The 93,074-nt window shown below is 47.5% G+C and carries 89 protein-coding genes, 1 pseudogene and 1 riboswitch (1 of these 91 cut by a window edge); of the genes and pseudogenes, 25 read left to right on the top strand and 65 right to left on the bottom strand.

Annotated elements, in window-relative coordinates:
• Positions 1–412: 412 nt before the first annotated feature.
• The 15 genes from ABH897_RS22205 to uptA form a co-directional block, all read right to left on the bottom strand.
• Positions 413–1,291 carry a nucleotidyltransferase-like protein gene (locus tag ABH897_RS22205; RefSeq protein WP_283653261.1) on the bottom strand — a complete coding sequence of 293 codons (879 nt, stop codon included), beginning with the start codon at positions 1,289–1,291 and terminating at the stop codon, positions 413–415.
• Positions 1,292–1,423: 132 nt separating this feature from the next.
• Positions 1,424–3,142 (bottom strand): glycosyl hydrolase family 18 protein, encoded by a 1,719-nt coding sequence (locus tag ABH897_RS22200; protein ID WP_283653262.1) that lies wholly within the window; start codon positions 3,140–3,142, stop codon positions 1,424–1,426.
• Between the two features lie 165 nt (positions 3,143–3,307).
• Positions 3,308–3,754, bottom strand: a complete 447-nt coding sequence (gene perR / locus ABH897_RS22195) for a peroxide-responsive transcriptional repressor PerR (protein WP_283653263.1) — start codon at positions 3,752–3,754, stop codon at positions 3,308–3,310.
• 126 nt (positions 3,755–3,880) lie between these two features.
• A complete protein-coding gene (locus tag ABH897_RS22190) occupies positions 3,881–5,284 on the bottom strand; it encodes a DUF4097 family beta strand repeat-containing protein (RefSeq protein ID WP_283653264.1) in 1,404 nt (467 codons plus the stop codon).
• Between the two features lie 7 nt (positions 5,285–5,291).
• A complete protein-coding gene (locus ABH897_RS22185; protein ID WP_404520805.1) occupies positions 5,292–5,921 on the bottom strand; it encodes a hypothetical protein in 630 nt (209 codons plus the stop codon).
• Between the two features lie 107 nt (positions 5,922–6,028).
• Positions 6,029–6,742: an MgtC/SapB family protein gene (locus ABH897_RS22180; RefSeq protein WP_283653266.1), complete on the bottom strand. Its 714-nt coding sequence runs from the start codon at positions 6,740–6,742 to the stop codon at positions 6,029–6,031.
• A 76-nt stretch (positions 6,743–6,818) separates the two neighbouring features.
• Positions 6,819–7,280, bottom strand: coding sequence for a GNAT family N-acetyltransferase (locus ABH897_RS22175; protein WP_404520804.1), 462 nt, complete (start codon positions 7,278–7,280; stop codon positions 6,819–6,821).
• 162 nt (positions 7,281–7,442) lie between these two features.
• Positions 7,443–8,888 carry an Asp-tRNA(Asn)/Glu-tRNA(Gln) amidotransferase subunit GatB gene (gene gatB, locus ABH897_RS22170; protein WP_283653268.1) on the bottom strand — a complete coding sequence of 482 codons (1,446 nt, stop codon included), beginning with the start codon at positions 8,886–8,888 and terminating at the stop codon, positions 7,443–7,445.
• A gap of 26 nt (positions 8,889–8,914) precedes the next feature.
• The gene (gene gatA / locus ABH897_RS22165; protein ID WP_283653269.1) at positions 8,915–10,372 is read right to left on the bottom strand and encodes an Asp-tRNA(Asn)/Glu-tRNA(Gln) amidotransferase subunit GatA; all 1,458 of its coding nucleotides are present in this window, start codon (positions 10,370–10,372) and stop codon (positions 8,915–8,917) included.
• Between the two features lie 27 nt (positions 10,373–10,399).
• On the bottom strand, positions 10,400–10,687 hold the full coding sequence (gene gatC, locus ABH897_RS22160; protein WP_283653270.1) for an Asp-tRNA(Asn)/Glu-tRNA(Gln) amidotransferase subunit GatC: 288 nt from the start codon (positions 10,685–10,687) through the stop codon (positions 10,400–10,402).
• Between the two features lie 368 nt (positions 10,688–11,055).
• Positions 11,056–11,442, bottom strand: a complete 387-nt coding sequence (locus tag ABH897_RS22155) for a hypothetical protein (protein WP_014278076.1) — start codon at positions 11,440–11,442, stop codon at positions 11,056–11,058.
• An 80-nt stretch (positions 11,443–11,522) separates the two neighbouring features.
• Positions 11,523–11,732, bottom strand: a complete 210-nt coding sequence (locus tag ABH897_RS22150; protein WP_283653271.1) for a hypothetical protein — start codon at positions 11,730–11,732, stop codon at positions 11,523–11,525.
• Between the two features lie 244 nt (positions 11,733–11,976).
• Positions 11,977–12,606 carry an MBL fold metallo-hydrolase gene (locus ABH897_RS22145; protein WP_283653272.1) on the bottom strand — a complete coding sequence of 210 codons (630 nt, stop codon included), beginning with the start codon at positions 12,604–12,606 and terminating at the stop codon, positions 11,977–11,979.
• Between the two features lie 3 nt (positions 12,607–12,609).
• Complete coding sequence (locus ABH897_RS22140) at positions 12,610–13,179, bottom strand: thioredoxin family protein (RefSeq protein WP_283657312.1); 570 nt, start codon at positions 13,177–13,179, stop codon at positions 12,610–12,612.
• A gap of 1 nt (position 13,180) precedes the next feature.
• Positions 13,181–13,795 (bottom strand): undecaprenyl phosphate transporter UptA, encoded by a 615-nt coding sequence (gene uptA, locus ABH897_RS22135; protein WP_283653273.1) that lies wholly within the window; start codon positions 13,793–13,795, stop codon positions 13,181–13,183.
• Positions 13,796–13,939: 144 nt separating this feature from the next.
• Between uptA and ABH897_RS22130 the strand changes: the two genes are divergently transcribed.
• Entirely contained in the window at positions 13,940–14,263 is a 324-nt protein-coding gene (locus tag ABH897_RS22130; RefSeq protein ID WP_404520811.1) for a dehydrogenase, read from the top strand.
• Between the two features lie 115 nt (positions 14,264–14,378).
• Here the strand turns inward: ABH897_RS22130 and ABH897_RS22125 are convergent, their stop codons facing one another.
• The 4 genes from ABH897_RS22125 to yyaC all read right to left on the bottom strand — a co-directional run bounded on the left by ABH897_RS22125 (position 14,379) and on the right by yyaC (position 17,912).
• On the bottom strand, positions 14,379–15,593 hold the full coding sequence (locus tag ABH897_RS22125) for a class I SAM-dependent methyltransferase (RefSeq protein WP_283653274.1): 1,215 nt from the start codon (positions 15,591–15,593) through the stop codon (positions 14,379–14,381).
• On the bottom strand, positions 15,580–16,236 hold the full coding sequence (locus ABH897_RS22120) for a DUF6483 family protein (RefSeq protein WP_404592700.1): 657 nt from the start codon (positions 16,234–16,236) through the stop codon (positions 15,580–15,582). Before ABH897_RS22120 ends, ABH897_RS22125 begins: the two co-directional genes overlap by 14 nt.
• 204 nt (positions 16,237–16,440) lie before the next feature.
• Positions 16,441–17,235 carry an alpha/beta fold hydrolase gene (locus tag ABH897_RS22115; RefSeq protein ID WP_404520803.1) on the bottom strand — a complete coding sequence of 265 codons (795 nt, stop codon included), beginning with the start codon at positions 17,233–17,235 and terminating at the stop codon, positions 16,441–16,443.
• 86 nt (positions 17,236–17,321) lie between these two features.
• Positions 17,322–17,912 carry a spore protease YyaC gene (yyaC, locus tag ABH897_RS22110; RefSeq protein WP_283653276.1) on the bottom strand — a complete coding sequence of 197 codons (591 nt, stop codon included), beginning with the start codon at positions 17,910–17,912 and terminating at the stop codon, positions 17,322–17,324.
• Between the two features lie 121 nt (positions 17,913–18,033).
• On the opposite strand from yyaC, the gene ABH897_RS22105 reads away from it, so the two are divergent.
• The 5 genes from ABH897_RS22105 to ABH897_RS22085 all read left to right on the top strand — a co-directional run bounded on the left by ABH897_RS22105 (position 18,034) and on the right by ABH897_RS22085 (position 20,685).
• Positions 18,034–18,261, top strand: coding sequence for a DUF1128 domain-containing protein (locus tag ABH897_RS22105; protein ID WP_283653277.1), 228 nt, complete (start codon positions 18,034–18,036; stop codon positions 18,259–18,261).
• A 354-nt stretch (positions 18,262–18,615) separates the two neighbouring features.
• Complete coding sequence (locus ABH897_RS22100; protein WP_283653278.1) at positions 18,616–19,329, top strand: phosphatase PAP2 family protein; 714 nt, start codon at positions 18,616–18,618, stop codon at positions 19,327–19,329.
• Between the two features lie 141 nt (positions 19,330–19,470).
• Positions 19,471–19,728 carry a GlsB/YeaQ/YmgE family stress response membrane protein gene (locus tag ABH897_RS22095; protein ID WP_404520802.1) on the top strand — a complete coding sequence of 86 codons (258 nt, stop codon included), beginning with the start codon at positions 19,471–19,473 and terminating at the stop codon, positions 19,726–19,728.
• A 41-nt stretch (positions 19,729–19,769) separates the two neighbouring features.
• Complete coding sequence (locus ABH897_RS22090; RefSeq protein ID WP_283653280.1) at positions 19,770–20,174, top strand: YtxH domain-containing protein; 405 nt, start codon at positions 19,770–19,772, stop codon at positions 20,172–20,174.
• 97 nt (positions 20,175–20,271) lie between these two features.
• Entirely contained in the window at positions 20,272–20,685 is a 414-nt protein-coding gene (locus ABH897_RS22085) for a DUF5665 domain-containing protein (protein WP_283653281.1), read from the top strand.
• Positions 20,686–20,776: 91 nt separating this feature from the next.
• Here ABH897_RS22085 and ABH897_RS22080 read toward each other — a convergent pair whose 3' ends face one another.
• The 11 genes from ABH897_RS22080 to ABH897_RS22030 all read right to left on the bottom strand — a co-directional run bounded on the left by ABH897_RS22080 (position 20,777) and on the right by ABH897_RS22030 (position 32,816).
• Positions 20,777–21,745: a magnesium transporter CorA family protein gene (locus tag ABH897_RS22080; protein ID WP_404520801.1), complete on the bottom strand. Its 969-nt coding sequence runs from the start codon at positions 21,743–21,745 to the stop codon at positions 20,777–20,779.
• 110 nt (positions 21,746–21,855) lie between these two features.
• Positions 21,856–22,629, bottom strand: coding sequence for a sigma-70 family RNA polymerase sigma factor (locus tag ABH897_RS22075; protein WP_014278091.1), 774 nt, complete (start codon positions 22,627–22,629; stop codon positions 21,856–21,858).
• Complete coding sequence (rsbW, locus tag ABH897_RS22070) at positions 22,626–23,078, bottom strand: anti-sigma B factor RsbW (protein WP_404520800.1); 453 nt, start codon at positions 23,076–23,078, stop codon at positions 22,626–22,628. The genes ABH897_RS22075 and rsbW overlap by 4 nt, the downstream gene beginning before the upstream one ends.
• Positions 23,079–23,096: 18 nt before the next feature.
• On the bottom strand, positions 23,097–23,435 hold the full coding sequence (locus tag ABH897_RS22065; RefSeq protein WP_283653285.1) for an STAS domain-containing protein: 339 nt from the start codon (positions 23,433–23,435) through the stop codon (positions 23,097–23,099).
• Between the two features lie 112 nt (positions 23,436–23,547).
• Positions 23,548–25,218, bottom strand: a complete 1,671-nt coding sequence (locus tag ABH897_RS22060; protein WP_283653286.1) for a response regulator — start codon at positions 25,216–25,218, stop codon at positions 23,548–23,550.
• A 19-nt stretch (positions 25,219–25,237) separates the two neighbouring features.
• Positions 25,238–26,107, bottom strand: a complete 870-nt coding sequence (locus ABH897_RS22055) for a CheR family methyltransferase (RefSeq protein WP_404520799.1) — start codon at positions 26,105–26,107, stop codon at positions 25,238–25,240.
• An 80-nt stretch (positions 26,108–26,187) separates the two neighbouring features.
• On the bottom strand, positions 26,188–29,886 hold the full coding sequence (locus ABH897_RS22050; RefSeq protein ID WP_404520798.1) for a response regulator: 3,699 nt from the start codon (positions 29,884–29,886) through the stop codon (positions 26,188–26,190).
• On the bottom strand, positions 29,870–31,051 hold the full coding sequence (locus ABH897_RS22045) for a PP2C family protein-serine/threonine phosphatase (protein ID WP_283653289.1): 1,182 nt from the start codon (positions 31,049–31,051) through the stop codon (positions 29,870–29,872). The genes ABH897_RS22050 and ABH897_RS22045 overlap by 17 nt, the downstream gene beginning before the upstream one ends.
• A 234-nt stretch (positions 31,052–31,285) precedes the next feature.
• Positions 31,286–31,627, bottom strand: a complete 342-nt coding sequence (locus tag ABH897_RS22040; RefSeq protein WP_283653290.1) for a YflT domain-containing protein — start codon at positions 31,625–31,627, stop codon at positions 31,286–31,288.
• A 100-nt stretch (positions 31,628–31,727) separates the two neighbouring features.
• Positions 31,728–32,243 carry a hypothetical protein gene (locus tag ABH897_RS22035; RefSeq protein WP_404520797.1) on the bottom strand — a complete coding sequence of 172 codons (516 nt, stop codon included), beginning with the start codon at positions 32,241–32,243 and terminating at the stop codon, positions 31,728–31,730.
• A gap of 51 nt (positions 32,244–32,294) precedes the next feature.
• On the bottom strand, positions 32,295–32,816 hold the full coding sequence (locus tag ABH897_RS22030) for a DUF948 domain-containing protein (protein WP_283653293.1): 522 nt from the start codon (positions 32,814–32,816) through the stop codon (positions 32,295–32,297).
• A gap of 260 nt (positions 32,817–33,076) precedes the next feature.
• On the opposite strand from ABH897_RS22030, the gene ABH897_RS22025 reads away from it, so the two are divergent.
• Entirely contained in the window at positions 33,077–33,244 is a 168-nt protein-coding gene (locus tag ABH897_RS22025) for a DUF1328 domain-containing protein (protein WP_134912682.1), read from the top strand.
• Positions 33,245–33,384: 140 nt separating this feature from the next.
• Here ABH897_RS22025 and ABH897_RS22020 read toward each other — a convergent pair whose 3' ends face one another.
• Together ABH897_RS22020 and ABH897_RS22015 are read right to left on the bottom strand one after the other, a co-directional pair.
• A complete protein-coding gene (locus ABH897_RS22020; protein WP_404520796.1) occupies positions 33,385–34,554 on the bottom strand; it encodes a C40 family peptidase in 1,170 nt (389 codons plus the stop codon).
• 191 nt (positions 34,555–34,745) lie between these two features.
• Positions 34,746–35,615, bottom strand: coding sequence for a cation diffusion facilitator family transporter (locus ABH897_RS22015; protein WP_283653296.1), 870 nt, complete (start codon positions 35,613–35,615; stop codon positions 34,746–34,748).
• Between the two features lie 541 nt (positions 35,616–36,156).
• On the opposite strand from ABH897_RS22015, the gene ABH897_RS22010 reads away from it, so the two are divergent.
• On the top strand, positions 36,157–36,342 hold the full coding sequence (locus ABH897_RS22010; protein WP_404520795.1) for a hypothetical protein: 186 nt from the start codon (positions 36,157–36,159) through the stop codon (positions 36,340–36,342).
• Positions 36,343–36,520: 178 nt separating this feature from the next.
• Here ABH897_RS22010 and ABH897_RS22005 read toward each other — a convergent pair whose 3' ends face one another.
• The 8 genes from ABH897_RS22005 to isdC all read right to left on the bottom strand — a co-directional run bounded on the left by ABH897_RS22005 (position 36,521) and on the right by isdC (position 47,653).
• A complete protein-coding gene (locus ABH897_RS22005; protein WP_283653298.1) occupies positions 36,521–38,149 on the bottom strand; it encodes an ABC-F family ATP-binding cassette domain-containing protein in 1,629 nt (542 codons plus the stop codon).
• A gap of 258 nt (positions 38,150–38,407) precedes the next feature.
• Positions 38,408–39,211, bottom strand: coding sequence for an ABC transporter ATP-binding protein (locus ABH897_RS22000; protein WP_283653299.1), 804 nt, complete (start codon positions 39,209–39,211; stop codon positions 38,408–38,410).
• On the bottom strand, positions 39,201–40,184 hold the full coding sequence (locus ABH897_RS21995; RefSeq protein ID WP_283653300.1) for a FecCD family ABC transporter permease: 984 nt from the start codon (positions 40,182–40,184) through the stop codon (positions 39,201–39,203). The genes ABH897_RS22000 and ABH897_RS21995 overlap by 11 nt, the downstream gene beginning before the upstream one ends.
• A 14-nt stretch (positions 40,185–40,198) precedes the next feature.
• Positions 40,199–41,134 carry a heme ABC transporter substrate-binding protein IsdE gene (gene isdE, locus ABH897_RS21990; protein ID WP_404592699.1) on the bottom strand — a complete coding sequence of 312 codons (936 nt, stop codon included), beginning with the start codon at positions 41,132–41,134 and terminating at the stop codon, positions 40,199–40,201.
• Positions 41,135–41,292: 158 nt separating this feature from the next.
• Positions 41,293–45,975 (bottom strand): NEAT domain-containing protein, encoded by a 4,683-nt coding sequence (locus ABH897_RS21985; RefSeq protein WP_404592698.1) that lies wholly within the window; start codon positions 45,973–45,975, stop codon positions 41,293–41,295.
• A 93-nt stretch (positions 45,976–46,068) separates the two neighbouring features.
• The gene (locus ABH897_RS21980; RefSeq protein WP_283653303.1) at positions 46,069–46,566 is read right to left on the bottom strand and encodes an NEAT domain-containing protein; all 498 of its coding nucleotides are present in this window, start codon (positions 46,564–46,566) and stop codon (positions 46,069–46,071) included.
• A gap of 32 nt (positions 46,567–46,598) precedes the next feature.
• Entirely contained in the window at positions 46,599–47,066 is a 468-nt protein-coding gene (locus ABH897_RS21975) for an NEAT domain-containing protein (protein WP_404520791.1), read from the bottom strand.
• A 71-nt stretch (positions 47,067–47,137) separates the two neighbouring features.
• Positions 47,138–47,653, bottom strand: coding sequence for a heme uptake protein IsdC (isdC, locus tag ABH897_RS21970; RefSeq protein ID WP_283653305.1), 516 nt, complete (start codon positions 47,651–47,653; stop codon positions 47,138–47,140).
• A gap of 397 nt (positions 47,654–48,050) precedes the next feature.
• On the opposite strand from isdC, the gene ABH897_RS21965 reads away from it, so the two are divergent.
• Genes ABH897_RS21965 through isdG form a run of 4 tightly spaced genes read left to right on the top strand, consistent with a single transcriptional unit; the run spans position 48,051 to position 51,179 of the window.
• A complete protein-coding gene (locus ABH897_RS21965; protein ID WP_283653306.1) occupies positions 48,051–49,031 on the top strand; it encodes an ABC transporter substrate-binding protein in 981 nt (326 codons plus the stop codon).
• A 3-nt stretch (positions 49,032–49,034) separates the two neighbouring features.
• Entirely contained in the window at positions 49,035–50,033 is a 999-nt protein-coding gene (locus ABH897_RS21960) for a FecCD family ABC transporter permease (RefSeq protein ID WP_283653307.1), read from the top strand.
• Entirely contained in the window at positions 50,030–50,821 is a 792-nt protein-coding gene (locus ABH897_RS21955) for an ABC transporter ATP-binding protein (protein WP_134912656.1), read from the top strand. The genes ABH897_RS21960 and ABH897_RS21955 overlap by 4 nt, the downstream gene beginning before the upstream one ends.
• 1 nt (position 50,822) lies before the next feature.
• The gene (gene isdG / locus ABH897_RS21950; RefSeq protein WP_283653308.1) at positions 50,823–51,179 is read left to right on the top strand and encodes a heme oxygenase; all 357 of its coding nucleotides are present in this window, start codon (positions 50,823–50,825) and stop codon (positions 51,177–51,179) included.
• A gap of 114 nt (positions 51,180–51,293) precedes the next feature.
• On the opposite strand, the gene ABH897_RS21945 is transcribed toward isdG, so the two are convergent.
• From ABH897_RS21945 to ABH897_RS21930, 4 genes are all read right to left on the bottom strand, one after another.
• Entirely contained in the window at positions 51,294–52,298 is a 1,005-nt protein-coding gene (locus ABH897_RS21945) for an MBL fold metallo-hydrolase (RefSeq protein WP_283653309.1), read from the bottom strand.
• Between the two features lie 194 nt (positions 52,299–52,492).
• Positions 52,493–52,603, bottom strand: a complete 111-nt coding sequence (gene cydS, locus ABH897_RS21940; RefSeq protein WP_404520786.1) for a cytochrome bd oxidase small subunit CydS family protein — start codon at positions 52,601–52,603, stop codon at positions 52,493–52,495.
• A 6-nt stretch (positions 52,604–52,609) separates the two neighbouring features.
• Positions 52,610–53,641 carry a cytochrome d ubiquinol oxidase subunit II gene (locus ABH897_RS21935; protein ID WP_283653310.1) on the bottom strand — a complete coding sequence of 344 codons (1,032 nt, stop codon included), beginning with the start codon at positions 53,639–53,641 and terminating at the stop codon, positions 52,610–52,612.
• Positions 53,638–54,984, bottom strand: a complete 1,347-nt coding sequence (locus tag ABH897_RS21930; protein WP_283653311.1) for a cytochrome ubiquinol oxidase subunit I — start codon at positions 54,982–54,984, stop codon at positions 53,638–53,640. The genes ABH897_RS21935 and ABH897_RS21930 overlap by 4 nt, the downstream gene beginning before the upstream one ends.
• A 465-nt stretch (positions 54,985–55,449) precedes the next feature.
• Here ABH897_RS21930 and ABH897_RS21925 point away from each other — a divergent pair, with 465 nt between their 5' ends.
• Together ABH897_RS21925 and ABH897_RS21920 are read left to right on the top strand one after the other, a co-directional pair.
• Entirely contained in the window at positions 55,450–56,583 is a 1,134-nt protein-coding gene (locus ABH897_RS21925; RefSeq protein WP_283653312.1) for a virulence factor, read from the top strand.
• A gap of 122 nt (positions 56,584–56,705) precedes the next feature.
• A riboswitch (Lysine riboswitch) is annotated at positions 56,706–56,907 on the top strand.
• A 134-nt stretch (positions 56,908–57,041) separates the two neighbouring features.
• Positions 57,042–58,508, top strand: coding sequence for an amino acid permease (locus ABH897_RS21920; RefSeq protein WP_149095171.1), 1,467 nt, complete (start codon positions 57,042–57,044; stop codon positions 58,506–58,508).
• 122 nt (positions 58,509–58,630) lie between these two features.
• Here ABH897_RS21920 and ABH897_RS21915 read toward each other — a convergent pair whose 3' ends face one another.
• Together ABH897_RS21915 and ABH897_RS21910 are read right to left on the bottom strand one after the other, a co-directional pair.
• Positions 58,631–59,971, bottom strand: a complete 1,341-nt coding sequence (locus tag ABH897_RS21915) for an MFS transporter (RefSeq protein WP_283653314.1) — start codon at positions 59,969–59,971, stop codon at positions 58,631–58,633.
• 52 nt (positions 59,972–60,023) lie between these two features.
• Positions 60,024–61,151, bottom strand: a complete 1,128-nt coding sequence (locus ABH897_RS21910) for a transglutaminase domain-containing protein (protein WP_283653315.1) — start codon at positions 61,149–61,151, stop codon at positions 60,024–60,026.
• Positions 61,152–61,432: 281 nt separating this feature from the next.
• On the opposite strand from ABH897_RS21910, the gene ABH897_RS21905 reads away from it, so the two are divergent.
• The 3 genes from ABH897_RS21905 to ABH897_RS21895 are packed head-to-tail and all read left to right on the top strand — an operon-like array spanning position 61,433 to position 63,891.
• Positions 61,433–61,678, top strand: a complete 246-nt coding sequence (locus tag ABH897_RS21905) for a FeoA family protein (RefSeq protein ID WP_044644606.1) — start codon at positions 61,433–61,435, stop codon at positions 61,676–61,678.
• A complete protein-coding gene (feoB, locus tag ABH897_RS21900; RefSeq protein WP_404520784.1) occupies positions 61,669–63,678 on the top strand; it encodes a ferrous iron transport protein B in 2,010 nt (669 codons plus the stop codon). Before ABH897_RS21905 ends, feoB begins: the two co-directional genes overlap by 10 nt.
• Positions 63,679–63,714: 36 nt before the next feature.
• Positions 63,715–63,891, top strand: coding sequence for a FeoB-associated Cys-rich membrane protein (locus ABH897_RS21895; RefSeq protein WP_082067089.1), 177 nt, complete (start codon positions 63,715–63,717; stop codon positions 63,889–63,891).
• An 87-nt stretch (positions 63,892–63,978) separates the two neighbouring features.
• Here the strand turns inward: ABH897_RS21895 and xylB are convergent, their stop codons facing one another.
• Entirely contained in the window at positions 63,979–65,502 is a 1,524-nt protein-coding gene (xylB, locus tag ABH897_RS21890) for a xylulokinase (protein WP_283653317.1), read from the bottom strand.
• 57 nt (positions 65,503–65,559) lie between these two features.
• Entirely contained in the window at positions 65,560–66,876 is a 1,317-nt protein-coding gene (xylA, locus tag ABH897_RS21885; protein WP_283653318.1) for a xylose isomerase, read from the bottom strand.
• A 159-nt stretch (positions 66,877–67,035) separates the two neighbouring features.
• On the opposite strand from xylA, the gene ABH897_RS21880 reads away from it, so the two are divergent.
• From ABH897_RS21880 to ABH897_RS21870, 3 genes are all read left to right on the top strand, one after another.
• Positions 67,036–68,208 carry an ROK family transcriptional regulator gene (locus ABH897_RS21880; protein WP_283653319.1) on the top strand — a complete coding sequence of 391 codons (1,173 nt, stop codon included), beginning with the start codon at positions 67,036–67,038 and terminating at the stop codon, positions 68,206–68,208.
• 355 nt (positions 68,209–68,563) lie between these two features.
• Complete coding sequence (locus tag ABH897_RS21875; protein ID WP_283653320.1) at positions 68,564–69,004, top strand: hypothetical protein; 441 nt, start codon at positions 68,564–68,566, stop codon at positions 69,002–69,004.
• Positions 69,005–69,079: 75 nt separating this feature from the next.
• A complete protein-coding gene (locus ABH897_RS21870) occupies positions 69,080–69,433 on the top strand; it encodes a hypothetical protein (protein ID WP_283653321.1) in 354 nt (117 codons plus the stop codon).
• Positions 69,434–69,917: 484 nt separating this feature from the next.
• Here the strand turns inward: ABH897_RS21870 and ABH897_RS21865 are convergent, their stop codons facing one another.
• Positions 69,918–70,148 carry a glutaredoxin family protein gene (locus tag ABH897_RS21865; RefSeq protein WP_014278134.1) on the bottom strand — a complete coding sequence of 77 codons (231 nt, stop codon included), beginning with the start codon at positions 70,146–70,148 and terminating at the stop codon, positions 69,918–69,920.
• A gap of 61 nt (positions 70,149–70,209) precedes the next feature.
• On the bottom strand, positions 70,210–71,151 hold the full coding sequence (gene trxB, locus ABH897_RS21860) for a thioredoxin-disulfide reductase (RefSeq protein ID WP_404592697.1): 942 nt from the start codon (positions 71,149–71,151) through the stop codon (positions 70,210–70,212).
• 281 nt (positions 71,152–71,432) lie between these two features.
• Between trxB and ABH897_RS21855 the strand changes: the two genes are divergently transcribed.
• Positions 71,433–72,164 carry a ZIP family metal transporter gene (locus tag ABH897_RS21855; protein ID WP_044644496.1) on the top strand — a complete coding sequence of 244 codons (732 nt, stop codon included), beginning with the start codon at positions 71,433–71,435 and terminating at the stop codon, positions 72,162–72,164.
• A 79-nt stretch (positions 72,165–72,243) separates the two neighbouring features.
• Here ABH897_RS21855 and ABH897_RS21850 read toward each other — a convergent pair whose 3' ends face one another.
• Positions 72,244–72,702 carry a hypothetical protein gene (locus ABH897_RS21850; RefSeq protein ID WP_283653322.1) on the bottom strand — a complete coding sequence of 153 codons (459 nt, stop codon included), beginning with the start codon at positions 72,700–72,702 and terminating at the stop codon, positions 72,244–72,246.
• A gap of 10 nt (positions 72,703–72,712) precedes the next feature.
• The gene (locus ABH897_RS21845; RefSeq protein ID WP_283653323.1) at positions 72,713–73,267 is read right to left on the bottom strand and encodes an NAD(P)H-dependent oxidoreductase; all 555 of its coding nucleotides are present in this window, start codon (positions 73,265–73,267) and stop codon (positions 72,713–72,715) included.
• Between the two features lie 132 nt (positions 73,268–73,399).
• On the opposite strand from ABH897_RS21845, the gene ABH897_RS21840 reads away from it, so the two are divergent.
• From ABH897_RS21840 to ABH897_RS21830, 3 genes and pseudogenes are all read left to right on the top strand, one after another.
• Positions 73,400–74,035: an HlyD family efflux transporter periplasmic adaptor subunit gene (locus ABH897_RS21840; RefSeq protein WP_137060298.1), complete on the top strand. Its 636-nt coding sequence runs from the start codon at positions 73,400–73,402 to the stop codon at positions 74,033–74,035.
• 9 nt (positions 74,036–74,044) lie between these two features.
• Entirely contained in the window at positions 74,045–75,568 is a 1,524-nt protein-coding gene (locus ABH897_RS21835; protein WP_283653324.1) for a DHA2 family efflux MFS transporter permease subunit, read from the top strand.
• A gap of 461 nt (positions 75,569–76,029) precedes the next feature.
• Positions 76,030–76,224, top strand: a pseudogene (locus tag ABH897_RS21830) (winged helix-turn-helix domain-containing protein); the annotation flags it as partial.
• Here ABH897_RS21830 and ABH897_RS21825 read toward each other — a convergent pair.
• Together ABH897_RS21825 and ABH897_RS21820 are read right to left on the bottom strand one after the other, a co-directional pair.
• Positions 76,218–76,427 (bottom strand): pentapeptide repeat-containing protein, encoded by a 210-nt coding sequence (locus ABH897_RS21825; protein WP_404520810.1) that lies wholly within the window; start codon positions 76,425–76,427, stop codon positions 76,218–76,220. The pseudogene ABH897_RS21830 and the gene ABH897_RS21825 overlap by 7 nt on opposite strands.
• Positions 76,428–76,506: 79 nt before the next feature.
• Positions 76,507–76,929, bottom strand: a complete 423-nt coding sequence (locus ABH897_RS21820; protein ID WP_404520779.1) for a MerR family transcriptional regulator — start codon at positions 76,927–76,929, stop codon at positions 76,507–76,509.
• Positions 76,930–77,100: 171 nt separating this feature from the next.
• On the opposite strand from ABH897_RS21820, the gene ABH897_RS21815 reads away from it, so the two are divergent.
• Positions 77,101–78,222 carry an NADH-dependent flavin oxidoreductase gene (locus ABH897_RS21815; RefSeq protein WP_404592696.1) on the top strand — a complete coding sequence of 374 codons (1,122 nt, stop codon included), beginning with the start codon at positions 77,101–77,103 and terminating at the stop codon, positions 78,220–78,222.
• A 499-nt stretch (positions 78,223–78,721) separates the two neighbouring features.
• Here ABH897_RS21815 and ABH897_RS21810 read toward each other — a convergent pair whose 3' ends face one another.
• The 11 genes from ABH897_RS21810 to ABH897_RS21760 all read right to left on the bottom strand — a co-directional run.
• Positions 78,722–80,704 carry a heavy metal translocating P-type ATPase gene (locus ABH897_RS21810; protein ID WP_404581233.1) on the bottom strand — a complete coding sequence of 661 codons (1,983 nt, stop codon included), beginning with the start codon at positions 80,702–80,704 and terminating at the stop codon, positions 78,722–78,724.
• A 320-nt stretch (positions 80,705–81,024) separates the two neighbouring features.
• Positions 81,025–82,482, bottom strand: coding sequence for a PEP-utilizing protein (locus ABH897_RS21805; protein ID WP_283653328.1), 1,458 nt, complete (start codon positions 82,480–82,482; stop codon positions 81,025–81,027).
• A 273-nt stretch (positions 82,483–82,755) separates the two neighbouring features.
• Positions 82,756–85,182 (bottom strand): heavy metal translocating P-type ATPase, encoded by a 2,427-nt coding sequence (locus ABH897_RS21800; RefSeq protein ID WP_404592695.1) that lies wholly within the window; start codon positions 85,180–85,182, stop codon positions 82,756–82,758.
• Positions 85,183–85,369: 187 nt separating this feature from the next.
• Positions 85,370–85,738, bottom strand: a complete 369-nt coding sequence (locus ABH897_RS21795; protein ID WP_014278144.1) for an ArsR/SmtB family transcription factor — start codon at positions 85,736–85,738, stop codon at positions 85,370–85,372.
• A gap of 160 nt (positions 85,739–85,898) precedes the next feature.
• Positions 85,899–87,023, bottom strand: a complete 1,125-nt coding sequence (locus ABH897_RS21790; protein ID WP_283653330.1) for an NADH:flavin oxidoreductase — start codon at positions 87,021–87,023, stop codon at positions 85,899–85,901.
• A 180-nt stretch (positions 87,024–87,203) separates the two neighbouring features.
• On the bottom strand, positions 87,204–87,539 hold the full coding sequence (gene cyoD / locus ABH897_RS21785) for a cytochrome o ubiquinol oxidase subunit IV (RefSeq protein WP_283653331.1): 336 nt from the start codon (positions 87,537–87,539) through the stop codon (positions 87,204–87,206).
• Complete coding sequence (gene cyoC / locus ABH897_RS21780) at positions 87,540–88,148, bottom strand: cytochrome o ubiquinol oxidase subunit III (RefSeq protein ID WP_137060315.1); 609 nt, start codon at positions 88,146–88,148, stop codon at positions 87,540–87,542.
• On the bottom strand, positions 88,148–90,124 hold the full coding sequence (locus tag ABH897_RS21775) for a cbb3-type cytochrome c oxidase subunit I (RefSeq protein WP_283653332.1): 1,977 nt from the start codon (positions 90,122–90,124) through the stop codon (positions 88,148–88,150). The genes cyoC and ABH897_RS21775 overlap by 1 nt, the downstream gene beginning before the upstream one ends.
• 25 nt (positions 90,125–90,149) lie before the next feature.
• The gene (cyoA, locus tag ABH897_RS21770; protein WP_283653333.1) at positions 90,150–91,127 is read right to left on the bottom strand and encodes a ubiquinol oxidase subunit II; all 978 of its coding nucleotides are present in this window, start codon (positions 91,125–91,127) and stop codon (positions 90,150–90,152) included.
• A 367-nt stretch (positions 91,128–91,494) separates the two neighbouring features.
• Positions 91,495–91,743, bottom strand: coding sequence for a hypothetical protein (locus ABH897_RS21765; protein ID WP_283653334.1), 249 nt, complete (start codon positions 91,741–91,743; stop codon positions 91,495–91,497).
• Between the two features lie 216 nt (positions 91,744–91,959).
• On the bottom strand, positions 91,960–93,074 hold the 3' portion of the coding sequence (locus ABH897_RS21760) for a GH1 family beta-glucosidase (protein ID WP_283653335.1). 232 nt of this gene lie beyond the right edge of the window; only the last 1,115 of its 1,347 coding nucleotides appear in the window; the start codon falls outside the window, past its right edge — the gene reads right to left on this strand; it ends in the stop codon at positions 91,960–91,962.

Below are 93,074 nucleotides of genomic sequence, written 5' to 3'. Positions count from 1 at the left end.
TTATACAGCCTGACGGCATGTACCAAAATCTCAGCGTTGGATTTTGCAAGCAAAATCCGTACTCACTCGTTGTTCAGTTTTCAAAGATCAAACCTACATTTTGTCTTGCTTCGTTTCACCACCGCGTCTCAGCGGCGACTTAAATAATGTAACACATAACCTTATTTTACGTCAAGCATTTTTTTAAAATTTATTTTCATGCTTGTTTGCAACATATTTATCCTGCTGTAAACAGGTCTAAATTATTCATGCTGCTTAATGGGGCGAGTTATAACTTAGCATATCTTTTATAAACTCGTCAACCTTTAACGACAATTTTTATGTTTTGAGCGTCAATGTGACTCTATTACGAATAAAAAAGGAAGAAAAACCCGTTTTAACGGACCTTCCTCCCGCTGATTCGATGTATCAATTAAATAAGGGAATAACGTAATTCACTATGGTGTCCGCGATTCCTGAGATTCCCGCCAGCCGATTCCCTGATCAATGAGCGGTATACGAGCTTACGTAGCACTACGGTAAGATCCAGTTGGAGATTTTTTAGCTCAGGATGATTGATAAGCTCATCTATGGACCAGGGCTCCCGTCTGCTGCCTAAAATGCGGAATAGCGGTGCTGAGCACCCCTCCATTTTAGACATCACTGAAAATTCGCAAGCAAGCAGCACAAGCTCAACCCGCTGCTCAAGAGTTTCCGTACTTAACGTGAGTTCGTTGTACAGCTTGTAGATCGTTCGATCCAACGGCTGTGTCTGAACCCACAAGTGAACCGTCGGATAAATCCCCCGCTCAATAAGCTCAATGGATGCCCAATGATCCAACGCCTTCAGAATACTCTGATGAGCGTCAATAATCCGACCTTCTCGCATCGCTCTTTTACCATGAACGTAATTAGCCAGAAAACGGGCGAACTCATGAAATTGCTTTTGCTCCCGTAACGGGCCGTTGAATTCAATAATTTCCCGCCTTAAAAGACTGACCCTTTCATCCCGCTCCCATATGATGTGGCCTTCCAGTAAATAATCTATTATGATGGCATGTTCACCGGCGATAATCCACCCTTTCAGACAATCCAGTGTTGCGTACAACACCTGACACCTTAAGCCATTAATCAGTAAATGCTGAATGGAACGGGCTGGCTTCCGGCTTTCTCCAATAATTAGAATGAGTTCATCAAAATCGTACAGCATGGCTCCATGAAAATATTCGCTCGGCTTTCTATACAAAATAATGCCGATCGAATCTTCCTGCAACAATTCATCATACATCAAGCTTAATTTGGTTAGCTGCACTTCTCCCTCCATACCTGTAAGGCGGCCATTACCGCTAAATTTGGATATATGTGAACATTTCTACATAAAAAAGAAACTTCCTTCTTCAATTCTATAAATTTTATGTTTTATTTCAGGATTTTTGCAAATTCCTCATTTACTTATTTCTTTTAAAGAATCCCAAGCGGCTTCATTCGCAAAGGTCCGGTTCCATACACCGATTCCCCCAAGTTTCAATGACTTGGCAAGTTGTACCCTCGCTTCCAGCGATACACGATCCTCCAGCCAAATCTTTTTAACAATGCCGTCTTCATTATACTCGACATAATTCTGGCCTTCCGACGCTCTGAATTTAGGCTTTAGCTTAAATTTCTCGATAATCGCTGCTGCTGACTCCATACCGAGTGATTTGGAGCTAACCTTGATGGTGTCCCCTTTAGGTGTTTCAGACCATACACGAGTGTATAACGGAATGCCCAAGACAACTTTTTGAGATGGTACTTCATCCTCCTGAATGATTCGCTTGATCGACGCTTCCACCCACGGCAGCGAGGCGACTGAACCAGCCTTCGGGCTGGCTGCCCAATGCTCATCATAGGCCATAACCATGAGATAATCCGTAATGGAACCCAATGATTTTCGATCCAGAAAAGCAGACCACATCTCACTTTGAGATTTAGGTGTCACATCAATAGACAATATCAAATCATGTTCACGTGCCATCGGCTTAAGCTCTCGCAGAAATTGGGTGACATTGGGTCCATCCTTCGTATGAACATTTTCAAAGTCAATATTGATACCGTCCAGACCATTTTCCCCGGCAAGTGTAATCATCTGATCTATAATCGACTTTCGCCGTTCAAAGGTAGACAAGGCCTCTGTCGTTAATTCAGGATTAAAGCTGTTGCTCAACAAGCCCCATACTTCCATCCCCTTGCGATGCGCCCAACTGACATAGGCAGGGTCCGCTTTGCTTTGTACGGTGCCCTCATTATCTATGACACTGAACCAGGTGGGACTCACCACATTCACTCCAGGCATAGGGTCAAATTTGGAAGGATCAGGTTTACGGTTGTAAACGGCCTCCCAGGCGAGGTTAACAGGTCTTCCCTCCCAGTGCTTCTCCGAGATAGATGGAGTATCTTTAGCCGGGGCGACCGCAAGCTCCTCTCCTTCAGAGATGTTGGCCGCCTGCACATATCCAGCGTAGCCGTTATCCAGTTGAACAAAATACCAATCAGCCTGTTTGGACCAAATGCGCACCTTCGTTTGTTGAGGTATATCCGTCAAAATAAAAGACAGGCTGGAGGCTTCTTTACGCAAAGCAATTTTGGCATCCTGTCGTCCATCCTTCTTCTCCACGTTTCCCAGTTTGACTTTCTCTCCGGCTTTCATCAGGATGACTGCACCCGTCACTGTGTCTTCATGAACGGATACACCATATACTTCACGGACAGCTTGCATAGGTATATAAACCGATCCACTAATAATCTGGGGAGCTGCACTGAGCGTATATGATGTTCCATTCAATTCCCCCTGCGGCTTGGAAACGGTCATTTGTAGCAAATTTTGCCTCGTAGCCAAAATGATAGTTTGGCTGTCATCCTCGTAACGAATCGCTGGATTGATTTTACTTTGCACAAATTTGAGTGGTACCAGCATGTTCTTGCCAGAGTTTTGAGCTTCATACCCGGTTAGCTTTCCCTGGATAAAAATGGGGCGGATACTGCCTTGCCAATCGGGTTTTTCATGCAGTGGATTACCGAACCATACGACAGTAATTGCGCAGATGATCGCTGCGAACAACAGCAAGCTTGTAGCCCCTTTGAAACGTGAACGTTTACGGCGGCGTCTGGAATGATTTCTGGCCAATATTCAACCTCCATTGTCGGAACTTTGAATTACAGGATAACGTAAACTGAACTGGTTGCTGACAGACAAGTTATTTAAACAAAAAAACGCGGTAAATCCCCGCTTGTGGGGAATTTCTCACGTTTCCAACCCATTACAATATATACATACCGCACCGAAAAACTTCTATTCCTTATTTTGCTGAATTTCCTTGTTCATGCAAGCTTTGCACACTCCGTATAACTCCATACGATGTCCATGCACTTCGAAACCTGTCTCTAACGAGGCATGGTGTTCCACAACTGCCAAATACGGATAACTGAAATCTTCAATCTTTCCGCATTTTTCGCAAATGATGTGATAGTGCTCCGAAACATTGGCATCATAACGACTGGCGTTATCTCCATAGGTCAACTCATGTACCATACCCGCTTCTATAAACATCTTTAAGTTATTATAAACCGTAGCCACACTCATGCTTGGAAACTTGGATTCGAGCGCACGATATATTTCATCAGCGGTCGGATGTCCCATAGATTCCATCAAATAGTTTAATATGGCATGGCGCTGGGGTGTTATGCGTACACCTGTCTTCTTTAGAAGTTCCAAAGCATGCTGGACGCGAGCTGCCATATATGTCCACCGCCTTATCCCTTACTTACGATTTGCTTTATTACAACTATTTTACATTCTATTCACGTTGTACGTCTATTCACGTTGTACGTCTATTCACATTGTACGGTCAATTCAAGTTTCTTGTCAACGCGCCGCATTATCGCTGGATGACCCGTTAGAGGCTCCGGTAGCGGGAGATTCAGATGGAGCCGCAGGCGTTTCTAACGCATTAGGCACATTCGTTCCTGCCGACTCGTCCAAGCCAGGCAGCGATGGCATTAGTAGCTTCTTGATCGTTAAATTACTGTTGCCTTCCACGTTGATCGAGTACTTACCTGTCCCATTTTGGCCTGAGATACTTTTACTATCTATTTTAAAAGGGAAGTCTGATCGAAGATTGCCGTAACTGCTGGACCCCTCCAACTGAAAGTCACCATTCGACGGAAGATCCAACGCAATATCACCGACAGCACTGTATATTTTCCAATCTCCACCTACCTGCTCGCTGTGCACCTTGATCCCGCCATTGAGCGAATTTGCATTCAGCTTGGCTGTGGGATTCAGAACGTTCATGTCACCATTTTGGGTATCAACCGTAATATCACCTTCCGAGCGGGCAAGCTGAATGTCGCCTACCATCGTGCGTAGCGCAACCGTTCCTTCAATATCCCCTGCCTGCATATCGCCGCGATTGGTTCGCATATCTACATCTCCGGTGATACGATGCAATTTGATCCGACCGTTCAAGGTGACTCCTTTGACATTGCCGATAGCATCATTAACCGTCAGATTCCCATTTCCGCTCTCAAGCCGGATGCTGTCGATAGCATCTACTCCGTTCAGGGTAATATCCCCGTTGGAGGTTCTGATCTGCATATTAAATCGCCGATCCTCTGGCACTGTAATTAGCATATTCGTACGGGGCTGACGTCTGCTCGATGCTCCGTATGATTGTACCTCAGGACGAATCTGAATGGTCTTGCCGTCGGTAGAAGTCAGCGAGGAGCCTTGAGCAATCTTGTCCGCTTCAGCAGCAGGCGCTTGATCCACCCACAGGGTCGCACGTACTTCTACATTGAATACAGGTCGTCTGATCAGCGTTACATCGCCATTGACCGAATCAACTATCAAATCGGACGTCTGCATCGTTACAGGCACCAGGATGCCGCCCATATCATATCGATTTCCTTTCGCCTGGCTAAAATCCATGGACGCCGCGGTCAGATTCAAACTAACCCTGTTCCACAGATACATATAATGATTTTGCTGGGTCACGATAAAAACAGCAGCGGCCACGACCAATGCGGAGACAATTCCCTTCAGATCAGGTCTGAAACGCCGTCCGTTGTCGGGCTTGCCCTCCTTGCGGTAGTACACCCCAAAAAAAATCAGATACTCCAGTCCCCACAGCACAAAAATAACGGGCCACCATATGAGCAGCAAAAGCATATATTCGGTATGTTGAACAACATCCAGGATAAGCAGAACGCCTACAGCCATCAACAGAAGCGAAGAGGTGTAGCGCCCGACTCTTATTTTGCGGTGCACGCCAGCTTCACCCTCTTTCCTTAACCTTTTTACGCTTGACCGACAAGCCGACTTCTCGCAAAAAGACTAATAGTCCGATCAGCATTAATAAAATAGCTAACGTCAAAAAGCCATAATCCTCGAAAAAGTTGCCCAGCCAGCGTGGTTTCATACGAAACAGAATCATAAGTCCGCCACCCGCCACAAGCAGCACGGCAAAAGACAAGCCTCTCTCCCAAGCATAAAATGGACTGCTTTGCTGTCCTCGTGCATCCATCTGTGCATTACGATCCGGCTTACGGCGATAGCGAACCATATAATCCGCTGATTGTAACACGTCATATACATTATAAAAATACAAAACAGGAATGAACAAGCCGAGCAAAATAAGCAACGGAATGTTAATTCTCAAGCCGTCAGAAGCGACATACAGCATCGCAAAAATATCTAACAGAAGCAATACGATAAATGTAAGCCCTCTAATGAAGAGCCCTAAAAAAAGATGCCCCAGTCCGGGTAACAATGCTGCCATTATAATGGAAATACCTTTGCGAAATTTAGCGTATTTAAAACGTTTACCCTGTTTGGGATGTTCCCGCTGTTCCGGCTCCGGTGACTTTTGTTCCTCTCCAGACAGTATCGGTTGTTCCGAGTCCATGCCATCCTCCCCCCTTGAATTCCATGCGTGATCCGCAGCAAATGCTCCAATGGTTAGATAGTACCCCAATCGGATTCAAGAGTAACTGGAAAAAATATGTTAAACCCTCATTCCACGGAAACTGCCGCTACATCCTCCCACTGCCTGAGATCGGCTGCAATACGCACCGGATTAAAATCGCCGCGGGCCAGCACCTCCAAGGAAACCTCCATGCTCTGCCGATCCGGGTGGACCTCGTGAAAAGGTACATTTTCATGCTCTTTGATCACTATTTTACGTATTTCCACCTTTTCTTGCTCTAAATAAGTCGAAATTTGCTCCAGTAATCCGTGAGAGGACAACCCATACAGTGTAATCAGATGAGGCTGGCGTCCTCGCATATACCGCAACTCGATTTTGTTAAACACCCATAAGTTTAGAAATACGAGTACAGTCGCCGCTATAGATGGAAAATAAAACCCTGCTCCAATTCCAAGGCCAATAGCTGCTACCACCCAGATAGAGGCGGCTGTCGTTAAACCAGTGATGGACTTGCCTGTAAATATAATAGTTCCAGCGCCTAAAAAACCCACTCCCGTAATCACAGCTGTAGCCAAGCGAGCCGGATCAATACGTACATTGGCTTCTTTGATAAAATCGGCAAAGCCGTAAATGGAGAGCAGCATAATAAGCGTCGAACCGAGACTCACCATAATATGAGTCCTCAAACCAGCCGCATGCTTTGAACGCTCGCGCTCAAAGCCAATGCATCCACCGAGGAGCATGGACAGCAAAAGCCGTAAAATGATATGCGAATTGTCTATAACCCAAGGATTATCCATAAAGCTCCCTTCTCCGGTTATGTTGTGCTTCCCTCGCCGGGTTCGTGGTTTCTGTGCTAGTAAGGCTATTTGAGTGCTATTTCACGTTATGCAGGTGGTATGTGGTTAATTCCACGCCCGGAGCCACCTCTACCACCGATACGGGGCGAAAGCCATGTTTTCGATAAAGGGCCACCGCAGGAGCATTTAAAGTTCCTGTAGATACGATAAACAACGGTATATGATGATATTCATTCAAAACATGCTTCATTAAGGAGTCAGCAATCCCTTTGCGAAAATGATCCGGATGAACCATCATACGTGCAAGAGTGAGCGAATCGGACGACTCAGACTGCACCGCCAGCGCCCCTAGCAGGTCGCCGTCCTCAATCCAGCCATAGAATGTCTCTCCGCAGCTTCGCAGCGTATCAAACGTATCCATAAGGGGTGGTATTTCATCAAAACCGATCCGCTCAGCCTCCAGTCTGTAAGCGATGTGCTGAAGATGCCATATCTGACTGACCATTTCATCATCTTCCAATGAACATATGCTAATCATGCTGTATCCCTCCTTTTATTCAGGGCAGGCTGTGCTACTGCTTTCTATAGAGAAACTCGTAACATGCCATTGCACTTCCAAATTGCGTACCGCAGCTCATCACAGAGCCTATACAAAAAGGGGCCTGTCCCTATAAGACAAACCCCTTTCAAATCTATGCCATTAGCGGTTTAACACTTCCGTCAGCAGCTTGTTGGCGAGGCCAGGATTTGCTTTGCCCTTGCTCTCCTTCATCACTTGACCAACCAGGAATCCGATGGCCTTCTGCTTGCCAGCTTTGTAATCCTCAACCGATTGCGGGTTAGCCGCTACAACCTGCTCAACGATCGTCATGATCGCACCCTCGTCACTGATTTGCACAAGCCCTTTTTCTTCAACAATTTGCTGCGGCAGTTTATCACTCTCCAGCATTTCCTTGAAGACCGTTTTAGCGATTTTACTATTAATCGTCCCCTTCTCCAGCAGTCCGATCATTTCACCCAAGCCCCGACCTGTCAGTTTAACCTGCGACAGCTCCACACCTGCACTGTTCAAATACCCGAGCAAATCCCCCATAATCCAGTTGGATACTGCTTTGGCATCCTTCGTGTATTGAAGACTATCCTCGAACAAATCGGCCAGTGGCTTGGAAGACGTAATTACCTGTGCATCATACTCAGGCAATCCATATTCCGAGGTGTAGCGAACTTTTCGCTGGTCAGGCAGTTCAGGAATCGAAGCACGAATATGTTCTTTCCATTCTGCATCAATATGCAGCGTAACGAGATCCGGATCCGGGAAATAACGATAGTCATGCGCCTGTTCCTTACCGCGCATGGACAGAGTTTTACCTTGGGCCTCATCCCAACGACGTGTCTCCTGTACAATCGTTCCGCCTTCCTCCAGCGTCTGTTCCTGGCGGAACTGCTCATATTCCAATCCGCGCTGTACTCCACGGAAGGAGTTCATGTTTTTTAGCTCTGCTTTAGTACCTAGCTCTTGCTGTCCATGCGGACGAAGGCTAATGTTCGCGTCGCAGCGAAGCGAGCCTTCCTCCATCTTCACATCGGATACGTCACAATACTGCATAATAGCACGTATCTTTTCCAAGTAAGCCTTGGCTTCTTCAGGTGAAGATATTTCCGGTTCCGAAACGATCTCGACCAACGGTGTACCGACCCGGTTAAAATCAACCAAAGACGCATAGCCGCCATCGACATGTGTTAATTTGCCTGCGTCCTCTTCCAGATGCAGTCGGGTAATACCGATACGCTTTGTCTCGCCGTTCACTTCAATATCAATCCAGCCATGCTCGCCGATCGGCTGATCGTATTGCGAGATTTGGTAAGCCTTGGGTGAATCGGGGTAAAAATAGTTTTTGCGGTCAAACTTGCTCACATCAGCAATCGTGCAATTAAGCGCCATCGCCGCTTTCATCGCATAATCAACGGCCTGACGGTTTAATACTGGCAGTACCCCCGGATGCCCAAGACAAATGGGACATGTATGCGAGTTTGGCGGTGCTCCGAAGGATGTCGAGCATCCGCAAAATATTTTAGACTTCGTATGCAGTTCCACATGGACTTCCAGTCCGATGACCGTCTCATATTTGGATGTAGTAGTAGTCATGAATGGGTTCCCTCCTTTTCGGCAAATTACAGCTGCGGACGCTGCTTGTGAAATTCGGTATTTTGTTCAAATGCATGCGCTACACGCAGCACGGAAGACTCGTCAAAGGCTTTTCCGATAATTTGCAGTCCAACCGGCAATCCATCTGCAAGACCACAAGGGATACTGATGGCTGGCACTCCAGCCAAGCTCACCGGAATCGTCAAGATATCGTTCAAATACATCGTTAATGGATCATCCACTTGCGAACCGATTTTAAAAGCTGTGGTCGGCGCAGTAGGTCCGATAATGACATCATATTGTTCAAACACACGATCAAAATCCTGTTTGATCAGTGTACGCACTTTTTGAGCTTTCAAGTAGTAAGCATCATAGTACCCGGAACTCAGCGCATAGGTGCCCAGCATAATCCGGCGCTTCACCTCGGGGCCAAAGCCCTGCGTGCGGGATTGATGGTACAGATCCAGCAGGTTGTCCGGATTGTCTGCACGTACGCCATAGCGTACACCGTCAAAACGGGCCAGATTGGACGATGCTTCGGATGAAGCCAGCAGATAGTATGTGGCTACCGCATATTCGGTGTGCGGAAGAGAAACCTCTTCCCATACCGCGCCCAGTCCTTCCAGCGTTTTCAGCGCGTCCAGCACCTTTTCCTTGACCTGTGGATCGACACCCTCACCCAGATACTCCTTAGGTACAGCAATACGAAGCCCTTTTACATCTCCGGTCAAAGCGTTCAAGTAATCAGGAACGTCTACCTTGGCAGAAGTGGAGTCCTTGTGATCATAGCCTGCAATGGCTTGAAGGACGTACGCCGAATCCTGAACATTTTTCGTAATCGGTCCAATTTGGTCCAAAGAGGAAGCAAAGGCCACCAGGCCAAAACGTGATACCAGACCATAGGTTGGCTTCAAGCCCACTACGCCACAATAGGACGCAGGCTGGCGAATGGATCCGCCTGTATCAGAACCGAGGGTGAAATAAGCCTCGCCTGCTGCTACAGCCGCAGCCGAGCCGCCACTGGAGCCGCCGGGAACGCGTTCCAGATCCCAAGGATTTCGTGCCGGGAAGAAGCTGGAGTTCTCGTTAGAGCCGCCCATGGCGAATTCGTCCATGTTCATTTTGCCCAGTGTCACGGTTTGCGCCGTACGCAATTTGCCAACAACCGTTGCATCGTACACGGGATCAAAATTCTTCAAAAACTGACTGCCGCATGTTGTACGCAGCCCTTCTGTCACAATGTTATCCTTAATGCCGACCGGCAGGCCAAACAGCAAACCTCGTTCCTTTCCCGAGATCAGATGATCGTCCAGCTGACGTGCGGATGCACGTGCCTGCTCCTCGTCAACCGTAATATAGGCCTTGATCTTGTCTTCCCTCGCACCAATCGTCTCCAGAGCGTGACCCACCAGGTCACTCACGGAAATTTCCTTTTGATGCAGCTTGTTATGTATTTCCGGCAATGTATTATCAAACAAGCTCAATTTGCATCCTCCTTTCAAATGTGAAATCTATTCCAGAACAGCAGGAACTTTAAACTGTCCGTCTTCTTCTTCAGGTGCATTGCGCATCACTTGCTCGTGTGTCAAACTTTCGCGAACTTCGTCGTCCCGCATGACATTGCTGACGTGCAGCACATGAGTGGTCGGTTTTACCTCTTCCGTATCCAACTCATTCAGCTTCTCCGCATAATGAAGAATAGCGTTCAATTGCCCTGTCATTGTGTCTTCCTCGACTGCGGTCAGATTCAACCGGGACAGCTTGGCTACGTGACGGACATCTTCCGTGGAAATGTTCATACAAAAACCTCCTCGTGTATAAGAGGATTTTGCAAAAATCCAATAAGCGACTTCCAATGAACAATATATAGATCGAAAGGGTCTAGTTCGTCTATATATTGCACTTCAGAGCGACTGGAATCAAATTTTGCAAAATCCTGATATCAAAAATGCTGCACCGAACTTTGAAATAACGTTTTTAATTATAGGATAGAACCCTTTACAATTCAATCTTTGACGCGGTACAGAATCAAACTGTATAGCAGAGCGGTAAATGTTACTAAATGTATATAAAAAAAAGCACCTCTCGGTGCTCTTTCGAAAAGCGATAGGAGCTAAAAACGTGCTAATTATATATTCTTCAAAAGAGTCGGCATTAGCCGCCCCCCCTATATCCAAGCACGTAAATTGACTTGTCTAATAAAATCAGCCTGTGACAACAATTCTGTCGCGGTTTCTTCTTCCTCAACCTCTACCGAATCAAGACCACCGTTCATCACATGTCTGAACAGCTTCTCATTATGCGTAGCAAGGGCGTAATCTATCAGCGCTTCACGCTCAATCCGCTCGGCTTCCAGCTTCAAAATACTTTCTTCCAGCTCGATGTCCCCGGACGGTACAAAAAAGTTGCGATTCACCTTCGGGACGCGAATGACATAGTCAAAAGCATTGTCCGCGTTACGGTCGTAAGCAATGATATAACCATGTTCGCCTACAGGAAGATTCTGCTCAAAAGCATCCGCGACGATCATAATTCTAGTTCCTAAATGATGCATCGTTAGCCCCCCCGTTTGTCTGAACTTATCTGCTAAGTCTACTAAAAAAAAAGTAGCTTGTCTATATCATCTATGTATCTTCAAAACTGTCCGTCTCCACGTCCCAGTCTGTACTCATTCAGCCTTGTGTGCCAATTCTGTGCAATGGTTCCGTCCTGTTTTGTTACCTTTTTCCAAGTTATTACCTTCGGTTCAGAACCTTGCACAGAAGCTCCGTCTTCTGTCTTTATGGAAAAATGGCGGCTATCTCCATTCTCACGATGTAACCCAGATATATACTTCCTTTTCATTGATGCTCCCCCTTGTGATCTGACGGCCAAATGCCTCTTTATCCTCTTAATGGGCAAAAAAAAGAACGCAAACCGGGATTCATCCACAGCTTGCGTGCTTCGCGAGTTTAGTATGTAACTTCAATATGTGTATGTTAACAAAAATAAAAACCTTTGTCTATACATAATTTATAATTTGTTGTCGAAATGGGGCAAAACCTGTCACAACCTTGATTATGCCCCAGCTGAAAACATTCATCACTTTTTATCGTATATACGGATTGTTGGCTTTCTCATACCCGATGGACGTTTTGGGACCATGACCGGAATACACCGTAATGTCATCTCCAAGCGGGAACAATTTGTTCTGAATGGAATCGTACAAGTCCCGTTCCCTCCCACCTGTCAAGTCTGTGCGGCCGACACCCTGACGAAATAATACATCGCCGGAGAACAAGTCCTTACCACACAAAAAGCTGACGCTTCCGGGTGAGTGCCCAGGTGTATGGAACACCTTGAATGTATGCCCGATCAGGTTCAATTGCTGACCTTCCGCCAAATCATATTCGGCAGGCTCCGTCGAGATCGGCGGGGATGCCTCGGGCCACATCAAAGAGCCGTTTAATTTAGGGGATGTAAGCCAGTCCTGCTCCAAAGGGTGCAGATAAACCGGACAGCCCTTCGCTTTGCGAATCTCATCCACTCCACCGATATGATCAAAATGAGCATGGGTCAGCAAGATGGCTTCAATCTTCAGTGACTCAATGGCTCTCAGCAAAGAACCCGGATTCATGCCAGGATCAATGATAACGGCACGCTGCGGGTCATCCCCCTGAAGCAAATAGGCATTCGTTTGGAGCGGGCCCAGATTATAGCTGCGAATAGACAACGTCATATTTTAAAATCCCGAGATGAGCTCGCGCAATTCCTGAACAATTACAGGATGAACCTCGGTTCCCTCCCCATATTTCTCAGCCATTTCTTTACGGGCCACCGCAATTTTTTCTTGATAATCATCGGCTTCCCGATCTGGATTTTCACGTTTGAACCCGATCATAATTTGTTGAACATGTGTAGGGCGCGGTCCCCAGTGACCCAGTACATGACCCCCTGTATCGGCAAAAATCACAATCGGCACAGCACGTCCGCCCATCGTCAGGAAGTCGTCCATCAGCGCTTGATGATTTTCCAAAATCAGTACTTCAGTCGGAATCCCGCTATTCTCCAGCGCGCGGAATACAACTGGCACGTTGCGAACTACATCTCCACACCAGTCGGCGGCCAAAATGAGTACACGCAGGTCGTCCCGATGGTTCAGGCTTTCAAAATACTCACGGTCCTCTTCACGGTTCCACACAAACTGATCATACCCGGAGCGGAAGGCTTCCTTGTTCTTTTCCATCCCCTCCATAAACTGTTCGGGGCTCAGACCTTTTCCAAAATATTGCGACACGTTAGTACGACTCATGTTATACACTCCCTTTCTTCTTTTTGGACACAATCCATTTGATAACAAAATAAATGATCAAGAGCGCAAGGGCAACCAGCAAAATCGGTTTGATATAAGGTGCTGCCACTTCGTCAATCTGCTCCCACTTGTCTCCAAGCAGCATTCCTAAATATATAAACAGAACAGACCAAGGTATAACTGCTAGCGTCGTCAAAACAATAAAGCGCCATACACTCATGCGAGCCAGCCCGGCAGGGATGGAGATCGCGTGACGCACAACAGGGATAAAGCGGGCTGTGAAAATGACCCCTGTGCCGTATTTGTTAAACCAGGCTTCGGCGTGGTCGACATGGCTTTTTTTGATGAGTATGTATTTTCCGTACTTATCCAATACCGGTCTGCCGCCATAGCGTCCAATCCAGTAAATAAACAGTTGTGCCAGCACTCCGCCAATGGTTCCAAACACGACCGCACCAAAAAAATTAATGTGACCCGAGGAAACTAAAAAGCCCCCATAAGCGAGGACAATTTCACTTGGAATGACCTCAACCATCAGGCCTAGCATAATACCAAAATACCCAAGACTACGAATGATCTCAAACAAATAATTAATGATACTAGATATATGGTCCATTTTTCTTCCCACTCCCTGCCTGTTTCTCTATTTTCATTAGTGTATCACAGCGGCAGAACAAGTCGCCACTTCGCCCAAACAGGGAGGTCAGTGACCCTCGCTCTTCTGCCCGCATAAGTTGTGAGAGAGAGGAGGGGATATGATATGCCTCCCGGCAAAATCCCCAAACATAACAATCCACAATCTCGTTTACCCACGGCTCGTGGTATCCGGCGCGCATGCAGCAAAGAGCTGTACCGAACCTGCAAGCGTCTGCCTCTTCACATCGCTCCCGAGCTGGTCAAGCAGGGCGAGGAGCTGTACTGCCGCAAGATCGCTGGACACCTCATCTGGATCGCCGAAAACCACAGCAACCGCAGACTACTGTGCGACTGGTGGGATGAGGATGTCAGTGAGGAACTCGCGGCATTGTGGAAGGTAGATCGCGCCGTTTTGTGCACTGCCTTTAGAAGTGCCTATGGCGGATAATTCTGCGTATCCAAGAATAGGCTACGCAAAGGGAGCAACCTGTAACGGCAACTGTAAACTGTGATTTACAAAAAAAGTGGAGCCACCCCGCAGTGGCCCCACTTTTGCTATATTTCTATCCCTGTTTCTTCGTCTGCCCTGCTCCCTCGGGAAGCAAATCCGCACAAGCACGCTCCAAATAAGGATCAGCATGAATAAAATCCCGAAATGCCGTGTATTCACGCCATAAAACAGAGCGTTCCCCTGCTTGCCCTTTGACGGCACGGATCAAAATATTTTTAGGCGTATGCTCCATGTCGATAAATTCCAGTAACTGTGTCCGGTATCCCATCATATCCAGCAGCTTGGCCCGGATACCGTCTGTTGCCAGCGCTGAAAAGCGCTCCTTCAAAATACCATGGGAAAGCAATGGCTCCAGCACCGGATTTTCCAACTGGCTAAACAGCTCATGCTGGCAGCACGGAACCGACAAAATGACAGATGCATCCCAACGAACTGCCTTCTCCAGCGCGGCATCCGTTGCGGTATCACAGGCATGTAAAGTCACGACCATATCCACCTGCTCCAGCTCGTTATAGTCCGCGATATCACCGACCAAAAACTCCAATTGGCGGTATTGCAGCTTTTGAGCCAGAAGATTACAGGTTTCAATAACATCTGCCTTCAAATCCAGACCCACGATCTGCAAAGGTCGTTTTTGCTGTACTGCCAAATAATGATACAGCGCAAAGGTCAAATATGATTTGCCGCAGCCAAAATCCACAATGGTTAACGGGCGGCCTACGGGAAGGTTAGGCAGTACATCCTGCACCATTTCGAGAAAACGGTTGATTTGGCGGAACTTATCATACTTGCGGGCCAGTACCTTGCCGTCCTCATTCATAATCCCAAGCTCAATCAGGAAAGGAATCCGTTCTCCTTCTTCCAGCACATATTGCTTTTTGCGGTTATGAGACAGGTCGGCTGTACTTTTGCTCGGTGATTTTGTCAAAATAGACACTTTATATTTTTTACTGATCAGCACCTGATAGTCCGCATCCTTCGCACACAAAAGTCCTTGACGGAACGTGTCCTCAAACAAGGCGGTCATGCGCTCGTTAGCTTCGTCAGGGGGCAGGTTTTCATGAATGACTTTGTTGCTGTAATGAAAAGCAAACTGGTAATGCAGCTTGTTCTTCAATTCCACAGGCTTGATTTGCACTTTAGTAAAGGAAGCATCCTCCCGTTTACGAAGCTGACTCAGCGTCGCGGTTATGAGGGATCCTCCTGTAGTTAGTTGGTATATAAGTTCACGCAGTGAATCCAAAAGGTACATCTCACTTTCTTTCATGTAGTTGGGTAATCTCGACCAAACCCTCGGTTACTTCCCGGCGTGAAAGTCCACCCCGTTGAAGCTCCGCATCAGTCTTATCCAGCAATTGATTATAAAATGCCTCTGCTTCTGGCAGCAGCTCCGGCTGCTCCCATGCCAGTCCGAACCAGACATCAGCGGCCTCGTCCAGTCTGTCCTCTCGCTCGTAATGGACAGCCAGCAGCTTGCTTGTATCGGCTGGTAGCTCATATTCCCGAACCAAATTGACGATACACGCAATTCGTTCAGGCAGAACCTGAATGTCACGGGTCGCGCCATTCAAATCACTGTACAAGTATAGATGAAGGGATTTAATCAAGATTCGTATCCCCTCGTCTGTTCTGTCGGTTTCCAGGTAAATAGCGGCTTCTTCTTCCAATATGCGAGCCACCTGCTGAAGCTTGTCCGCTTCAATACCGGGACCCAGTCGGAAAAGCTCAATAATTTGTTCCGGCGGCAATCGTCTGAGCAAATCTGAACGAAGACGAAACTGCTTGTTAAGCAGGTCATCCAGTTGTTTCAGCACTTCGACGTGTTTATTTTCACGCCTTAGACCGAGCACCGATGCCACTGCGGATGTCATTTCTTCCATCATACTGAGCAAATAATCTTTTCTGAGCAAGCCGTTCCCTTCCTTTCATCCCGATGCCTCGACAACCAGGAACCATTACACTTCTGATTGTAAGTCATCCTTGTGCAAAAGCCAAATGACTCAGTCAAGACGGAAACCAGTTTGTACAACCAAAATCAATTTAAAACGCAAAAAAGCCGGAGACCCTCTGTATTTGCACCAGATGGTTCCGGTTTTTGGCTTTGCTGCTCGGGCTTACTGCTGGATGTTTTGTTGTAAAAATGCCAAAATGGCATGTGCCAGTTGTTCCGGCGCTTCGAACAGGCTCATATGGCCAACTTCAGATATGGTGACCTGAGTGACCCCGGCCCGATCCGTCGTAAACGTCCGGGCGGGAGGAATCGCTTGATCCTGCTCCCCCGCCACTAACAGAGTGGGCAAGGTGGAAGCCGACAGCACGTCACGGCGGTCAGAACGCTCACGCATCGCCAAAGATGTGCCTACGGCTCCTTGTGGCGGCGTTTTATAACCGATTTCTTTGACCTTGAGCACCTGATCCGAAAAGGACTCTACGTGTTGTGGAGCAAAAAGTCCGGGAACGAGTCCATCTACAAATGCGGTGATTCCCTCTGTTTGAATGGTGGATACGGCCTTGTTCCGTTTTTCTTTTCCTTCCTCTGTATCCGCATAGGCGGTTGAGTGAATCAGCCCGAAGGCTGTAAGTCGCTCGGGATGGCGCTGTACCGCAGAAAGCGTCAAATAGCCCCCTAGGGAATGGCCGAACCAGGCAGCCTGTGGAATGTCCAGTTGCTCTTGAAGCTTAAGCACATCATTCGCCATTTGATCAATCGTGTAGGCTCCAAGCGGAGCATCGCTACGTCCATGACCACGCAAATCCGGAACAATGCAGCGATAGCTTTGGGACAGCAATGGAACAACCTTATCCCAATAGGAAGAGCTTCCACAAAATCCGTGCAACAGGATGATGGGCTCTCCTTTTCCCTGTTCGGCATAGCAGATCGTCGTTCCTTCACATAGTACCTTTTCCATGTGGAACCCTTCTTTCTCTGTATATAATCTATTGGTGCGAATATATTATGATTAGAACATGCTGATGTATATTATTAAGCAGACCATCAATATCTGAAACGGTATCCCTCTGGAAATTCTTGCGAATCTGCTCTTAAGCCAAACCCGCAAGACGCAGCATGGGCTATGTGTGCAGCCATCGTCATGACGAGATGTAGTGATGTCATTTGCAATGTCCAGTAGGGTTTGGGACTACGCTCATTCACAATGGCTGCGACGCTGTAATCTCCGACAGACGGCAGGGCCAGTCCGACCGAACGCGCCGGAGTTAGCGGCTCACGGGCAACCAGAAACATCCCCGCCGATCCTTGCTGCCCCAGACAAGCGTCTATGGCAATCACATGATGGTCCTGGGGAATACGCTCCAAATACGAAACCAGATGATCCGCGTCGCACGGCTCAGTCATGGTGCCTATCACATGTGGAAAGCCCTGTTCCATAAGCATGGTGCCGACCAGCGGTCCCAGTGTATCGCCTGACGAACGATCCGTGCCGATACAAACAAAGGTCAGCTTATTCACCTCATGAAGAGAATGAATTTCCCGAAAAAACGGTACGAGCCCTTTGCGATCTGTTTTTTCTGCATTACTGTCTAAAGAAGAGCGCCTGGATACGGAAGCCCGATTATACAAAGACACCTTCGTCCATCCTCCTTGATCCGGCCGTTGACCGATAATCTGACTTTCAGTACATTCTACAACAAAAACATGGTACAATACAGGCAACTTCCCCTGATTATGAAAGGATGGAACATTAACGATGGATTTGTCTGTACCGTCTCATGCCAACATTGAACATATGATTGAAGGCATCAAAACCAAGCTTCGTATGGCGAGTGGCGCTGCTATGCAGTCCTCCGCTTTCTCTCTGGAGCAATACGAGGATCTCCGTGATGTCTATGAAATGGTGATAAGCAAGCCTAATCTGAGTATTTCAGAAGTCGAGGCCATCGTCTCCGAGCTGGGCAGATTACGTAATCCCTCCTGAATCAGAAGACAGATGCACGCCGTTTAGCTTACTTACAGCCTACCATCTTGGGTGACACTGTTCATGGTAGCGGCCTGTGCCCGTAAATAAAGCTCGTATCTCCGTTCGCATCAACAGACGCGCAACGGGATACGAGCTTTATTTTTTTCATTCTCTGATGGATTTCTTCGCGGATGTCTTTATCATAGATCTGCCAACACTAGTTCAGACACTTCCACATTACCTCTAGCTTGTATTTTTAATTAACAGAGCGGTGCTCCAGTCACGTTTTGCTCTCAAGTTCAATATTGGTTAAGTTTATAGTACGAAAAGATAAATCTATGTACGAAGCCATAAGGAGGAGATTCCCTACATATGCTGTCCCATGAACCTCAGCCATCCCGTTTTTTGCCATACTATTTACGTCGCAGTCTGTACGCATCCATCGTCTTGATTGCCGTTTTGCTTCTCATTGCCTACATTGTTCGATGGATCGGTACAGCTCCTTTTTTATATTGGGATGAACGCATTCAGGCTGCAATCTTTCCAGACACAACGGCGGCTCATCACAAGCCCCTGCCTGTCGCTGTATTCATTACGTCTTTCGGTTCCTTCCGTGTCTCTTTACTCATTGCCCTGGGTATTGCCGCCTTGTGCCGGGTATATCTCCGTTCGAGAGCTTATGCCTTTGCAGTAATAAGCAGCTTTACGGCCATGTGGGTGTTGAACACGCTCATTAAAGAAGTTTTGCAACGGGAGCGCCCATCCCTTCAACATTTGGTAGAAGTCGGCGGCTATAGTTTTCCCAGCGGGCACGCCATGATTTCCATGGGATTTTACGGCATGATTTTTGCCATTTGGGCGATAGAACGAAAAATTCATGAGTGCTCTATCTTCCTTCCCTGCGTTCTTGGCGTACTTTTGATTCTCCTGATCGGGCTAAGCCGTGTCTATCTGGGGGTTCACTTTCCAACCGACATAGCGGGTGGTTATATCGCAGGAATCATTTGGCTCGTGTTTACCGTTCCTGTTATCTATTGGCGAGCACGGCTGCAGGGTTCTCTGCCTCCTTCTGTTCCCCGCCCGTAAGCGGTTCGAGACGGTTTCTTGTTTCACACGGAGTCACGGCGTTTATATACGAAGTAAGCAAGACAACGCAGCACTCTAAACTCAGCACTCACAAAAAGCATTATGATTCTGCTAAACTGAAGGATAAAGGAGGCGATCCGTGTGTGGGGAATAGTATTAAGTATAGTAATGGCTATTATTATCGGATTGATTGGCGACGCTCTCGCTGGCCATGAAATGCCCGGCGGCATTGCAGGCTCTATGATCGCCGGATTTGTAGGAGCTTGGCTCGGTGTCACGCTGCTGGGAAACTGGGGTCCGGTCATCGGTGATTTTGCAGTCATTCCTGCCATACTCGGAACCGCATTATTTGTGTTCCTGCTCGGACTTGTGTCCAGGCTTTTAAGAAGTGCTACCTAACATTTATATATTTTTTTATTCTATAAGAGGAGTGATATGACATGAGTAACATTGATAATCAAAATACGGTAGGTAATACTTCAAGCTTTGCAAAGGGTTTATTCATCGGAGGTTTGATTGGTGCTGCGGCAGCCCTGCTGTTCGCGCCGAAGCCGGGTCGCGATTTGCGCAGCGATTTGTCTGATAAAATTACAGTGGTTGCCGATAAAACAAAAGACGTTGCATCCGTAGTCAGCAACAAAGCAACGGATCTGGCTAAAACGGTTTCCACTAAAACAGAAGATGTAGCTAAAACCATATCTGGTAGCAAAGACATTATTTTATCCAGCGTAGCCAGAGCCTCTGCCGATGTTGCTGATGAAGCAGTCAAGGCTGATCAAGAAATTATGGATGCAACGGCCCAAGCTGCCAAGGAAACGCAAAAACAATTAAACACCACTTCCTAATGACAGGGAATTCTGTGTACAACAAGAATAGACCTTAAAGCACTGAACAGCCAGCATGCACGAAGCTGGCTGTTTTTTAGATGACAGAAAGGCAGGGATGACGATGAGCAAGCCAAACTCGTATGGAGATAATCTTAGCGTAAACAACAAACGGACCTTTCATCCCCGACAGGGTCAGGATCAAACAAGGGATTTTGATGTGAATGAGCACCCTTTTGAACTGCGTCATGAGGTGAAGCGGCTTAATAAGCGCTTAGATCAAATAGCCGACATGCTGGAAAGAGTAGAATTTCGCGATGTATTGGAAACCTATTCCAATCCTAAAAAAAGGATCATCAGTAACCTGACCGCAGGCATTGCAAGGGGGCTTGGCCTTACGCTGGGTACGGTCGTCATACTCGCTCTGCTCGCTTGGCTGCTCAGCTTCCTTGTACAACTGAATCTTCCGATCATCGGAGATTTTATTGCCGAGCTGCTGGGCTATATTAAAATGAGCCAAGGTGGAAATTAGACGGCAAACGATCCATAGTAACCAGAGGTTCGTGCGTACACGTAGCCCATTACCATGGATCGTTTTTATCTGTACATTTTGGATGACTGAGCTAGAGCTTGTTGCGCTTGTTAGCTTTCAGCAAATCTCCTGTCCATCCCTTCATCATCAGCCAGCCGTACATCCCCACCATACTTAACAGGGTCGCCGCAATCACGGCGGTGAAGCCCCAGCCTGTTTTGATCCAGGGCAGGTTCTCGAAGTTCATGCCCCAAATGGCGCCCACTACGGTTGCAGGCGTAAATACGGCTGTTACAATGGTGAGTGTCTTCGTAATCTCATTTCCCCTAAATGCAGAAATGGCATCGTCAATGGAGATCAACGTGTCAATTTCCTTTTCATAATGCCGAAACAGCCCTTCCATTCGATTGACACGGTGAAGTAGCTGCTTAAAAAAGCGATTTTCCTCCAGCTCATCCAGATACGCCTCCCGGGAAGCCGTTACCAGTTCTGAAAAAGGAATGAACATATTACTCCAATACAACAGCTCAAAACGCGCATTCAATATGGAGTCCATTAGCGTACGGGCATTTCTTTTCTCCATATTCTCTTCCAGTTTTCTCAGGTTAATCTCGAATTTGTCCATCCCCGTATGAAAATAATGAAGAACTGCCCTTGCCAGTACAAACATGCCATCAGCTGCACTTTCACATCGGTCGAGCATTTTTTGACGTTCGGCCGTGTGCATGATTTCGCGGGTATTCTGATCCAGGTTTAAGGTCACTAATTTCTGGTCAAGGACCAGGAAATAGAACTTGTTACAATCGCGTTGACTGTCGATTTCCTCCTGAATGGAATAGATCAGCGATCCGCATATCAAGGGTTGAACGCCATCCAGAAAGCGCACAGAAATAAAACTGGATGGGATGTCCTCTACCTTGTCCAGCCATTCCCGGGCCTCCGGAAGTTTCTCTTTCAGCTCTTGTATAATGGGGTCCTGCCAGTCTGTAGCGCCGATGTCCCACCATTCCCACCCTCCGCGAAAGGAGGAAATCTGTTCAAATGCTGCCGTAGATTTCACCCTTCCTCCCCCTCCTTTTCCGCTTTAAAAAAGGACACGCTTCCCTGATGGAATGGCGTGTCCTTACGATGTGACGTCCAGTAATCGAAACCATGAAGGTCGTCTTTCACTCATGAGATAGAAGAATTAGACATGATCTGTTTCAGCTTCTCGGTCGCCCGCTTCTGGATGCGGGATACGCTCATCTGCGATACGCCCAAGGTCTGCGCAATCGCACGTTGAGATTGACCATCCTGAAATGCCAGAAGGAGCACCTTCTGTTCCTGCTCTTTAAGCTGGCTTAAAGCTTGTTGTAAATCCATTCGTTTTTCCACGGTGTCGTAGTCATTGGCATCCGAGCTGATAAGCTCGCCTAACGTAGCCGCACTCTCCTCCTGGGATAAAGGTGAGTCCAGTGACACATAATGGTAGCACTCACGGCCTGCGAGCACTTCGATCGTTTCCTCCACAGTAAGGTCCAAATACTCCGCGATCTCGTTCACATTCGGCGAACGTTCCAGTTTAACAGTCAGCTCGTCGATGGCATGCTGAACGAGCGCACCCTTTTCCTTGATGCGGCGGGGAACCTGAATGTACCAGGATTTGTCGCGCAAATAATTTTTCATATGTCCCAGCATACTTTTCATTGCATACGGTTCAAAGGGGATACCCAAGCTGATATCGTATTGCTGAAGCAGACGTATCAATGCCATCTGACCGGTTTGATATAAATCCTCGTATAAGTCCGGACGGTTACGGGAGATTTTCCCGGCAGCCATCTTGACCATCGGCTCATACTTGCGGATCAGTACGGTAGCAATCTCGTTATCTTTGGTTTGCTGGTACTCCCAGATTAGACCAACGGCTTCATCCATCGACTCCGGGGGAGTTACCTTTTCATTCATACTTTTTCCTCGCTTCTGACCAGACGCTTTACAAGCACGACTTCCGTACCTTTTCCAGTCTCATTCAAGATATGGACATCGTCCATAAGCGCCTGCATGAGATAGAAGCCCAGTCCGCCTACCTGCGCATCATTCAGCTCTTTGTCATGCAAGGATGCAAGTCGGGGCGGGTTCTCCATTCGTTCAAAGCTCTCCCCTTCATCTTTGACGCGGATGGACAACGAAGCTTCGTCAAATTCGAATGTTACTTCCACCACTCCGCCTTCATGACCGTAAGCATAAAGGACAGAGTTATTACAGGCTTCAGATACAGCCACTTTCATGTCTTCTATATCCTCGTAAGAGAATCCCATTTTCGCGGCAATTCCGTACAAATTTAATCTTACAATATCGACAAAGTCAGCAGTTGCCGGCAAATTAAGAATAACTTTTTGAATTTGAGCATTCATTTCTTTTTCTTTCCTTTCCTATTGGGAATTCTCCTGGGGGACAAAGAATTTGGCAATACCGGTCATATCGAACAGTTTTTGTATTTGAGGTGGTACCTCCTGAACGGCAAACCGGGACTCCATCCCATGCCTTGCCTTCAAAATAGATAACAAAATACCGATACCTGTACTGTCAATGTATTTAAGTTCTTTTAAGTTAATAATCAAGTCCTGGCCGGATTCCCCCACCAAAGGCTCCATCACCAGACGAAAATCAGGTGCCACCGAAAGATCCAGCTCTCCGCTAAGGTAAACGGTATTTACTCCTTCACTTGTTTCTGTAATCGCATTGAACTTCTCATTTTTATTAGTATTCATAGGCCTACTCTCCCGAAAAAAGATTTCCTTACATACTAACCCATTATACGATCGCTTGAATCACCGTATGATGCTTTCTGCACCTTCCAAATGTCACCATCTACGCATCAGGCTACGCCTCGTGAATTTGGTCTTTGCCTGATTGCATTGGAAAATGATTCGGAGAATGCCGCAGTAGAGCCTGTTTTACACTGCTGATTTTCACGGGTTTGCTAATATAATCGTTCATTCCAGCCTCAATACATCGGGGCTGAATACCTTCCATCACATTCGCTGTCATGGCGATAATAGCAGGCTGTGACCTTCCCACCAATTGTTCACGCACCTTGCCCGTACACTCTAATCCGTCCATCACAGGCATTTGCAGGTCCATGAAGATATAGTCATAATCCTGGTTAGCCATGACCATATCAAGCGCCTGTTGCCCGTCTGCTGCCACATCCGAAGCCAAACCGAGCTTATCCAGTATATTGACCATCAGCTTCTGGTTGATCGGATGGTCATCCACGACCAGTACAGGTTTACGGCTTGAGGAGTTCTGATGGGGAATTTCCCATTCGTGACTGGACTCTCCCTCCAGTTCATTTTCCTGAGCAAAGCCAAGCTTCGTTGTAAAATGGAATGTTACCCCCTGCTCTCCACTTGTATCCACACGGATATCGCCGCCCATCATGTTCACCAATGTTTTGCAAATAGCGAGCCCTAAACCAGTTCCACCATATTTGCGCGTCATCGAAGAATCAAGCTGGGAAAAGGGCTGAAACAGCCTTCCAACCTTGGCGGGCTCAATACCAATGCCTGTATCCTTCACGGAAAATTCAATGGTAAGTCCTTCGTCGCTACACTCTTTGACCGATGCAAAGACATATACACCACCACGATCTGTAAATTTGACGGCATTGGATACCAGATTAATGAGAACCTGACGCAGTCTTCCCATATCACCGTATAACACTGGCGGTAGCTGCTCATCCAGAAAATAATCCATCTCCAGATTCTTTCGATTTACTTCCACCGTAAACAGGCTGAAAACTTCCTTGATACAGGAAACCAGATCAAACGGATATTCCTCTATCTCCATTTTGCCTGACTCCAGCTTGGTAAAATCCAGAATATCGTTAATGACCGCTACGAGCGCATCTGCACTGCGGCGAATGATATCGGCATATTCCTGCTGATCGCTTTGCAGCTCTGTTCCCATTAACAGGTCAATCATGCCAATCACACCATTCATAGGTGTCCGAATTTCATGGCTCATCATAGCCAGGAACTCCGTTTTGGCATTGGCTGCGATTTCGGCTGCCTCCTTGGCGGCAATCAGTTCGCTATTCATCTTTTCCAGCTCATGCGTCTTCTGATGAAGCAGCATGGACTGTGTTTTCAGGCGTTTGTTGGTCAGATACATTTGCACAAAGCCTTCAATTTTGGACTTGAGAATTTGAGGGATGAATGGCTTCACCATATAATCAATACCACCCGCTGAATAACCGGCAAACAAATGCTCCGCTTCCTTACTGTTAGCGGAAATGAAGATGATCGGAATATCTTTCGTCTTCTCTCTGGCCTTAATCAGCTTTGCAGTCTCAATTCCATCCATACCCGGCATTTGCACATCAAGGACTACCAGTGCGAATTCATCTTTTAACAGACATCGCAGTGCTTTTTCCCCGGATGTTGCCTTTACCAAATTATATTGTTCACTCTCCAGCACCGCTTCAAGAGCGAGCAGGTTCTCAGGTCTGTCATCTACCAGCAGTATATGAATCGGTTCATGAAGCCCCATGGGATCCTCCTAAGCATCTCTATTTAATCTTCCGGTATATTTTTTCTACCCGGTCCAGCGGCTCGTAGGAATCACTATAATCGGTAAAATGTATGGATTCCTTGGCCCCAAGCACCAATACGCCAAAATGGCTCAAGCTATCATAAAACAACCCGTGTACATGGTTGCGAAGTTCATCGTTAAAATAAATCATGACATTCCGGCAAAAAATAACGTTGAACTCGTTAAAGGACCGGTCTGTCGCCAAGTTGTGCTCCGCAAAAATAATGTTTTTACGTAAAAAAGGATGAAGCATGACTGAATCATACTTGGCTGTATAATATTCGGAGAACGATTGCGTGCCTCCTGACTCCAAATAATTTTTGGTATACAGCTTCATTCGATCAATTCCGTATACGCCTTCCTTCGCCTGCTGTAAAGACAGGTTATTCATATCCGTCGCATAAATACGGGCTTTATCATATAAGCCTTCTTCATGCAGCATGATCGCCATCGAGTATACTTCCTCACCTGTCGAGCAACCTGCATGCCATATTCGAATGTACGGATATGTCCGTAAAATCGGTATTATTTTCTGCCTGAAATTTAAAAACAGCTCTGGATCGCGGAACATCTCGGTTACTGGAATCGAAAGGCTTTGTACCAGTCTGTCGAAGGCACTGCGATCATGTAGCACCTTCTCCTGAAGCCCTGATATCGTGCTAACCTTCTCGGACTGTGCATGATAATAAATACGCCGCTTGATCGAAGGCAGAGCATAGTTACGAAAATCGTAGCCGTACAGCCGATGAATTCCTTCCAGCAACAGCTCTATTTCAATCATTTCCCGCTCAGCTTCATTCGATTTCAGTTCAATAGCAGCATTATCCGCCGCATCCTTTGATGTCATAATCTCTCTCCAATTCCTGAATAGGTTTTGCCAGTACCGCCCCAATTCCTGTGTTGATTTATATTACCCATTTTTTCAAGCTACGAATACAGCCATACCCGCATTAATGACAAAAGCTGTTCGGTTTGAATCGGCTTTTTCACATAATCGGAAGCGCCTGCCTCAATACACTTGGAACGATCATCCTTCATAGCCTTGGCTGTGAGCGCAATGATAGGCAGCTTCTCGAATTGTGGCAACAGCCGGATTCGCCGCATGGCTTCATATCCGTCCATTTCCGGCATCATCATATCCATCAGCACCAGATCAAAATCAGGTGTCTGTTCCAGCATTTCCAGCGCTTCTCTACCATTTTCCGCAAAAGTAACCTCCATACGGTAACCTTCCAGCACGCTGGACAGAGCGAATACGTTCCGAATATCATCATCCACTAACAATATTTTTTTACCTTCAAACAATTCTTCCTTGTTATATAGCTTCTGCAAAATTTTACGTTTGTCCTCAGGAAGATTCGCCTCAACACGATGCAGGAACAGGGTCGTTTCATCCAAAAGCCGTTCCGGCGATTTAACATCCTTAATAATAATGGACTCCGCAAATTTGCGCAGTTGCGTTTCTTCTTTGCTGTCCAGATCTTTACCCGTATAAATAATAATCGGCAAATCAGTCAGTTGCTCATTGTCCCGAATGCGGTCGAGCAATTCAAAGCCTGTCATATCGTTCAGCATAAGATCCAGCACCATACAGTCATACCGCTGTACCCCCAGCTCATTCAGTGCTTCTTGCCCGGTGGACACCGCCGTAATAGCAACATCGTCATGGTCAATCAGTTCAATAATGGATTTACGCTGATTCTCATCGTCCTCGACCACGAGAAGACGTTTCACCATTTTATCTGTATATGATTTAATATGTGAAAATGCCTTATCCAGACTTTCCTTTGAAGATGGCTTTTTGAGATAGGCAATCGCGCCCATCATCAAGCCTTGCTTCACATCGTCGATGACCGAAATAACATGTACCGGAATATGCCGCGTCGATGAATTTCCTTTCAGCTCGCCCAAAATGGACCAGCCATCCATAACAGGCAATTGAATATCCAGAATAATGGCGTCCGGCAAATAGGATCTGGCCATGTCCAGCCCATCGTCTCCCTGGAGAGCGATAAGTGCCTTAAAGTCACGGCTACGAGCCATATCGTACAGGATTTTAGCGAATTTAACATCGTCCTCTATGATCAGTAATACCTTATCCTTCGAGGCAATCTCGTTCCGGTCGTCGCCCGGGTGCACGATGTCCTCCGATTTTTCCTTTGAAGGCATCTGATACATAGGTAACTGCTCAGCGGGAACAAGCATAGGAGAATTCGACTCTGCGGATGCTGCGACGCCACCCATATCCAGTTCCGCACCCGATTGCGACTCCGCACTCTCTGTTGTTTGCGTTTGTTCCGGCAGATACAACGTGAAGCAACTGCCCTGTCCCTGCTCAGATTCTACCGTAATGACACCGCCCAGCAATCTGGAAAGCTCGCGGCTGATCGACAAACCAAGTCCAGTTCCGCCGTATTTACGGCTGGTTGTTCCATCTACCTGCTGGAATGCCTCGAAAATCAGATCCGTTTTATCCGAAGCAATGCCGATGCCTGTATCACGTACAGACAAGGCCAAATAAGATTTATGCGGATTTAGAAAACCGGGAAGCTGGTCACTGGTTGCCCTTGATACACTAAAACGAACAGATCCCTCTGTCGTAAACTTGAATGCATTGGACAGTAAATTCCGTAAAATTTGTTTGAGACGATAACCGTCACTTATAATGGCTTCCGGCAAGCTTTCTTCTATCTCGGTATGGAGTTGAAGCTCACGTTTGGCTGCGACCGGAGCAAAATTTTGCTCCACAAATATCTCCAGCTCTTTCAGGTTGACGGCCTCATGGTTAATATCCATTTTCCCGGCGTCCACTTTGGATAGATCCAGAATTTCATCAATCATTTTCAGCAAATCTGCGCCTGACATATAAATGGTCTGTGCATATTCAACCTGCTTGGGCTTAAGATTGCCGTCCTTGTTCTCGGACAGGAGCTGAGAAAGAATGAGCAAGCTATTCAGCGGAGTACGCAATTCATGCGACATGTTGGCTAAAAATTCCGATTTGTATTTACTTGTGATGCCCAACTGCATCGCCTGCTGCTCCAACTGGGCACGCGCACGTTCGATCTCGTCGTTCTTTTCCTCCACTTCCCGAACCTGCTCTTCCAGCGCTCTCGTTTTGGCAATCAGCTCGGTGTTAAAATGCTCCAGTTCCTCCTGCTGACGCTGTAGCAGCTCTTCCGAACGTTTAAGCTCCTCCGTCTGCTCCTCCAAATTTTCGTTGGAACGCTTGAGTTCCTCTTGCTGGGTTTGAAGCTCTTCGGACTGGCACTGCAATTCCTCAGTCAACGCCTGCGATTCGCGCAGCAGTTGCTCTACCCGCATCCGTCCCTTGATGTTGTTCAAAATAATCCCCAAGCTCTCCACTAATTGAGCAAGCAGCTTCGTTTCCAGATCACTAAAGCGATCCAGCGACGCTATTTCCACAGCACCGATGCATTCATCCTCGAACAATACAGGGAAAATCATAATCCCCACCGGCTTACTTGCCCCTAATGCGGAGCCGATGGACAAATATCCGTCAGGAGTCTCCGTAATCAGGATCGGTTTGCGATCCAGAACACTTTGTCCAAGCAAGCCTTCGCCAACATGGATAACGTCCTTGATCGAATCTTCAGCAACCTCCTTCGCGTAGGAGCCGTACAGCTTAAATTGATCATCTTCCACTTGCTTGCCTTGCAAATAAATCGCTCCGTAGCTGCCTCCCAAAATAGGCGTAAACTCACTGATAAACATCTGTGCGACCTGCTCCAGTGAATTCACGCCTCGGAACAGTTCTGTCACCCGTGCCGTGTTAGCATTGAGCCAGGCTTGATCCTTCTGCGTCTGAAGGACGGAGTGCTCGAACTTACGCTTTTCCTCCAGGTCTCCAGCCATTTGCTGAAATACACGGGCAACCTCCCCAATCTCGTCCTTGGAGGCTACGTTCATTCGGCTGATCGCCCTGTATTTTCCTTTGCCAAAGCCATTGATCATGAGGTTAACGATGTTTAGACCTTTCGCAATACTTGGAAGCACCCACAAGATAACCAATAACCCCATAAGTAGCCCGGCGACCATCAGAATTGTGGTAATCTGCACGGATTCCTGATAAGCCTGATTGGCTTGCTCCATATCATGATCTATTTCCCGATCCTGAAAAACGGAAAGTGTAGAAACACTGTCCAGCGCCTCCTGTTGAGCAGGTAACCCCGTACTATTACGGAAAGCATTTGCTTCCTCAATACGGTCTTGCCCCAACAAGGAAATCAGTCTTTGTTCATAGCTCAAAAAGTCTTTCCAAGCGGCCGCTACCCGATCCACTTGCTGCTGCTCCTCACTGGTACCAGAACCAGATTCCAATTCCTCCAGCACCTTAGTTCCGGAAGCAGTAATACCATCAAGCTCTCGCTTGGCCTCACTGACAGAGGACCCCGGATTTAATATCAGATTGGCCATAACCTTCGCCATATCGTTCACCTGACCGCGAATGGCCGTTGTTTTTCGGACCTTCATATAGCGGTCCTGGTAAACCTGATTCAGCTGCTCATTCAGACTCCCCATTCGATCATAGCTGATTAGTGTCAGCACAAGGAGGATCGCCATAAGCGACCCGAAGCCGATCAGCAGTTTATTTCTGATTTTCATGCAAGCTCTCTCCCTCTTTCAATGAAATCCAGATCAGGCACTTATCATCATCGCGATCCTGCGGTGCTTCTTTACGAAAAAAAGCATCCAGCATCGCTTCTTCATTCCATTCCTCATGCTTGCGCAGACACGCAGTCAAATACTCCAGTTGTTCCTCATATTCGCCCTCTACGGCCTCCAGCAAGCCGTCGGTATACAAAGCGATATGCCCCGTTCCTTCATAATGGACCGTGTGCATTTCCGCATCAATTTTATCAAATAAACCTACCGGACTGCACGCACGGTCAAATTTGGTGATGCTCCCGTCCTGACTAAACAGCAGCCCAGGTGGATGCCCCGCATTCACATAATCAATCCGCCGAGAACGGGTATCAATGACCATATAAATCGCCGTAAAATAATACTGCACGAGCTGCTTGCCCAAATCCAGTTGATTAAAGCGACGATTCAGCTCCTGAATCACCTTTTCGGGCTCTACGTATGTGGTCACGGTATCTTTGAGTACAGATGCAATGAACATGCAGAACAGTGAAGAAGAGATGCCATGACCCATCATATCCAGCAAAATGATCGCATATCTACCTTCCCCGAGCGGATACCAGGAATACAAGTCTCCCGCCAGTTCAAAGGAAGGCTGATACAGGGCATTTACTTGCAGCACCGGGTCTTGAATGGCAGGACTAAGCACAGCCTGCTGTACCATCGCGGCCAGCTTCAGCTCGTCCTGAATCCGCTGGTCCCGGTCTTTATGCCAGTCCTTTTCCTGTTTGAGACGCAAGGCAAGCCGTATTCTGGCCATTAATTCTACCTTATTAATAGGCTTGGTGACGTAATCGACGGCCCCTACATCCAGTGCCTCTGCCAGTTTCTTGGAATCGCCTACAGCAGTTACCATGATGATGGGTATATCTTTCAGATGCTCGTACTCCTGCACGATGCTGCAAGCTTCGATACCATCCATTTCAGGCATCATCATATCCAGCAGAACCAAATCAATATCGGAAGGTCGAGGACGCAGACTAATGGTACGGTCGCCGATCCCCAAATGCTCCAACATTTCTGCGGCTGAGCTGGCAGAGATAACATCCTTATAATTTTCTTTCTTTAATATTTCACGAATAATAATGACATTGGTCGGATTATCGTCAACAATTAGGATTCTCATTTCTCTCTCCTTATCTGTAACCCATGTATTATACTTACCTGTTTAAGCGGCAACGCCCTTATGGACATGAATTAGCTTTCCATAAGAAGGCATTCCAAAAACATAGATAAGGAATGAGGCCCTCGCCCCATTCCTTATCTATGTTTTTGGAGGAACCGCGAAGCACTTGTGCGGCGGTCAGCATCCTCTTTTTCAGCTCTAATGCCAGTCTATTTCCCTGCTCAACCGGCGTTATCAAGCTTTTTTGGCAATGACCAGAACTTTGCCCTGATCCAGTTCTTTTTCGTAAAAATCAGCTTCCGTATCTGTAAATCCCAAGGAAGTAATTTTAGCGCGAAGCTCGTCGCCACGGGAACGGAACAGATTGGCTAATGAATCAAAAACGCCCTCTTCCTTAATCCCGATTTCCTTGGCATCCACTGTATCTGCAATACGATCCGTCCGATCCTGATCATGAGCGAGCACAAACACATCCTCATAACGATAGCCCGTGTTGCGCAATTCATTCACCGCTTCGATGGCTTGTACACCGTTCTCTACCACTTTGGCATAAGATTTATGATGGGTCTGATTCATGTTTCTCACGCTCCTTATTAGGATTGACTTCTCTGACTATTACACGCTGTACATTCGTTTGAAACTTCCATGTTATGTCATGCTCTTAAAATTAGAAACATTACCATTCGGCTTCGTCAAAAAACTCGACATATTTAGGCTTATCGGACGCCTCATCCATAAAAACTTTGATCGCACGCTGTCCACGAACGTATACCTCGCCGTCCTCTGCCGTAAATTGTGAGCCACCCAGCACCTTATCCAGCGTTTGCCGTTTTAGCGGCAGCCACTGGTCATTGACCTTGATCCGTCCAGCAGCGGGATCTACATGCACATAAGAAACCATATCATCTCGCATACCGACCACGACGTCAGGATATTGATATTCCGTAGAAAGCAGCAGCGTATCCTCCTTTACTTGAAGGGGCTTGCCCAGTTTTTTCAATACATCCGCACGCGTATCGTCCAAAGATATACCGTTTAGCGTATGAAAATCAGCCGGTACGGCATTTTTGGCGGGAATCGTCTGCACAGCCCTTACTACATGCCCCGCCGTATGCGGGGAAACGGCTTGCTGAACCGTATCCTGTCCGGAAAAGGGAGTGAGCAAACCAGCAGCTAGCAATATCTTCATCATAAATCTCACCCTTTCAATGAATTTCCTATAGTTTACGGTTCAGCCACTATGCTACTGACGCATTTTCTGCCACACCCCGGCAGCGATATCTACATAACCCAACCAGTTTTTGGCTGGCTTTGCTGCAGGCTCCTCGTAGGTCGCATTGTAGCTATGAACCGTCCGTTCCGTTGAAGTTTGTGGCCTGTTCGACGCAGCTGACTTAATCGCGGTTTCTGTACCGGTCTTTTTATCCACCGTATGATGCGGCTTCTGAAACCGGGTGATTAATGCCGCTGAAGCCTGCTTCGCAGCCAGAGTGACTTCGTTAAGCACCTCGCCCAAGTTTTTAACTGATTCCATTACAGGCTCCACCTGCTTCAATTTATGATCAACATCAGCGGTAATATCATTGGCATGTCGAACCGTTTGCTTTACTTCATAGCTCAGTTCATCTACCGTTTTTTGTACATCCTGGAGAGTCTGAGTTGCCTTTTCCAGAGAGCCTTGTGCTGCTTTAAGTGTTTTAATGAGGAAAATAACGAGAACTGCAAATGCGATAGCGATAATAAAAATACTGACCTGTGTTAACATGGCCTAACCTCTCTTTCGTTTTTCACGATGATGTTTATGATTACTGCATAGTTACCCCTTACATTCAGACACGAAACAACGTTGCAGCTTGCTTCCCCCCCACTCCTGACGCTATGTTTCACGGATTCGGGCACGGTTTAAAACAACATATAACGATGGCAGAGCCACGAAAGATTCAAATGATTCAGCCGTCATTCGCAGCCACGCTCTACCGGCTGTGAGTATGCCACATTATATACAATTGAAGGAGGATGCAGAACATGCTGAAATGGTCCGCTTTATTTTTAGTTTTTGCCGTGATCGCCGGGATTTTAGGTTTTTTTGGTATCGTTGTATCCATAGCTGCTACAATCGCCAAAATATTGTTTGTGTTATTTCTGGTGTTGTTCGTCATTTCACTCTTTACCGGAAGAAGACGAGCGTCATAGGCGTAATAGAAGAAGTCTGAATCAAGTGTAGTGAAGATATATCATTATATAGCTTTAAAAATAGGATGTTCCCGCCCCAATTACAGGGTTGTGGAACATCCTATTTTTAATGCGGAATTTTTTTAAGGTTAATGATGCTTTTATTGGATTACGCTCCCCCCGAACAGGAAACGATCCTGCCAAGGCTTGCTGAAATCCGTAACTTTCACACCGCCACCCGCTACAGAAAACGTATGAAGAAGCTTGTTGTCTCCCAGATATACAGCTACGTGTGTAATCGTTTGGGAGGAATTGTCCAAGGACGTATACGCCCCGGAAGACGCATTGTAATTGGTAAAGAAAAGCAGATCGCCACGTTTCAGCGTGGTCATGTCTGTGTTTGGCTGACTATTCTGCTTGATCCACTCACCCTGTGAACGTGAATCCGCCGGAAGCTGAATACCTGCAGCCTGACGGAAAATTTGACGGGTAAATGCCGAGCAATCAAAAGTAACCGTACTGTTACGATCCGAACCATATTCATACGGAGTACCGAGATAAGTCATCCCTGTGTTAATAACCTGTTCAATGGCAGCCACTGCGTCACCAGAAGGCAAGTTTATGGCTTCCGCAGGAGTTGCTATAGCAGGAATCGCGGTGGTGTCAGGAGCAGATGTTACTGGAGCAGCCACAGGCTGCTGCACAACAACGCCCTCGCCAATACGAATATACTGTGGAGACGAGCTGACATAGCCCACCGTGCCATCAGCATTGGTAATCTTGAACCAATAGGCGTTACTTGGATCTGTAATGGTGACGATATCTCCTGCATTCAAATAGCCCAAAACCTCGGATGAAGTGGATGCCTCCGCCCGCAAACGAACGGACGTTTGAATCGTAGCTTTCGTTTGACCGGCAGAACTATTCACTGAGGCTGGAGCCTCTTTGGCTGAACTGTTAGTTTTAAGCACTTCTTTGGCTTCCGGTTTACGGACGGCAGGCTCGGTGACAGCAGCAGCGACGCTGGTAGCGCCTACTTTTATGTACTTGTCGGAGCTGCTTGTGTATCCAGTTACCCCATCAGACGTCTTGATCTTATACCAATAGCTGTTTGTTTTCTCCAATACCGTTACGGCCTCTCCCTGCTTCATAAAGCTGACTACATCTCCCGTAGTCGAAGGGCCGGATCTAAGCTTTACAGCCGCCTGAATAACCGCCTTCTGTCCCGTAGATGCTGTCGATGCCGCTGCGTCAACCTGACCCGGCGCCACATGAATTGCTGCCAACAGCGCGGCTGACGTCATGAGCATTCCCATCACGCGTCTTCTCAATGTTGCACCTCCTGGCTGTTTTTACGAATTTGAAGAGCAAGTCCAATTCCGACGAATATAGCCGGACATGCTTTCATTATAGTAAAAGCAACAGGAAGAGAGATATAATCCAAACGTCACAAAAGGTAGCGCATACACCTTTTATACATAGGTCTAAAGTCATTTTTAACACTAATTATTAAATAAATAATCTATAATTTGGGTTCCACATGGACATGAACATGCATCGTATTATGAACCTCTTGCAGGCGTTCCTCAATCCGGTCGCTGATCCGATGTCCTTCAATCAGGCTGAGTTGCGGGTTCACCTCTATGACAACATCCACCAAAGCATGATTGCCGTGTACCCGCGCCTTGACATCCCGAATCCCCTCCACACCGGGTATATGAGCAATCGTGCTGCGTAAGTCTGACAGCTCCTGCTCATCAAAACCATCCGTCAGGCTGTGTGTAGAGTCCTTGAAAATATCCCACGCCGTTTTACAGATAATAAATCCTACCGCTATAGCTGCAACCGTATCCAGCCATGGCAATCCAAACTGTGCCCCGATAATACCAACCGCTGCACCGATACTGACGAGCGCATCTGACAGGTTATCCTTGGCTGCCGCCAGTAACGCCTTGTTGTTAATTTTCCGCGCCAGTCTGTTGTTGTACATATATACTCCCAGCATAATGACCGCACATATTACCGCTACTCCTGCGGAAGTAACATCAGGCGTCTGCTTGCCGCCTCTGAAAATACTTCCGATCCCGTCAATAAGCACCTGAAGACCGACGACAGCCATAATAAAGGATGCCAGCAATGCCGCTATTGTTTCTGCCCGAAAATGTCCATAGGCGTGGTCGGAGTCCGGCGGTTTTTGAGATATTCGCAGCCCGATCAGTACGGCAACGGAAACCACAATATCGGTGACGTTGTTAAATCCATCGGCCAGCAACGCACTGGAAGCAAATATATATCCACTAATCAGCTTAAAAGCGGACAGAATAAGGTAGGCGATAATGCTCACCCATGCCCCTCGCTCACCTTTTCGTATTTCATCATACACATTCACCACAACGGGGGACACTCCTTCAAAATTAGAGTTCCCGACAGAACGTTCTCACCATAATAATCACGGGAAAACCGTAAAGTCAGGATAAACTTTTATACCATTCCATGCTGCGCCAACCAAAAATAAAAATAGCAGCGTAGCTGCCTGAAAATAAACCTTCGATCAAGCAGCTTAACTGCCCTATGCAATGGCCCTTTAAACAAGCAGCTTAGCTGCCCTGAAAATAACCATTTGCCGTTGGGTAACGGTTATTTTCAGGATAACAGACCATGTTTGTGTGGGTCTAGAGAAACAGTCTTTCCGCTCCGCATCGCTGTAGGAACAACGAAAAAGTATTGCCAAGCCCCATTCCTGTGGGGTATATAAAACTTTTTTTCCTTTATGCAAAAAATAGGCACCCCCTCTTCCGGCCCGCCCCGTCGTCATGTTATCATTGTTGCCCTTGTCCCATCTTTTAAAAACGTATAAAATGGGGACACAGCCGCGTTTTCCTTCAATCCAGCATGATTGACATGAATTTGGCGGCAACAGGAGGAATTTATTCATGAGCAATGCTAATGAACCACGTAAAGTTAATCTCGCAGATGCCATTCGGGAAAAGCTGGCACAAAAAAAACAGCAGTCCGGCGCTTCACAGCAGGGCGGCTTTCAAGGCGTTTCCGCCAAAACACTGAAAAGCCAAAATACGAAGAAGCCGAACAACCAACGCCGTCGTACAGGCGGATCATAAGCCAACCCATTAGGCTATACCGCATCGGACTCAGGCAGAATTATCTTCGCCCTGTAGCCCTGACGGTGTGAGCCATTGGTAATGGCGCAAACGAAAAAGAGGAGTCTCCGCCGCCATCATAAATGGCCTGAAGGAGCTCCTCTTTTTTATTTATCGATTTACTGAAGGTTAGCTGGTTTTAGACGATTTCTACCGGATACATACTTTCACGCAATTTCGTGATTTCATCGTTTTCCAAGTATTCATCATAGCTCATCGTACGGTCGATTACACCGTTCGGCGTAATTTCCACGATGCGGTTTGCAATAGTTTGAATGAACTGATGGTCATGCGATGTGAATAATAGGGTACCGTCAAAGTCGATCAGACCATTGTTCAGCGCTGTAATGGATTCCAGATCCAAGTGATTGGTCGGTTCATCCAGCAGCAGCACATTGGCGCCATTCAGCATCATCTTGGCCAGCATACAGCGAACCTTCTCGCCCCCGGACAGCACGCTTGCTTTCTTGAGCGCTTCTTCACCTGAGAAGAGCATACGCCCCAGGAACCCACGCAGGAACGTTTCGTCCTGGTCCTTGGAATATTGGCGCAGCCATTCCACGAGATTCATATCCACACCTTCAAAATAGGTAGAATTGTCTTTCGGGAAATAAGCCTGAGTAGTCGTAATCCCCCAAGAGAATTCACCGCTGTCCGCTTCGGTTTCGTTCATCAATACCTGAAAGAGCGTTGATTTAGGCAAGCCGTTCGGGCCAACAAACGCGATTTTATCGCCTTTGTTCACAACCAGGCTGAACTCATTCAGCACTTGCTCGCCTTCAATGGACTTGCTGAGACGGTCTACCGTCAACAGCTGTTTGCCCGCTTCGCGTTCAGGCTTGAAGTTCAGGAACGGATATTTACGGTTCGACGGACGAATATCGTCCAGCGTAATTTTATCCAGTTGTTTTTTACGTGAAGTAGCCTGTTTGGACTTGGAAGCATTCGCAGAAAAGCGCTGAATAAAGGCTTGCAGTTCCTTGATTTTCTCTTCCTTTTTCTTGTTGGCATCACGAGTCAAGGCAAGCGCAAGCTGGCTGGACTCATACCAGAAGTCGTAGTTGCCGACGTACATCTGGATTTTGCCAAAATCAATATCCGCAATATGCGTACATACCTTGTTCAGGAAGTGACGATCATGGGATACGACGATGACGGTGCCTTCATAGTCCATCAAGAAATTTTCCAGCCATTGAATGGATTCGAGGTCCAAATGGTTGGTAGGCTCATCGAGCAGCAAGTTGTTCGGACGACCAAACAACGCTTGAGCCAGGAGAACACGTACCTTGTCATTACCGCTCAGCTCAGACATGTTCTTGTCATGCAGGTCGCGCGTAATCCCAAGACCGATCAGCAATGAAGCCGCATCCGGCTCGGCATCCCATCCGTTCAGCTCCGCAAATTCACCTTCAAGCTCGCCGGCACGCAGGCCGTCTGCCTCTGTGAATTCTGATTTAGCATACAGCGAATCTTTCTCCTTCATGATTTCATACAGACGCGTATGACCCATAATAACAGTTTCCAGAACCGGGAATTCATCGTATTCGTAATGGTTCTGCTTGAGCACTGCCATCCGTTCGCCCGGTGTCATGTGAACCTCGCCTGAATTGGCTTCAATTTCACCGGAAAGAATTTTCAAAAAGGTAGATTTGCCCGCGCCATTTGCCCCAATCAGGCCGTAGCAGTTCCCAGGAGTAAATTTGATATTTACGTCTTCAAAAAGTGGGCGTTTACCATAACGAAGCGTTACGCCGCTTGTACTGATCATATGAGCATACCATCCTTATCATTAGTAAAGTGCTAATCACAAAATTACCGACGGCAATAGTATAACACACAACGGATCGGAATCGAACCGTGTGTCAACCGAACAACCCTGAAACCTCCGTCGATATTCTAAAAATAAAATAAAAAATGCTTCCGTCCCCACGATTGTCCCCTGACAAAAACGCGGGCCAGAACCATTTTTTCTTGTTTCCAAATTCGATGCCACCAGGAGACAGACGAGCCATTCAGTAGGCAGTATCTACACTCCCTGTGCTTGTAAATGTACGGAAGCTCCCACACCTATCGGAATAAGATACATTCCCGCCTCAGCGTCATGTCTTACGACTACTTCCACGCCGTATACTGCCTGAATCATATCGGATGTGACGACCTTAGCGGGCGGACCGTTCGTTATAATGCGTCCTTCCTTCATGGCAATCATAACGTCGCTATAACGAATAGCCTGATTGATATCATGCAGCACCATTACGATCGTCAGGCCGTATTCCTGATTTAACTGCCGGATGAGTTCCAAAATTTCAAGCTGGTAGTACATATCCAGATAGGTGGTCGGCTCATCCAAAAATAAAATCGGTGTCCGTTGTGCCAAGGCCATTGCAATCCATACACGCTGCCTTTCTCCCCCGGATAGCTGGTCCAGCGTGCGTGTTCTGCGTTCCTCCAGATTCGTACAGGCTATCGCCCATTCGACCGCCTGCTCGTCCTCGTCACGTCTGGCTGTGAACATGTTCTTATGCGGGAGTCTTCCGAAGCTGACGAGCTTTTCTACGGTCAAGTCAGAGGGTGCCTCATTCTGCTGATGAACTACCGCCAGTTGACGGGCTAGTTCCTTGGGCTTGTAGTGGGCAATCTCTTTACCGTCCAAAATCACTTGACCCAGGCGGGGAGCCGCATTGTTCGACATGACGCTAAGCAGCGTCGATTTGCCACAGCCGTTGGGACCAATGATGGTTGTAATCCGTCCCGGCTCAATGACAGCATTGATGGCGTGAAGACGATCCGTTTTCCGGTCATATGAAAAGGTAATATCCTTAATGTCCATAAGTGCGATCCGCCTTTCTGATCAGGAATATCAGGAACGGCCCGCCAATGACGGCCATAATAATGGAAGCCGGAATTTCATTGGGAGCAAGCACCGTCCGGCCCAGTGTATCCGCAAGCAGTAGCAACAAACCGCCGCACAAGGCGGAGAACGGAATCAGCCACTTGTGATCCGAACCAACCAAGTAGCGGGCACAATGCGGAACGAGCAGGCCGATAAAGGCAATAACTCCAGCAATGGCTGTAGCCGTTGCTGCAAGCAGCACAGCAATAACGGAGATCAAAAGCCGCGCACGCGTCACATTGAACCCCAGATTTTTAGCTGTTTTATCTTGCAGAGACAAAAAATTGCACCAGGAAAACACGAGCATGGCTAAAATCAGCCCAATCCCGCCATAGGTCACAATAACCTCGACATCAACCCATTTTTTCATGGACAAGGTTGAGGTTGTAACCTGATTAATGCTGGTGACCGCGTAACTGCCCCGATAGTTAAACGACTGCCCGAGACCCGAAAAAATCGCATTCACAGCGACTCCGATCAAGATCAGACGAATCGGATGCAGGCCGGATTTCCATGAAAATCCGTAAACCATGAGACAGGCCAACGCACCACCGATAAAAGAAAAGAAGGGCATCCAGAAATAGAGTGCCGGAAAGATCGTAACCGCAATCAGCGAAACCAAAGCTGCCCCCGAAGAAATACCGATAACCCCGGCATCAGCCAGCGGGTTTTTCATCACGGCTTGCAGTAAAACACCCGCCACCGCAAGCGTGGCTCCCGCCATCACGGCTACGATAATTCTCGGTAGTCTCAAATCCTTGACCACATTCACCTGATCATCCGTACCTGTCCACAATCCGGTCACCAATTGACTCAAATTCACCTTGAGACTGCCTGTCATCGCTGAATAGAGAATGACGCCGATGAGCAAGGCGATTACAACGATAAAGCTCCAACCTTTTTTCGACATGTCATCAGCTTCCTTTAATTCGAAGGATACAACATTTTCACTAGCTCATCCAGCGCCGAGTTTACCGCCAAATTTCCTGTTGTTCCAAACAGCGGCTCTGGCAGATCATAGACGTGTCCGTTTTTCACAGCGTTAAAATGTTTCCAAATATCGTTAGTTTTGAACTCTTCGTCGAACATTTTGACCACTTCATCTGGCATCCCGTGTGCAGCACGCAAGATAATATCCGGATTGGACTGTTGCAAGGCTTCTGTATTGTGGGCAATAAATTCAACCTTCTCACCTTGGACTACATTCGTCCCACCTGCAATTTTAACCAGATCTCCAATATAGGAATGCTCGGTAGCCACCAGATAGCTTCCCGGTACCCCCAGCAAGATCAATACTTTAGGGGATTTCTTCCCTTTGATCTTTTGTTGAATCTCGGCTACTTTAGCGTCCAAAGCTCCATTAATCTCCTTTGCCTTTTCGGCTTTGCCGAACGTATCTCCCAGCTTTTGAATTTCTTTTTGCATATTCGCTAGACTTTCAAAATTCAAAAATTCGGCATTGATCTTCATGTCCTTAAATTTAGGCTCCAGATCATATTTTAGTGTCGTAACCGACAGTACGTCCGTCGGCTTCAACGACATCACTTTTTCCATATCAGGACTCATCGGATTGCCCACATCAGGCACATCCTTATAACGGTCAGGCAGCACTTTCGTGCTTGTCGGCTTGCCTGCCAAATCCAGGCCCAGCGCATCCGTAATTTCCGTAATGGCTACCGTTGTAGCGACAATACGTGATTGTGCTTTATCGCCGGACGTTGCCACCGATTTTGCACCTTCATTATCGTTCTGTCCGGCCGCCGCCCCTCCCGAGCATCCGGCGAGCAACAAAAGCACCAGACCCATCAACATATAAAAGTAGAACGATTTCCCTTTTACCACAGCTGTATATCGTTTCATGAAAGCCAAATCACCTCAATTCAAAATATAGAAGCAGCATGAGCCTCAACTTTTCGGGTTATGAAATGCTGACAAGTCTTGATGCCAGGGCACCAAGACTTGCTTGCATACAAGCTATTCTGTTATTGGAGCAGGTTTGATGCTACTGCGACCTGATGTTATTTTGCTTTCAGACTCGCTTCATCAAACTGGAATTGAACGGTATACCAGTGATCATATGGCACGCCACCAAGAACTAAACCGGGCACAATGACGTGTGTGTAGGCACTGATTTTCCGAGACAAGTCCCCTGCTTCAAATTGAACGACACGCGTATCGCCAGATGTCGAGATAACCTCTACATCTTTCAGGCTACCATTCTGCTCCACTTGTAGAACAGGCATCCAGGAGCTATTCTTCAAAGTGACTTGAATATAACGCTTGTCTCCCTTTTCAATCAATGTAGCAGGCTTGTCGAGGTATCCATCCATGACGGAAGCTTCGCTCGTTTTATCTTTAAATACATTGTAATTGATCGTGTATTTCTTCTCGGAAGTGACTGTTTGAGCTGGTTGCTCAACTACAGGTTTCGTTTCAGCCACAGGTGTTGGCGTTTCTGCTGTCCGCTCAGTAGCTGGTGCGGTTGTAGCTGCATTGAGTCCCTCACCTTTAAGCGATGCACGGTCAAATTGAATTTGTCCGCCGAACTTCTCATTCAAAATAAATTTCTCAGGCAAGTATACCTGTGTGTACACGCTCAGCTTTTTGTCCAGATCAGGCACTTCAAAAGCGATGGTGCGCGTGTCACCTTTCGTGTTGGAACCAACAACGGTTGGATTGGCATAACGGCCTTCAAAGTCCGTTTGGAACAACTTCAAAGCCTGATTGTCCGTAACGGTTAGATGTGCTTGCACTTTGCCATTCTTCACAACCAGCTTCGCCAGACTCTGTACAAAAGGAGCCACAAGAGAATCCTTGTCCGTTCCATTCGCCAGCACACGGAAGTTCGCTGTGTACTCTCCATCGGCTAAATTGCTTTTCCCTTGTTCAACTTCGCCTGTCTTTTTATCGTTGTAATACGTTACATCGCTAGTATTGAATTTGAATTCAAAATCATATACCTTCTCCACACGATCCTCAGCCTTGAAGACCATCGGAGCAGCACTCGCTACCTTCGGAGCTTCGTAAACAACCAGTTGGCCTTTTACGTTGTTCTTAAAGTCGCTCACGCTAAAACGAACGTTCTTTGTATTACTTGCTGCATCTTCCTGGGTCACTTCTGCGTCTTTGTAGCCTCCGCTTGCGTTATCCCAAATGCGCAATGCCTTCACTTCATTACCGTTTTGCAGCTTCAGACCTACAAACCGTTTGTCGCCTTCCACGACCAATTGCGCTGGTTCATTGGCAATAAAGCGTTGAGCCGGAGAATTCTCTCCTGTTGTTCTATCCGCTAAAACAATACTGAATTTCAAAATATATTTACCATTGGCGAGCTTGTCAAAATCCAATTTAACGATTGGATCTGCCGCTCCTGTAGAGGACGGTTCGACAAAGCTGCGAATGGTAGCAGGCTCGAATTGATACTGCACGTCGTATACGTGGTCATAAGGGATGCCACCCAAATCCAGACCCGGTACAATGACATGTGTATTAACCATAACTTTATCCGATAGATCTGCGACTTCAAATTGGACGGTTCTTGTATTTGCAGAGGTCGATTGATCAATAACCTGAGCCTCTGCACCGTTTACCTTGAACGTTTTAATCCAGCTGCTCTTGTCCATTTTGATCTGGATCAAATTTTTGCCGGATTGCTTCAACAGAGTGGCTGGTTTTTGCATATAGCCATCCATTACAGATATTTCATTGCTTCCGTTTTTGAGCACAGAGAAATCAATGCTATATTTGCCGTTCTCAGTCCCAGGAGTTGTACCCCCATCCGTTCCTTTAACCGCAATGCTGCTACGGTCGAATTGAAGACGAATCTTATGGTCCATCTCATAAACTGTTCCGTTATAGCTCGTACTTACGTGGACCTGTGCATTCAGAATAGCGTCCAAGTCTGCCACTTTAAACTTTACAACACGAGTGTCGGCTTTCTTGTCCACACTTACGACATCTGCATCCGTCAACGTTCCGTTTTGTTCCGTTTTAAACTCCGTCACAGTGGCGCTGTCTTTGATCGTAAAGGAAGCTTCATACTTACCCTTTGATACCGTCAACGTTGCTGGAGACAACAAATATTGCGCCATTGCTGATTTTTGATCTTTCGTTGCATGCAATGCATCGAAGTTGATTGAATAAGTTCCATCAGCTAAGGCCTTTCCGGGCGTACCTGGCGTTCCAGGGTCAACCGGGGTTGTTGCCGCTCCTAACTGGAGATCAACATCATAGGTATTTACATAGTTCAATTCAGGCCAGTTGATGCTTACCCATGCGTTCAGCTTGGCAGGCACTTCTTTAACCTCGAATTCAATAACACGTGTATTGGCCGTTTTGTCTTCGCTTACTACGATTGCGTTGGTCAACACTCCGTTTTGTTCTACTTTGAAGCCATCAATTTGCTTGCTGTTTTTCAAAGTGAACTGTACATATTTCTTGCCACTACGTTCAACCAGAGTACCTGGTTTTTCCGTATATCCATCCATCATGGACTTTTCACTTGAACCGTCTTTTAACAGCGTGAAGTCCAGATTTGATGTTACCGGATTTGATCCATTGTCCGTTCCCGGCAGGCTACTTTTGTCAAATTTAAGGCGGATATTATGATCCATTTCATACGGAGTTCCATTAAAACTCGTGCTGATATGCACTTGTGCATTCAAAACGGCATCCAAATCGGCTACTTTGAATTTCACTACGCGAGTATTCGCTGCTTTATCCTCACTCACAATACCCGTGTCCGTCAAAGTTCCATTTTGTTCCGTTTTCAGCTTCGTTACTGTAGTGCTGTCTTTAACAGTAAAGGAAGCTTCATACTGACCCTTTTGCACCGTCAATGTTGCAGGAGACACCAGGTATCTTGCCATCGAAGATGCTTCTTCCTTGGTTGCATGAAGCGTATCGAACTTAATCGAATACGTTCCATCGGCCAAGCCTGATGAGGTTGCAGAACTTAATTGAAGATCCACATTATACGTCTGCACGTAGTTCAATTCAGGCCAATTGATGCTAACCCATGCATTCAGCTTGGCTGGCACTTCTTTGACTTCAAATTCAACAACGCGCGTGTTAGCAGTTTTGTCCTCACTTACCGTGGTAACATCCGCTAATACTCCCTTTTGTTCTACTTTAAAGCCATCAATTTGCTTGCTGTTTTTCAAAGTGAACTGTACATATTTCTTGCCACTACGTTCAACCAGAGTACCTGGTTTTTCCGTATATCCATCCATCATCGACTTTTCATCTGTTCCATCCTTCAAAAGGGTGAAGTTCAAATTAGAACTCGTTACTGAAGGAGATGTACCCGTTTCAGTAATGCTACTCTTGTCGAACTGGAGACGGATCTTATGATCCATTTCATACACAGTTCCTTGAAAACTTGTGCTTACATGTACTTGTGCATTCAGAATAGCGTCCAAATCCGCTACCTTGAATTTCACAATGCGAGTATTGGCTGTCTTGTCCTCACTTACAATATCTGCATCCGTTAGCGTTCCGTTTTGCTCTGTTTTGAACTCCGTCACTGTCGTGCTGTCTTTAATGGTGAAGGAAGCCTCATATTGACCCTTCGTTACCGTCAAAGTCGCCGGAGACATCAGATATTGCGCCATTGACGAAGCTTGATCCTTGGTAGCATGCAGAGTATTGAAGTTAATGGAGTATATTCCATCTGCCAAGGTGGATGGTGACTGTACCGCAGCCAACTGAAGGTCTACATTGTAGGTGCCTACATAGTTTACCTCCGGCCAGTTGATACTTACCCATGCGTTCAACTTGGCAGGCAGTTCCTGGACTTCAAATTCAATCATTCGTGTATTCACAGTTTGATCTTCACTTACTACGGAAGTGTCCGTTAACACCCCATTTTGTTCTACCTTGAAGCCATCAATCTGCTTACTGTTTTTCAATGTAAATTGGGCATATTGTTTACCGTTGCGTTCTATCAGAGCACCCGGTTTCTCCGTATACCCATCCATCGTAGACTTTTCATCTGTTCCATCCTTCAAAAGGATGAAATCCAAATCGGATAGCTTTTCTCCTCCACCAGGAGGCGTTACCGGTGGTGTTACTGGTGGAACAGTTGGATTCTCCGTTGAGTTTTTAAGTCTCAGACTGGAAGGATCAAACTCAATCCATTCCTTCACCGAATAGTCAGGATCAGTATCTACATACCATGGAGAACTGCTATTAAATCCAAACTCCGTATTTACATTTTGATGAAAATCATAAACATCGAAACTTACAGTTCCCGAAGTTTTTCCGGAATCTACTTCTATTTTTGCGGGAACCGTTTCCCCGTTTTGTTCTACCAGAAATTTCGAAAGACCTTGAGCTTCCGCAAACTTAAATGAAAAATGATATTTTCCATCTTGGATTGTCAAATCCCCAGGGAAGGTATAGTTCGTTTTAAAACTCGAATCCCGAGTACTTCCAGTAGAGGTCTTTCTTAAAGGCTTGTAGTCGATAAGATATTCCCCATTAGCATAGGTAGCCGTTGTGGCATTAGCAGGTTCGGTATATGTGCCAGGTGCTTCCTCATAGGTAGCATAGGTTGCACTAGTTACTGTAGTGCTGGAGCTAGACTGATTAGTTTGAGATGACTCATCCTCAGACGCCGCCAGTACATACGGGGAAAATAAAGAAAACAACATTATAATAGCGGCAAATGTCGTAAAATATTTGTTGAATCGGCTTTTCAAAGTGATGTATCCCCCTACTTAAAATATACTCATTTGGAGCTTTGAAACTCCAAATGAGTATTCAGTTCAAATCAATATTTTTACAAAAAAACCTTAAATATCGCTGTCGTCAAATTGGAATTGAACCACATAATCATGATCGTATGGAATACCACCAGTGTATTCTTCAGGCACACTTACATGCAGTTTAACGTTCAATTTTTGGGACGAGCTACTGACAGGGAACTCTACTATTCTTGTATCTCCTGATGTGCTTACCACAGTCGCATTCACATATTGACCATTTTGTTGCGTTTTGAATTCAGTGACCCAAGCACTTTTGGTAATAGCTACTCTCACTTTATTTTGACCATTCGTAACAATTAGAGTGGCTGGTTTTTTTACATAACCATTGGTATCCATGTAGGATTTTTCAGTGGTTCCATCTTTATAAATCGTATAAGGTAACTGATACGTACCGTTAGGCAAAGCCGCATGTGCTTGATTGGAAGAAAACGGAGCTAGTACCACAAAAACAAGCGCAGCCATCAATACAGTAAGCATCACTTTTTTTAAAGACAATTTTTCCATACGGTTCATGATCATGTTCATGTTCTCAGTCTCCTTTTACGTTGTATTTTGGATTAGATTTCGTCGAATTGCAGTTGTACGTCATACTTGCCTGTATAGCCAATGACTGGAATGGTGATTTCAGCATAAGCGTTGACTTTAGCATTCAGGTCAGCAACTTCGAATTCTACTACACGAGTGTTGTTGGCAGTATCTGTACTTACCACAGTCGCGTCTTGCAGTACGCCATTTTGTTCCACTTTGAACGTTGTGATCAGATTGCTGCTTTTCACGGTCAAACGCACAACATTTTTGCCATTAGCTACAATAACCTGAGCTGGTTTCGTCAAATAGCTATCCAGACGGGAGGTTTCATTCGTTTGATCTTTCAGAACGGTATAGTCTACTGCATACGTGCCATCGGCTGCTGCCGCTTTAGCTGAGAATGGAGCAATAACTGCAAAAACAAGCGCTGTCATGATCAATGCTACGAGTACCTTTTTGAAAGAAAACTGTTCAAAGCGATTCATTACCATATTCATATCTACACACACTCCTCCATTTTTTATGCTTGAATTTATGTTGATTTCATGAACGATAAGATTGCTTGAATTTACTTCTTAGAAGATTTGGTTGATTTCGTTGATTGGACAGCTGCTACTTTTTTGACACTTTTGGAATCAAAAGCGAAGCGAATGGTATAGTCATGATCATAGTTATACGCAGGGACGGTAACATGAATTTTTGAAATTAGCGGGCTGTTCACAGTTGTTATTGGAAATTGTACAGTGCGGGTATCAGTTTTGGCATCCTTATGAATGACCTTTGTGTCGATGATTTTGCCTTTGTAATCCACTTTAAACCCGGTTGTCCATTCGCTGTGATTCAGCTTGATTTGCATGGTCATTTGGCCTTTTTTCACATACAACTTGGCTGGCTTCTCAAAATAATCATTAGCCATGGATACAGAATCGTTTTCGGCCTTGAGAATATCGTATTTAAGCGTGTATGTACCATCCGCCAATTTTGTAGAAGCCGTAGCGGCTACCACAGATGATGAAGTTGGCCAAAAGCTCAGCACACTGACCAGCAGAAACACAGCAATCATTGCAGAATAACCCTTCCTCATTTTGACAGCAGTCCCTCCCCACGAGAATATAAGTAATTGATTATCATTCTCAATTGAATTTTTAAAAAAATAGCTCTTCTTGAGCTGTTCCTCCCCACCTTCCCATCCAGAAATTCGCAAAACCAAGTGAACCCATCACCAATATATCTTACACTTTTCGAATATGTCAATATGTATTTGCGTGTATATAACCCCTTGATATATGCTATTTTTTAAGAAAAATTTAGGACACCTTCCTCTATACCAAGAATCCCCTCCTCTCCATTTCAGTAAAAAAATTATTTAAAATTTTGGTTTTTTCAATTGACAATTCCTATTGATATTCATTATCATTCTCTTATACATAAATGAAAATGATTATCATTATTGTTTAACTTAAAATTGCAGGAGGAATGACATGAAATCTTATGTGTTGTGGTCATCCGCAGCGCTTTTATTGGCAGTTACCGGATGTAGTAATGGTACTCCGGCCGCAGATCACAAACCAACCACTGCATCTGTATCTGCCACTTCCGGCACAACAAGCGATGCGGCGATTCAGGTTACTGATTTTTCAAAACGGACGTTGGCGTTCCAAGGTGTCCCTCAACATATCATTGCACTCAGCAATGGCGATCTGGATATCATATATGCTTTGGGCGGGACAGCCGTTGGCAGACCCAACTCGAATGGACCTTCCGTCGTGCCTGCTGCTGAAAACGTTCAACAAGTAGGCTCTACTCATGAAGTCGATCTGGAGAAAATTACGATGCTCAAACCGAATGTCGTATTAGGCAATTACCCTATGAATGAGAAGGACATTCCAGCTATTGAAGGTGTCGGTTCACAGCTGCTGCTGACAGGGGCCAATTCAGTCAAAGATATTCAGTCGCAAATTACACTCTTCGGACAATTACTGCAAAAGCAGACTCAGGCCGTGAAGCTGAATCAGCAAATTGACCAACAGGTAGCCACATTACAAAAGGAAACAGCCTCAACCTCCAAACCTAAAGTGCTGCTTGTTTACGGAGCCCCGGCCACATATATGGCGGCATTGCCGAATTCATTAGGCGGAAATATTCTGGAAATGGCTGGCGGTGCCAATATTGCCGCTGATTTTCCGGGCCTGCAAAATTTCCCGCAATACGCGCAGCTAAACACGGAACGCATCGTACAGGCCGACCCTGACTACATCCTGATTATGACCCACGGCAATACGGAAGAGGTCAAAGCCGCATTTATCAAGGAAATGCAGGAAAATGCAGCCTGGAGCGGAATCAAGGCGGTCAAAAACAATCAGGTCGAGGTATTACCCTCCGATCTGTTCGGAACAAATCCGGGCACACGGGTTACTGAGGCACTGGATTTGATGCACCAAAAGCTGTATCCGGCGAAATAAGCGATGAACAAACTACAACGCGCCAGAAGACGCACCATCGCCTGGATTACGCTTCCGATCTTGCTGTTAGCTGTATCCGTGTACGGCCTGGCTTACGGATCGGTGTCGATTCCACTACGAGAAATCAATCAGGTTTTGCTACATAATGATGACTCCACCTATCGCACGATCCTAATGGATCTCCGGCTGCCCAGAGTATTAGTGGGTCTGCTCGTAGGAGCCTGTCTGGCAGCTGCGGGAGCACTTCTTCAGGGAGTCATGAAAAATCCACTGGCTGATCCCGGCATTATTGGTGTATCGGCTGGTGGCGGACTCGCTGCGGTCATCACGATGGTCATGCTTCCACAGCTTAGCTACCTTCTTCCGGTAACTGCCTTTTTGGGAGCCTTCCTGACTGCCGTTGCAATTTACCTGCTGGCTTGGGATCGGGGAGCCTCTCCCGTCAAAATCGTATTAGCGGGTGTTGCGATCAACGCACTGCTGGGCGCGGTCATGAACGGCGTGATGGTCATGTACAGCGACCGCGTGCAAGCGGTTCTCCCTTGGCTATCCGGCGGATTGAACGGACGAAGCTGGCATCATCTGGAGTTCATGGCGCCTTACGCCATCATTGGCTTAATCGCCTCCCTGTTTGCGATCAAGCCTGCCAATTTGCTGCTACTGGGCGACGATTCAGCGCAACTGCTCGGACAGCGTGTAGAGCTTCAGCGGCTGCTCATTATTTTGCTCTCTGCCCTGCTCGCCGGTACGGCGGTCAGCGTAGCGGGGCTGATCGGTTTTGTAGGACTGGTCGTTCCTCATGTTATCCGCCTGCTGATCGGGGAGGATTATCGCTTCCTCCTTCCCCTTTCCATTCTGGGCGGCGGGACACTGGTCGTACTGGCGGATACGGTGGCACGGTCCTGGTTTGATCCGATTGAACTGCCTGTAGGTATTTTGCTAGCCGTCATCGGAGCGCCGTTCTTTTTAATCCTGCTCAAGAAACGGGGGAATTTCGGATGACAGCCATTCAGGGTGAGCATATCTCCTTGCAGCGCGGGTATTTCAAGCTGGACGATGTAAATATCACCTTGCCCGCCGGACAGCTCACCGCGATTGTCGGGCCCAACGGTTCGGGCAAATCCACGCTTTTACGGATCATTACCCGGCTGCTCAAGCAGGATCAGGGGCAGGTTTCCGTACTGGGCAAGCCCGTGCAGGAGTACAAGCGGCGTGATTTTGCCCAGACGATTACCATGCTGCCGCAAATGAAGGATATGCTGCCTTTATTAACAGTTCGTGAGCTGGTCGCTTACGGAAGATCCCCTCATGCCAAAGGCTTGAGGACACGGCATACCGGACAGGATCAGCATATTGTGGACCATGTCATGGAAATCACAGGCATGAAGCCCTATGCGGATCGGATGTTCCATACTCTATCGGGAGGTGAACAACAAAAAGCGCGAATTGCAATGGCTTTGGCCCAACAAACGGGCATTCTTTTGCTCGATGAACCTACCACTTTTCTGGATATCGCCCATCAATTTGAGGTTATGGATATGCTGAGGCGTATCAATCACGAGTCCGGCTTAACGATTGTTATGGTACTGCATGATTTACAGCAAGCTGCGGCCTATTGTCATCATATGATTGCGCTTAAAAGGGGACGAATTGCCATGGCTGGCGAACCCCGTCAGATTTTGACGTCTGCTTTTCTTCGCGACATTTATGAAATGAACGCTACTATCAAATTTGAGGATGGCTATCCGGTCATTATACCGACCATACCACATCATTCAGGAGGAATTTAATATGATTATTGTTACAAACACATCTAAAATCACCCCGGGCAATGCCCACCTGCTCATCGAACGCTTTAACAAAGAAGGCAAAGTGGAGAAAATGGAAGGCTTCCTCGGTCTGGAAGTACTGCTCACTGAAAACACAAAAGATTATGAGGAAGTAACGATTAGCACACGTTGGAAGGAAAAAGAGAACTTCCAAGGCTGGACCAAAAGCGAAGCTTTCCGTGAATCACACAGCCACCGCCAAATTCCGGACTATATTTTAGAAAATAAAATTACGTTTTATGAAGTCAAAATCGTGCGGCATCCCATTACCAACACCGATTCCGATTCCTTTCTGGTGAACGATACCGAAGCGGTTTAATCCTGTAACACAGCGACAGACTTGTCTGCCTGCACCTTTTCACTCATTCAAAAGCAATCATAAAAAGCGACTCCGCAGACCATTGTCCGCAGAGTCGCTTTTTATGTGAGATCCTCAGATTGTAGTTGAACAGCGGCTTTGAATTTTCAGCGTCTCACCGTGTCCCAGTATATGAATGCGCTCCTTGGCGATGCCCAAGCGTTCACGCTCCGCTTCAAGACGATCCAGCGCCTCTTTCGGCGTATCATCCGCCAGCTTAAAGGCTCCGTAATGCATCGGGATCATCTGATCCGCGCCGCAATCCACGAACCCCTGCAACGCCTCCTCCGGTGTCACATGCTGCGAAGTCATGAACCATTCCGGCTCATATGCACCAATCGGCATAAAGGTCAGGTCAATGTCAAAGCGCTCGCCAACCTCCTTAAAGCCACGAAAATATCCGGTATCTCCCACAAAATACAACGTCGGTGCAACTGCTGTATCTGAATTAGAATCCGTTTCTGTGACGGACGTGGCAGAGCCAATCACCTGCTGCTCACTTTGCAGCACATATCCACCCCAATGCGAAGTATTCGTATCAAACGGCGTACGCCGCGTCCAATGCTGGGCCGGAACAAATGTGAAGCGCACCCCGCCTATCGTAAAATGATCCCACCATTTCAGCTCATGGCAGTTACGGAAGCCTTTGCGGACCATTTTCGACTTTAACCCCGAAGGTACAAGCATCAGCGTATCTGCACGATACAATTTGCGCAACGATTCCATATGCAAATGATCATAATGCGAATGAGACAGCAGAATGATGTCCAACGGCGGTACATCCTGAATGCGGATGCCGGGCGGAGCCAGTCTTTTGTCGAAAGCCATACGCTCAGCCCACACCGGATCCGAAACGATGTTCAGTCCAAGATACTGGATGAAAAAGGTAGAATGCCCCACCCAGGTCGCCGTCGTCGTTTCCCGGTTACTGTGCAAAAACTCCAGCTCCGGGGGATGGTTCGGAACAACGAACGTATAATCCTTCGTTTTGCTGCGGCGCTCCTGCCGCCATTGTCTGAATTGCTTGAGTGTTTTATCCGTGTTGACATGATCCATGTTGTTAAAACGAACTTTGGGCATGATGTAACTCCTCCCCTGATGGACCCGTTCTCCAAAGAAACCGAAACGGTTCAATTCATTTATATATTACACGCGAGTGTGAACATCAAATGATGCAACATGCTGGTGTATGTAAAGTATAATTCAATCCGCCTTTTACATGCAAAAATGGACCCTCCCCCATCAATCAGGAAGGGCCATCTCAGATGCTGCTGTCAGTCCTGTGGATTTTTAAAGCGTGCCGAGTACATAAACAGAAACACAATCGCCACCACAATAATAATAGGCGACTCATACATGATCGTAAAATGCTCGAAAGCGGCCATTTGTACTCACCCTTTCTTCCCCGCTTGTCCTCGCACATAATCCGCATCGAACAGGAACAGTCTCAAGATCAGGATCAGTGACGGAATCAGCACCAGCAGCCCCGCACTAAACGCCGTAATCAATGCATACGCCATGGCGGAGTTCGTAAAGCTGTGATGCACATTAATGTAGGGATACAAAACATACGGCAAATGCGAGCGGCCATAGCCATACCAGGCAAATGCAAATTGCAGCATGACCAGAATAAAGGAGGTTCCGAGATGACGCCGCCGCCATACCAGATAGACAGCTCCGACAAAGCAGACGAAGGAGGCGACAAACATCCATGCCATGTTCAGCATATTGGCAAAGTGGTCCGGATTTTGTTTGTTAATCTGAAAAAATGCGAGCAGACTCGCCACAATCGTTGGGCCGCTCCAGAGCAGCGCATATCCACGCACGATTTCAAAAGCAACCTTGTCTCCTGCCCTTTTGGCATAATAGGACAGAAACATCGCCGAGATATACAGCACACTCACCAGCGCCAGGAAAATAACCGCCCACGTATAGGAATTACTTAATAACTCACCCCAGCGCAGATGAACACCTGTGCTGTTTTCCACAATAATGCCGCCTTCCGAAATGGCGAGAACCGTCGACAGCGCCGCCGGAATCAGCAGCCCTGTCGCGCCGTACAATGCCATGTAGACGATATTATTTGTACCGGAATGTCCATACGTATTGTACGCATAATACACCCCGCGAATCGCGAGAAGCACAATTGCAATACTGCCGGGAACGAGCAGCGCTGTGCCATAGTAATAAGCCGCATCCGGGAAGAAACCATTCAGTCCCACCACGAAAAAAATGAGGAATACGTTCGTTACCTCCCACACCGGTGATAAATACCGTTGAATAATGTTGTGGATTTTGTTCTGGTGACCTGTCAGCACACTGTAAAAGCTGAAAAAGCCTGCGCCAAAATCAATAGATGCCACAATCAAATAACCGAACAGGAAGGTCCACAAAATGGCGATACCGACAATTTCATAGCTCACTTCCCTTCAGCCCCTTCCAGACCCAACTGCTTCAGCTCTTCCACTGCATCTTTATTTCGGAACAGCTTGCTGAGAACCTTAATGGCCGAGAAGCACAACACGAGATACAAAATGATAAACATCACGAGCATCCATCCCACACTGGTGGAGGTGGTCGCTGCTTCGGACACCTTCATATAGCCGCGCAAAATCCACGGCTGCCTGCCAACCTCCGCGAACATCCAGCCCAGCTCAATGGCTACCATAGCCATCGGCCCCACCAGAATGAGTGCCAGCAGCAGCCATTTGGGGTATGGTTTGCGTCCTGGCAAACGTTTGCGAATCAGATACAACAGCGGAATGACGAGAATCAGCACTCCAGTCGTGATTTTGAGATCGAACATATAGTGGATAGACAGCGGCGGACGCTGATCCACAGGATAATCATTCAGTCCCTTGACCTCCGTACTGGGCAGGTTCCCGGCTAAAACACTAAGCGCATAAGGCACTTTCAGGGCATACTTGATATCTCCGTTCTTGTCCATATAGCCGCCATATACGAAAGGAGCGTGCGTCATTGTATCAAAATGCCATTCGGCGGCAGCCAGCTTTTCCGGCTGATATTTAGCCAGGAATTTACCGGAAGCGTCTCCGATCATCACGGTGCTGATGGCAAATACAATGGTGCAGGTGGCGGTCAGCTTCAGCGCTTTTTTAAAATACGGGTGGTTACGCCCCCGCAACATACTATAGGCAGCCAGTCCCATCAGCAGCCCGGCGCTCAACGTATACGAAGAAGCCAGCACATGAGAAACTTTGGTGGGCGTGGCCGGATTCAGCATGGCCTGGATGGGATGAATATCTGTCATGACTCCATTTTTAAGTGTAAAGCCTTGAGGCTGGTTCATGAACGAGTTCACAGTTGTAATAAAAACCGCTGATGCAGATGAGGCAATCGCTACCGGAATGAGCAGCATCAGGTGAAAATATTTGCTTTTAAACCGATCCCAGGTGTACAAGTAGATACCCAGAAAAATGGCTTCAATGAAAAAAGCAAACGTCTCCAAAAACAGGGGCAGCGCAATCGCTTGTCCAGCCACCCGCATAAAGGTAGGCCAAAGCAAGCTGAGTTGCAGTCCAATGGAAGTACCTGTGACGACACCTACGGCAACGGTGATGACAAACCCCCGCGCCCACCGTCGGGCCAGCAGCGTATAGTGCGGATCACCAGTTCGCAGCCCGCGCCATTCCGCGAGCGCAATCATCAAAGGCACGCCAACGCCAATGGATGCAAATACAATATGAACAAACAGGGTAATTCCGGTCAACATCCGGCTTAGCAATACGGGGTCCAGTGAAGACAAATGGTACTCACTCCTTCATTTCACATTTTAAATAGAAAGCACGTGTATATTATTCCTTTGGATTAAGATCTAGGGAGTCAGGCGGGCTATACTTTTAATGACTGCGTACAGCATAATAGCCGCTATCACAATACACACAATAATGAGCGTCCTTTCCTGCTTGCGGAACATAGGAACGCCTCCTTTACTCGTCGTTTGGAGCATGGGGAGAACACATCTTAGTCTAGCTAAATTTTGTTATTTTTAACCATGCTGCCGTTATAAATTTAGCAGGATTCCATTTTGAATATTGCCATGTGCATTCGAATCGTTCTGGGCAGCTACTTTTTAGCCTCATTAGTGTGAGATTTATCATTGTATTTTCATCAAAATGACGAACTCCCTCTTTGGAGACGTTCATAGAATGAGGTACAATACAGATAAGCTATATATGGAGAACTTTTGAATAGGAGGCTATACCGAGCTATGAAAATAACATCTATCGAGCCAACTCCCAGTCCGAACACCATGATGCTGCATCTGGATGAGCGGCTGGAAGCGGGCATTCGCAGAACATATACACGGGATAATGAACGCTCCGCTCCCCCATTTATCCGGCGTATGCTAGGCATTGAAGGAGTCAAAAGCGTGTTTCATACGACGGATTTTGTAGCCCTTGACCGCAAAGGGAACGCAGATTGGTCTACCATTCTGGGTCAGGTTCGGGACCAGCTAGGCGAGGAAGGCGCAGACGCCAATTGGGACTTGCCGGAGGAAACCTCAGGGGAAGCGTTTGGTGAGGCACAGGTATTTGTGCAATTTTTCCGGGGCATTCCGATGCAAATCCGGGTCAAGGCGGGCCAGCAGGAGGAACGGATTTCCTTGTCCGACCGTTTCGTGCAGGCTGTAACCCGGGTAGCCAGCGCGACGCTGATCAAGGAGCGCAAGCTGAGCGATTACGGCGTCCGCTACGGAGATCTGCCGGATATCGCACGCGAGGTGGAGCAGGAGCTGGAGGCGGCCTTCCCGCAGGAGCGGCTGGAGCAGATTATCCAGCAGGCGATTGCCCACGGCGCGGACAACAGCGAATTCGTGGAGGAACGTCGCGAATGGAGCGATGCTGAGCTGGAGCAGGCCCTGGCGCACGAGGATTGGCGTACCCGCTACGCCGCGCTGGATCGGTTGGAGCCGACGCCTGAGCATTTGCCGCTCATCCGCCAAGCGCTGCATGACGACAAAATGCAGCTACGGCGGCTGGGGGTCGTCTATCTGGGCGATCTGCGCACACCGGAGGCGATGGAGCTGCTGTTCGAGGCGCTACGCGATCCTTCAGCGGCCGTACGCCGTACGGCGGGCGATACGCTGTCGGATATCGGCGACCCGGCGGCTACCGAAGCTATGATCGGAGCCTTGTCAGATAACAGCAAGCTGGTTCGCTGGCGGGCTGCCCGCTTTTTGTACGAGGTCGGCACCGAGGACGCGCGTGACGCGCTGGAGAAGGCTGTAGATGACCCCGAATTCGAGGTCAGTCTACAGGCCAAAATGGCGCTGGAGCGCATTGAGTCAGGCGAGCAAGCCGCAGGTACGGTTTGGCAGCAGATGGCCAAGCGTAACTCTTGATTTATGATTTTACGACTGGACCTTCAAAAAATTGTCGATTGTCAGAAGATGTACAGGTACGATATACTTTAGTTTGCTATACAATAACATATCATGTCATACACCTCATCAACCCTGTTTTATGATGAGGTAGAGGTCGCGGATGTAATCAGTACACCGGAGGAGACGCCAAGAGCCGTCTGTGATTCCTGTGGAAAGGTACACCCGCCGAAGTATGCGGAGCCGACTCTTTGTAATACTCCGAATGCTGGGGCTGCTGACCGAAAGGAGCAGAACTGTCACGCGATGTCCTGACACAGACACGTGTGTTGAGCTATCTTGTTATAGAAGAAGGTATGGTGCGGAATGCATAGACAAGACCGCAGGCGTATTCCCTGCGGTCTTTTGACGTTTGTAATCCCCCTCCTTCAGGCTCTTGCCCTGACATGAAATACTATTTCATGAAGGAGTGTTTGAACGTGCAACACAAAGCAACACCTGCCGCAACCTTGCGGAAAAGTCTCAAAGCCCGACATATGACGATGATCGCCCTTGGGGGCTCCATCGGAACAGGCCTGTTCCTTGCCAGTGGAGGCGCGGTTGCAGAAGCCGGACCCGGAGGTGCCCTGCTGGCTTATGCAGCGGTCGGCCTCATGGTTTACTTCCTGATGACCAGCCTCGGTGAGCTGGCTACGTTTATGCCTGAATCCGGCTCTTTTAATACCTATGCAGGCCGCTTCGTCGATCCGGCTTTTGGTTTCGCCATGGGCTGGAACTTCTGGTACAACTGGGCCGTGACGATTGCCGCAGAGTTGGCAGCGGCGACCGTGCTGATCAAATACTGGTTTCCCGAAAGTCACTCCGCTTGGTGGAGTTTGTTATTTCTGGCCGTGATCTTCGCGTTGAACGCGCTGACAGTCAAAGGCTACGGTGAATCCGAATACTGGTTCGCCATGATTAAAATTGTGACCGTGGTTATCTTTCTCGCCGTGGGTGTGCTGATGATCTTCGGCATTATGGGAGGTCCAGCCATTGGCTTCGCTAACTTCACTGTGGGCGATGCCCCGTTCCACGGCGGATTTTTCGCCGTATTGGGCGTATTCATGGCCGCAGGCTTTTCCTTTCAGGGAACCGAGCTGATCGGGGTAGCCGCCGGAGAGAGCGAAAACCCGCGTGAAAATGTGCCTCGCGCCATCCGTCAAATCTTTTGGCGCATCCTGTTCTTTTATATTCTGGCGATTCTCGTCATTGGATTGATTATTCCGTACACCAATCCGAATTTGCTGCGGGGAGATATCAGTGACATCGGGGTCAGCCCGTTCACACTGGTATTTGAAAAAGCGGGGCTTGCGATTGCCGCCTCCGTTATGAACGCCGTTATTTTGACTTCCGTATTGTCGGCAGGTAATTCCGGGATGTACGCGGCAACACGTGTATTGTACGCTTTGGCACGGGAAGGCAAAGCCCCCCGTTTCCTCGGACATATCAATCGGCGCGGCATTCCCATGAATGCACTGCTGATCACGACCGCTGTCGGTATGCTGGCCTTCCTCGCCTCCCTGTATGGGGACGGTGTGGTGTACAACTGGCTGCTAAATGCTTCCGGGATGTGCGGATTTATTACATGGGTCGGTATTGCGGTCAGCCATTATCGTTTCCGCCGTGCCTTTACAGCACAGGGTCGCAGTCTGAGTGAGCTTCCGTACAAAGCCCGCTGGTTCCCGTTTGGTCCCTTATTTGCCTTCGCACTATGTATCATCGTGATTATCGGGCAAGGTGCCGATGCCTTTACCGGGCAAGCCATTGACTGGAAAACGATGATCGCTACGTACATGAGTGTGCCGCTATTCCTTCTTCTGTGGCTCGGCTACAAATGGATCAAGCGTACCAAAATCGTTCCACTAAACGAGTGTGATTTGGACCCGGATGCGTCTTCCGGTAAATAAACAATAGTAAAAAAGCCCGTCTCCGGGCATATACAGGTGGAAATGCGGATGAACGGTCCTATGGATCAGATCAGGTTCATCAGCATCTTCTCCCTGATATGTGGAGATGGGCTTTTTTTCTGTTATTCGGAAGAAGAAGCAATCGGAGCTGTCAAAGACATAGACAAGGCACGACGGCTAAAGATGCCATAAATCACAGCAATCAGCGTCAGCAGTGCAGAAAACAAGTACAAATTAACGATGCCCAGATGATCTGCAATCCAGCCCATCAGCAATAGCGAGATGCAAAACGTCATGCTCGTCAGCGTAGCCTGTGCGGATAGCACCTTGGGTAAATCGTGCACAGATACACTCATTTGCATCATCGTACGGCGGGATACGACGGACATTTCCGCAGGCAATCCCATCAACAGTACGATCAGCAGCGTCAGCGGCGGTAATGTGTTAAGCGCATACCAAGCCGTTAACAGTCCATAGCAAGCCATCCCCACCAGCATCGCGGGCAGCAGTCTGCGCTGTAAATACTTGACACTAGCGAGAACAATGATCCCGCCGCCAATCGCGCCTGCAAAATACGCCGCATTAATGTATCCCCACCATGCCTCGCTTTTGTGCAACACCTGCTGAGCGAAGGCAAGCGTGAATGCTCCTACCCAAACCGAACCACCCAGCAGGTCGATCATATCCATAAAAATAAGAGCTTTGAGCCTTCGGCTGGCTCCGATAAGACTCCACCCTTCGCGCAATATTTCCTTTTTGCGCTTGGGAGGTAACGCCGGGCTCTCCGACTCCGGGCCATACAGTGTATCTTCCAACTGTGCGGGCGATGTTGAAGCCAAAACGTCTCCGCTTCGCACCCGAGTTCCGGGTTGCAGTAAATAATGGGCTTTGCCCTCTAGCGGATCACGGATCAAGCTGGTAAAGATCAGGGCCACCGTATACAGCCCGCAAGCGACCAGCAGTGTTTTTTCCGAGCCCATCACGGCGACGAGCACACCGCTAAGCCCCCATCCGGCCAATTGCACTGTCTGATCGCTGACCGATACGAGACTGTTCGCACGCATCAACCCTTCCCCGGACGCAAGGCGCGGAATCAGCGCATTACGTGCAGGTGTGGTCCAACCGTCCAGAAAGGACATCGCTGCTACCAGTGTAAACACAAGCACCCATACCGGGTTTGTGCCCGCTGACCACAAATGCCCCAACAGGAGAGCGAAGAAAGCCAGTTGGCCAAATTGGGAAACGAACAGAATAAATGGAAGCTGGAATCGGGCCAATATCAGCGGTGCTAAAAAGCCGCTAATCATCTGTGCGCCCATTCGCAACAACGGAACGAGAACCGAGGAAAAGATCGAATCCGTTTCATGAAACACCAGAGAAACCAGCGCCATGATATAAAGAATATCGGCCGCATTCGACATCGTCTGCGTGCCGAGCAGATAAGTAAAAGAACGCTTATGCATATGAATAAAATACTCCCTTATGAATGTAGCTTTTTCTATTGCAGCAAAATGATCAGGTCCATTTCAGAGTTACACGGAGATTTCCGGTGCTGCCTAAATCCGTGATCTGATAGGAGATGGTTTTTAACCCGAGCTGATACAACGATTGTAAATCTTCTTTGAGACTTCGCTCTGTCCCCTGATAGCCAAAGGTAAGCGTGGCCCCTCCCTTATTAATCTCTTTGCGAACCTGCTCCTTGATTTCGGAGGATGATTTAACCAGACCCTTGCCGTCTTGCAGCGGATATTCCAGGTTATTGTACAGCTTTTGATACACAGCAGCCTTGGGTCCTCCCGCAGCTATCAACCCCGACAATGTCTGTCGATACGATGTGTTCGCCTGAGGATACTGTTTAACCCAGGAGTGATCCCTGCGCATTTCCGAATCAGTCAATTGATAATACGAAGTGCTTACCTCGTTGCCACGATCCGGGGTCGGATCATCCCATGTCGTATCCATGTGATACCAATGTCCATCCAGCAAAACAAGATTCCATGCATGCAGCTGGCCTCCTGCTCTTCCCTCTACAATCCGGTTGGTAATCCCAGAGCGTTCCAGCATTTTGTAGGCCAGCAAGGAATAGCCCTGACACACCGTGCTTCCGGTTTTCAGGCCATCGTATGCCGTGTACTTTTGCTGCGTTTCATCATATTTCAAACGAACCACGATCCAGTCATGAATGGCCTTCACCTTCTCATGATCCGTCATCCCCTTCGTAATGATGTCCCCCAGCACAGCTTTAACCGTGCTATCTACATATGCGGTCTGCTCCTTCGTCTCCCGGTAACTCAGACGGATCGTAACCTCAGCGGACGTGGTTGTGCCTGTATAGCTGAATGCGTAGCTTTTGATCGTATAATTCACATACGGGTCGCTCTCCATCGCCTGTTTGATGGCTGTCTGTAACTGCTGCTTAAGACCGTTCACCCGCCCTTGATATGTAAAGGTCAGCGTTTCACTCCGCGTAGCCATTGCCTGTAAAAGCTTATTTTGAAGCTGCTGTGACGATACGGACGGAGCCGGCTTGACCGACGCAGCATATACATTGTTCCCCCACTCCACAGCATGCGGCAGCAACACAGCCAGCGCTGCACCTGCCACCAGGCATTTTATAAGCCTAACCCCGATTTTTCTGTTCATACAGAGCGTTCCTGCCCTTCTTAGCATAATTGTAAACAGCTCTATCTTACCATAAAAACAGCTAACCCAAGCGCTCTAGTTTTGTCGGTTACAGGCGGGCGAGAATCTGGATAAAGACAGGTTTTGACACTACGCTTATCTCCCCGATTGAATAGGCAACAGACAGGCCATACCGTTCACAGAGAGTTTTATCACAGCAGCTTGGCACTCCTTATGATAAGGTACTGGCATCGGAAATCATTGATATTGATTCTCATTCTACATTAGAAAGGCTGAGCACCATGCCAGAATGTATCTCGCTCCTTCGTACTCCACCGGGTCAACCCGTGCGGCTGCAATCTCTTGCCTCTCTTCACCCCTCATTGCGTCGACGCTTAACGGACATGGGCATTGACGAAGGCTCCATTATACGGTTAAAAAAAATCAGTCTGTTGGGCGGCCCTATTGTTATTGAATGCAACGGTCAACTGGTCGGCCTCCGTCAAAATCAGGTAAAACAACTGGAGGTCGTTCCTTCATGGACATGATCGCTCTATTCGGTAATCCCAACACGGGGAAAACCTCATTATTCAACAAGCTGACTCGTACGTATGCAGAGGTAGGGAACTGGTCCGGGGTTACGGTGGAAAAGAAAACAGGTCTGCTGCGCGACAAGTCTGCCGTTTTGGTGGATTTGCCAGGTGCCTATTCCTTGCTTCCACTTTCGCTGGATGAAGGTATCGCTACCCGTTATTTGCTGGAAGAACCGCCTGCGGCTTTGATTAACATCGTGGATGCCTCCCAGCTCCAGCGTAATCTGTACCTGACTGTACAACTGCTGGAATATGGCCGTCCGCTCGTACTTGGCTTAAATATGACCGACGTAGCCGATGCCACGGGCCTTCTAGTGAACAAGGAATTGCTGGCTGATCAATTGAACGTTCCCATCATTCCCATGGTGGCACGCACGGGCAGTGGCAGTAAGCAAATGCTCGCATCACTTCGAGAGGTACGACATTCGCCAAATTCCTTCCAGTTGGATTACGGCCCTGCCGTCGAAGCCGCTATAGCAGATATTTGCAGCTTGCTGACGAATACATCTGTGCCAAACCCTCGGTGGGCAGCTCTACAGTGTCTGGAAAACAATCCTGTCGTTATGGAATGGATGACGAATGAGGTACAGCATGAAAAAATAACGGATCGCATCCAGCGTTGCGAGAAAGAACTTCTCCGTGAAGGCTATTCGGCTACTCCCGCTCAGCATATCCGTTCTATACGTACAGCGTGGATCGCTGATCTGTGTACAAAGGCGCTCGACACGTCCAAACTCAAGCCGCACAGTCTGACAGACAAGCTGGACGCACTGCTAACCCATCGGTATCTGGGGATTCCGATCTTTTTGCTGCTGATGTACGCTACCTTCAAGTTCACCTTCGATTGGGCGGGTACTGTTCTTTCAGATATGCTGGACGGATTTTTTTCAGGGACACTAAGCAGTTGGATTTCTGAATTGCTCGTTCACTTGAACGCGTCCGCTTTTACGCAAAGTCTAGTCGTGGACGGCATCGTGGCGGGAGTCGGGGGCGTGCTCGTTTTTCTGCCTCAGATCGCTATTTTGTTCCTTATTATTTCGCTGATTGAAGACTCCGGGTATATGGCACGGGTCACGATATTAATGGACCGTCTCATGCAAGCTGTCGGCTTGAACGGGAAAAGCTTCATTCCCTTTATTATCGGCTTTGGCTGTAATGTTCCAGCCATTATGGCGGCACGTACGATTGAACAGCCCAGAGAACGCCTCATTACGACGTTGCTGGTACCCTTCATGTCCTGCTCCGCCCGCCTGCCAGTCTATGCGTTGTTTGCGGGCGTATTTTTCCCAACACACGCAGCAAGCATCATCATGCTGATGTACGTGCTAGGAATCGTCGTGTCGCTTGTACTTGCGAAGGTTTTCTCCAAGGTATCCTTTTTGTCGGGTGAGCCTTCCCTCTTCATCGTGGAGCTTCCCCCTTATCGTGTGCCGCAAGCTCTTACACTGTTTCGCAGCACGTGGGAAAAGGTTAAGGGCTTCGTCCGCAAAGCTGGAACGATTATTCTCGCAGGGTCCGTCGGTATTTGGCTTTTGTCCAATTTCGGCCCCCAAGGGTTCGGTGCAGAAATGAATGACAGCCTGCTTGCCACTGTTGGAGGATGGTTCGCCCCCATACTGGCCCCTCTCGGCTTCGGTACCTGGCAAGCAGGCGCATCCCTGCTCACAGGCTTTATGGCCAAGGAGGTTGTGGTATCGACGATGAATATCATTTACCACGTTCCGGACATGCAGGGACTAGAAATGCAAGTAAGGCATGCCTTTACGCCGTTAGCCTCTTTTAGCTTCATGGTGTTCATTCTGTTGTATGTGCCATGTCTGGCCACGGTAGCGGTCATTCGTAAAGAAACCCTTTCGTGGCGCTGGACCGGATTTTCCGTGATCTATCCTTTGACCGTTGCATATATTATTGCCGTTGTGATCTATCAGTGTGGCAGATTATTAGGTTGGGGTTAAGTTAGAGCCCTATGAAAATAGAAGGAAGTGGATTCCATGATCAATATCATCATTTTACTGGTGATTCTCGGTTATAGCGCGTGGGTGTTCGTACGCTTTTTGCGAAAAAGCCGTCAAGGTGCTTGTGCCGGATGCTCATCGAGCAAATCATGTCCGGGCTGTGCCACGAGTGCTGTGAAGGAAGACCAAGCGAACATCAACAGAAATATCTAATCCAAGCTTAGCATCCCCATGAAAAAAGCGTCTGCGGGTTTATCCTGACCCGAAGACGCTTTTCCTTTACTCTCAAACTCACAATATTTAGCGGTATTCCGCCAACCGTTCATTTAGCTCCCGCGTGTGCAGGTAGACTTCACGATACAGCTCATACAGGCCTTCATATTGAACCACACGTTCCGGGTCTGGCGAGTATCTGGCTGCTTCACGGAGAAAAGATTCCGCGCACGCTTGCAACGATTCAAACCAGCCGCTTCCGTAAGCGGCCAGCATCGCCGCCCCCAAGGCAGGCCCTTGCTCGCTTTCCAGCTTGATGATATCCGCGTTAAAAATATCTGCCTGCATTTGCAGCCACGCTTCATTACGCGCACCGCCGCCGATGGAAATGATCTCATTCACCGCTTTGCCCGTTCCTCTGAGAATATCAATGGATTCCTTGAGCGAGAATGTAATTCCCTCCAGCACCGCCCGTGTAAAATGTGCGAGCTTATGCCCCGCATCCATCCCGATAAAGCTGCCTCGAATGGTTGCATCAGGATGAGGGGTACGTTCGCCGACAATATAAGGCGTAAACAGCAGCCCGCGGCTACCCGGCTCAATCGAGTCCACACCTTCCAACAGTGCATCAAAGGAATGCTCCGGTGCAAAGGTATCCTTAAACCACGTCAGGCTGTACCCGGCCGCGAGCGTAACGCCCATAATATAATAAGCATCCTGCTCACTATGATTAAAAAAATGCGCCCGACCCTGCACATCAATATCCTTGCGCTCCTCATAGGAAAGCACAACGCCTGAGGTGCCAATGCTGCACAAGGTGCGGCCTTCGCTCAAAATACCAGCGCCAATCGCACCACATGCGTTGTCCGCGCCACCTGCATACACCTTCGTTGCAGGCGAAAGTCCGGTCTGCTCCGCAATCTCCGGCAGCAGCGTGCCTGTCTGATCGAACGATTCCACCAACGGTGGGAACAGAGTCAACGGCAGTTCGAAAGCAGCAGCAATCTCTTGGCTCCACTGCTTTTTGGACACATCCAGCAGCAGCGTGCCCGCCGCATCCGAATACTCCGTTGCCAGTTCTCCCGTCAGGCGATACCGCACATAATCCTTCGGCAGCATAAAATGGGCTGCACCAGCCAGCACGTCCGGCTCATGCTCCTGCACCCACAGCAGCTTGGGCAGCGTAAAGCCTTCCAGCGCCCGGTTACGCGCGATACTTAGCAGATCCGGTCCGAGCTGTTCTTCAATGCGGCGGCACTGCGCCGTTGTACGTGTATCGTTCCACAGGATGGCTGGACGAAGCACTTGGCCGTCCTTGTCGGTCAGCACAAGCCCGTGCATCTGTCCCGAAAAGCTAATGCCGTCCACAGCATCTGCCTCGCCGATTCCAGCCTTTTCCACGAGCTGCTTCAGTGCTGTTAACGTACCGCTGACCCAATCCTCGGGATGCTGCTCGCTATACCCTGCCTTCGGTTGATGGAGTGGATAAGACTGGGAGGTTTCAAAAGCCACCTGTCCCTTGCGGTTGACCAGCACCGTTTTGACCGCGCTGGTACCCAAGTCCACGCCGATGACGTAGCGCTCTTGCTCCTGTTTCTGCTTTTCCTGCATCGAAATTCCTCCTTTCCTGTTACCATATAGACGCTGTCTCATGTATAGGTTCTGGCATTAATCCGCTAAAATGTATTGATTTAATGTCGCTTTCAGATACTCCTGACGACCGGATACGTTTTTGCGTGGTGCTTCGTTCGCCAGTGCATATTCAGCCAAAGAAGCAAGCGTTGCTTTACCGGATACGATGTCTGCTCCAATACCTTCTTTAAAGCTGCTATAGCGCTTGTCGATAAAGTCCTCGAACACGCGGTCCTCGATCAGTTTGGCAGCTACCTTCAGGCCTTTCGCATACGTATCCATACCTGCGATGTGTGCGAGGAACAAGTCTTCTGGCTCAAACGATGCTCTGCGCACCTTGGCATCAAAGTTGATACCGCCGCGACCCAAGCCGTCATTTTGCAGCACTTCATACATGGTCAGGGTTGCATCATACAGATCAACCGGGAATTCGTCCGTATCCCAGCCCAGCAGCAAATCTCCCTGATTTGCATCCAGTGACCCCAGCATGCCGTTAATCCGTGCTACACGCACTTCATGATCAAAAGTATGACCCGCCAAAGTTGCATGGTTAGCCTCCAGATTGAGCTTGAAATGCTGATCCAGATCATATTTTTGCAGGAAAGCAATCGTCGTTGCCGCATCAAAATCATACTGGTGCTTGGTTGGCTCCTTCGGCTTCGGCTCGATCAGGAACTGGGCATCAAAGCCGATCTCCCGCGCATAGTCTACGGCCAGATGGAACATCCGTCCCAAATTGTCCTGCTCCAGCTTCAAATCTGTATTCAGCAGCGTATCGTAGCCTTCACGGCCTCCCCAGAACACATAGTTGTCCGCGCCCAGACGTTTGCCCACTTCCAACCCTTTTTTAATCTGGGCTGCAGCGTGAGCGTATACATCTGCATTGCTGGTCGTTGCCGCTCCGTGCAAATAACGAGGATGACTGAACATATTCGCCGTGTTCCACAGCAGCTTTTTACCCGTTGCCTTCATATGATCTTCGATCAAATCCACGATGGTATCCAGGTTGCTGTAAAATTCCTTGAGCGACGCGCCTTCCGGAGCAATATCAACATCATGGAAAGCAAAATAAGGCAGGTTCAGCTTATCCAGCAGTTCAAAAGCAGCTTCCACACGGGCCTTCGCCAAATCCAGCCCGGTAAACTTGGACCACGGACGCTCCGCCGTCTCTACCCCAAATGGATCGGAGCCACCTGCAACAAGTGTATGCCAATAGGCCATGCTAAAACGCAAATGCTCTTCCATTGTTTTCCCAGCCACAATTTCCTGAGGATTATAAAATTTGAACGCAAAAGGATTATTGGATTGCTTGCCCTCAAAATTAATTTTAGATACCTGCTCGAAATAAGCCATTAATAAGTTCCTCCTTTGTGGTAACCGTTATAGCAATCTTTATAGTAAACGTTTACAAAAAAGATTCTAGCACAGCCAAAAGACTTTGTCTATTGCTTAAACTAAGTTTGTTTTTATGATATACTATTGGGAATTACACCAACAGGAAGTGAAAAAATCATGAATGTCACTGGCGATCAGGCGCTTGTCAAAAAGCTGAATAAATCCATTGTGCTGGAGCGTATTCGCCTCCATGCCCCCCTATCCCGAGCACAATTATCCAGTCAAACCGGGTTAAATAAGGCTACCGTCTCCAACCTGGTGGCGGAGTTGATCACCGACGGGCTTGTATATGAAACGGGATTAGGTGAATCCAGTGGCGGTCGCAAGCCTTTAATGCTGCTGTTTAACAGTCGTGCGGGCTTTGTTCTCGGCATCGAGGTCAGCGTGCAGTATATCAAGGGTGCTCTGACCGATTTGGCAGGAACCATTGAAACAGAGCTTACCTTCCCCCTTGCGCAGCATGATCCTGCTTTTGTTATGGAGCAGATTCAAAAGCTGGTTCAGGGACTGATGCAGACAGCCCCTCAATCCCCTCACGGTATCGTCGGTATTGGGCTAGGGGTGCCGGGTATGGTGGATGAATCGGGAACTGTTTTGTTCGCGCCCAATCTGGGCTGGGAAGAGGTTCCGTTGCGGCATCAGCTTGAGGAAGAGCTTGGCCTTCCCGTGGTGGTGGATAACGAGGCCAACGTCGGCGCACAGGGCGAGCTGTACTATGGTATGGACGGTGAGCATCGGCAACTGGTGCGGGATCTGGTCTACATCAGTGCAGGGTCCGGGATTGGGGCCGGGATTATCATTGACGGCAAGCCGTATCAAGGAGCCTGGGGGTACGCCGGAGAGACGGGTCATATGTCCATTGATTGGAACGGGCGGCTCTGCTCCTGCGGTAGCCGGGGCTGCTGGGAACTATATGCTTCGGAGAAGGCGTATGCGGCATCCACTTTCAAGCTGCCCGCACACAGTACAGCGGAATTACTGCCGTTTGCCCTGCAAGGTGACACGAATACGTTAAGCGTCTTTCGTGATATCGGGCGATATTTGGGCGTGGGCATTACCAACATTGTGAACAGCCTCAACCCCGGAATGCTTATCATCGGCGGTCCACTGGCGGAAGCCAGAACATGGCTGGAACAGAGTATGCGTGAGGTGATTGATGAACGTGCCTTGCCCTATCACCGACGGCAGCTGCAAATCCGTTTTTCCACGCTTGGCAGCCGTTCGACCATGCTGGGTGCAGCCTACGCGGCGACTGCTCCTTTTCTCGGGCGTGTAAGGGTATCTTTGTAATGAGAACCAGCTCTACGTATCAACCTTTATGCATATTATTCAATTAGTCAAATATAATAAAAAGACTCTAAGTAATTATATTAGTTTTCCCCCCTCACTCTGCGACTTATTTTTTGGGAACAATACTTCGCTTATTTATTTTTATAAAAATTCATATTATGAATAATTTTCCCAAATTCTAATTACTGCTTATTGAAGTACAATTGTTTTACAAAATATTATTACAAATCTTTTTTTATTCCATTTGATAGTCTCGAATGATAGGCAGAAATTCATATAAAAGGAAGTGACTTTATTAGTTGCTACAGTTCTGCCATTATTTCAAACTATAAATATCCAAAAAGGTGGAATACAAATGAAGAAGCTTTATGGATTAAGCGTTTCATTAATGTTGGCGTTTGTTCTTTTCCTGCTTCCTACTGTTGCTTCCGCGGCACCTACCCCACCACTGACAAGCCTCGAAATCGTCGGAATTACCTCTGATGGATACAACTATGAGTGGAGCAATGCTCATCTATCTGGAACAGAAGGCGTGATAGCTGTTCAGGTCAGAGGAACGATTTGGGGATCTCCTCCAAAACCAAACATTGTACAAGATGGTACTATCATTCCTACCACACAAGCCCTGCCCAATGACTATATAACAGATTCGGGAAATAATGTAATTGGCACGATCTACTATCGCGCTTTTGATCTTAGCGACGTAACTTCAGGACTTCTTTTTGCAACCGCCCAAGATTACTATCCTCCTAATAGAACCTTCACTGATAATATTGCTATCACCGTTGAAAAATAAAAACAGAAAAAGGTAAATGTTTACAACATTTTTGCCGATAACAAGAATGAGAACATTAACAAGGAGGGCTTATTCTTGGCAATTAGCGCAAAAATCAACGGGCAATTTACATCTGAATTTGCGGCTTACACCAAACTGACGCTTGTAAACCGTATTCAAAATCAAGTATGCCACATTCCAAACACTCCCCAATCCAAATCCATGAGTTTTCAACAGTTCATGGATGCGATACAGAAGGATCAGGAAGTGAACCACAGTAATGCTCGTCGTATATCAACTGATGAAGAAGCAAATAATCGTATCTATCAGCAGAAAAATGGATTTAATGTGTTTTCTAATCAAAGATTTACGACTATCGAGAAAGCCTACGAATTAGGATTAGTTGATCGGAAAGGTATTCTAATCTCATCCTTCAATGCCCAAGGATAAGATTTCAGAATTCAGGATTTGTAAAAGGGATGCTTCGTGAGTACTACGAAGCATCCCTTTTACAAATTAATTGCTCCTCGGTTGGCAACGCTTCCAGAGTAAGCAAATCTTGTATGGACAGCATAAAAAAACCGCCCTGATAAGATATCAAGGCCGATCCATGTTAATGTTTAAAGTTAAAACGGCACGACAGAGATCATCTCCCTGCGGGATAGGAATGGAACTAATTTTCCATCCATGAGGTGCCCCCAAGCGGGTACACGCGAGTGCCTGCATCAGCGTATTTGAAGTAATGGATACTCACTACTTAGTTATATTAAAAGCAATTTCTCACAAAAAATCAAACCAACTGATCACAGCCTAAGACTGTATTTTCACGAATATTTTTGTAAAAACAGGCCCCCATCGCAGTACGTAACTGCAGCGAAGGCCTTTTTTAAAACCATACGACGATCACAGAACCGTCGTCTGTTATGAAGTTGGATTAAGCGTTCAACACTTTTTCAAACTTGGTTTTGTTCATGCCGGAAATACGTTCTTCTCCGATCAGGGTCAATGGAACGGCACGAATGCCCATGTCCCAAACTTCTTGAGCGAAAGCATCATTGGTTTCGATGTTGCGTTCTTCGTACTCTACACCCTTCTCAGTCAAATAGCTTTTCACTTGACGGCAATGCGGGCAGTTTGTGGATGTGTATACAATCGCTTTTTCCATGAATATCACCTCATAAATTATTTTTTAGAAATTATATATATATTCATACTTGTACGAAATATTACAGGGCCAGCGCGCTGTGCTCCAGGCTTTCGATATACTTCTCGCTATCCATAGCGGCCATGCAGCCGCTGCCTGCTGCTGTAATCGCTTGTCTATAGCGTGTATCCTGTACGTCGCCACAAGCGAATACCCCAGGTACGTTCGTTTCGGAAGTACCAGGTTTTACAACGATATAACCGTTCGCATCGGTTGTGATTTGACCACCCAGGAAGCCAGTATTCGGATGATGACCGATCGCCACGAATACGCCGCTAACTGTAATAATTTCCTCTTTACCTGTTTCATTATTCAATACTTTCAAGCCAGTTACCCCGTTCTCGTCAGCAATCACTTCTACAGGAGTACGATTCAGTGCCCATTCGATTTTAGTGTTTGCACGAGCGCGGTCCTGCATAATTTTGGAGGCGCGCATTTCTTCACGACGATGCACCAGCGTTACTTTGGAAGCAAAACGTGTCAGGAAATTTGCTTCCTCCAACGCCGAGTCTCCACCACCGATAACAACAATTTCTTTGCCACGGAAAAAGAATCCGTCACAGGTTGCGCAAGTGCTCACGCCACGTCCAATGTTATCCTGCTCGCCCGGAATACCCAGGTATTTCGCAGTCGCACCTGTGGAAATGATCAGCGTATCTGTAACCAATTCGCCCAAGCCCTCCACATCCAATTTGAACGGACGAGCGGCTGTGTCGACCTTGTTCACCCAGCCTGTGCGGAATTCAGCACCGAAACGCTCTGCTTGCTTACGCATATTATCCATCAGATCGGGTCCCATGATTCCTTCGGGAAAGCCAGGGAAGTTTTCAACTTCTGTTGTTGTAGTCAATTGTCCGCCCGGTTGCGGTCCTTCAATCACCAGTGGACTCATATTTGCGCGTGCCAGATAAATAGCAGCTGTCAAACCGGCAGGGCCGGTACCTATAATAATGGACTTGTACATATCTTTGTTCCTCCTAAAATATGATAAGAATGATATAGCGAATTTTCGGTACCGGGAGATGGGCTAATGCATATACTCTAAAAGTAGTTCTGCCAGACGCTCATTCAAAAATGTGGACACCCGGATCTTGCAAAAACGATTCACATATTTAATATCTTTTTATGACTTAGACTGATTCTAAATCCTAATTCCATTATGCGGAAAGAGCTGCAAACAGTCAAATGAAGTTTTCATGAAGCGAACCTTAAAGATTAATAAGGTATGGAGGGATTATCCCGATTATGAGTGACATGTTTGTAGGCAGCCTTATTTCTGCCCTGTCCACCGGGCTCGGTGCCGTGCCCATACTGTTTATGCGTAAAATTACGCACCGTCTTCGTGATGTACTGTTGGCTTATGCTGCGGGGATCATGACTTCTGCATCTGTGTACAACCTCATTCCCGAGGCCATCAATCATTCCAACTGGTTCGTGCTGTCTGCGGGGATTTTACTCGGCTGTCTTGTGCTGTTAGTGATGGAAATGTATATTCCACATGCCGATCTGGAGAACCCGGATTCCAAAACCTTTCATCTGGAGTCCAAATCTTTTCTCATCATCGCGGCCATTACACTGCATAATTTGCCCGAGGGACTTTCCGTCGGGGTCAGCTATGCGAGCGAAACTCAAAATCTTGGTAATCTCATTGCCTTTTCCATCGGTCTGCAAAATGCCCCGGAAGGCTTTATCGTCGCTCTATTCCTCGTGAATCAAAACATTGGGCGCTTCAAGGCATTGGGCATTGCTACCCTCACCGGGGCCGTTGAAATTATTACAAGTCTGATTGGATTTTATTTGAGCAGTTGGGTTAATGGACTGGTTCCTTACGGTCTTGCCTTTGCCGCAGGAGCGATGATGTTTATCGTCTACAAGGAGCTGATTCCCGAAAGCCACGGGGACGGGAACCAGCGTATCGCAACCTTCTCTTTTATTCTCGGTCTGATTACGATGATTGGTCTAACCGAATGGCTATAGCCGTGTATCACAAAAAGGCTGCCCTCTGCCTGTAGTCCAGACAGAAGAGCAGCCTTTTCAGGGATGGCTCGTTCGTAATTCATTTTTTTCGGTTCATAGAACGCAGCGCTTCACGATATTGCTCGTCCTCGCTTTTGTGCGTCTCACGTTCTCCATGGTTATTTCTATGCGGTTCTTCCTTTTCTTCGCCCTTTCCGGCAAATCCGCGTAAAGCCGCCCGATAGTCCTGATCCCCGTAGGAATCTTTGGTGTGTACGCTAACTCTCATCGGCCTGGTATTGGTATCTACGTCAGACTCCTCATGATGAATCTCCGCGTCCGCAGCCTTATGGCGCGTCTCTCGCGTAGAATCAGGATCCGGCAACTCCCTCGCCTTGGGCTCCACTTCCACCGGATAAGGACGTTTGCTTCTTTGCCGTGAATCCTCGTCGGACGGGCTGACCGCTTTTTTGGGAGAGGGTTTACGCGCCATTTTCGTGTTGAATACCAGCAAAAAGATAAAAGCAACCGCAGCTACTACGATAAAAGCAATAGTCATGAGCGGCCTCCTATTCTCTGCCAGCGTTACGGTACCGTCCCGCCGTCTCAGCGACCCGTTGGCCCAAAGACCGACCAAGTGCAAGATCATCACCCGTTGGGAAATTTGCCGGACTGTTCGGGTCTGTCTCCACCGGACACGTCACCCCTACACCGTAATAGGAGCCATAGAGCGCATTTTCCGTAATATTGGCGGGCAGCCCTACGATAATCATGCCTTGATGCAGCATCGGAGTAATCAAATTCAGCAGTGTGGATTCCAAGCCTCCATGAACAGTAGCAGTTGTGCAGAACACCGCTCCGATTTTATCTACCAGCTTGCCCTGCGCCCACAGATACCCGAGCTTATCAATCCAGCTTTTCAAGCCACTGCTGATCGTTCCAAAATGACCCGGGCATCCCCAAATGATCGCGTCCGCGTTCACCAGTTCATTCACATCGGCTTCATCGACATGCTTCAGCAACACTTCTGTGTGCTCATGGCGTGCGCCTTCTGCAATGGAACGAGCAAGACGCTCCGTATGGCCATTTTCACTGTCATATACAATCATGATTCTGGTCGTCATTATGCGCATCATCCTTTGTCAGCAAAATCATCCTTTTCACATGCGCTCTTATCCTTCCCCAAAATCCCTCTGAATATTGTGAAACTTTTGGCGCATACTTTGAAAATCCAAGAACTAGGGAGGCATGTACACATGAATTCACGCGCCATATTGGTCAACCTGCTGGTTATTATCATTATTCTGGCAGGTGGCGGAGCCGCCGCCTATTACTACAATCAATCCGCTAACTACATAAAAACAGACAATGCCCAAGTGAGCGGACAAGCGGTCACCGTTGCCTCTCCAAGCGCGGGCAAGCTTACAGGCTGGAACGCTGAAGTCGGCAAAACCTACACGGCTGGAAGCACACTTGGCAGTGTAGAGGGTGGCGGAAGCCGGGTTAGCATCACCATTCCAACCGATGGCACCATTGTGCAGCAATCTGCGGTCAACAACTCGATTGTCGGAGCGGGTACGCCTTTGGCCAAGGCTTTTGATCTGAACAATTTATGGATTACCGCCAATATAGACGAAACGGCTGTGCAGGATCTTCAGGTGGGGCAGACGGTGGATGTATATATTGATGCATACCCTGACACGTCCCTAAGCGGCAAAATCGAAAAGATCGGTCTGGCGACTGCCGCCACCTTCTCACTGCTCCCTACTTCCAATACTACTGCCAACTATACCAAGGTGACGCAGGTCGTGCCTGTTAACATTTCCATTCAAGGCTACAAAGGACTGGGCATTATCCCGGGCATGAGTGCAAGCATCAGAGTACACAAGTAGGAGGCTGTCATGGAACAAAAAATGTCCATCGGACGAATCCTGTCCGTACTGCTGCTGGGCGCCTTCATTTCTATTTTGAATCAAACCCTGCTGAATGTGGCGATTCCGCATTTGATGAACGACTTCAATGTATCCGCAACTACCGTTCAATGGCTATCCACCGGATATATGCTGACCAACGGGATTTTGATTCCGATTACCGCCTTCATGATTGAGTCGTTCGGGACACGTGCGCTGTTTATTTCAGCGATGGGGCTGTTTACTGCCGGTTCTGTCGTTTGCGCCGTCAGTACCGGCTTTGCGCCTATGCTGGTCGGACGCATCATTCAGGCCAGCGGAGCGGGTATTATCATGCCAGTGGTTATGAACGTGTTCCTGACCGTATTTCCCCCGGAAAAACGGGGGGCAGCCATGGGAACGATGGGCATCGCGATGATGTTTGCCCCAGCGATAGGACCCACTTTATCCGGCTGGATAGTGGAGCATTACAGCTGGCGGCTGCTATTTTTACTAGTCATTCCGCTGGCGATCATTGATATTCTGTTTGCTGTACGCTGGCTGAAAAATGTGTCCAAGCTGACGTATCCTCATTTTGACCTGCTCGGAACGATCTTTTCGACCCTTGGCTTTGGCTTCCTGCTGTATGGCTTCAGTTCCGCTGGAGACAAGGGCTGGAGCAGCGATACAGTAGTGCTCACGCTCGCTGCCGGGCTCGTGTTTATTGTAATGTTTGTCGTACGCGAGCTGAATATAAGACAGCCCATGCTGGAGTTCCGTGTGTTTAAGTATGATATTTTTACGGTATCCACGCTGGTCGGCGCTACCGTCAATATGACGATGTTCGGCGGAATGCTGCTGCTGCCGATTTATCTGCAAAATATACGCAGCTTTACACCGCTGCAATCCGGTTTGCTGTTATTGCCCGGCGCACTGCTGATGGGTGTCATGTCACCGATATCGGGAGCGATTTTCGACCGCATTGGTGCTAGGCCACTGGCAATTATCGGGTTGATCATTACGGCAGTCACGACATGGGAATTCAGTCTGCTGACGGATGCCACGACCTATGGACACATTATGATCATCTATACGATTCGCAGCTTCGGGATGTCATTGTTAATGATGTCCGTACAGACAGAAGGGCTGAATCAGCTTCCTCCCCATCTGGGCAGCCACGGTACAGCCATGTCCAATACAGTAAGGCAAATTGCCGGGTCCATCGGCACCGCATGGCTCATTACGGTGATGAGCAGCCGGGCTACCATTCATTTGGCGGATTATGCGAATGTGGCTACCACCGCCAATGTTCCTTTAACCGAAGGCGTAGCTGAGCTGGGGCAGACCCTCGCGCAAACGGCTGGAGTTTCGACGGAAACTGGCTCGGCGCTTGCGTTACAGCAGGTATATCGAAGTGCCGTCACAGAATCGACGATCCACGGCATTAACGATGCATTTATCATTGCTACCGGAATCGCGCTGGCGGGACTGCTGTTCTCCCTGTTCTTGCGGCGGTCTATACCTCGACGGAGATAAACCTGCAACACGATAGGTGTTCGGTGAAAATAAAGTATTAGACTGGAGTCGTTGATTTAACGCGATTTTAAAATTAAAAAATCGTCAGCTTTTGAAAAATAAGTTTTAGACTGATCCATTAAACGAAGCAGCGGCGGACCAAGACTTGATAAATAAAGTCTTAGACTGCCGCTTTTATCATTCAACTAGCGTCTCCCGTTAGCTCAAGGGTCAACCCATTTCAGTATATGATGTGCAAAGTATTGTCCAACCTTGGTAGTTCCAGTCTTATCCGTTACAGGGCTCACTAAGAATGTAATGTCTTTAAAGTCAATCTTATAATTCAGTAAGGCTTTTAGAAATGCAGATCCGTACTGTCGTAACCATCTCGATCTTCTTTCCCGATGTAGCCTTACGGTTATACGCATGCTACTCTATAATCACTCAACAGCTTAAACCATTTAACTAAAGGGAGGATGGTTATGATTGATCTGAACAGCAGCGTTAATCTGTTACATGCGTTCAAAGATAATCAGAAGATGCTAAACGCTATTGGTGACGAAACCAGGCAAGCGATTATTATAACTTTAATGCAGAGTGCGGGAACGCCCGGTATGAGGGTTGGGGAAATTACAGAACGAACCAACTTATCCCGTCCAGCAGTTTTGCATCACCTGACTGAGAAATTTGTACCATCTAAAGAGTTACCAGCGAATATCGCATTATTGAGAATACAATTAGTAAAAATGCATGTCTTTAAATTCGAATTAATAAATCTCGTGGCTTCAAATTTAGAGCCTGAAAAGTCAATGGAGAATAGACACTCCTCAAAAGTAAGACCTGACTGATTTTTGACGTGTTCACAGAGACGCAGCGGCACATTTAGACTAAAAAATATAGTCTTAAGTTGCCGCTGTAATATTTTAACTAACGTTCTCCGTTAGCGTAAGTACATTACATTAATTCACCGTCTTAATCTCCAGGCCGTGACATTTAAAGTTATAGTTGGGGTTTTTCATAACCTCTTCTTTCTGAAGTCCATACATGGCTATTTTATAGTTTATTTCTTCTAAGTGTTTAAAACTTTCGTCAATTTTCTTCTGCACTTCCAATTTATGCTGCATCAACATTTCTTCTCTTTGTAAATAGGTAGTATTTCCCAATTCATAAAGTTCCTTGTAATCCTTTATTTTTGAAAGAGGCATGCCTGTCTCTTTGAGGCAACGAATAAAAGAAATCCAATCTATTTGTTGTTCGCTATAAACTCTACGGCCTTTTTCGTCACGAGATATATTTGGTAATATCCCTTGCTCTTCATAAAATCGAAGCGTCTTTGCAGATACATTTAAATTCTCCACTACATATGTCATTGAATACAACATCTACTTGTCCCCCTCCTTTAGTTACAGTTACTGTAACTAAATATATATCATAAAGAGAATGACAACGCAACAAATCTATATTTAACCATATAAAAATAAATACTTGACTTGCCGTAACGGAAACCAATTAAACTGAAATAGAAAAGAAAATATGAGAGCGAGGTTAATGAAATGAATCAGAAATACAGTAGGTTATTTGAATCCTTCACATTCAGAAATGGAATAACAATTAAGAATAGTATCGTTATGGCACCTATGACAACCTGGTCAAGTAATGACGATCTTACCATTTCGGATGACGAAGTAAAGTATTACAAACAAAGAGTGAATGGAGTAGGACTCGTCATTACAGGGTGTACTCATGTTACACCTAATGGGCAGGGTTTTACGAATGAATTCGCTGGGTACAATGATGAATTTACTCCAAGTCTACGAAAATTAGCTGAGGCAGCGAAAAGTGGAGGCGCTCCTGCGATCCTACAGATTTTCCATGCTGGCAATAAAGCCGTGCCTGGATTGGATGCAGTTAGTGCGAGTGCATTGCAACCCGAAGTTACTAATTTAGGTTCAACTTCAGAAACAAGAGAACTATCACATGAGGAGATCTTGTCGATTATACGTGCTTTTGGAGACACAACGAGAAGAGCGATTGAAGCCGGATTTGATGGCGTCGAAATTCATGGGGCTCATGGATTTTTAATTCAGAATTTCTGGTCGCCAGCGACAAATCAACGGACGGACCAATGGGGAGGATCACTTGAAAATCGCTTGCGTTTTCCATTGGCAATTATTGAAGAAATCAAAATTGTCATTGAAAAACATGCTACAAAACCATTCATTTTAGGATTCCGATTTTCCCCTGAAGAATCCTCCAAAGTGAACGGATTACGTATGAAAGACACGTATGAATTAATTGATATCCTTGTTGAACAGGATTTAGATTATATACATGCTTCATTAGACAATGTGTCTTCAAAGCCAGTAGATAGTCAAGATGAAAAAACACGGCTTGAATTAATTCTTGAAAGAGCAAACGGTAAGGTACCTGTGATGGCTGCTGGTTCCATAATAACACCGGATGATGCTCTTAAAGCTATGGAATTAGGTTTGCCGCTAGTCGCCATTGGGCATGCGTTAATTATGGATCCTAATTGGGTTGAAAAGGTCGCAAATGGACGTGAAGCCGAGGTAGATTCTGAATTGAACGTTTCGAAACTCAACCAGCTTAATATTCCAGAAAAACTTTGGAATTCATTCCAAGAAATGCCAGGTTGGTTTAATATTAGTAAATAAAGAGTAGTCCTAAAGGCTACTCAGATTGACGAGAAACCCAAGTCTTTTATGAGACTTCGGGTTTTTTTGCTGATTCTAAGGTGCTCCGTCCATCCGTAGTTCGATAGGGCAATTCCTGCTGTTGCGGACACACATACCGCGTATGTTTCGATCTTGAAGGCCTTTGCAAATAGAGGGCGTTAAATAACCTGAATCTAAGGCTACCGCTCCAGAATATTGTTGCGTTAAACTGCCCGTTAGCGTAACGATCGATCCTCGATTAATGCTTTTTTTCTCAGTTTGGAAAATAAAAGGATCTACATATTAGTTATGCATAATATGTAGATCCTTTTATTTTAATAAGTTTTTTTCAACCAAGGTCTTGATAATTTTCAGTCTAATACTTTATTTTCCTTTCACGATAGGCTGGCACGCAAAAAAGGAGCATTCATCCCCTGTCCTTTAAGGGATGTGAATGCTCCTTCTCGTTTATCATCTTAGGATCATGATCTTATTTGCTTTATGACCGCAGCAAGCGCAAGCCGTTCAAAATGACAAGCAACGTGCTGCCCTCATGCCCGATAACGCCAAATGGCAAAGCTATATCTTGCACAAAGTTGCTAATGATGAGCAGTAAAATGACACTTACGGCGAAGATCATATTCTGCTTGACCACCCGTTGTGCCTTGCGTGCCAGTGCTACCGTCGGGGCAATCTCTTCGATGCCATCGTTCATCAGCACCACATCCGCGACCTCCAGTGCGGCTCCACTACCATGCATACCCATGCCCAGTCCGACCGTTGCGGCAGCCAGTGCCGGAGCATCGTTCACACCGTCGCCGACCATGACGACATGCCCGTACTGCTCCCGAAGCATGCGAATATGATTGACTTTGTCCTCCGGCATCAGACCAGCGTATACCGCATCGACTCCGGCCTGCGCCGCGATCACGGCGGCGGTTTCCGGGCGATCTCCGGTCAGCATAACGACCTGAATTCCCTGCGCTTGCAGGCGTCTCACCGCCTCCTGCGCCTGTGGCCGCAGCTCGTCGCGCAGTGCCAGCATCCCAACTATCCTGTCATCCGCGAGGATAATGGATACGGTTTTACCCTCGGCTTCCAGCCGGGCACGTGTTTCTACCCATTCCGGCTCTGCCAGCGGGCCAGCGTCATCCAGCGCATCCGTGCGCCCGATTTTCCACCTCACCCCGTCTACCATGCCTTCCATTCCCCATCCGGTTAGAGACTGTACTTGCTCCACTGCGGGAAGCTCTCGCTGCCCCAATTCAGCTTCGGCTTTGGCTACAATCGCTCGTGCCAACGGATGCATGGAGTAGCTTTCTATTGCCGCGACAATGCGTAACAGTTCATTAACATCGTAGCCTGTGGCGGTAATCCAGTCTGTTACAACAGGCGAACCGATGGTCAGCGTACCTGTTTTGTCAAAGGCGACGACAGATGTCAGCGCCATATTTTCCACATGCGCACCACCTTTGAACAGGATGCCCCGACGGGCACGGTTGGAAATAGCCGACAGCATGACTGGCATAATGGACGACACGAGTGCGCATGGTGAGGCCACAACGAGAAATACCATTGCCTTGTAAAATGCCGCTGCCCACGTCCATCCCAATACCATTGGCGCACCTGCAATAACAATCAGCGTAACCGCAACAACAATTCGGGCGTAAATCGACTCGAACCTTTTGATAAACCGTTGGGAATCGGGGACCTCTGTCTGCGCTTCCTCCACCATACGGATGATTTTTGAAAATAGAGTGCCTTCGGAGGATTGACTAACCTCCACGTACAGCACGCCTTCCCCGTTAATGGTGCCCGCATATACCTCGTCACCCGCCGCTTTGTTCACCGGAATGGATTCCCCGGTAATAGATGCCTGATTCACCGCCGAAACCCCCTTGGAAATCCGGCCATCCGCCGGAATCAGCTCGCCCGGCTTCACCAGCAGCAGATCACCCGGCAGCAGTTGCTCAATACCGACCGTTTCTGTCCCCTCGCGGGACAGACGCAAAGCCGTTTCCGGCTTCAACGCCATCAGCTCGGAAATATCCTTGCTGCTGCGCTCGGTGGTATAGCTCTCCAGTGCACCGCTGAGTGCAAAAATGAAGATCAGCATTGCTCCTTCATTCCAATAGCCAATAGCCGCAGCCCCCAATGACGCTGCGATCATGAGCAGGTTGACATCCAGTTCACGTTCACGGACCAGCGTCTCAATGCCTTCTCTAGCTTTAGACCAGCCACCTAGGGCGTAGGAAACCACATACAGGATGACCGCCAGCCATTGCGACCAATGCGAGACGCCCCATGCCATCAGCATAAGTGTTCCACTGCCCAGAGCAGCCTGCATCTCCTTGTTTTTCAGCATGCTTTTGAGCTGGAATTGTGGTTTGCGATTCGGGCCTGGCCGTCCGCTGCCGCTGTTTTTTGAAAGTATCCGATCAGAGGGAGACAATGTCTTTTGAAGTTGTTGAACTGCTTGCATCATGTCACATTCCTTTCCTTTTTTGTTCTTTGTTACTGCATCTCATTGAGAATGATATCCATTGTTAAGTGCCTTAAAATAGCACATGCTGCTTCGGGAAGCCCGAAACAGCATGTTTGGCAATGAGAATGATAATCATTTTTGCATTTATGCAATTATTTTGGTTTAGAGAAACTTTCGCTTTATTATAACCCTTTTCTTCTCCAGTTGTAAACCAACATTCGCCCAAATAAAAAAGATACCTGCGCAAACAGCGCAGATATCCTATATATTTTAAAAGCATGCTGTCATACGAATTGCGTGTTACCTTCGGGATTGGGCTACAGCGGAAACCGCTGGGCGGGGCTTTGTAGAGCAACAGAGCCTTGTTGCTGCTCTGCTTGTTGCAGCAGTCCGAAGCGTGCAGCCGCAAGACGTGCAACGGAAGCTGCTTTTTCCGGGCAAATCACGCCCGTTAGCCCGCTTCCCCAGATGGCAGCTTCATCCAGCGAATCGTGAATAACATCTAACGCCACCCATACGGGCAGCTCGGATTTCACACCCCGAATAGCGTGCGTCATGCATTTTATCGTTTCACTGGTGTTCTCAAAACTACCAGCAACGGGTTGATTCAACCGATGCACGGCCTCGCCATTATATGATGGAATCGGTGCGATTTCCAAAATCACCGCATCGGCAAAACGCGCCATATCTGCGGCTTGAACCGCCTGCTTGATCTGTTGCGCTTTCACTTCCGGCATGAGATTGGCGCTGGCAGACTCATGAGACGGTTTGGCCTGCCTGTTCCATGTTTGGCTGACGTTGAGCTTCGAGGGGGCATCGACCGTCAAAAGCACGCCTACCCGATATGGAATGCACCGCAGGCGGCCGCATAAGGTCTGCTCCGCAACGCCGTCTATCCAGTCCCGGGTTGCCTGGAATTGGTTCACGCCAGCCGGATTGCGCACCACAATCTCCAACTGCGGTTCTCCCCCCCGCTGCACACTTCGCAACGCCGCACGCAGCAACGCCTCCAACTGCATATCTTGCAAGCTTCCGATGCCCACCGCATTGTTTTGTTCGATCAGGGCGATTGTGAGTGGTAATCCGTTCAGAGACTCGAACAAGCCTTCATACTCTGTTTCCAGCAGCCCGATAATTCGCCGGGACAGATGCTCACACAATCCGGGCAAGCCAGATGCCTGATTAAAGGCTTTGTACGTGTCTGATGCACGGGAGCCTGGAATAAGGAGGGGGTCAGGCTCCCCGTCAGGACCATGAATCGTATGCCCGGACTCTGCCGCGTCCAGATAGGCACGGCATAATTCAGCCACACGGCTGGACGACTGCGACAAGGGGCCGTGCAGAAGACTATAGCCATCAAGGCTGCCCATACTTAGCCCTATCGCTGACTCCTTGCTTGTATAATTCACATGGGCAGGATCATCAGCATAGATACGTATGAATGTACGCCTGTATTCATCGCCCCACTCCAGCAGTGTGGTCATCGCTTCCCTGTCATCGTTGCCGTTATTCAGCAGCATTTCCTCTATTAGCTCGGAGTCCGCAGCCAGCAACGCCTCCTCTTGACTGATCCTGCCCTGTTCGGCTAATCCGACCAGCCAGCCCAGCGGGTCTTCCTCCTGTGAGGCAGATACTTCACTGCACCCTGCCAGCACCGACTCGATAGCCAGTCTCTGTGCAGCAGCGACCTTACTCCCTGACTCGGGGTCATCGCAATCCCGACTGTTTTTTTCACTCAATAGTTCTGCGAATACATGCATCAGTTTAGCCTCCATGCTACAAATCCATCCTTTCTCCCGTCAGCAAGTTGGCACACACGAATTTGAGTATCCCACCATAAAAGAAAACGTTTACCTATTAGACGTCAAGTGGAATTCAAATGAGCCTTACCTGTAAGGTCCCTACCTTAACGTATTAGGCGCACCCCACATTTATACATATCTGTAGAACGACAGGAAAGCATAGATTAAACTGCAGCATGAAACGAAAAAAAACCCGGATTTCAAAGGATGAATACATCCGATGATAACCCGAGGGCATTGATTTTTTTATTCAAAAGAACGTACTTTCAGTACACGCATAACATTCAGTACGGCAAGAAGTGTTACGCCCACGTCGGAGAATACAGCCTCCCACATGGTAGCAATACCGAACGCACCCAAAGTGAGAAACACGGCTTTGACGCCTAGTGCAAATATAATATTCTGCCATACGATGCGGCGTGTACGCTTGGCGATATGAATCGCTGTAACCAATCTTGAAGGTTCGTCGTTCATGATCACGATATCCGCCGCCTCAATCGCGGCATCTGAACCCAAACCGCCCATCGCTACACCTACATCCGCCAGTGCGAGCACAGGGGTATCATTAATCCCGTCGCCCACGAACAAAATCTTGTCGCCCGCTTTTTTACTTGCAGACAGTTGTTCAATCGCTTCGGCTTTATTCTGGGGTAACAGCTCTGCACGTACTTCATCCAGACCCAACTGTCGTCCAACGGCCTCTGCAACCGTCCGGTTGTCACCTGTCAGCATGATCGTTTTCACTATACCCAGCTTTTTCAGTGAAGCAATCGTTCGTGCCGCGTCCTCCTTGACTTCATCCGAAATCAGGATGCATCCGGCATACGTTCCGTCTACAGCCACATGAACGACCGTTCCTTCATCCATCGTTCCTGCACGTTGTGCATCGTCAAAAGCAACTTGCTCCCGCTCCATCAGCTTCGCATTCCCGGCCAACACCAGACGACCATCTATCTGCGCTTGAATCCCATGACCGGAAATCTCGCTATATTGCTGTACCCGCTCGGCTTGAAGCTCCTTGCCATAGGAATCACGCAGGGATGCCGCAATAGGATGCGTGGAATGCAGCTCCGCCAAAGCAGCCGTTTCCAGCAGGCTTTCCTTCGTAAATTCTCCGGCAGGATAAATGCCTGTTACACGGAAAACCCCTTTGGTGAGTGTACCTGTTTTATCAAAAACAGCATATTTCACATGGTTCAGTGCTTCAAGATAGTTCCCGCCTTTAATCAGCACACCTGAACGGGAGGCTGCCCCGATGCCGCCAAAGAAGCCCAACGGAATGGATACGACCAGCGCACATGGGCAAGAAATGACGAGGAAAACAAGTGCACGATATACCCAATCTGCAAACTGCGCTCCCGGTACGACGAGCGGTGGAACGACTGCCAGCAGCAGCGCAACGATAACCACAACAGGAGTATAGTATCTGGAAAACTTGGTGATAAACTTTTCGGTCGGCGCTTTTTTGGCGCTCGCATTTTGCACTAGCTCCAAAATTTTGGCGACTGCTGATTCGCTGAATTCCTTGCTAACCTCTACAGTTAAAAGTCCGTTCGTATTGATAAATCCTCTCATCACACTGCTTCCCGGCTCTACGGTACGAGGCACGGATTCACCCGTCAGCGCCGAGGTATCCACATGCGATTTTCCGTCTACAACTTTACCATCCAGCGGAATCTTCTCGCCCGGCTTGATTACTATCAGACCACCTACACGCACATCCTCGGGTGACACCCGATTTACGGAATCAGCCGTCTTCAGGTTGGCATAGTCCGGTCGAATATCCATCAGGTCGCTGATAGATTTGCGCGAACGATTAACCGCAATGCCCTGGAATAGCTCACCGATTTGATAAAAGAACATGACGGCTACGCCTTCCGGATATTGCCCAATTGCAAATGCACCAACAGTAGCCAGCGTCATCAGGAAATATTCGTCAAAAGCCATTCCTCGCACCAGACTGCGCACAGCCTGCATGACTACATCTCCACCAACAATGATATATGCCAGTAAAAACAGTGCCAGCTTGCCTAGGCCCTCTACAGGCAACCACCAGGCAACAGCCGCAACGACTGCACCAATAGCCAAGCGTGTAATCATGCGGCGTATACCGTCTGTACCGTGGTCATGTGTATGCCCGGCATGGCTGTCATCTCCATGCGAATGTGAATGAGCATGTGTGGAATCACCATGATCATGTGCATGTTCGCCATGGTGGTGGCCATCATGGGCATGAACTTCCTCAGCATGTGCTTCATGACTATGAGTATGACCTGTGTGGCTGTGAACTCCATGTTGTTGGCCGTTCTCATGCGTATGTCCTTCACTATGCTCATGACTATGCTCATGACTATGGGTGCGCTCCCCTGCGCTGCCTGCCTGTGCTGCACCCGCCACACTGCGACTGTTCTCACCAGAGCGTCCCCGGGCGCTTTTTACGATCATTCGGACGTGAGGCTCCAGTCTGTGAACCTTCCGTTCCGTTTGACGAAAAATCTCCTCTTTTTGATCCGAGCTTGCTGTCATCGTCAATGTTTTCGTTACAAAATTGACCGAGCAATCAAGCACACCTTCTATTTTACTGACTCCATTTTCAATCTTTAGAGCACAGTTGGCACAGTCCAAGCCTTCCAAAATCCATTCGTGCCGTTCCGTTCTTTTCAGAGCATCCATAATCATTGGCCTCCAATTAACTATATATGAGCAACTGTTCATATATTATTTATTAAACTCATTATATTCAGTATCATGAGTAAAAGTCAATGATAATAGCCCCTTTCCGCCAAATAAATCTATTTCATCGGACAAACACCAAAAGAGCGCCAATCGCTTGGCGCCCTGCTTTTTTTCTATCCCAAAATTATTGATGTGAAATGTGCTGGTGGGTTTGCAAAAATATCTGCTCCACATGATTATCATCCAGCGAATAAAACACCGTTTTGCCTTCCTTGCGCCGTTTGACAATGCGCAGATTGCGCAAATAACGAAGCTGGTGAGATACCGCAGACTGCCCCATATTCAACACCTGGGTCAAATCATGTACACACAGCTCCTTCTGGGCCAAAGCGTAGATTAGCTTGATCCGTGTCGGATCACCCAAGGCTTTGAACAGCTCCGACATTTTGTATGCGATGGAATCCTCAACAAGAGAAGATTTTATGTGTTCGATTTCTTTGTCTGAACCGTGACAAGCCGGCTCGCAATCCAAAGCTTCCGTTTCAGAATTCATCCTTTTCACCCCGTGTATTTCGACTTGATGCTCCTATTATAGCAAATTCGTAGAATTTACGAATAGCTTATATTACAGCTTGTCCCGTAACAGAGAATTTTCAAGTCTCGATGCCTGGCTATCCGCACTCCGCCCTATATAACGTTGCGCTAAATAAAGCTTAATTCAACGTTTTTAATGCTTCATCACTGTAAGGCACGAGTTCCTCTATCCGTTTATCACGTAACTTAACCGCAAACGCCGGGTCAACCAGCAAAGCCCGTCCAACCGCAACCAGATCAGCTTCCTCTCGCTCTACTTGTCCAACAAGTTGTTCTAATCTTGCCTGTACGCTACTCGAATTATCGGTCTGGCTGTTATTATTTTTTTCCAGTTCACTCAAAAAAGCCTTCTCCAAACCAATGGAGCCTACAGTAATAACCGGCTTGCCTGTTAGCTTTTTGGTCCAAGCAGCTAAATTTAGATCAGACCCTTCAAATTCCGGTTCCCAAAAACGGCGGCTTGAGCAGTGGAATACATCCACCCCGGCCTTCACCAATGGAGACAGAAACTGTTCAAGCTCCTCTGGTGTCTGTGCCAATTTCTCTCCATAATGGTACATCTTCCACTGGGAGAACCGCAGTACAATTGGAAAATCCGGACCCACTGCACGACGACAAGCCTCAATGACCTCCACCGCAAACCGAGTGCGCTGGGCCAAATTGCCTCCGTATTGATCTGTACGCTTGTTGGTTTTGTCCCAGAAAAACTGGTCAATTAAATAGCCGTGTGCACCATGAAGCTCAATGCCGTCGAATCCCACCTGCTGGGCATCCGCTGCTGCTTGGGCATAGGCTGCGATAATATCAGCAATCTCGGCCTCCTTCAACGGCTCAACTACCTTTTCACCAGCAGGAGTGATACCGGACGGACCGACGGGTAATGCCTCGGGATTCGGCTGGTTAGCCGCGCCTATTTTCCGGGCCGCACCCACATGCCAGAGCTGCGGTATAATCTTGCCACCCGCCGCATGAACCTCCTCGACTACCTTCGCCCATCCCTTCAATCCCTCACCATAAAAATTAGGAATGCTCGTATGCTCCACGGCTGCGGGATGATTAATAGCAGTTCCCTCCGTAATAATCAATCCGACTGCATTTTCCGCACGGCGACGATAATACGCGGCCACCTCAGGGCCTGGGATACCTTGAGGAGAAAAATTCCGTGTCATTGGAGCCATAACGATCCGATTGGGAAGAGATAAATTACCTGCCTTAAAAGGTTTAAATAGTATATCTGTATTCATTATTTTCATCCTCCGCTCTCAACTAGTGTTATCGTTTTCACCCTACTGTTATACAATTCCATTTTACACATAGATAAACTTGAGTTCAAGTAGCCACAGTTTATATTTCCAACACGATACTCACAAAAAAAGAGGAAGCGGCTCTAAGCTGCTTCCTCTTACCTAATTAGTTTGTACTTATTATTGTGCTACCATGTTGTATTCCATAATCCAGACAGAACCGCCAACAATGGTCAACAGGATGACTACACCGAAAATCAAAGTCATGACATTCCAGCGTGGTCCATTACTTTCACGGATATGCATGAAGAAGAATAACTGCACCAGAAATTGCAGCACTGCTGCGGCCAAAATAACAACCATAGTTGAAGTGCGACTCAACATATGATTCATGACCACACCGAGAGGAATGATGGTCAGTACGATGGACAGAATAAATCCGATTACATAGGATTTCACTGAACCGTGAGACTCATCATGGCCATGCGAACCCGCTCCTGATTGATGCTGTGCCATCTACATCACCCCCATCAAATAGACGACTGTCAGCAAGAAGATCCAGACAGCGTCCAAAAAGTGCCAATACAAGCTCAATGCCGAAACTTTGCCCTTCGTCTCTGGAGTAAGCCCGCGTTTTTTCAACTGAAACATAAGGCCGATCATCCACACCAGACCTAACGAAACGTGAAGTCCGTGCGTACCGACCAATGTGAAGAATGCCGACAGGAACGCGCTCGTTCCAAAATTGGCTCCTTCGTGTACCAATTCAACAAACTCGTAAACCTCAAAACCGATAAAACCAAGACCCAGGATCGCCGTCACGATTAACCAGTTGATTAATCCCTTCATGCTTCCTTTGTTCATGGCCAACACAGCCAGACCGCTTGTGAAGCTGCTTGTGAGCAAGAGGAACGTTTCAATGATAACGCCCGTCATGTTAAACAGCTCTGCGCCCCCAGGTCCTCCAGCTGTGCTGTTCCGAAGGACGACGAAGGTTGCGAACAAGGTACTGAACAGGATTACGTCCGTTACAAGAAAGATCCAGAAACCAAGCATCTTCAATTCTTGTGGATCGTGATGCCCGTGGTCATGATCATGGCTGTGATGTGCTGCTGCTTGTGCCATTATACAGACCCCCTTATTGCCGCTTCCGTGCGTTTTACCTCATCCGCAGGGATGTAGTAGTCGCCATCATACGAGAAGAAAGAACGACAAATCATACAAATCGCAACGCCGATCAGACCCGGAATATAGAAGATCGACCACCCGAATACAAAACCGAAACCTGCGATGAAAAAGAATACCGACATAATGAATGGAATCGCCGAGTTTTTCGGCATATGAATCGCTTCAATTGGCGGTTGCTTTCTGAAAATTCCTTTTGCTCGTTTGTCTTTCTCTGCCCACCAGTCATCACGTTCTTCTACTTGTGGGATGGTAGCAAAATTGTATTCCGGTGCAGGTGAAGGGATCGACCATTCCAACGTATGACCACCCCAAGGGTCGCCAGTTGTATCCTTCAGCTTGCGGAAATTTTTGATACCCAGAAGAATTTGAAGAACCTGGAACAAGAAACCAATCCCCATCAGGAATGCTCCAACGGTTGATACAAGGTTAAGCGGCTGCCAGCCAGTATCCCAGCCGTAAGTGCTCAGACGACGTGTCATACCCATCAGACCGAGGGAATATTGTGGAATGAAACACACATAGAAGCCGATATTCCAGAACCAGAAAGCCCATTTACCCGGCGTTTCAGGCAGAGTGAAGCCGAACATTTTAGGCCACCAGTAGTACAGACCTGCCAGATAGCCGAACACTACACCGCCAATCAGAGCGGAGTGAAAGTGAGCGACCAGGAAGTAACTGTTATGGAACTGGAAGTCCGCAGGCGCTACAGACAACATGACGCCCGTCAAACCTGCAATCAGGAAATTCGGAATAAAGGCGATTGCCCACATCATAGGTGTCTTAAATGTGATCTTACCCCGATACATCGTGAACAGCCAGTTAAACACTTTAACCCCTGTCGGTATTGCAATAACCATCGTCGAAATGGCAAAGAATGCATTAACATCTGCGCCTGATCCCATCGTGAAGAAGTGATGCGCCCAGGTGAAGAAGGACAGGATAGCAATCATGAACATGGCGTAAACCATGGATTTGTAGCCAAACAATTTCTTTTTGGAGAATACGCTGATGACCTCGGAATAAATACCGAAGGCAGGTATAACCACGATATAAACCTCAGGGTGACCCCACATCCAGATCAGGTTGATATACATCATTGGGTTACCGCCGAAATCAAGTGTAAAGAAATGTCCTCCTCCGAAGCGGTCAAGGAATAGCAAAGCTAAAGTAACCGTCAAAATCGGAAACGCGAAAATGATGATAACACATGATGAAAATACGGACCACGTAAAGACAGGCATTTTCATCCAGGTCATACCAGGTGCGCGCATTTTAATAATGGTAACAATAAAGTTAATCCCCGTAGCCAATGAACCTATACCAGAAATCTGTATACCCCAGATATAAAAGTTCTGACCGACGCCGGGACTAAATTGCAGCTCCGAAAGCGGTGGATAACTCAACCAACCTGCGTCCGGCGAACCGCCAATAACGAAGGACAGGTTGAATAGCATCGCTCCCATAAAGAACAGCCAGAAGCTCAGCGCGTTCAGGAAAGGAAACGCAACGTCACGCGCACCAATTTGAAGTGGTACCGCGATGTTAAACAAACCAAACATCAATGGCATCGCCATAAACAAGATCATGATCGTGCCATGCGTTGTAAAGATCTGATTGTAATGCTCAGGATGCAAAAGTGTAACATCCGGTGTAGCAAGCTGTAAACGCATCAACAGTGCGTCCACGCCTCCGCGGAACAGCATCAAGATGGCTGCAAGGATATACATAATACCGACTTTTTTATGGTCAACGGTAGTCAACCAGTTTTTCCAAAGCCAGCCCCATTTTTTGAAATAAGTGAGCACAAACACGATCCCGATCATCGCGAGAGCGATAGAAACATCCGCTCCATAAATCATTGGGTCTCCAGTAACGAAGAAAGTGGATGCAAACTCTTTTATTTTGTCAAGCATTGGGGGCCTCCTTCCCTATAATCATTTAATTGTGTCCGCTCATATTCATATTACTCATGGTGCCTGTATCTTCAGTGCTGCCAGACTTGGAAGAACCTTCTGTGGATGCTCCGCCATGTCCGCCATGAGGATTAGGAGCTCCTTCCACTACATACTTGGTCACAATATCCTGGAACAAACCGTCTGGAATCGAAGAATACTCATCAGGCTGGGACAAACCTGGTTTTGCAAGCGCCAAATAGCCGTCCTTTGTCAGCGGTTTGGACTGCTTTTTAATGTTAGCGACCCAGTTTTTATACTCTTCATCCGACTGAACCTCTACATCAAAGCGCATTTGTCCAAAATGCTCACCGCTGAAGTTTGCGCCCGAACCAAAGTAAGTTCCTTCTTGATCAGCCTGCAAATGCAGCTTCATGGCCATGCCTGACATGGTGTAGATCTGGCCGCCCAATTGCGGAATCCAGAACGAGTTCATCGGCGCATCAGCAGTCAGCTCGAAACGGACCGGAACGCCTTTAGGAATGTGAATTTCATTGACTGTAGCAATACCTTCCTCCGGATACATAAAGAGCCATTTCCAGTCCAGTGCAGTTACTTGGATGGTTACTGGCTTTTGTGTGCTTGCCATTGGCTTGGAAGGCTCCAGCAAGTAGGTATATCTCGCAGTGATAACCGCAAGAATCAAGATGACAACAATCGGAATACTCCACCATACGGTCTCCAGTTTTTTACTGTCGTCCCAGTGGGGTTGGTACTTCGCCTTGTTATCCGGCGCGTCGCGATAACGCCAAATGATGAAAAAAGTCAAAAACATGACCGGTACAATTAGAAGTGCAGCCATAGACGTTGAAAGAATGATCAGCTCTTTTTGTGCTTGCCCAATAGGTCCTTTCGGATCGAAAACAACGTATTTTCCGCCAGCATAAAAACACGTCCAAATGAGCAATGCTACCGTGAGCACGGTCAAAACCAACGCAATAATCGCTTTTGGTTTTTTGTTCATGTTGTTCCCCTCTCCTTTAATAATAAATTACTCAAAACTTACGAACTCCTGTAATGTTGCCCCTATATAAGATATCAGAAAAGAGGGGACTTTTTTTATTGTTAACAGAATTGTCGATTATTTGTCCGTTTTTTGTGAAAAACCTCTCTAAAAATAAAATTTCTCTTGCAAATTCAAAATCTACTATTACTAAAAAGGTGACATAAGCCAAAACTATATCGAAGCATTCCAAGGAAGACAGACTGCTTGTAGCTGAAGTTTGTTCTTGCGATGTCAGGAAGCAAAAACGGGGCTCCAGACAGTTTATTGTTCCACACTGTACGAAGACCCACGTTGTTGTTTTTCTATAGATGTTTTTTCAGTTGTATTAACTGCGTCCCTTCTCCTGATCTTCCTTCTTGCGGGCAATGACCAGCCCTTTTCCGATCATATAAATAAAAAATCCGCCAACGACACATCCAATACCCACCATTAAATATATATTACGATCACTTAGATTACCTAAATTGAACAAAATAAGAATAACGCCTACAATCCAAGCGAGCCAGGCGATGACAGACACTGAGCGGCTCATTTGCTTTTCGTTCGATCCTGATTTTCTAAAATTCGAAGCCATATCCTCCACTCCCTCTGGTCTAAAATTGATGAAGCGCCCTCTTCGGGTATTTTTGTCAGTATGCACAATCCCTGTGATTATATTCTTAATCGCTTCACCATACTTTTAGCAACCTGCAATTCAACTTGGATATTATTACCCCAGAGAACTCGTTGTTCAAACAAAAGGGAGCGAAGACAGGCCAATGTCCGCTTTAGTATCAAAGTACATTTTCTTTTAACGTCTGGTCTCCAGCCAGTTGTTACTTACCACATTTCGATACCAATAGTAGCTTTCCTTGGGGGTGCGGGCCAGAGTGCGGAAATCGACATGAATCATGCCGAATCTCATATTATATCCTTCAGCCCATTCAAAATTGTCCATAAGCGACCATGCCATATAGCCTTTCACATGAAGGCCGTCATGAATCGCCCGATGTACCTGCACTAAATGCTGCTGCATATAGGAAATACGGCGGTCATCCTGAACCTTGCCATTCACAATCTCATCGTTGATACAAGCCCCGTTCTCTGTAATGTAAATGTCGATGTTGCCGTACTTTTGCAAATAATGCAGTACCTCATACAACCCGCGCGATTCCACCGGCCAGCCGATATCTGTCACAGGCAGCCCCATATTAATCTCTTCGGATTGAAGGAATCCAGCTTCGGGATTAAAACGATTGACGGACATAGCGTAGTAGTTTATACCGATCAGATCAATAGGTTCGCTAATAATGTCCATATCTCCTTCCTGAATAGGTACGGTAGCTCCTTGCTTAGCAAACCAATCTACCAGAAACTGAGGATACGAACCCTGATAGATGGGCTGGAGAAACCAGTCACTATGCAGGGAAACCGTACGCGCACACGCCGCTTTGTCTTCCTCGGAAGTGCTATAGGGCACAGCCCATGAGACATTCGGCGCTATGCCGATCTGACCGCTGGTGCCCAACTCGCGGAAACGACGTACAGATAGACCATGCGCAACCAGCAGATGATGCCCAACGTTGATGGCTGTCTGGAGATTTGTCAGACCAGGGGCATGAACTCCCAGCATATTGGATAAAAAAGCGATGCACCACGGCTCATTAAACGTCAGCCAATGGTGTATTTTTCCATGAAACTCACGGAACATCGTCTCCGCATACTGGACAAATGCCTGAATCGTGCGACGGTTCTCCCATCCTCCTGCATCTTGAAGTACCTGCGGCAGATCCCAGTGATACAGCGTACAAAACGGCTCAATTCCATTTTCGTTCAGCATATCTACTACGCGATGATAATAGTCCAATCCTTCTTGATTAACTTCACCGTCACCATTGGGGAATATACGCGGCCAAGATACCGAAA

This window comes from Paenibacillus sp. RC73 (genome assembly GCF_044908085.1).
GTDB lineage: Bacteria > Bacillota > Bacilli > Paenibacillales > Paenibacillaceae > Paenibacillus > Paenibacillus terrae_A.
Note: the sequence above shows the minus strand (reverse complement) of the source record. Positions and strands in the feature narration are given on the sequence as shown.

Bases quoted from the DNA above. Each gene is read 5' to 3' on its own strand.
- ABH897_RS21835 (WP_283653324.1), top strand. From the start codon at position 74,045: ATGGAACAAAAAATGTCCATCGGACGAATCCTGTCCGTACTGCTGCTG.
- ABH897_RS22175 (WP_404520804.1), bottom strand. From the start codon at position 7,280: ATGATTAGCATATGTTCATTGGAAGATGATGAAATGGTCAGTCAGATA.
- cyoA (WP_283653333.1), bottom strand. From the start codon at position 91,127: ATGAACAAAAAACCAAAAGCGATTATTGCGTTGGTTTTGACCGTGCTC.
- ABH897_RS21905 (WP_044644606.1), top strand. From the start codon at position 61,433: ATGCCAGAATGTATCTCGCTCCTTCGTACTCCACCGGGTCAACCCGTG.
- ABH897_RS22005 (WP_283653298.1), bottom strand. From the start codon at position 38,149: ATGATCAGTACAAGCGGCGTAACGCTTCGTTATGGTAAACGCCCACTT.
- ABH897_RS21820 (WP_404520779.1), bottom strand. From the start codon at position 76,929: ATGTTGTATTCAATGACATATGTAGTGGAGAATTTAAATGTATCTGCA.
- feoB (WP_404520784.1), top strand. From the start codon at position 61,669: ATGGACATGATCGCTCTATTCGGTAATCCCAACACGGGGAAAACCTCA.
- ABH897_RS22035 (WP_404520797.1), bottom strand. From the start codon at position 32,243: ATGATGAAGATATTGCTAGCTGCTGGTTTGCTCACTCCCTTTTCCGGA.
- isdC (WP_283653305.1), bottom strand. From the start codon at position 47,653: ATGAGGAAGGGTTATTCTGCAATGATTGCTGTGTTTCTGCTGGTCAGT.
- ABH897_RS21795 (WP_014278144.1), bottom strand. From the start codon at position 85,738: ATGAATTCTGAAACGGAAGCTTTGGATTGCGAGCCGGCTTGTCACGGT.
- rsbW (WP_404520800.1), bottom strand. From the start codon at position 23,078: ATGAATGCTCAAATTCAAAAAGTTATTCTTAATTTGCCGGCAACTGCT.
- ABH897_RS22115 (WP_404520803.1), bottom strand. From the start codon at position 17,235: ATGGAAAAGGTACTATGTGAAGGAACGACGATCTGCTATGCCGAACAG.
- ABH897_RS22010 (WP_404520795.1), top strand. From the start codon at position 36,157: ATGAGCAATGCTAATGAACCACGTAAAGTTAATCTCGCAGATGCCATT.
- ABH897_RS21880 (WP_283653319.1), top strand. From the start codon at position 67,036: ATGAATGTCACTGGCGATCAGGCGCTTGTCAAAAAGCTGAATAAATCC.
- ABH897_RS21955 (WP_134912656.1), top strand. From the start codon at position 50,030: ATGACAGCCATTCAGGGTGAGCATATCTCCTTGCAGCGCGGGTATTTC.
- perR (WP_283653263.1), bottom strand. From the start codon at position 3,754: ATGGCAGCTCGCGTCCAGCATGCTTTGGAACTTCTAAAGAAGACAGGT.
- cyoD (WP_283653331.1), bottom strand. From the start codon at position 87,539: ATGGCACAGCATCAATCAGGAGCGGGTTCGCATGGCCATGATGAGTCT.
- xylB (WP_283653317.1), bottom strand. From the start codon at position 65,502: ATGCAGGAAAAGCAGAAACAGGAGCAAGAGCGCTACGTCATCGGCGTG.
- uptA (WP_283653273.1), bottom strand. From the start codon at position 13,795: ATGGACCATATATCTAGTATCATTAATTATTTGTTTGAGATCATTCGT.
- ABH897_RS21960 (WP_283653307.1), top strand. From the start codon at position 49,035: ATGAACAAACTACAACGCGCCAGAAGACGCACCATCGCCTGGATTACG.
- ABH897_RS21965 (WP_283653306.1), top strand. From the start codon at position 48,051: ATGAAATCTTATGTGTTGTGGTCATCCGCAGCGCTTTTATTGGCAGTT.
- ABH897_RS21925 (WP_283653312.1), top strand. From the start codon at position 55,450: ATGAAAATAACATCTATCGAGCCAACTCCCAGTCCGAACACCATGATG.
- ABH897_RS22085 (WP_283653281.1), top strand. From the start codon at position 20,272: ATGACGATGAGCAAGCCAAACTCGTATGGAGATAATCTTAGCGTAAAC.
- ABH897_RS21855 (WP_044644496.1), top strand. From the start codon at position 71,433: ATGAGTGACATGTTTGTAGGCAGCCTTATTTCTGCCCTGTCCACCGGG.
- ABH897_RS22060 (WP_283653286.1), bottom strand. From the start codon at position 25,218: ATGGGGCTTCATGAACCGATTCATATACTGCTGGTAGATGACAGACCT.
- cydS (WP_404520786.1), bottom strand. From the start codon at position 52,603: ATGGCCGCTTTCGAGCATTTTACGATCATGTATGAGTCGCCTATTATT.
- ABH897_RS22025 (WP_134912682.1), top strand. From the start codon at position 33,077: ATGCTGAAATGGTCCGCTTTATTTTTAGTTTTTGCCGTGATCGCCGGG.
- ABH897_RS21840 (WP_137060298.1), top strand. From the start codon at position 73,400: ATGAATTCACGCGCCATATTGGTCAACCTGCTGGTTATTATCATTATT.
- ABH897_RS22050 (WP_404520798.1), bottom strand. From the start codon at position 29,886: ATGAAAATCAGAAATAAACTGCTGATCGGCTTCGGGTCGCTTATGGCG.
- ABH897_RS22155 (WP_014278076.1), bottom strand. From the start codon at position 11,442: ATGCATCATTTAGGAACTAGAATTATGATCGTCGCGGATGCTTTTGAG.
- ABH897_RS21975 (WP_404520791.1), bottom strand. From the start codon at position 47,066: ATGAATATGGTAATGAATCGCTTTGAACAGTTTTCTTTCAAAAAGGTA.
- isdE (WP_404592699.1), bottom strand. From the start codon at position 41,134: ATGAAACGATATACAGCTGTGGTAAAAGGGAAATCGTTCTACTTTTAT.
- ABH897_RS21850 (WP_283653322.1), bottom strand. From the start codon at position 72,702: ATGACTATTGCTTTTATCGTAGTAGCTGCGGTTGCTTTTATCTTTTTG.
- xylA (WP_283653318.1), bottom strand. From the start codon at position 66,876: ATGGCTTATTTCGAGCAGGTATCTAAAATTAATTTTGAGGGCAAGCAA.
- ABH897_RS21800 (WP_404592695.1), bottom strand. From the start codon at position 85,182: ATGGATGCTCTGAAAAGAACGGAACGGCACGAATGGATTTTGGAAGGC.
- ABH897_RS21815 (WP_404592696.1), top strand. From the start codon at position 77,101: ATGAATCAGAAATACAGTAGGTTATTTGAATCCTTCACATTCAGAAAT.
- trxB (WP_404592697.1), bottom strand. From the start codon at position 71,151: ATGTACAAGTCCATTATTATAGGTACCGGCCCTGCCGGTTTGACAGCT.
- ABH897_RS22100 (WP_283653278.1), top strand. From the start codon at position 18,616: ATGCTGTCCCATGAACCTCAGCCATCCCGTTTTTTGCCATACTATTTA.
- ABH897_RS22090 (WP_283653280.1), top strand. From the start codon at position 19,770: ATGAGTAACATTGATAATCAAAATACGGTAGGTAATACTTCAAGCTTT.
- ABH897_RS22140 (WP_283657312.1), bottom strand. From the start codon at position 13,179: ATGAGTCGTACTAACGTGTCGCAATATTTTGGAAAAGGTCTGAGCCCC.
- gatC (WP_283653270.1), bottom strand. From the start codon at position 10,687: ATGAACATTTCCACGGAAGATGTCCGTCACGTAGCCAAGCTGTCCCGG.
- ABH897_RS22075 (WP_014278091.1), bottom strand. From the start codon at position 22,629: ATGAATGAAAAGGTAACTCCCCCGGAGTCGATGGATGAAGCCGTTGGT.
- ABH897_RS22040 (WP_283653290.1), bottom strand. From the start codon at position 31,627: ATGAATCAGACCCATCATAAATCTTATGCCAAAGTGGTAGAGAACGGT.
- ABH897_RS22150 (WP_283653271.1), bottom strand. From the start codon at position 11,732: ATGAAAAGGAAGTATATATCTGGGTTACATCGTGAGAATGGAGATAGC.
- ABH897_RS21875 (WP_283653320.1), top strand. From the start codon at position 68,564: ATGAAGAAGCTTTATGGATTAAGCGTTTCATTAATGTTGGCGTTTGTT.
- ABH897_RS22000 (WP_283653299.1), bottom strand. From the start codon at position 39,211: ATGGACATTAAGGATATTACCTTTTCATATGACCGGAAAACGGATCGT.
- isdG (WP_283653308.1), top strand. From the start codon at position 50,823: ATGATTATTGTTACAAACACATCTAAAATCACCCCGGGCAATGCCCAC.
- ABH897_RS21805 (WP_283653328.1), bottom strand. From the start codon at position 82,482: ATGGAGGCTAAACTGATGCATGTATTCGCAGAACTATTGAGTGAAAAA.
- ABH897_RS21810 (WP_404581233.1), bottom strand. From the start codon at position 80,704: ATGCAAGCAGTTCAACAACTTCAAAAGACATTGTCTCCCTCTGATCGG.
- ABH897_RS22030 (WP_283653293.1), bottom strand. From the start codon at position 32,816: ATGTTAACACAGGTCAGTATTTTTATTATCGCTATCGCATTTGCAGTT.
- ABH897_RS22045 (WP_283653289.1), bottom strand. From the start codon at position 31,051: ATGAGAATCCTAATTGTTGACGATAATCCGACCAATGTCATTATTATT.
- ABH897_RS22065 (WP_283653285.1), bottom strand. From the start codon at position 23,435: ATGAATACTAATAAAAATGAGAAGTTCAATGCGATTACAGAAACAAGT.
- ABH897_RS22185 (WP_404520805.1), bottom strand. From the start codon at position 5,921: ATGGACTCGGAACAACCGATACTGTCTGGAGAGGAACAAAAGTCACCG.
- ABH897_RS22145 (WP_283653272.1), bottom strand. From the start codon at position 12,606: ATGACGTTGTCTATTCGCAGCTATAATCTGGGCCCGCTCCAAACGAAT.
- ABH897_RS22055 (WP_404520799.1), bottom strand. From the start codon at position 26,107: ATGACATCAAAGGATGCGGCGGATAATGCTGCTATTGAACTGAAATCG.
- ABH897_RS21910 (WP_283653315.1), bottom strand. From the start codon at position 61,151: ATGAACAGAAAAATCGGGGTTAGGCTTATAAAATGCCTGGTGGCAGGT.
- gatB (WP_283653268.1), bottom strand. From the start codon at position 8,888: ATGACTACTACTACATCCAAATATGAGACGGTCATCGGACTGGAAGTC.
- ABH897_RS21915 (WP_283653314.1), bottom strand. From the start codon at position 59,971: ATGCATAAGCGTTCTTTTACTTATCTGCTCGGCACGCAGACGATGTCG.
- cyoC (WP_137060315.1), bottom strand. From the start codon at position 88,148: ATGGCACAAGCAGCAGCACATCACAGCCATGATCATGACCACGGGCAT.
- ABH897_RS22125 (WP_283653274.1), bottom strand. From the start codon at position 15,593: ATGAAAGAAAGTGAGATGTACCTTTTGGATTCACTGCGTGAACTTATA.
- ABH897_RS22105 (WP_283653277.1), top strand. From the start codon at position 18,034: ATGGATTTGTCTGTACCGTCTCATGCCAACATTGAACATATGATTGAA.
- ABH897_RS21980 (WP_283653303.1), bottom strand. From the start codon at position 46,566: ATGAACATGATCATGAACCGTATGGAAAAATTGTCTTTAAAAAAAGTG.
- ABH897_RS21765 (WP_283653334.1), bottom strand. From the start codon at position 91,743: ATGGCTTCGAATTTTAGAAAATCAGGATCGAACGAAAAGCAAATGAGC.
- ABH897_RS21895 (WP_082067089.1), top strand. From the start codon at position 63,715: ATGATCAATATCATCATTTTACTGGTGATTCTCGGTTATAGCGCGTGG.
- ABH897_RS22130 (WP_404520811.1), top strand. From the start codon at position 13,940: ATGCCTCCCGGCAAAATCCCCAAACATAACAATCCACAATCTCGTTTA.
- ABH897_RS21945 (WP_283653309.1), bottom strand. From the start codon at position 52,298: ATGCCCAAAGTTCGTTTTAACAACATGGATCATGTCAACACGGATAAA.
- ABH897_RS21775 (WP_283653332.1), bottom strand. From the start codon at position 90,124: ATGCTTGACAAAATAAAAGAGTTTGCATCCACTTTCTTCGTTACTGGA.
- ABH897_RS21845 (WP_283653323.1), bottom strand. From the start codon at position 73,267: ATGACGACCAGAATCATGATTGTATATGACAGTGAAAATGGCCATACG.
- ABH897_RS21995 (WP_283653300.1), bottom strand. From the start codon at position 40,184: ATGTCGAAAAAAGGTTGGAGCTTTATCGTTGTAATCGCCTTGCTCATC.
- ABH897_RS21865 (WP_014278134.1), bottom strand. From the start codon at position 70,148: ATGGAAAAAGCGATTGTATACACATCCACAAACTGCCCGCATTGCCGT.
- ABH897_RS22180 (WP_283653266.1), bottom strand. From the start codon at position 6,742: ATGGATAATCCTTGGGTTATAGACAATTCGCATATCATTTTACGGCTT.
- ABH897_RS21790 (WP_283653330.1), bottom strand. From the start codon at position 87,023: ATGAATACAGATATACTATTTAAACCTTTTAAGGCAGGTAATTTATCT.